The sequence below is a fragment of the Streptomyces sp. NPDC058335 genome (assembly GCF_042723915.1).
Classification (GTDB): Bacteria; Actinomycetota; Actinomycetes; order Streptomycetales; family Streptomycetaceae; genus Streptomyces.
This window is the reverse complement of sequence record NZ_JBHXHX010000030.1, coordinates 1-93061: the sequence shown is the minus strand read 5'-3', so window position 1 is coordinate 93061 and position 93061 is coordinate 1. Positions and strand designations below refer to the sequence as shown.

The window sequence follows — 93061 nt, the reverse complement described above, 5'->3', positions numbered from 1 at the left end:
TCACGATCATTGCCCTGGTCGTCATTGCCAGTTTCTCCGGCCCTGGCTGGACTTGATCGTCACGGGGTGCTTCACCACCTGATTCATCCTCGCCCCGACCGTCATCCGTATCAGGGGCGGACGAGGCGGAGAAGCCGTTCGACGGGCTTACGTCGCCACGTTCGGCTGGGGCGACTACGTCACTCCTTGATGGGGTTAAACAACAAGCTCAACTTGAGTTTTAACCTGGCCGGATGTCGAGCGTCGTGTGGATGCCCGTCTTGCGGGAGCAGCTCGGTGACGGGTGGGAGCGTCAGCTGCCGCCCCCGCCACCGCCGAGCAACTTGCCGACAGGAAGGCCGCCGAGCAGGCCAGTAAGGGCGTCGAGTTCTGCGCCGCCGCAGTGTGGTAGCTGTCGTCCCGGGAAGCTGGGCGAGGTTGCCGCCGGCGGTGCTGGCGCTGCCGGTCACTGCTGCGCTGGCGGCGGCTTGGGAGGTGTTGTGGCAGAGGTTGCCGAAGGCGGGGCTAACGATGGGCAGGATGCCTCCGGCTGACGCGGACTGGGCGCTGACGAGTGCGCCCAGAACGACAGTGCAGCCGATACCGACACTTTTGGCGAAGATCAGTGTGTGCATGCCGCGTTCAACGTGTCTCTGACTAGGCAGGTTACGGACATCCTGGCCCAGTGGTCCGGGACGCATCTCCCATGGGCCCTCCTGGCTCAGGCGCCCGCCAGGAGGTTCTGGAACACCGGTGGGACGAGCCTTCGGCGCGGTGGTGTTCCAGAACCTCAGCTGAACGCGCCGCGAGGAGAGCAAACCTCCACTCTGGTCTGCGAACACAGAGGAAGAAGACAAAGGCCGAGGTTAAAACTCAAGCTGGTTCGTTGTTCGTCTGCGCCGGATGGGGCAGAGGTCTGATCTTCACGGCCCTGTCTGTGTGCCAGATCGTGGGCGGTCTACATGATCGGAAGGGACCGTGAGACTGCCCCCTGCCAGGCTCAAACCGCTGATACACGGGGAAGGGTATCGATGGAGAGTCCCTACGACTGCTACCTGAAGCTCCCTGACCTTCTGGCCCTGCAGTGCCCGCGCACCGCGGAGGAGAGTTCCGCTCAATGGGCCGATGAGCACTTCTTCATCGCCGTGCACCAATCAGCGGAGGTTTTGGCGGGTCAGGCCTTGGTGGACTTGCGGACCCTGCAGCAGGCACCACCGGTGGATCACCACTGTGTCCTTGCGTGTCTGCGCCGCGTGAGCGCGGTCGTCGGACTGCTCGAGCAGCACCTGGCGCTCCTGGAGCATCTGCCCCGCGACAGCTTCGCCGCGTTCCGGCCTCTCCTGGACGATGCCAGCGGTGCGCAGTCCAGCCAGTTCGCGGAGCTGTTCTGCATGATCGACCGGTGCGCCCAGGACGCGGAGCGGGCGGGTGGCGAGACAGCGGATGCAGGTGCGGAGGCCTCGGGCGCTCAGGGCGCTCTCGACGGTGGTGAGGCGGCACAGGCGTGGTGGCGTTTGCGTTCTGCGGTCTCGCTGTGGCGTACCCGGCATCTGATGCTGGTGGAGTGGCTGATCGGTGACCGGCCCGGTACCGGCGGAACGTCCGGACTGGCGTACCTGCGCTCACGTATCGATCTCCCGCCCCGCGGCCCCGTGGAAGGCCCCGACCATGGCGGGCGTCGGCACTGAGCGCAGCGTGCCCCTCTGGCCGCACCGAGAGAGGGAGGGCGCGCGAAAGCTTCGCTGATCCATGAGATCGGATTCGCGGTGAGGAGGGGCTTCCGGAGATCTCTGTCTGCCACCCCCTCGGGATGTGCTGCTGGTCAGTAGGCCGGGACGAGGTCTGCGGTGACCGGCACATTGGGAGTGCGGGAGTTGGTGACGACTTCCAGGCGTGGGCCGTGGGGTTGGGGGTGCCACTGGCCCCCGGCCAGGGGGATCAGGGCGATGTTCGGGGTGGGGCCGGCACTCCAGTCCAGGGTTCCGACGATGGTGTTGATGCGGCTCTTGCCGAGGGTGTTGGCGATAGCGGGCCGGTCGGTGGGGTCCGGTGCGGTGGCAAGGGCATGGTGGGCGACTTCGACCAGGGCGTGGGCCAAGCCGAGCGGTTGGAGCCAGGGTTTGCCGGTGACCTGCTCGTAAGCCTGGGCGAGCTGGGTGCAGCTGCTGCCGTCCAGGCTGGAGCGGTAGGGGTGGTGGGGTGTCCAGTACACGAGCGTGCCCACCCGGCTGCCGGCCAGTTCGTCGTGGACCTGCTGTGACTGTGCGACTTCCGTGTGGGGGTAGGTCAGCCACCGTGAGCAGGTGACCAGGCGCGGGCGGATGCCGGCCTCGCGGGCCTGGAGGTGGAAGAGCGCCAGGTCGGTCGCGGTGGCGGCGCTCGTGACGACGTCCGCCCTGTCCTGGCGCATGCGGTTCAGGTGGGCGGTGAAGTCCGATGCCGGCTCGGGGTAGGCGCCTGGGTCGATGACCTGGTGACCGCGCCGGGCCGCCGCCGGTGCGAAGCCGATGCGCTCATCGCGCAGCAGCCGCCCTTGCAGGCCGTCGTTCCACAGACACCCCACCGTGGGCTGCCCGGGGAGCTGCTCCCACAGGTCGGCGAAGACGTGGGCGATGTCGTCCAGGCCCCAGGCGAAGTGGTAGGTGAAGTCGAAGGACGCTTCGGCATCCCCGCTGCGCGCGACGCCGTAGGCCTGCCAGGGGAACGTCGTCGACACGCACGGCACGCCCGCCTGTTCGCAGGCGTCGGTGACGGCGGGCAGGACCTCGGTGCCCGCCATGGTCAGCACGATGGCCGCCCGCTCGTCCCGCGCCAGTTCCTCCACAGCCTGCCGGGCCGCCCGGGCCTCGGAGCGGCTGTCGCGGACGGCGACCCGCACCCGGAAGGTGCGGCCGGCGTTGCGGATCTCCTTCAGATGCGGCGCCAGATGCCGCAGCACGAAGGACAGCGGCTCACCCAAGGGCGCCAGCCGCCCCGTCAGCGGTGCCACCACGCCGATGCATACCGTTGCCCTGTCGCCCATACCCGCGCGCCTCGCTTCGTCGTACCGGGCCGGCCGTACCGGCGTGGTCTCCCGTCTCAGGCTCTTCACCTCGTGCCACGGCCAACCGCGGCAAGCCGACCTGCCTGCCCTGCCGTGCCGTGGATCGCGGGACGCGGCGGCCGCTGCCTCACGCCGTGCTTCCCCGGTGCCCGGGATCCCTGTGTCCTGGTTCGAAGCCCATGAACAACAAGATCACCCGTACTCGACGGATGTCGCACCCCGGCCGTGCTGCAGATGGCCCAGCCGGCCGCTCACGGCGGTGGCCCAGGCAGAGCACCTCCCGTACGGCCGGACGTGACGGTGTCTCGGAGGCCCTCCACCAGGGCGGATCCGTTTTCCCTTCACGCAGCAGAACGCTAAGAACCTTATGGTGTGTTCTGTCATTGATTGGGCGGTCTGGTTAGGGGAGAGCAGTGGAGAGCGAGCTGGTGGACATCGAGCCGTGCAGCGACAACTGCGCCCGTATCCTGGAGGCGGGCGAGCACCTGGTCCTGATGGTCAGCCCCGGCAATCCCTACTTCTCCGTCTCCCGCCTGACGGTCCTGTTCCAGTGGGCCGCCAGGGAGATCAGACACGTCGACGTCGTGGTGTCCGACTTGGAGATGACCGAGGCCACCTACCTCGCCCGCGGGCTCGCGGCCAACGAGGCCCGTAAGAAAGCCCGGGCGGACGTGCGACAGATGGCCTCGCGTATCCGGCGGGCCCGTCAGGCGGCAGGCGCCCCCGATCTGCGGGTGAGCGAGTTCGAGGACTGGACCGGCCACCTGGAGTACCGCCGGGCGCGCGACTACGTCCAACAGGCGATGCAGGATCCCGCCTACCGCGCGCTGTGCCGGGAAGGCACCCGGGCTGCCGCCCAGGCCAGAATGCCCGCCGGTCGGGAGCCCACGGATGAGCAGATCACTGCAGGGTTGATCCACAGCGAGAAGGCGCTGCCGTTCGCCGTCAACGCCGTAGGCATCCTCGGCGCCTCGCGGGCGGTCACCGCCTACAGTCGGCCCGCACCCCACTTCACCTACTTCTTCACCACCGGCTCCGCGTTCCGGGCCTTCCCCGGCCAGGGCTACATCGGCCTGCGCGCCCGCGAGGAAGAAGCGGGAAGCTCTTCCGGAGCACAGCAGCACTAGGCAAGGCACGCCCGACGCCCGTCTCCGACACGCTGCATACGACGGCTGCCGCCGATTCGCGACCACGTCCGGGCCGGGATGAGCTGAGGAAGAACACTCCGAGGGCCGGGAACCGCCGCGAGAATAGCCGCAGGGTCACGGTGTTGCGCGGGCTGGAAAGCTGTCGGGAAAGATGATCATGGCCGCTGTGAACGAGAGCCAGGTATATGTGCGCCCTGTGGGTGAGCAGAACCTGGCGGCCGTGGCTGCCATCCACCGCCACCACGTGGAGAACACCCTTGTCTGTGTGCCGGATACGGAGCGCACGGCGGCGTAGTGGCCGGGGTTCGCCGAGGACCTGCGCATGCGCCGCTGGCCGTTCCTGGTGGTGGAGGGCGAGGTGGTGGGTTATGGGTGCGCCCCTGGAAGGCGGGGCCGTCGTTCCGGTACGTGGGTGAGGTCTCGGCCTACCTCAAGCCCGGTCACACCGGCCACCGGCTGGGTGATGCGGTGATGCGGCCGCTGATCGCGGTCGGCCGAGAATCGGGATCCGCCAGCTGGTAGGGGCCGTGGCACAGCCTCCTGCGGCGCCGCGGACCGATGCCTCCAGCCTCAGGTACGGGTTCGATGAATGCGGACTGCTGCGCAAAGTGGCCCGGAAGGACGACCAGTGGCTGGACCTGCGCCTCTACCAGTGGCAAGTCGACAACCCGGCACCCGAACAGACCGGGCCAGGCCACGGACACGCCTGAATGGGCGGCCGCCCGAGTCCAGGGCCCGGCCGCCGGCGCTCGATGCGCCAAACCGCCAGGACCGGCGCGGTCAACTCCGGGACAGATCACTCGGACACGGTCCACTGCTGACATCGCGCTGCCCCACCACATGCATACGCGAACCGGGGACTTCAGCGGTTTGCGCCACCAGACCCGGCGCGTGCAGCACCGCCTGCACTGCCGTACGCAACGCCTCCCCCGCCCGGCCGGGCCTGGTCTTTTGCCAGGATGCGTGGGGACCACCAGTTGGCCCGTCCGGCAAGACGCATCACGGCCGGTACCAGCAGGCCGCGCACCACCGTCGCGTCCAGGAGCACGGCCAGCGCCGCGCCGGTACTGACGACTTTCACGGTCGCGAGTTCGGCGGTGGCCGTGGTGGCGAGGACGGCCGCAAAGGTGAGTGCGGCCCAGGTGAACAGGTGGGCGGAGGCGTCCAGGCCCCGTGCAACTGCGACGGTCGTGCTCCCGGTGTTTTGGTGTTCTTCAAGGATCCGCGACAGCAGCAGAAGCTCGTAGTCCATAGACAGCCCGAATGTGATGCAAAAAAGCGAGACGGGCACGGTGACATCGGTCGTCCCGGTCACGGTGAATGGCCCCAACAGCTGGGCTCCATGGCCTTCCTGAAAGACGAAGACCAGCGCACCGAAGGTGGCGCTGAGGCTCAGCACGTTCATCAGGAGCGCTTTGAGGGCCAGAACGGGGCGGCGGGTCAAGAGAAGCACGATGAGCAGGCCGGCCGTCATGACGATTCCCAGCACCCAGGGGAGGCGGTCGAACAGCGGCTGCTGGACGTCGGCGAGGCGGGCCCCCGGCCCACCGACCAGGGCAGGAGACCGTGCGGGGGCGGGTACCGCGCGCAGCCGTTGGGCTAGCCCCGCCTGTTCGTGGCCACGCGGCTCACCGTGCGGGGTGACAACCAGCCACGCGGCATGCGACGCCCTGGTGTGTCTGGCCTCCGAGATGTGGACGCTGGTTTTCTCCCCGTCCGCGTACTGGCCCGTCGTCGCCTGCACGGTACGCACCCCGGGCACGCGGGACAGGCGGCGCGCGTAGCCGTCGAGTTCGCTCTCGCGGCTGTGCGTCGCGAACCGCGGCAGCACCAGCGTCGTAGCCATTGACGAGGCGCCGCTGCCGAACTCGTCTTCCAGCAGATGCTGCGCCCGTGCTACCGGGGAGGAAGGCGCAAGCGCCCGCGCGTCCTGGACGTCAAAACGGACCTGCGTGAAGGGCACCGCCAGCAGCACCAGCCCAGCGGTGACAGCCAGGGCGACGGGCACTGGCCGATGTGCGACGCGCAGGGCGAGCCTGCCCCAACCGCCCATGCCGGACAGCGGGCGCCCGGATCCGCTGTGCAGCCGGGAGTCACGACGGCGGGTGCGCCGACAGGGCGCGAAAATGTTCCCGTACTCCAGCTGTCGCTCCAGTGCGCACAGCAGGGCGGGCAGCACGGTCAGGGCCGCCGCCGCAGCCAGGACCACGACCGTAGCCCCGCCCCAGGCGATGGACTGCAGCACCCTGTGGGGGAACGCGAGGAGGGCGCACAGCGACAGGGCGACGATGGCGGCAGAGAACGCGACTACTCTTCCGGCCGTCGCCCACGTGGTCTGCAGCGCGTCGTCCCGGTTCGCTCCCTTGGCCCGTTCCTCGCGGTAACGGCTCACCATGAACAGGCTGTAGTCCACCGCCAGGGCGAAGCCGAGCCCGGTGTTCATGGTGACCGCGTACACGGACACCTCGGTGAACGCGGCCAGCACCCGCATGGCCGCCAGGGTGCCCAGCACCGCCACGGCTCCCACCACGACGGGAAGCAGGGCAGCGATGACCGAACGGAACACGAACAGCAACATCACAGTGACGACCGGGAAGGCCAGCAGTTCGCCGCGGGTGCGATCCCGCTCGACCTGCCGGGCCATTTCGACCCGGGCGGCGGCCTCTCCTGCGGCGGACACCTCCAAGCCACTGTGCCGGCCCACTTCACGACCCATCAGCCGCTCAGCCGCTCGCGGTTTCTCCTCAGGGCCGCCTCGCAGCCGCACGAGCAGGAGAGCGGTACGCCCGTCTGGGGACCGCAGCTCCGGCGCCCCGGATCCACGCTCCGACCAGTACGAGCGCACGCGGACGACGGCGGGATCCACCGCGACTCTCCGCGTCAGTTCCCGCCCCTCGGCGGCCGGTCCTGTCGAGTCCACCGACTGGCGTGCGCGGGCGAGCAGCACGAGGTCTGGTGTACCGAGGCGGAAGTGCGCCTCCATCGCCTGGTCCGCCCGCACGGATTCCGCAGTGGGGGGCAGGAGCCCCGCGGTCGACAGGTGATCGTCGACTGAGCAGACCAGGGACGCCGCGGCTGTGACAAACCCGGCGGCACACCACAGGACCGCACGCCATCGCCGCAACAGAACCCGTCGCCAGCGGCCATGCCCTCCCGGTCGTCCGCCCCGTTTGGGCCACTTACCCGACGTGTCGGCAGACCCCGGGTTCTTCGGCGCCGGGCGCGGGCTAACGGCAGCGCGTGTGCGTTGCACCGCCGCGTACCCGCTCGCACCGTCGCCTGCTTCGGGGGAGGCGGGTTGGGTCCGCTCCTTCAACCGGAGACTGCGAACCCTGCCCCCCTCCGGTGGCTGGCCGTCACCGGAGGGGGCTTTCGCCAATGCCAGGTTCAAGATCAGCAGCAAGGGGCGCATGGATTTCATGGTCTTCACCGAGACCTTCGGCGCCGAAATGAGGTGCCGCTTCCTTGACCGGCTCGTAGCCCGCTTCGGTCGCACGGTGCACCTCGTCGCGGACCGCGCTTCCGCCCACCGCCCCCGCAGGGCCCGAAAGGCTGTCCTGCCCCCTCACGACAGACGTACCGAGCCCAAACTCTTTTCCCCCTACTTGCCCCGAAGGGCCCGACGGGCCCCGCCTCACATGGCAGTGTGCCCGTGCGTAGGCACGCCTGCGAAGCGATCACAACAGCCGCCGGTTCTTCCCTAGCAACGCCAACCTCACACGCTTCATCTCCATGGTCTGCGACCTCATCTGCTGCAGGAGCGTGGACAAGGGACTCGCAGATAATCTTGCTACTTGCTCTCAACGCTGCTTCGGAATGTCGGACGCTTTCAGGTCCCGAGGCCGGCTGCAGCGGGTCACCAGGTAGTGAGCGGCCGAAGGACTGGCCGCCGCCAGCAAATCGAGCAGCCGGTAATAACGTGGCACGCAAACATGAAGCCTGGGCCGGTCAAGCAACCGTGTCACCGCCCGCGCCACGCGTTCGGGCGGAATCAGAAATCGCTCGTTGCGGGCGCGCAGGGCGTCAAGCGAGGGATGATCGAAGAAGGGCGTGTTGATCATCCCTGGGTACACGATGCTGAACCGCACGCCGCTATCGCCGTACTCGGCAGCAAGAGCCTCGGTCAGCGCGGTAAGGGCAGCTTTCGCCGCCGCATAGCCGCTGTGCCCCCATGGCCCCACCTTGACGGACATCGAACCGATGTTGATGACACTGCCATCGCCCCGCTCGAGCATCGAGGGAAGCAGGGCTCGGATCGCAGCGGCTGCCGCGAAGTAATGAACACCCATCAGGCGGTGCTGGTCCTCCGGGATGCACTCCAGGAACGGCTTGTACTGGCCATGGCCGGCGCAGTTGACCAGGACATCGACAGGCCCCAGCCCACGAAGCGCCTCCGGCAGTTCTTCGTACACCGCCCGGCTACAGGAAAGATCCAGACTGATGGGAATGCTCGGCGCCCAACGACTCAGATCACAAGCCACTTCGTGAAGACGCTCTTCCCGCCGGGCGATAAGCGCCGTGCGGTAGCCGGCACGGGCCAGGGCTACCGCGATCTCGCGGCCAATGCCGCTGGACCCGCCGGAAATCACCGCCAACTTGCCATGAGGCCCCGACGAACTCGCTCCCGACAATGCCGTGTGTCGTCCCGGCGTAAGGGTCATACCCGACCTAACGACACCAGGTCACAGCGGTGACGCCGCCCGCAGCGCCGACACCAAAGCCCCGGTACACCGGCCGCGCACCAGATCCGGGGAGGCGCCGGTGGACGGGCCAGGGGCCAGGGGCCAGCCTCGATGCTGGCCGCGAAGGAGGTCCCGGCGGCGGCACAGCGGTGCACCTAGGACCTGTTCGAATGTGCTGGCCACAGCCACTCGGTGATGGCCGCGACGAGGACCGTGGCCTCGTCGCGGACGGCAAGCTTGTCGTATCGCGTGGCCACGGCGCGGTGCCTCTTGAGGCGATTGATGCCGCATTCGGCGGCGTGGCGCTCGCGGTAGTCGGTCTTGTCGAACTTCGGCGGTCGGCCACCACGGGAGCCGAGCTTGCGGCGGTTGGCCAGCTGATCCGCCTTGTTCGGGGTGGTGCAGCGGATCCCACGTCTGCGCAGGTAGGCGCGGTCTTCCGGGACGAGTACGCCTTGTCCGCGCGGACCCGCCGGGGCCGGGTGCGCGGCCGGTCCGACCTCGGGCGGGGCACCCGGATGCGGTCGACCACGGCCTCGAACTCGAACTGCGGGGAGTCGCCCTCCCTGCCCGGCGGTGATCACGATGGCCATGGGCCTCACGGGATGCCGGTTCGGACTCGGAACCGTATGCCGTCGATCAGCTGCCGCCGACTCCAGGTCGGAGGCCGTCCCGGCTACTTGGCCCTGCTCGACGGCCAGGTGCAGTTCGGTGGTCAGTCCGCTGCGGGATCGGCCGAGGCCCTGGTCGGCCGGCTCGATGTGGACGCCGCCGGGCGGCTCCTTTTGCAGCTCCCCCTTTTCCTGGCCCCGGAGGCACTCTGGCGGGCCCGGCAGACGGTGGAGTCGACGTTTGATGTCCCAGGTGATCAGGTCCTTCGCGTCTGACGGGCCTGCAGCGTGGTGAAGATCCGCTGCCAGGGGCCGTACGTGATGGGTATGTCCCGCCACGGGATGCCGGTTCGGACTCGGAACCGTATGCCGTCGATCAGCTGCCGCCGACTCCAGGTCGGAGGCCGTCCCGGCTACTTCCCCCCTCGGCAACAGCGGTTCCGGTACCGCCCACTGTTGGTCCGTCAGATTTCCGCGCGACACGAAGCACGATCATCGCACTTCCAAGATCTACTTCCGACGTGCGCACTGACCTTGTCGTTTGACCCCTGGCGTCGTCACCTACGCGTGTAACAGTCCCCAGCCTCGACACATCCCAGTGAACTCACATAGCACACCTGAGTCCTTCGTCGATGCGGGTGCGCAGGGAGCGCAGCGCCTGCCTGAGCTCTGCCGGTTCGATGTCTGTGACGTCAGCGTCGAAAGTCAGGAGCAGTCCTGCCAGCCCTGCCCATGACCACGCACCGAGCGTGAGTCGGCAGCTGGAGTCGGTGTCGTACTCGACCGTAGACCCGCCGGGGGCGAACCGGGCGACAATGGGCGCGGGTAGCGCGACGAGCGCCGACCCGCAGCATGGCCATTCCGCCAGGCTGTCGCCGCGGTCGTGCGTGCTCATGACGAATGCGACCGGATCGCCGTGCGGGACGTCGCGGCGGTCGAAGGTTCTCCCCGTGGGCATGCGTGGTTCGAGGCGGTCGACGCGCATCGCGCGCCATCGGTCCGCGTCCGGTTCGAACGCGACGAGGTACCACCGTGCCGCCCACACGACGAGGTCGTGCGGTTCCAGCGTGAGCGTCGCGGGTTCGTCCTCGCCGGGGTAGTCCACGCAAACGACGTGCTGTCGGTTGATCGCGCCGCCGATGACGCGGATGATCTCGGCATCGATGGGTGCTGCGGGGAATTCCCAGTAGTTGCGCGCTGCGGAGACGCTGAACGACTCGGTGCGGATGCGGCTGCGGGCGGGCATCGCTTGCTGCAACGTGGCGAGGGCGCGTGCCGAGTTCTCGCGGATGCCGGAGAGGATCGTGGGGACGGTCTGGAGCGCGACGGCCGCGGCGACTGCTTGGTCCTCGTCGAAGACGACCGGCGGCAAGCGGGTGGCGCGGCCGAGCCGGTAGCCCCCGCCCACCCCGCGCACGGCCTCGATCTCGTAGCCAAGCTCTCTGAGCGTGTCGATGTCGCGTCGCACGGTCCGAAGGGAGACTCCGAGCCTTTCGGTGAGCTCCTCGGCGGTCAGGGTGGCGCCGATACCGAGGATCGACAGCAGCCTGAGCGTCCGCGCGGAGGTCACAGCCATGATTCCGTCTCCCGGGAAAGCGGTCATTCGATGGCAACTATAACTGTGACCCTGGCCGGCATGACCGCTCCACAGGCATCCCGAGAGGGCACACGCGCCCCCGACGCTCCCCCAGCACCTATCTCCGGCGCAGGCGCTAACGTAGCGCTCCTAGTCGTGCTGTTCAGCTCCTTCATGGACCTCGTCGACGCGACGATCGTCACCGTCGCGGCCCCGGCGATTGCCCGTGACATGGGAGCCGGCGACGCTCAGATCCAATGGACGATCGCTGCCTACACCCTCGCCCTGGGCGCGGGACTGATCACTGGCGGACGGCTCGGTGACCAGATCGGCCGCAAGCGCCTGTTCATGATCGGGCTGGCCGGGTTCATGGTCACCTCCGCGCTCTGCGCGCTCGCCGTCACTCCGGGAATGCTCATCGGCATGCGCGCCGCGCAAGGACTGACCGCGGGGATCATGGTCCCGCAGGTGTTCGGCGTAATCCGAGCATCGTTCGCCCCGGCAGAGCGCGCCAAGGCATTCGGCGCCTACGGGGCCGTCCAGGGGCTCGCCTCGGTCGCAGGCCCACTGCTGGGCGGACTCCTCGTCGAGGCCGACCTGTTTGATCTGGGGTGGCGTACCATTTTCTGGATCAACGTCCCCATCTCGATCCTTTCCCTCGTCGTCGGGGCGAGGGTCTTGCCGGAGTCCCGTTCCGCCTCTACCACGCGACTGGACCTCGTGGGTGCCCTACTGGCGGCCTCGGGCATCCTGCTCCTCCTGCTGCCGATCATCCAGACCGAGACATGGGGATGGAGCGCGGCCAGCTACGCCCTCCTGGCGGCCGGAATCATCCTGCTTACGATCTTCCTCGCATACGAGCGCAGCCTCGCCAGCCGTGGGGGCGAACCCGTCTTCGACCCGGCCCTGCTCAGAAATCGCGCTTTCGCCATCGGCCTGAGCGCATCCGTGCTCTTCTTTGGCGGTATCGGACCGTTCTTCCTCACCCTGTCGGTCTACGTTCAGCTCGGCACCGGCCGGACCGCGTGGGAGACCGGCTTGGTGATCCTGCCCTATGCCCTCGGCTCGATCATCACCTCAGGAGTCGGCGTCGCTCTCGCCGCCAAGGCGGGCAGAGCCCTGCTGATCACCGGTTCGCTCACCATCGCGGCATCTCAGGTCGTGCTCTTGGCCGTCATCAGGGACGGCAGCGACCCTGAATTCTGGCTCCTCGCGCTCGGTCTGTTCATCGGCGGCCTCGGACTCGGCCTAGCCGCACCCATTCTTGTCAACGTCGTGCTCGCCGGTATCCCCGGACGCAATGCGGGCGCGGCGGGCGGCGTCCTCTCCACCGTCAACCAGATCGGCGGATCCATCGGCATCGCCGTTCTCGGAACGATCTTCTTCGCCGCCGTCACCGGATCGACGACTGATGCACCAGGACTGGCCGACTACGGTCGCGCGCTCAGCATCGTCCTCGTCGTCACCGCGGTGCTCTACCTCGTGGCGGGACTCGTGATGCTCGCGCTCCCGAAGGCCGCGGCCGAGCACGTCGACCAGTGAACCCATGCGGGAGGAAAGCACACCGCGTGTCCCGTGAGCTCGGCCTGGAAACCGGTCAACTCCAGCTCGTGGGCCGACCTGTCCCACAGTCAGCACCACGCTGACGCAACAGCGAGACCAACCGATCGGCGCGCATACGAGAACCTCATCTCATACATGACCAAGGGTGTCGTGATTTGTTGGAAGGCTCGCGAGCATCGACGTCAACGATGGCGGCTACCGCGCTCATGGCCGTACGTACTCCCAATATTCGAATGGAGCTGAAGTGGCAGCGAAACGAACGGCAGTCAACCCGGTGACGTGGTCGGTGGAGATGGGATTCAACCAGGGGGAGAGCGTCTCCGGACACACCCGGACCCTGTACCGCTCCGGGCAGACCGCGATGAGCGGCGAAGGGAAGCCGCAGCATGACGGTGACATGGCCGCACAGTTGGCGCTGAGCCTCGACAATCTGGAGGCCGTGCTCGGCGAGGCCGGCATGTCCCTCGCGAACCTCGTCCGGCTCAACGTCTGCACCACCGACGTCGATCTGCTCTTCCCGCACTACGGCGTGTTGGCGTCCCGGTTGGGCACCGCCGGGGTGGCACTGGCCACCACGATGCTCGGGGTTACACGGCTGGCGATCCCCGGCCAGATGGTCGAGCTCCAGGGGACCGCCGTCGCGTGATGCGACCTCGCCGTCTCTGCTGCTCGTGCCGGTCGAGCCGGCACGAGCAGCAGGCAGGTGGGTGATGCCGTGAGCTGCTGGGGCAGTCACCCGCGGGGTGCAGGTGGACATCCCGAGCGGTCACCGCCGGAATGCGGAGCTCAGGCGACCGATGATCTTCGACGGCACCGGCCGCGTCCTCACGGCTTGCGACGAGCAGCCCGTGAAAGTGGTGGGCAGTCGTGTGGTTCTTTGACGCCCTCGCCTCCGGCTTCCAGCAGCCGACCGACCCCGGACGCCTCCAGTGGTTCCGGATCATCTTCGGCACTGTGCTCACCGTGCGGTTCGCCCTCGCCTTCGGCCAGGGCGGCTGGGACCACCTCGCCCCCGGCCCGCTCAGCGCCCACCTCGCCGAACAGCGACTCGGCCCCGCCCGCGCCCGCCTCCTGATCACCGTTTACCGGCCCGCGCTGGTCGTCCGTACGTGTGCCGCCCTCGCCCTGGCGCTCGGCCTGGCCCCCCGGCTCGCGCTGCCGTGGTCCTGGCCGGCGCCGCGATGGAGCTGCTGTACCTCAAGAGCCCCAACGCCGTGCGCTACACCCTGCTGACCGGCACCTGCCTCCTGCTCGCCGGAGACCTCGGCCACGGCCTCGTCGTCGAGCACGGCCTGAACACGGCGAACACCTGGGCGCAATGCCTCCTCGTGCTGATCACCACGGACATCGACTGGAACAGCGCCCGGCAGAAACTCCGCTCGCCTCAGTTCCGCAGCGGGCTCTACCTCGCGCAGTGGGTGCACACCTACAGCCAGGTCAGGAACCGGCTGCCCTACTCGCGCCAGTTCGCCGTGCCCGGCTTCGTCCACCGCCACGCGGACAACCTCGCCGCCCCGGACGTCTGCCTCTGGCGCCTCGTCACGGGCACCGTCATCGCGGCCGAGATCGCGCTGCCGCCCGCGCTGCTCATCCTCAAACCCCACCAGCTCATCACCTTCTCCGGCCTCGCCCTCGGCACCTACATCGCCTTCGCCGGCGCCTGACCTTCCCCGGCCCCGGCCCGACCGCGCGCAACGCGGCACCGGGCCGGGGCGTACGGTGAAAGCATGGCCGGGCTCCTTGAAATAGTCGCGGAACGCCTCGGGCGTGGGGAAGAGGTCGATCCGGACCGTCCGGCGCTCGGCGCGCACGTCCGTGACCCGGTCGCCGAGGAGGCCGCGCACATGATCCTCGTCCCCCCACAGCGGGGGCGGCTGCGCACCCGGCGGGGGCGGCGGCGCGTAGGGCTTCATCGCGGCGAACATCCGGCCGATGAATCCCTGGGGCGTCCAGCTCAGCAGGCCGATGGTGCCGCCGGGGCGGCAGACCCGTACCATTTCGCCGGCGGCCTGCCGGTGGTGGGGGGCGAACATCACGCCGACGCAGGACAGCACGGTGTCGAACTCCGCGTCGCCGAACGGCAGGGCCTCGGCGTCGGCCTCCTGCCAGGTGAGCTGCGCGCCCTGCTCGGCGGCCACGAGACGGCCGGCCTCGAACAGTTCGGGGGTCAGGTCGGAGGCGACGACGTCCGCGCCGGCGAGGGCCGCCGGGATCGCGGCGTTGCCGGAGCCGGCCCCGACGTCCAGGACCCGCTGGCCGGGGCGCACGTCACACGCCTCGACCAGGACCGCCCCCAGTTCGGGGATGACCTCGGAGGCCACGGACGGGTAGTCCCCCTGGGCCCACATCGCGCGGTGCTTGGCCTTCAGCGCACGGTCGGCGTCGGCCGTGCTGTTCTGCGTCGTCATGGCTGCGCTCCTCACCCAGTGATCGTCAAGCTGGGCGTGTGGGTCTCCAACACCAAGTCGAGGCGGGACAAGCTAACCCAGGACCAGCTCGACGCGCTGCGGAAGCTGGGCATGGAGCGGGCGTAACGGTGCCGACGGTGGAGGCAGGGCCGGAGGTGGGCGTGCTGTTGGCCCGGGAAGCTTGAGCAATGCGGTTTGCCGTGGTGTGCCGGATCCGTTCCGCCGGCAACTTCTGACGGGGATACGCCGTATACCCGGCTGGTTACCGTTTGGCTTGCAGCCCCGGGAACAGGGTGCGAGTGCGGTGGGGGTCGGGAGCAATGAAGATCCCGTCGGCCGTGACGAGGTTCGCGTCAGGGTCTGTCTGGGTGGTGATCGACCCGCTCACGAAGATCTTGCTGTCGTCCGTGCCGGTGACGCGGGCGAGGATCCGCAGAGGTGTTTCCAATGGGACCGGGCGGTGGTAGCGCATCTGAAGGGAGACGGTCAGGCCGGGCGTTCCCGCTGCTGCGCAGGCGCGGCCCATGAGTTCGTCCAGGAGCATGGCGCTCATGCCGCCGTGGCCGTAGCCGGGCGGCCCTTCGTGGGCGATGCCGAGCGTGCAGTGACCCACCAGGCCGTCGGCGGTGGGCGTCACCTGTACGGGCGGGGCCAGCGGGCTTCCGGCCCCGGTCACAGGGCTGTAGATACGTGTCCCTGTGGGGAAATCGTCCACCTCGGGGATCTCCGCCCGCGACCGCTGTCGGCCCGTCAGCTGGCTGGTGATGGCGCGGACGCCGTCCGCCACACGGTGGAGGGTGTCCGGGGAGGCGGCGGTGCGGACGGTGGCTTCCACCAGGGCGCGCAGTTCGTGGCCGAGGTGGGTGATGGCCTCCTTCTGGTCTTCCAGTTCCTCTTCCTCGGCTGTCGCTTGCGTGGGGTCGGTGGCAGTGCCGGTGGGCGGTGGGTCGGTGAGGGAAGTGTGCATCGGGTTTCTCGGTGGGGTGGGCTGGTGGGGTGCGGGCCGGGTGCGGTCAGTCATCGGCCCGGACGAAGACCGGCTTCAGGTGCTTCTCCGGCAGCGCGGTCGGCAGGTCCTCCCAGTCGATGACGCGGGAGACGACTTTCTCGGGGGCGACCTTGCCGGAGGCGGCGAGTGCGAGGGCGTCGGGGATGTGGGCACGGACGTTGTCGCGGGCGATGCGCAGGGTGACGCCGTTGAGGTACATGTCGAGCAGTGGCAGTTCACCGGGACGGAAATGGTTGCCCGCCGACTCACACATCCCTTCCGGAGCCAGGGATTTGACGGCCAGGGCGAGCTGGTCGACGCGTCCGGTGGCCTCGACGGCGATGTCGTAGCCCTGGGGGATCGGGTCCAGGGTCTCGGCGGTGGCGGCCCCGTATGCGCGGGCCAGGGTGCGGTGTTCGGGGTCGGGGTCGACGTAGAGCACTTCGGATGCGCCGAGGGCGCGGGCGATGTCGCACACGTACAGGCCGATGCTGCCGCGGGCGACGACCAGGACGCGTGCTCCGGGGCGGGCCTTGAGGTGGGGGGCGATCAGGCGCCAGGCCAGGGACCAGTTGTCGCTGGCCGAGGCCATGGCGACCGGGTCGAGGCCGGCCGGCAGCGGGACGAGCATGGCGTCGGCGTAGGGCACGCGGATCAGGTCGGAGAAGAGCCCGCCCCAAGTGCCGCCGATCGGTGCGCCGTACATTGCCATGTAGGGGACGGCGGTGCAGTGCGCGGTCAGCCCGGCCCGGCATCGCTCGCAGGTGCCGCAGTTGATGGACCAGGGGACGACGACGAGGTCGCCGGGGGCGACGGTGGTCACGGCGTCGCCGGTCTCGACGACCCGGGCGACGCATTCGTGGCCGAGGGCGAAGGGCGGGTCGATGAAGCCGTGGCCGGCCAGGATGGAGGAGTCGACGTCGCAGGAGGTGGCGGCCACCGGGGCGACGATCGCCTGCCCGTCGGACTGGAGCTTCGGGTCGGGCGTCTCGCGCCACTCGACGGTGCGCCTGGCGACGTAGGTCAGTTCACGCATCGGTGCGCTGGCCCTTCGCCAGTGCCACCAGGTCGGCGTATCGGATGACGGAGCCGCCCGCACCCCAGGTGCCGTCGGGCTGCTCGTGCACGAGCACCCACACCCGCGGGGCGTCGTTCCGGCCGAGGCCGGCCGCGGCCAGGACGGCCTTCGTCGCTTCCTCGATCAGGCCCGCCTTGCGGCGCTCGGACAGGGCTCCCTGTGGGACGGTGACCTCGACCAGGAAGCGCGGCGCGTCGTCCTCGGCGGTGGTCTGGGCGCCTTCCGGCAGTTCGGTGAGGTAGCTCCACGCCTGGGCGCGGAAGAACGCCGTGTCGGGTGCGCCCTCCCAGCGCAGCAGCACCGCCGCGAGGTCTCGCTGGATGCTCTGGCGGCCTTGGGCGGTCAGGGCGGCGGCCGGGGCGGTGAGCCGGATCATCGGCATGGCATACCTCGCGTTGTTTCGTTCGTCTTCTTGTCGTTCGACACAGGTCTATGACGGTCGTTATAAGTGCCGGTCACGCTAGACTATGACGGCTGTTATATCCAGTGGGGTCAGAAGGGATCATGTACGTGACCAAGCCCAGCCCGGCGGCGCGCGAGCGGATCGTGGCCGGCGCGGCCGACATGATCAGCCGGCGCGGTCTAAACGCGACGAGCATCCGCGAGATGGCCAAGCACGCCAGGGCACCGCTCGGCTCGACGTACCACTACTTCCCCGAAGGCAAACAGCAGTTGGCCACCGAGGCCGTCCGCTACACGGGCGAGTGGGTCGCGCGCCGTCTGCGCAAGGAGCTGGAGGCGGGGCCGGTCGCCGGGCTGCAGGCGTTCCTCGGCCTGTGGCGCAAGATCGTCGTCGACAGTGACTTCCGGGCGGGCTGCCCGGTGCTCGCCGTCTCCATCGAGGAGCCGCCCACGGACGAGACGCCGGCCGCCCTGGTAGCCGCAGCTGACGTCTTCGACGCCTGGGAAAGCCTGCTGGCCGACTCGCTGCGCGAGCACGGCGCCGAGCCTGAGCAGGCAGCCCAGCTCGCCACCCTCGTCGTCGCTGCCGTCGAGGGGACCGTGGCCATGTGCCGCGCCAAGCGCAGCACTCAGCCCCTGGACCGCACCGCGGAGCAGTTGCAGGCCCTCGTCCTCGCCGCGATCAAGGGCTGACCGGGCAGGGGCAGGGCTCCGTGCATGCCTGGAACCGTCGTTGTCGACTTCAGGCGCCCAGCGCGGCACGGACGGCCTTGGCCCTCTCCTCCGTGAACACACCGCTCTCAAGGAGGGGAAGGACGGACAGCACGCCCCCGGACGAGCCCCAGCTGCCCTCGTCGATCACGCGGAAGTTGACCCACCACGCCGGTGACGGCTTCTCCAGTCCGCAGGACTGCGCCAGCGCGGCCAGGACGCGCTCGATGACCTGGCCTCGTACGTCCGGCTGCCAGGCGGCGTCCATGACCGCGATGTCGATCACCATCACGTCGGGTTCCTGGCCGGCGTCCGAAAGCAGCCGTCCGCCGATGGCCATCATGTCCAGCTCGCGCTCGACGAAGTGCACCTGGAACCCGACGCGGGCGGCCGGGACGGGCTGCCCCACCTCGGGCACCAGCACCGCGTCCGTCAGCATCTCGGCCAGCTCACGGCGCTGCTCAAGGCCGAGGCGTCCCTTGGGGGCGTTCACGGTAATGATCGTCACGGCATCCTCCTATGACAGGCGTTATAGACCCTGAGGCTACACCCGTCTATAACGACTGTCATACTCGGAGTGTGGACACTCAGTCCGAGATCACGGCGGCGCGGTTGATCCACTCTCCGCCGTGTGCTGCCTGGTGCATGAAGGCGGCGACGTCCGCGCGGCTGATCGTCGGGTTGCCCTTCATCGGCAGCCGGTCGTCCGCCCTGTAGGCGCCCAGGGCGGGGCCGTGAGTCAGCCTGGTCGGATAGACCACGGTCCAGTCCAGCCCGCTGGAGCGGATGCTCTCGTCCGCGATCTCCTTGTCGGCGTAGATCGACCGCAGCAGCGTGCTGTAGATCAGCTTCTGTGTGGTGCTCGACCAGTGGAAGGTGTCGCCGACACCGAACGACGACAGCCACACCAGACGGGAGACACCCGCTTCCCCGGCTGCGCCGATCACGGCCGCCGAGGCGCGCGTGAAGAGGCCGTCGGCGCGCACCGAATTTCCCCTGCCGAGCGCGGAGACGATCGCGTCGTGTCCGGCCGCGGCGGCCGCGAGGTCGCTCTGTGAGGTGGCGTCGCCGGTGACCGGCGTGACCCGCTCGGCCAGGTCACCCAGGGCCGCCGGGTTGCGGACGAAGGCCGTGACCGAGTCACCGGATCGCACCGCCAGGTCGATGACATGACGACCGGTGGGACCGGTCCCGCCGAGGATCAGCAGCTTCATGGCAGGGGCTTCTTTCGTGTGCGATGTCAGGACAGGTCGGCGAGGTCTTCGTCGGTGAGGGTGATCGCGGCGGCGGCCATGTTGTCCTCCAGGTGCGGGAGGGATCCCGTGCCCGGGATGGCCAGGGCCACCGGGGAGGAAGCCAGCAGCCGGGCGAGGCCGATCTGGGGGACGGTGGCGCGGTGCCGGGCCGCCACCTTCGCGAGACGCTCGTCGTCGAGTTCCCGACCGCCGCCCACAGGGAAGAAGGGCACGAAAGCGATGCCGGACTCCTGGCAGGCGGCCAGGAAGTCCGCGTCGTCACGCTGGGCGGCGTGGTTCTGTACGGCGGCGACAGGTGCGATGGAGCGAGCCTCCGCGAGATGGCCGGTGTCGACGTTGCTGAGGCCGAGGTGCCGGATCAGGCCCTCCTCGCGCAGCGCGGCGAGCGCCTCGAAGCGTTCGGCGAGCGACTCGCCGTGCGGGGGTGTCATCGCCCCGATGCGCAGGTAGACGAGATCGAGCCGGTTCACGCCGAGGCCGGTGAGGTTGACTTCGACAAGGCCGCGCATGTCGGCCGGGGTGCCCTGGTGGAGGCCGTCGGGACGGATGATCGGGCCCACCTTGGTCGCGATGACCAGGTTGGGCGGGTAGGGGTACAGCGCCTCGCGAATCAGGCTGTTCGCACGCACCGCACCGTCGTGGCTGACGTAGAAGTCGGCGGTGTCGATGTGGTCGACCCCGAGTTCGACAGCTCGGCGCAGTACGGCACGGCCGGCCTCCGGATCGCGGGCGGGGCCGCCCATACCGTCCTTGGAAGGCAGACGCATGGCGCCGAAACCGAGCCTGTTGACGTCCAGGTCACCGCCGAGGCGGAATCTGTTGCTCATGGGCTTGAGCCTGTACGGCCCGGCACCAGCCGACGAGAGCGTGGCATGTTGCTGCCACCCGCACAATGAACGCATGCCACAGGTCATGATGCTTCGCGGTGATGTTGAGCTCTGGACGCGGCTCAAGCCCTTGACGGAGTCCGACGACATGGAATGGGTCAACGTCGCCCACGACCTCGACACCTGGCCCGGCGCGCGCGAGGCCGCCCGCCTGACGATGCGCCGCAACGGGGCAGTTCCGGCCCGCAAGCTGTACAGCCCCGCCGTACTCGCCGACGAGCGTGACCGGGAAGCCCTGCGCGAGATGGCAGCACACGGCATGCAGATCCGGATCACTGCCGTCCCCTTGTCCCGGGGAACTTTCTTCATCGACCGGCGAACCATGATCCTCACCAGCCCCATCACGCCCGCACCGGCCGCCCACGGACACCGCACCTACACCATGAGCGCCACACCGGCCCTGGTCGACGGGGCCTACGCGCTATTCGAAGCCGCTTGGGAGAGCGCCACCGACCTCGCGGCCTCCCTCAACACGGAACGGCCCCGGATCGACGCCCAAGCCGCAAGGGTTCTGCGCGCCCTGACCTCCGGCGCCACCGACGAGACAGCCGCACGGGAACTCGGCATGTCGCTGCGCACCTACCGCCGCCGGGTCGCCGAACTGCTCGTCACCCTCAACGCGGGCTCCCGTTTCCAGGCCGGAGTACGCGCGGGCGAGTTGGGCCTGATCCGCGGGTGATCGCCGCCATCAACCGACACACTCAGCCACAGCCGTGGGCAGCCGTGCACTGACGGCTTGCCCTGCGCGGCCTCAACCGCGCGCTGACGCCGCATACGGCCGGCGTCCCTGCGCTGCTCACGCAGGCGGGTGTCGGGCACGCAGGCGTAGACGAGTCGGTCGATCATGTCCTCAGGGATGAGCTTGCTGCCGTTGAGGTACTCACCGCACAGCGTCTTACCGATGTGCAGGAGCTGCGCAAGGTCACGCTGGCTTACCCCCTGGGTCAGGACCCGCAGCCACTGGGCCAGCTCATCGGCCTGCGGTGTCTCGCCCTTCAACTCACCTTGGGGCCGCCCCACCTGCGTCATGCGCTCCCCCTGCTTGTCCGCGAACAACGCCTGCCTGCCCGCACTTCACCTGCGCGTACACGCCTGTGACCAGACGGCCAATCACATCACCGCCCACGGTGATGCCTCCAGCGGATCCCCGAACTTCCCGGAGGCCCGTCATGAACACACCCACCCGCCGTTCCTGGCCCACCGACTCACTTCTGCGCAGGGACAGATGCAAGGCGTTGAGGCCGCCATCCCCGCCCCGCCCGATGCCGGGCCGCTGGGCAGCCGCCTGGCCGGGCCGGCAGAGGCGCGAGGTGGTCCAGGATTCTGTCGGCCGCGGACTCCGACAGCCGGCGGCCACCCAAACGACGATCCCGCGGCCGGCGCCGTTTCGCCGCGTAGGCGACCGCCCTCCACGACCACACCCTTCGTCGCAGCCTGTGCCATGTGGCACGACAGGGCGTGTTCCACCCGGGCTCTCGCCCGGCGGTGGAGAGCGTTCTCCGCTTCCTGCTGGCGCCCGCGCACTGTACGACCAGGGGGCGCACGCACGGCTCCTGGCCGCCCTGCCCGGCCTCATCGCCGACGCGCGCTTCGGCGTTTCCGGAGGTCGTGGCCGGGGCCGTGCAGCTGCCGGACGCGACCGCGCTGGACGGCGTTATGTGACCTGCGGTGTTGTCTCAGCTGTCCGACGTCTCATCCAGGTCGCGTGCCGGTGCGGAAACTGCCGACCACGCAAGTCGCCGAGCGCCCCAGCATCAATTCGAGATCGTCAGGGCTCATGAGGTTGATTTGGACCCGCCCAGCCACCGCCCTACGACCAGGCCGAGCCAGACGCGGTCGTACTATCGGTCAGCTCCGCCAGGCGGGCACGGACGGCAGCGGGCCGGGCGGATCGACCGTCAGCACGGTCCCGTCCGCGCGGCCGGTCAGCCAGCCCAAGAGTTCTGCCGCCGGCCCCGAGACCTGCGGCCCGCTTCCGCCACCAACCTGGCGCAGCACCTGGCCTCCGTCGGCGAGCAGCACCATGGCAGGGGCATCGGTACGCTCACGGAGCGCCTCCGCCGTCGTGGCAAGTTCCTGCTCCACGAAGCGCGGAGGCCAGTCCGTCGGCCTATGACCCGTGGCCAGGTCAGTGTGGTGCACCTCCACCTCGCGCAGCATGCTGCTGACGGTGCCGCGCACTGGGCGCAGGCCTGCGCCGAGCCAGCGCACCGGTACATCCCAGGTGTCCTCCGGGTGACCATCGGCGCCCATCAGGAATCGGTGCAGCGCAGTCTCCAGGTCTTCGGCCAGCACGGCGGCCAGGCGCCCGGCACCTTCCTCGATCTCACGCTCCCGCTGAGCCTCGTCGCTGTATTGCGGAAGGTCCATGCTGGTGCGAGCCGCAGTGAGCAGTCGTGTGCGCGAGTCAGCGCTGCGTGCGATATGAGTGAGTACGTGCGCGCGGCTCCAGCCGGGTAGCCGTGACGGGGCCCGCACGTCGTCATCCGTCAGGGCGGCCGCGGAGGCGAGCAACCGCTTGACGGACGTACGCAGCACAGGCAGCAGATCTGTGGGGGACCGCGGCTCGTCGTGCGACATGCTGTGCCTCCTCATCGTGTCCGCGCGTCACCTGACCGGCCACCCGGTGGCGTGGCTGGCATCTGCCCGAATTCGGTTGGCAACGTCTACCCCTCACCGGCTGCTCCAACCGTCGTCCCTCGGTGACTGTGCGGATCATCGGCGAGCGGGGAGTCGAGGCCGTCTGCTTCGCCGACACCCGCGGCTCACAGGTAGAAATCGTCCAGAACATCGGCCGCGCGCTCCGGCTCAACAAAGACGGCTCCACCAAGGTCGCGCGCATCATCGTGCCGGTCTTCCTGGAGCCGGACGAGGACCCGACGGACATGGTCGCCAGCGCCAGCTTCCGCCCCTTCTAGCGGTCTTCCAAGGACTCCGCAGTCATGATGAACCACTCGTCGAGCAGTTCGCCGCCCGCGCGCTCACCAGCGGCAAGTGCAAGGTCCACATCAGGCGGGACGCCGACGGTCAGATCGTCGGGGCCGGCGGCGAGGGTGAGGGCGAGGACCAGGAGGAGGATGACACGCAGTCCGCTGCCGAGGCGGCCCTGCTGCACTTCTCCAGTCCGTGCGACGCGGCGACCATCGCGGCGTTCCTTCGCACCGGGTCTACCTGCCCGAGTCGCTGGTGTGGCTGGAGGGCTACCAGGCTCTGCTGCGGTGGCAGGCCAGGAACCAGATCACCGGCCTCTACGCCGTTCCCTACGACGTAGAGGCCGAAGTAGAGGTCAGGAAGTATTTCTCGCTTGGGCCGCTGGGTCCACCAGCACAGGAAGGCGCTGCGAGCGGGTGAGCTGGAGGAACGGCACAAGACTCTGCTGGACACCCCGGACGCTGGGATGGTCTGGGAGCCGGGCGAGGAAGCCTGGGCGACCAAGCCCGCCGCGCTCAGTAGCTGTTGTCGTTCCGATCTTGAGGGTTGTGCGTCGAACGAGAGTCTCGATCGGGTGATCGCAGCTGGCCGACGCTGACCTGCCGTGGTCGGGATCAGTCGCACCACCATGGTCTGGGCTGTTCGATGCATGGTGAGATCGCGGTCGACGGCGAGCCGGAGCCGGTGGTCATCGAGCTGGGCGTACGGACATCGCCGTCGGGCCGCGAGTTCCGTGACTCCAGCAGGCCACCGGAGCAGACCTGTTCGCCGGGCATACTTCATCTGATCTTCTTCCACAGACGCACAAACGACTGCGGTGGCCTGCTGTCACGACCCATCCCCCTGAACCCGGAGATCACTGCCACGACGGGATGGGACACACCCGGCTGGAAAACCCTCCGCGCATAGCCGCCCGGTGTGCTTTCCGCTGTGCCCCAGCCGTGGTGTCCGGCGCTGCTCGCGCTTCAGCCTTTCCTCGACCGGAACTGGCGGCATGCCCAGCCGGCACTTCGTCAGCTGGGTGGTGGCGTGGTCTCACGCCTCAACGACAAGAACACACACGCCACGCTCAACGCAGCGTTTGCAGCACCATCCGCCGATGACCCCAGAGCCCCGCCACTGGCTACGCTCTGGGTGTGTCCAAGAGTGCCCAGCAACTTCCGGTGCGGAACGCCTCGTAATTCCTCAGCCCTACGGTCACGGAATCGGCCATGGGGACGACGGAGCTGCGCCCTCGTACCCGCCGCGCCAGGTCCTCGGGCCGCCCGATAACCCGCCGGTCGTTCGAGCTGGTCAGAGCCCGCTACAACCAGATCGTCGAGCGGCTGCGGGCCCACGAGGGCGCCATCGGTGACCTCGGTTTCGTCGGCCTGGACGACGATCCGGACGACCCGGTGGTCATCACCGGCTACCAGGCCGCCCGCGCCAAGCCCCTCACGTCGGCGAAGGAACAGGTCAACAAGCTGATCGCGTCCGTCCGCGCGGTCTGCGAACATGCCGGGGCGTGTCTTCACCAGGTGCCGGTTCATCCTTCCATCTCTGTTCGTCTCGACTCCGCGTTGGACTTTGTGGCCGCGGTGACGGCGCGACGCGGCCGCGCTTTTGAGCTCTACTCGCTGCGAGCGGCCGTTCCCAGGACCACCGGGTGGCTCACTTCGCCGGTGCGTCTTGTTCACTCAGGGGGACATGCTGGACGGGGGCAGGGATGCGGGGGACGGAGCCGTAGCGGCGGGTGCGGCGGGCGTACTGTTCGATCGCGTGCCACAGGTCGCGGCGGTCCACCTCGGGCCAGGGGGTGCCGAGGAACAGCAGCTCGGCGTAGGTGGCTTGCCAGGGAAGGAAGTTGGAGGTGCGCTGGTCGCCGCCGGTGCGCAGCAGCAGGTCGACGTCGGGTAGTTCGGGGACGTGCAGGTGGCGGGCGAAGGCGTGCTCGGAAACCGAGCCGGGGTCGATCCGTCCGGCTACCGCCTCCTGTGCGAGTTTCGTCGCGGCTGCCGTGATCTCGGCGCGGCCCCCGTAGTTGACGCACATGGTCAGGGTCAGTCCGGTGCGGTCGCGGGTGGACCGCTCGGCCTCGACGAGGGTCTCGATGACGTCGGCCGGCAGGCGGGAGCGTGCTCCGGCCCAACGCACGCGGACGTCCAGTGTCTCGGCGCCGTCCGTCAGCCGACGCAGGAACTGCGGGATCTCATACATCAGCGCCTGCAGTTCGTCGGCGGGGCGTTTCCAGTTTTCGGTGGAGAACGCGTACACCGTCAGGTGATTCAGGCCGATCTCCAGGGCGCCGTGGACGACGTCGATCAGTGTCTCGGCGCCCGCCCGGTGACCATCGGTGCGGGGCAGGCCGCGGGCGGTGGCCCAGCGGCCGTTGCCGTCCATCACGATCGCGACGTGGCGCGGCACGGCCCCGGCGGGCAGTTGGGGCGGACGTGCCCCGGACGGGTGAGGTGTCGGAGGGACGATCGGACGCCGCTGCCTGGCGAGCGAACGCACCTCCTCGGCCCAACCGAGCCCTTCGGATGTGTCGGCCGGAGCGGATTGTGGCAGCGGGCAGGGTTGAACAGGGAAGGGGAACAGGCCCCAGGCCAGCGCGGCCTTCGCCCGGGCCGGCAGCAGCAGGCGCAGCCGGGCGCCGCGCGGGAGTGCCGGGCGGTGGTGCAGCAGCGCGGCGGGGCCGTCGGCTGCGGCCTTCAGGCGCAGCCGGTAGAGACCGAGGTAGGCGCCCAGTGCGATGCCGACCGCCGGGTGCAGCACTGGTGGCAGCGGAATGCGGTCCAGCCATGTACGGGCCCGGTCGGCCAGGCAGCGCACGAGTTCCTCGAATGCCGGGGTGCTGCGCCGGGCCAGCAGGTCCGCACGGAGCACCCCGGCCTCGTCCAGGGCTTCCTGTGGCAGCGGAACATGGCCGCGGCCGAGGTCGTCGGAGAGGTCGACGAGGGCGTCAGTGAGGTAGATGGCGTCGACCGCGGTCTGCCACGCCAGCGCCGCGTCCGGGACGCCCGCGGCGATCGTCTCCGGCTCGGCGGACAGGCCCGCGGCCCGCAGCAGCAGTGAGCCCGCTCGCAGCACGAGCGGGGTGTTGATCAGGCTGTTATAGCGTCGCCACTCCTGCCAGGTGGCGAACTGCCGTCCGTGGACGTCCTGGCGCAGCTCCTCGAACAGTGTGTGCAGGAATCCTGGCGGCAGGTTCCAGGTCAGTATGGTGTGGATCAGGGCATGCCGTACTGGGTCGGTGCTGCGGCCGTCTCGCAAGTCGGCGTCGAACGCCGAGATCCACGCCTCCAGCCGCTCGGACCGCTCCGCCTTCGTCCCGGCGCAGGACTCGGCCGCGTCGGCCAGATCGTCCACGGCCCGTACGGCGCCGTACAGCGCCCAGGTGGCGATCCGCAGCGGTGGCGGCAGCAGCAGCGAGACGGCGTACTCGATCTCGCCCGTGGCCTGGGTGGCGCGGCGGCATGCCTCGTAACCGCGGCGCAGCACCGGGTCATGGAAGCCGCTGCGCCGGTATGCCCAGGCGGGGGGCGCGGCGGGAGAACTCACGTCACGCGTCCTCTCGGGTGGAAGGCGCCTGCTGCGGCACCCAGGCCAGGGCCAGGGCACTGCCGACGGCAGCGAGGAGGAAGCCGAGAAGAAGGCCGCCGAGATTGGCGGCGACCAGACTGACCAGGGACATGACGGCGGCCAGAATGCCGGAGAAGTGGCGCAGCGCCGGGTTGCGCCACGTCGTCACACCGGCGACGACGAACAGGGCCCCCAGAGCCCACGAGGCGGCCCCCGCGGTGCCGGTGAACCGCAGGAACCCAAGCCCCACCCAGGAGACGCAGATCAACTCCAGCCCCCCGAGCCCCAACAGCAGCCCCGCCGCGAACGGCCGACCCCGGCGCCACCCCCGCCATCGGGACCACCGGCCGGACGACATCGCCGTACTCATCGGGCCGCCTTCCGCTCGCAGCCGCCCGCACCCTGGCGCAGATCGATGGTGACGCCCTGGGCCGTGATCGTCCCCGCGGTGAAGGCATGCGGCTGTGTGGTCACCGTGCTGCCGCTGACCTTCTGCGCGCCGACGGTGAACAGGCCCGTGGGCCGGTCCAGGGACACCCGCGGGGTGCTGAACTTCGCGCCGGAGAGCTTCATCGACCGAGCCTTGGACTTGCCCGCCTCCACCGTCAGGCCGGACCCGGAGGCCCGCTCGATACGCACAACGGCCGTCATCGCGCCGACGACCGGTAGGTGGGCGGTGGAGGTCACGCAGGCGTCCTCCACGGTGGCCTGCTCCATCCGCGTCACCAGCACCGGCAGCAGCCCGGAAGCGCCCGGGGAGGCCGACACATCCGTCCCGGACACCCGCGCGGCATGGACCGTGACCGGCACCTCTCCCGCGAATGCCACAGAGACGACCCCAGCGGCGCTCCCGGCCAGCAGGGCCGATGCACCCACGAGCAGGGGAGCCAGCGCCAGGGCGAATCGCAGGCGGCTCGTCCGCCCGATTCCTGTCATTACGGGGACGTTGTTTTCGATCACGCCCGGCCCAACGATCATCCGGCGCCGAAGTACCGCTGAACTCCCCATCGGCTGATACGACACCGCAGCCGACGGCCGTGCCAGGCACGCCGACCCGGGTGACGTCGAACCACCGGCTTCGTCGGAGGCGATTGCGCGCAGGCAAGCATGGTGCAGTCCAGGGCAGTTCTCCCCATCGGCTGCCGAGGCCACGGCACGAGCAGGCGCCACAGCTGCCGGTCCCCGCCGCCGTCGTCACGGAGCCGGCCGCGGCGTGGGACGGGCCGTCGCCGACCGTCTCGCCAGGACGGCTACCGGCTGGTGCCCGACCGCCATCGGCATACAGCAGTTGCGCCGTACCGCTTCCAAATGTGGGCGGGAGTACGTGGTGTTGGGCGCCGATGTCGCCCGCGCGGACGCGGTGCAGGAGCTGGCCCCGATAGGCCGGGAACGCTTCATCGTGCCTGTCCTTCCGAGCCGCGCGTGCCTGCCCGTGGCACGGGGCGAGCGAGGGCGAGGCTCTCGTCCGATCGGCAGTCGCGGGGATGGCAGGTCATGGAAAGCGGGCCGGGGGAGATGACGATGCGGGCGCGCGGCCGGTAGCGGTGTCCCGGTACGGTGCGCAGCTGCCAGCGGGCAGAGATGGTGGCCACGGCGGTGAGGATCTGGTTCATCGTCAGGGCGTCGCCGATGCACTTGCGCACCCCCGCGCCGAAGGCGATGTCGGAGCAGCGTGCCAGGCTCTTCGCTCGGTCGGGCAGCCAGCGGTCGGGGTCGAAACGCAGCGGGTCCGGGTGGACGGCGGGATTGCGGTGCACCGCGTAGGTGCAGTAGGCCAGATCCGTGCCGGCCGGGAGCTCGGCAGTGCCGAGGCGTACGGGGACGAGGGTGCGCCGGCCCAGCATCCAGGGGGCGGGATGCAGGCGCAGCGTCTCCTTGACGACCCGCCGGGTGTAGTCGAGCGCGGGCAGGTCCTCGGCTCGCACAGGCCGCCCCTGGAGGACGGAGCTGATCTCCTCGTGCACCCGCTGTTCGGCGTCGGGATGTAGCGCCAACTCGTGGAAAACGTGCGGCAGTACGTCTTTCAGGCCGTGGGTCGCGGCCCAGAGCAGGAACAGCGTGTCGGCAATGATCTGCTGGTCGTCGATTGGCTCGTTCGTGTCGGGGTAGCGGGCCCGCAGGAGCTGGGACAGGACATCGTCGCCGGCCGTAGCCTGGCTGCGGTGGTGGGCAAGGGAGGCCGCGACGGCGGTGCGCAGGCCGGACAGTGCCCGCAGGAACCTGCCGGTGCCCGGCACGTGCCTGACGTGGGCGAGTCCTGGGAGGGCGAGGCGCCAGTACATGCCAGGGGTTGTCTGGGAGCTCAGAGCCGCGAGTTGGGCCGCCACCTGGTCGAGGGCCGGTGTGTCGCCGCACACGGCGCGGGCGTTGATGCTGTAGGCGAGGCGGGCCATCTCCTTGTCCACGCGGATGGTTGTGCCGGGGGCCCACCCTACGGTGGCCGCTTGCGCGGCCTGCCGGATCGCCGGCGTCCGGGCGGCGATCCGGCCGGGGTGGAAAGCCGGTTGCACAGCACGCCGGTGCCGCAGGTGTGATGCGAAGAGTGTCAACCCGTCGAAGCTCATGTCCATCACCAGGCTGATGCCGAACTGAGAGCCGATGCCGGCGGTGATCCGTGCCTGGGAATAGCTGCGGGCGTCGGTCACCAGGACCTGGTGAAGGAGTTCTGGCGAGTTGACCAGATAGACGTCGGGTGTGAAGGCAGGGCCCCGCATCCGCACCAAGGGGCCCAGTTCGTTGAGTGACGTCATGAAGCCGAGCGGGTCACACAGGAGCTTCAGACCGTGCCCGAGCAGGGGCAGTGCTCCAGGAGCGGTCGGGACGGCGGTGGGAGGCACGGGAACAGCCACGAGCCCTCTCTGAATTCGGATGATGCACACATGCTGTGACCGTTAACATACCGATCGTAACGGGAGGGGTGGTGGGGGTGGGTTCGCACGACGTGCTCGTCGTGGGCTCCGGGTTCGGCGGAAGCGTCGCGGCGCTGCGGCTGGCGGAGAAGGGCTACCGCGTCACGGTCGTCGAGGCCGGGCGGCGATGGCGGCCCAAGGACTTCGCCGCCTCCCCGTGGCAGGCGCACCGCCTGCTGTGGGCGCCCTGGCTCGGCTGGCGCGGCATCGCTCACCTGCGGGTACGGCGTCGGCTGACCGTGCTGTCGGGTATCGGAGTCGGCGGCGGGTCCCTTGTGTACGCGGGGGTGCACTACCGGCCCGACGCGACCGTATTCCGTGCCGCCTGCTGGGATCCGGCCCTGGACTGGGAAGGCGAACTCGCCCCCCACTACGCGTTGGCGGAACGGATACTGGGCACCACAGCCGTCCCCCGGCAGACGGCAGGGGATGACGCCCTGCGTCAGGCGGCGGACGCTCTCGGGGTGCCCGGCGGCGTCCATGCCACCCGGGTCGGCATCCACTTCGGCCCACCCGGCCGAGCAGTGCCGGACCCCTTCTTCGACGGCCGGGGCCCGGCCCGCGCCGGCTGCTCGGAGTGCGGCCGGTGCACCCTCGGGTGCCGCGTCGGCGCGAAGAACTCCCTGGACCACAACTACCTGCACCTCGCCGAACAGGCCGGTGCCGACATCCGGCCCCTGACCGAGGTCCGGACACTGGTACCGCAACCGGACGGCACCTGGCGTGTGCACACGCGCCACGGCACCGGTATCGCGCGGCGCCGCGCAGTACTGGCGGCGCATCAGGTCGTTCTCGCGGCCGGGGCCTGGGGCACCGCGGAACTCCTGCACCGCTCCCGGCCCTACTTGCCAAAGCTGTCACCCGCACTGGGCACACGCACACGCACCAACCGCGAAGTGTTCGCCGCCGTGTCCGCGGAAGGCTTCGACGTCGGGCCCGGCGTCGCGATCAGCTCCGCGCTGCGACCAATCCCTGACCTCCTGGTCCAGCTGTGCCGACTCGGGCCGGGCTCCCATCCGGCCGCACTGCTCGCGCGACCGGCCGGCCTCCCCTGGCGGGACTTCGGCCGCCGTACCGCCATACTCTTCGCCATGGAGCAGGGCGACTCCCACCTGACCAGCCGCTACCGACGCGGAAGGCTGACCCTCCACCCGGGAAGCCCACAGCCCGAACCCGTACGACTGGCCACCGCCGAGACGGTGGCACGCCACTACGCCCAGCACATCGGCGGCCGGGCCGCGCTGCTGTGGAGCACCGCCCTGGGCCTGCCGGTCACCGCCCATCTGCTGGGCGGCTGCCCGATCGGCAGTGACCCCGCCAACAGCGTCGCCGACCTCTATCACCGCATCCATGACTACCCGACCCTGCACATCACCGACGCCTCCGCCGTACCTGGCAACCTCGGCGTCAATCCCGCGCTCACCGTGACCGCGATGGCCGAACGAGCCTGCGCCGCCTGGCCCGCCGCCGGCCATCCCGACCAACGCCCCGCCCAGAGCGAGCCGTACCAGCGCCTACCGCTGGCGAAGACGGAGGACGCCCCGTGACCCACCCCCTCTTCGTCCGCCTCGCCACCAGCCGCGTCGTTCTCCGTATCGCCCCACACATGCTGCCGCGCTGCGACCTGTTCATTCACCGCCTGACCCGGGGCCGGCTGCTGCCGAGCAGACTCGTCCTGGACACGATCGTGCTGGGCACCACCGGTCACCGCAGCGGAACCCCACGCGCCACCCCCCTGGCCACGCATCGGGCGGCGGACGGAACCTGGCTGGTGGTCGGCAGCAACTTCGGCCGATCCCACCACCCGGCCTGGAGCACCAACCTCCTGCACCGCCCCCACGCCACGGTCACCACACGAGGACGTTCCTGGCAGGTCACAGCACGCCAACTCACCGTCCACGAAAGGGAACAGCAGCGCAACCGCATCCTGCTGGCCATCCCCTTCTACGACACCTACGCCGCCCGCGCCGGCCGGGATATCCGCGTCTTCTGCCTCACCCCGATCACCGCCCGTCCTGGGCGGCGCGCAGCGACGTGCCCGCAGGACGGTGACCGTCGCTGACCATCACGCCGCGGAAGAGATAGCGCCCGTCTTCCGGACGGATCTTCGTTTGGCTGATCACCGGCCTAGGGAACTCCGGTATTGACGTGCGAAGAAGCCCATCCGGGGTCCTTCCCGCCAGGCGGGAGGCCATCACCAAGTCTTTACCGGAGCGCCCGCCAGGCGGGCGCTCCGGTCAGCGCGAGACAGTAATCCGCCGGTGTGTGCACTCTCCCGCGCTGGGAGATCACACGAGATGGAATTGCCTGCGCTCTTTGCTGCACGCCCACCACGGAGTTGGTGTACCTGGTCCTCAGCGCCCAGTCGTCCTTTCCTCAGCAAGAGCTGATCAACGACCGCTGGTGCCCCGCCGGCTGCCACCTGACCCGCCCCGAGCAGTGGAGGGAGGCGATGCCACTGCCGCCCGGAAGCGACGCCTAACGACGCCGTGCGATTACTGCGCTGCGGCATACGAGGCGGGGCCGGTCTCCCGAAGTTGGGAAACCGGCCCCGCCTGTCACCCTCGGAGGTGCCGAGTCACTCACTCGCCTTGGGCAGCCGGATCGCCGCTGCCCTGTCGATCTGCTGGAGCAGCGACCCGATCTGCGGCCGCGCGGGCGGCGGGATCCGCGTAGTGCCCGCGGTGCCCGGCCAGGGCGTGGGCGAGCCAGGCGTCGACGTCCTTCTGTACGTACGAGCCGGCCCGCCGGGTGAGTTCGTCCCGGGCGGCTTCGTCGCCCTCGCGGGGCTCGGTCTGCTCCAGCGTGCCGAGCTCGCACAGCGCCTGGAGCTCATCGGCGTGGGCCGCGACCCGGGCGGCTTCGCGCAGCTCGGCTTCCCGGGCGGCGGCGGCCGCGGCTTCGGCTGCGAGTTCCGCCTGGACGTCGTCGCCGGTGTCCGGGTCGTAGACGGCGTTCGGGGCCGCGGCGGCGAGCAGCTGGTCGATGCGCTCCCACTCTGCGAGCTCCGCCCGGCCGCGTTCGTCGTCGGCGAGGTGCTCGTGGCGGGAGTCCTGGCGTGCGTCGAACCGGACCTCCTCGAGGGCCTGCGCGACGGCGCCCGCGTCCATACCCTTCGCGCGGCGGCGCACCACACGCCGTCCGATGCGGGCGGGGTCGACCGGCTCCCGGGGCGCGGCCGCGCGAGGAACGGGACGGCGGGCAGTGTGCCGGGGCGGCCAGAGGCTGCTCATCAGGGCCTCGCATTCGGGGGCGCGGAGTAAAGTGCGGGCCGCCGCCAGAGCGCTGTCGGACGGCCGCATATATGTGCCGAGGCGAGATAGGTGTCACCGCTGGGTGGATCCGACATGCGGTTTTACCCGAGGCACCGACGAAGCAACCTACATGTCACCGGCGGCGCGCGGTGGGGTGCCGACGCGTGCCAGGACATGGAGTGGACCCGAGCCGGCCCGCTCCGGCCTCCCGCCTCACATCGCGCAGGTCATCGCCGGCCACGCCAACATCAACACCACGATGGGCTACAACGCGATCTACCCAGAAGAGACCATCGAAGCCCATCGAGCCTTCATCACCCGCCGCCGCGCCCTGCGGCCGGCAGAGGAATATCGCACCCCACCGACGCCGAGTGGGAGGACTTCCTCGGCCACTTGGAACGCCGCAAGCTCTCCGTCGGCACCTGCGCCCGTGCCTACGGCACCGCCTGCATCCACGAACACGCCTGCGTCCGCTGTTCCCTTCTTCGCCCTGATCCCGCCCAGCGCGGCCGTCTGGTCGAGATCCGCGACAACCTCGTCGACCGCATTGCTGAGGCGGAACAGGAAGGCTGGCTGGGTGAGATCGAAGGACTCCGCATCAGCCTGACCGCGAGCCGCCGACAGGGATCAGGCCGTCGAGGACGTCGACGACGAACTGGGACGCGGGGCATGGCTGGCTGGGCCCGCCGGTCAGTCGATGCCTTCGATGATGCGGAAGTCGCGCTCGACGCTGTCGGGGAGGGCCACCAGCGCCTTCTGGTATGCCTCGCTCTCGTATGCAGCGACGGCCTGTTCGAAGCTGTCGAACTCGATCAGAACGACGCGTTGCGTGATTCCGGCCTCGTGGGCGACGACTCGACCGCCATGGGACGGGATCCGGGACAGGACGCGCCCGCCCCCAGCCTGGACAGCCGGACCGGCCAGCTTGTCGTAGGCAGTCAGCCTCTCAGGGTCGGAAATGGCGGGGTAGACACTGACCCAGTAGCCCTTGGCCATGGAAACCTCCTGTGTGGGGCCGGACACGTCCGACTTCGAATTGACACTCAGATCGATCGATCCCGGTGACGGGTACTGCGGTCAGTGGAATCGTCATACGCGCAGGTTAGGGCTTGATATGCGGTCGAGGGAAAGACCGGTACGGGATAGGCTCAGAACGGATCGTTATCAATCGGCAGGGAGGGCACGTGGCGCCGGATACGGTGAGCCTGCGGTACTTCCTGGTGCTGGCCCAGGAGTTGAACTTCACCCGCGCGGCCGCCCGGATCGGTATCGCACAGCCCGCACTCAGCGCCCGGATGCGCCGATTGGAGGCGGAACTCGGCACGGCCCTGCTGGTCCGCAACACGCGTAGCGTCGTATTGACCACGGCCGGCGCGGCTTTGGCGGAGTCCGCGCCGCCCGCGCTGGCGGCGCTGGACCGAGCATGGGACACCGCCCGTAGCGCGGCGGCCGGTGAACTGGGCACGCTGCGCATCGGATACAGCCTCAGCGCCGGGGCCGAGACGGCACCGGCCCTGGTAGAGAGGCTGATTCGCGGCAACAGCGGACTCGAGGTCGGCGCGGTCCCGATGGCGACACCGGAGATCTCCCCCGCGGTCGCCGACGGCCGCATCGATGCCGGGATCACCCGCGGTGAACAGCCGGGCCGTGGCGTGCGCCGGTTCCTGCTGCGGCGTGCGCGCATCGGGGTCCAGCTGGCGCAGCACCATCCGCTGGCCGAACACCCGGAGATCGAGATCGCCGACGCGGCCGCGTATCCGCTGCGACTCCCGGACCGTGCGGCCAACCCCGTGATCCACGATCAGCTGTCCGCACTGTTCCGAGACACCCGACCACACCCCCGATTCCACACGCCCGCAGTCTCTTTCGACATGTCCCAGCGCGACCTGCGCGACGGGGTCACCCTCGCCCCTGCCGGAGAAGCCGCGGCCACGGTACAACCGGCCGGTCTCACCTGGCGACCACTGCGAGGCGCGCCCAGCCTGACGATCCACCTGGTCCTGCCACGCGAGCAGTCACCACTGCACCGCCGCATCCGTGCCGTCGCCAAAACCCTGGCGCACGAGCTGCACTGGCTGCCGGACTGACGCCCAAGCAGTCAAGCGAGACGGGCGCCTGCGGTGGCGAGGCCGAAGACCCTGCGCCCGGCGGACTTCGCGGTGATGACGACGAAGGCGGTCTTGCTGAATGTCCGACACGAACTCGCTACGCCGAAGGCTGAGATCCGCTTCCTATGACCGTCCTCACGCCTCACGCACACACAGGTGACTGCTGGTTGGGCGTGGCGTCGTCCTGGTCGGCGACGGAGACCAGGGCCACGATCCGCTCGGTGCTCGTTACTGTCAGCCGCGAGAAGATCCTCGCGTTAATTCAGAGAAGTCACCAGACCAAAACTGATGGCTCCGGACCAGATCGTTCGGGGCATGGCAAACCTCCGCAGTAGCCCCAGCACCACCAGTTGTAGGGTCGCAGATTTCGTGGCCAAATCTCACGGTCGATGGCCAAGCGATGGCAGATCTGACACGAGTTTGAGATTGGCAGGCCAGGCCCTTCACTCATATGAGTGAGCGGGGTCTGATGCCGCCCCGCTACGGAATCTGCGCCGACGACTGGCCGGAACCCGGGGAGGCGTTCAAGGCTCACCGGCGGCTCCGCGCGGTCAACGGCTGCAGCGACGACGAACAGGAGGCGTGATGCAGAGCAGTGCGGAGAACATCGATGTTGTGCTCAGGATCGTGGACACCATGGTCGCCTACCGGAAAGCGCACGGCGGCCTACCTGCCGACACGGACGGCCTTGAGGACATGGCCGTGGCGATCGTCGAGGCCCTGGAGCGCGACGACTTCCGCATCGTGGACGTCTTGAGCGGCAGCCGGACCGAGACGCCCACACCCGAACCGGCCTGACGGCAGGGCAGCGGGGCGCCAGCCACTCCGGACGGCGCCCCGCTTGCGTCTGCACTCCGTCAGCTGGTGGTTAGCCAGCGAGCTGACGAGCCAGCAAGCCAGCCGCCCCGAAGATTCGGACACGATCGTGAGACTGGACGGCTGGCCAAGCTGTGAGACACGACGACAACTACCAGGTCACGGCACCGCCGCTGGCCATGGGCGGCGAGACCCTACAACCAGACTATGAGCGCCGCCCCCGCCCCGCACCCCGCGGAGAATGCCCGTGGTACCGCCTCACCCAAAGGGCCATCGCGGGACCTCAGGCTGGGGGGCGACGGCACGTCCGCGGTGGAAGGCATGGCACGTGAAATGGACCCGCCTCAGCCGACGCCACCCCGACGCCCAGCCCCGACCTCCCGCCCGGTTGGGTCGCGGAGCCGAAATTATGGCGGGGGTTGGCAGTTGTCCGTTTGTCCGCAGTGCCGCGAGCTGGAGTGCAACGTCACCCCAGCGGTCTCGGGCCGCAGAGCGACTCGCGTGGCTCGTCGGTCAGTCGGGTGTCTCGCCCTAGTCGGCGGGCTGAGAGTCGTTGGCCGGCGCGGACCGCTCGATGTCGTCGTTGGTCGCGGCCCAGCTGGCCAGCAGGTTCAGGGCGTCCTGCGAGGGTGAGTGGGGCTCAGCGGTGTAGGTGAGGAGGAACTGGCTGGGGCCGTCGGGGAGCGGGAAGGTTTCGAAGGGCAGGTCGAGGTCGCCGACGACCGGGTGGTGGAGGAGTTTCACGCCGGTGGTGTGCATGCGGACGTTGTGGGCAGCCCAGCGGTGGCGGAATTCCTCGCTGCGGGTGGACAGCTCCCCGATCAGGTCCGTCAGCGACCGTGTCGTTGGCGACTTCCTCCCAGTGGCGGAAGAACTCGGTCGCGTACGGGCTGAGAAAGACGAACCGGGCGTTGTTCGGCGGCCGTACCGGGTCGGCGTAGACGGGGGAGAACAGGGCGCGCCCGAGGTGGTTGGCGGCCAGGATGTCGCCGCGGCCGCTGAGGATGAACGCGGGTGTGCCGGCCATCGAGTCGAGGACACGCTGCACCGCGGGCCGTACGCGCTGCTGGGCCGGGCGGCGGCGCGGCGGGCGGGTCGTGCCGGCGCCGCGCAGGAGGTCGAGAGGTGGACGCGTTCGGCCTCGTCGAGCTGAAGTGCTTGCGCGATGCCTTCGATGACGCTCTCGGAGACGCCGGTGGCGTTGCCGCGCTCCAGCCGGGTGTAGTACTCGCTGGAGATGCCCGCGAGGAGGGCGACCTCCTCGCGGCGCAGCCCGGTGACCCGTCGGCTCTCCGCCGTACAGGGGCAGGCCGGCCTGCTCGGGGGTGACCTTGGCGCGTCGCGTGCCGAGGAATTCCCGGATCTCCGCGCGGAAATCATCGCGGATATTGCGGTTTGTGCCGTTGGGGTCGTTTCTTCCTGCCATGCGCTTCACTCTACGAGCGCATCCGCCGGGTTGGGGGTCCCTGTCAGTGACCCCCTCATCAGGGACTCCCGCCCCCGCGTGACAGCCGGTTTTGTTGGTGGTGCACCGCCCACGGCGGTGTGAACCGTTCAGACAGACGGCGCTCGTGCCGCCGGTCCCAGCCTTCTCTGCGGCGCTCTCCGTGCTGCACGGATCACCCCCCGCAGACAGCGGGTGCCGGATCTCGGCGCCGGAAAGGCCCCCCATGAGCAAGGTCATTCTCGTCACCGGTGCCGGACGCGGTCTGGGCACGGACATCGCCCGCGAGGCCCTCACCGCCGGCCACCAGGTCGTCGCCACCGGCCGCCGCCCCGAAGAGGTCGAGAAAAGCCTCGGCGGGCCGCAGGACAATCTGCTGGTCACCAGGCTCGACGTCACCAGCCTGGAGGAGGCCGAGGCCGCCGCGCAGGCAGCCGTCGACCGGTTCGGCCGCATCGACGTCCTGATCAACAACGCCGGGAAGCTCTTCACCGGCTAGTTCGAGGAGATCTCGCCCGCGCAGATGCGCCGGCAGTTCGAGACCAACCTCTTCGGCCCGATGAACGTCACCCGCGCTGTCCTGCCCATCCTGCGCAAGCAGCGTGCAGGCCACATCATCACCATTACCTCCACCGCCGGGCTGGTCGGCATGGAGTTCACCTCCGCCTACGCGGCCTCCAAGTTCGCGGAAGAGGGCTGGATGGAGTCCCTGCGTCACGACGTCGAGCCGTACAACATCAACACCACGATCGTGGAGCCCGGCTACTTCCGCACCGAACTCCTCGTGGAGGGCTCCACCATCTGGCCCGAGCTGTCCATCGACGACTACGCCCCGCGCACCGCCCCGCGGATCGAGGGCATGAAGAGCATGAACGGCCAGCAGCCCGGCGACCCGGCCAAGCCCGCCCGCGCCCTGCTGACCATCGTCGGCCAGGACAAGCCGCTGCTGCGGTTCGTCGCCGGTGCGGACGCCATCGAGGCTGCCGAGGCCAAGGCGAAGGAGCTCCTTGCCCAGGCCGAGGCATCCCGCGAGCTGGGCGGCCGCCTGGCCTACGACGACGCTCACACCTGAGCACCACGCCCCGCACCCCTGTCGGGACAGGGGACGCGGCTGCCGGTTGCCTTTTCGACAGCACGGAGAGAGTCAACACGCCCCTCAAAGGCGAGTACGAGCCGAGCAAGGCGCAGTTTGTGCGTGACCAGGTGGAGCTGTACGAAAGCTCCGGCGGTACGCAGGGAACGACGCTGAGTGTCCTGGTCGCACGTGAGGAAGACGAGAGGCTCCCGGACCTGCCCGTCGTCATCCTGACCACCCTGGGCGCTAAGGCAGCCCTCGTAGCCGAGGGCCTTGATCTCTTCGAAGAGGTGCTGGACGGGGACGGCGGGGTCCTCGGCTCGGCGTTTGCGCAGGTGCTCGCGGTAGGGGTTGACGAGGCTGGCGCGGTATTTGGGGACGCGGAGCATCCGCTCGGGCCGGTCGGCTCGTGCGTAGCGTTTGACGGTGTTCAGGGCCAGTTGCAGACGGCGGGCGCATTCGAGCAGGCCCACGCCCTGATTGAGCAGGTCATGGACTTGGTGCCAGCGTTCCAGGGTGGTTCGGGCGCGGGGTCGATCCGTTCGGACGGCTGCTCTGGGCCTCGCCAGCGCTGCCCGGCTCGACTCACGACCTGACTGCCGCGCGACAGCACGGGATCATCGAAGCCCTCACCGAAGCAGGACTCAGATGCTGGGCGGACAAGGCGTATCAAGGCGCCGGCGGCCCCGTCCGCGTACCGTTTCGGGGCCGACGCCTCAAGCGGTGGAAGCGCCGCCACAACACCACCCACGCCAAGATCCGCTGCCTCGGCGAGCAGGCCATGGCCACCCTCAAGGGCTGGCGCCTCCTGCGGAAGCTCCGCTGCAGCACCAACCGCATCACAGCGATCGTCCAGGCCGTCCTCGTCCTTCACCACGCGTCAGCGTGAGGTTGGAAAGGGCTCAGTGCCTCGGCGTAGGCGGTCAGGCGTTCGATGGAGCGGGGGAAACGGCCAACGGTCAGGAACCGGAAGGCGGCGAGCAGAACCGTGTCGTGCATCGGACTGGCGTGGTCCAGGAGTTCGGTGACTCAGGCCCGCACAAGGGAGAGGTCGTCACGGAAGTTGATGACGGCGGCGTCCGTGAGATCTCCCTGCCCCGGACGTGGATGGTGCCCCGGGTCAGGCGGCGACGCTGCCATTCGGCGGCACCAAGAACCTGCCGCCCGGGCAGTTGGTCCAGGGCGGCGGCGTCCAGGGTGCAGGTCATTGGGGTGGGGTCGAGGGCGCGGGCGGGTGCGGTGAAGGTGGCTCGGGTGCGCAGGTGCTGCCACAGCCGGGCGTGCAGGCGGGCGTCGTCGCGCGGGTCGAAGCCGCGGCGGCCCAAGGGCGGGTCGTCGGCCGGTCGCGGCGCAGCTGAGCGAAAGTCGAAAAGGCCCGCAGGAGTGGAGCCGGCGAGAGCAGCCGCCGGATGAGCCTTCGAACGGACCACTCCCCCGCCGCCGGTGCGGTGATGCGGCCGACTGCGCTTCCGCAAAAGCGCGGCGCGCCCGAGCTCGAGTTTGCAGCCCGCCCGAAGCCGGCCGTTCACATGCCGATGCTGTACACCTTGCGGATCGTCTCCTTGACGTCCCAGCGGCCGGACCAACCCTTGGGCTGGACGATGACGTCTCCGGCGGAGATCTCGAAGCTCTCGCCCGTGGCGGCGTCTGTGATGATCGCGCGGCCGCTCATGATGTAGCAGGTCTCGGTGTCCTCGCGCTTCTCGACCGGCCACCCGCCGGGCCGGCACTCCCAGACACCCGCCCGTACCGTCTCATCGGTGTCGAATCGGAGAAGACCCAGTTGTGGGTCACCGGAGTCCGCGCCCGGGCGCCGGCCGATCGCCTCAAGACCTCCGGTGATCCTGGATGCGGGGATGTGGACGAACCTGGCCATGAGTGAACTCCTGGATCCATTCGGCTTTGCGGGTGTCGACGCGTCATCCTGTACGCACCACCGCTGGTCTTCAACGGACGAGTTGTCAGGAACTGCGCCGCATTTCTGACAAGTGCGAGGGAGTTCGCAGCAACCGAAGGACCGGACATGCGCAGCCGGTTCAGGGCCGGCCGGCAGCGATCGTCACGTACCGCGAGCCGCTTCTTCCCGCGAGTCCAGGACGAGTACCGCGACGTGCAGGGACGTGAGTTGCAGGCCCGATTCGAAGTCGCACCCCAGGAGTCGCTCGATGGTGTGGAGGCGCTGGTAGAACGCCTGGCGGGACATCCCGGCCCGCTTCGCCGCGACCGACTTGTTTCCGGCTGACGCCAGATAGACACGCAGTGCGGGCAGCAGGTCGCCGCCGTTGCGGTCGTCGTGCTCGATGAGGCGGGTCAGTTGCCGTTCCGCGTACCGCTGGAGGCGAGTGTCGTCCCGCAGCACGCTCAGTAGTTCCGGCAGCCCGATGTCGGACGGGACGTGGAACCACCGGTCCGGGGATGCCGACGTGATGGCCTGAGCCGTCTGCTCGGCCTCCTGCCACGACCGGGCGATCCCGGAGAGGTCGGTCACCCCGGGGCCGACCGCGACGATGGCGTCCGGGCCGAGCTCCTCGCGTGCGAGCCGGCCGATCCGCTCGGCGACCGGTTGCCAGGCGCTGGCCTGCGCCAGCGCGAGGAGTACACCGATCCGGCCCGGGGCCGTCTCGCCGACCAGCGCGCGTACGCCGGTCCGCTCCAGTTCCTTCGCGATCCGCTCGTCGAGATGCTCGCCCTCGCCCTCGGGTCTGGTGTGGCGGATCAGCACGGGGAAGAGCCGGTGTCCGAAGGCCGGCAGGCCCAGTGCCTCGGCGCGGGCGCGGGCGTCCGCGGGAGAGCGGAAGCGCCGCTCGCACAGGTCCCGCAGTACGGAGCGGTGTGCCCGGCGCTCCCACCAGGCCGGTCCGGCCAGGCGTGCCATGGTCAGGGCGACCGCCGCGTGTTCCAGCACCAGGACGTGTTCCGGGTCGGGCTCCGGGCTGAGCCGGCTGTCCAGCAGGATCAGCCGCCCCCACGGTCCGTGGTGATCCTGCACCGGGGCTATGAGCCAGCCCTCCGGGCCGCTCGGCGCGATCTTCTCGAGGGTGGGCGCGGCCCGGGAGCGCCGGGACCAGGCCGACACCACCGGCTCGTACGGCCGACCGAGCAGCTCACACATCAGGACCCGGTGGTTGAGGTCCTCGAGCACCACAGGAGTTCCGGTGAGCTCCGCGGTGGTGTGCACCACTTCCTCGGGAGCCGCGCCACGCAGGGTCAGGGCGGTGAAGGTGTCCTGGATGTCCCTGCCGCGGCGCAACAGCGCCCCCTGGGCGTCGAGGATGAGGGTTTGCACCGTCTGGGTGACGTCGATGAACCGGACGCCGCGGGCGAGCTCGACCAGCGGCACCTCACGTGCGCGGCAGGCCGCGACCAGTTCGTCGGGCACCTTGCGGTAGCGGTAGCCGAGCTCCACGATCAGGCCGGCCGCGCCGACGTCGGCGAGCTGGTCGACGTAGTCACGCAGCTTCGAGGCGTCCTCGGGATACGGCATGCCGGTCGTCAGCACCAGTTCGCCGCCTTCGAGGAAGTCGGCGGGATTGAGCAGTTCGGTGACATGCACCCAGCGCACCGCGCGGTCCAGCCGTGACTCTCCGGCAAGGACGCGAGGCAGCCCTTCGACGAGGACGGGGAGCTCCAGGACTTCCCGAATAGTCAGGAATCGCCCAGTTGTGGGACGTTTCATCAGCATCAGTGACGCTTTCATGCAAGGGGTGAGGCACACCCTTGCACCTGGCCGTCACCCTGACAAGAGGTGCCCTGCTCACCCCCGGAGCCGGCTGCTCCGCTGTGACAGACCGTCTCGAAGAGACGTCATCGTGGAACAGAGTGTGGATTGACCTGCGATGTCAGCCGCGGCCAGAGTGAACGCCATCCCACCAGCAACCAAAATCGGCTCGGCCGACGGTGCTCGTTCACACGACCGTCGTCCGGCATTCCTCGGCGAAAGGAGCGCCCCATGAGTACCCGGAAGCGGGTCGCCGTGATCGGCGTCGGAAGCATGGGAAGTCAGGCGATGTGGCGCCTGGCCGCCCGCGGCGCCGAGGTCATCGGTTACGACCAGTACGCTCCAGGGCACGACCGCGGCGCCGCCGGCGGGGAGTCCCGCATCTTCCGCGCGGCCCACCTCGGTGAGCCCGGGTACATCCCGCTGCTGGCGCTCGCTGACCGGCTGTGGGAGCGGCTGCAGCGGGAGACGGGCTGTTCACTGCGGCGCCGCAGCGGGTGCCTCGTGATGGGAGAAACCACGTCACCGTCCATGCGCCTCCTGCTCTCCACCAGCGCCACCCACCGGCTGGATCACGAGGTGCTGGACCGCGAGCAACTCGCCCGGCGCTATCCGCAGCACCGTCTCCCGGAGGGACACACCGCCGTCCTCGACCGGATGGGAAGCATCATCCGGCCCGAGGCATCCGTCCAGGCCGCCGCCGGGCGCGCCGAACAACTGGGCGCCCGTCTGCACCGCTACACCACGGTCCGCGGCATCACACCCGCCGTGAGCGGCGGCGTGGACATCGTCACCGACCACGGCACCGACCATGTGGACACGGCTGTGGTGACCGTGGGCCCCTGGATCAACACCCTCCTCCCGGGCCTTCCGCGGCCGGTCGACATCCGACGACTGATCAGCTCCTGGCACCTCCCCACCCGCCACGACTGGTTCGCGGGCGGTGCCCCCGCCTTCGTACGCAGCACACCCCACGACTGCTACGGACTTCCGTCGCCTGACGGCATCTCCGTCAAGCTCGGCCTCTCCTTCGCACGCTATCTGCCGGTTCCCGACCCCGACCGGCTCGACCGTACGGTCCGCCCGGCGGAACTCGACACCTTCCGCCGGCTCATCAGTGAACTGATGCCCGATCTGAACCCCGACCCCATCAGGCTGTCGGTCTACATGGAGGGCTACACCGACTCCGGCAACCCGGTGGTCGGTCATCTCCCCGGAGAGGACGACATCGTCGTCCTGGCCGGATTCTCCGGCAGTGGCTTCAAACTCTCGCCCGCCATGGGAGAGATCGCCGCCGATTTGGCGCTCGACGGCACCACGGATCATCCCGTCGACTTCCTCGCACCGGCCGGAGCCGGCGCCGCCTGATCCCCGGCGACTCGACTGGATCAATATCAAGCGCGCTTTGGCCGTGACCCTGGACGGCGTCATCGCGCAACTCCGGGCCGTCTTTCGTAGGCATGCCCCAAAGATCCCGAACTGGAATATCCGGTTTCCCGAAGCAGAAAATTGGAGCACCTTCATGAGCGACCCCTCGTTCCGGCCGAAGTACGTCTCGTTCGACTGCTACGGCACATTGATCGAATACCCGATCACCCCCATCACGCGTGAGCTCGTCGGCGACCAGATCCCCGCTGAGCAGTGGGACAAGTTCGTACGGGAGTTCCGCGGTTACCGCTACGACCAGGTCCGCGGCGCGTACTACTCCTACGAGCAGGTGCTGCAGGATTCCTTCGAGCGGGTCTGTAACCGGTGGGGCGTGAAGGCGGCCCCGGACGCGGGAAAGCGGTTCGCCGAGGGCGTCCGCAGCTGGGGCCCTCACGCCGACGTGCCGGAGCCGCTGAAGAAGATGGGCGAGCACTACAAGCTGGTGATCCTCTCCAACGCCGACGACTCCTTCCTCGAGGAGAGCGTGCCCCGGCTCGGCGCGGACTTCCACGCGGTCCACACCGCGGAACAGGCCGGCTACTACAAGCCGCGGTACGCCGCGTTCGAGTACATGCTCGACCAGCTCGGCGCGTCCCCCGAGGACTTCGTGCACGTCTCCTCGCACACCCGCTACGACCTGATGCCGATGCACGACATGGGCTTCCGCAACCTGGTCCTCCTGGACCGTGGCTACGACCCGGTGACCCCCGGCTACGACTACGTGACGGTGAAGTCCCTGGACGAGCTCAACCGCATGCTCGGCATCTGACTCGGAACTCACTCAGTTTTCTTCTCTGTCTCCCCCGGCCTCGCGCGGCACCCATCACAACCCCCGCGTGTTTCCGTCCGTGGACTTACGGCGTCCAAAGTCCCTCTCCCCGGGACCCGTACGTCCCTGCAACAGATTCCCCGTATCCACACCGATCACAGGAGGCACGCCATGGAAGGCAACCGGATAGGACGCAGAACCGTACTCCGCACTGCAGGCGCACTGGCCGCTGCCGCGGCAGTGACCGGCTGCGGCACGCTCACGGGTACCGGCGGGAGCCGCAGCTCGTCGGGGGGCGGCGGCAAGAAGAAACTCGTCGTCAGCAACAGCGGTGGCACCTACAACGACGCTCTGACCAAAGCGATCTACGAGCCGTTCGCCAAGGAGACCGGCATCACGGTCACCACGGTCAACTACCAGTCGGCGCAGATCATCGCCCAGGTCAAGCAGGGCCGACCGCAGGTCGACCTGATGGACAACACGCTGCTGATCTTCCAGAAGATGGCGGGCCTGGACTGTCTGGAGGCCGTGGACTACGACCGGCTGAAGCAGGCGAAGGGGGCCGGGATTCCGGAGCATCAACTGCCGGAGCACGCGGTCGGCAAGAACGTGTGGGCGAGCGTGATGGCCTACCGCACGGACAGGCTGAAGCGTGTCCCGAAGAACTGGGCCGACTTCTGGAACACGCACTCCTTCAGCGGCCCGCGCTCCCTGCAGAGCCCGGACGCCGACATCCCGGAGCTGGAGTTCGCGCTGCTCGCCGACGGTGTGCCGCTGGACAAGCTGTACCCACTCGATCTGGACCGGGCGTTCGCCTCGCTGTCGCGGATCCGCCCAGACGTGAAGAAGTTCTGGAACACCGGCGCCCTTCCGGCGGTCCTGCTCGGCCGCGAGGAGGTCGTCATGACCAGCCTGTGGGGCGGCCGTGCCGACCAGCTGATCAAGCAGGGCATGCCGGTCGCCTACCAGTGGAACGGGGCCCGTCGGCTCACCAACGGCTGGGGCATCCCGAAGGGCGCGGACAACACGGACGCCGCCTACCAGTTGATCGACTTCTCGCTGCGCCCCGAGGTCCAGGCGGCGTTCGCCAAGCTCTTCCCGCACGGCCCGGTCGTGCCCGCGGCCACCAAGCTGCTCTCGGACGACGTCCTGGCCACGCTGCCGACCTCGCCCAAGAACCTGAAGACCGGGTTCGACACCGATGTCGCCTGGTGGGACAAGAACCGCGACGTCGTCACCAAGCGCTGGCAGGAGTGGGCCAATGCCTGAGCGGACCAAAGGTCTCACCGCGGGGAGACTGTCGGCCGACGATCTCGCCGCGGCCATCGCTCCTCGCTCCTCCTCGCTGACCGGCAAGTCCCTGTCGGTGACCGGACTTCGGAAGTCCTACAGCGGGACGACGGTGGTCGACGGTGTGGACATGGAGATCGCGGCGGGTGAGTTCGTCACCTTCCTGGGCTCGTCGGGATCGGGCAAGACGACCACGCTGATGATGCTGGCCGGGTTCACCGAGCCGGACTCCGGCACGGTCGGTGTGGACGGACGTGACGTCACCCGGCTCAGCCCCGGCAAACGCGACTTCGGATTCGTCTTCCAGCAGTACCTGCTCTTTCCGCACATGACCGTCGCCGAGAACGTCGCCTTCCCGCTGCAGTTGCGGGGGGTGGCCAAGGCCGAGATACGGCGCCGGGTCGGTGAGACGCTGGAGGCGGCAGGTCTGGCCAAGTTCGCCGGCCGCCGCCCGCGTGAGCTGTCCGGCGGGCAGCAGCAGCGTGTCGCCCTGTGCCGCGTCCTCGTCTACCGGCCACCGATCGTGCTGATGGACGAGCCGCTCGGTGCGCTGGACAAGAAGCTGCGCGACCAGATGCAGACCGAGATCAAGTCCATCCAGCGCGAACTCGGCCTGACTGTCGTCTACGTGACGCACGATCAGGAGGAAGCCCTGGTCCTGTCCGACCGTATCGCGATCATGAAGGACGGCCGTATCGAGCAGTTCGACACCCCCCGCGGCCTGTTCGAACGCCCCCGCACACCCTTCGTCGCCGACTTCCTGGGTGCCGCCAACTTCCTCACAGGGAAGGTGGAGGAGCCCGCCGAGGACGGTTCCACCCGGGTACGGCTTGACACCGGCGGCGTACTGACGGCCCGTGCCCATGCGGGCGCGCCGGGGCAGAAGGTGCGCGCGGCGGTCCGGCCGGGCAAGCTGCGGCTGGTCGGTGCCGAGGAGAGCTGCTGTACCGGCACGGTCGAAACGGCCGTCTACGTGGGGTCGCTGACCCGGATCACCGTCCGCCCGGACGGAGCCGCCCCCGGCACGCCACCGCTGCGTATCGAGACGGCCGCCACCCCGCCACACCCCGGCGAGCGGGTCTGCGTCACCGCTGAGCGCAACGACGTCAGCCTCTTCGACGACGTGGACGGGGGGTGACCATGGCCGGCACCACTCTCGCACCCGTCAGAGTGCGAGCGAAGTCCTCCGCGATGCGCGGGCACCGCGCGCGTATCGCGCTGGTCAACGCCGTCCCGGTGACGGTGTTCCTCCTGGTCCTGTTCGTCTACCCGATCATCGGGGTGCTCTCCCTCAGCCTGAAGGGCGCCAGTGGTGGGTTCACACTGCACTGGTACACGGACGCGCTGAGCGGGGCGAACCTCTCGGTCCTGGTCTCCACCGTGCGGATCTCCGCGGAGACGGCCGTGCTCAGCCTCCTGGTGGGCTTCGTCCTGGCGCACGCCATCGCCCGCATGCGACCGGTCTTCGCCGCGCTCGCCATGCTGATCGTGGTGGTGCCGCACTTCATCAGTGCCCTGGTGCGCACCTACGGGTGGATCATCATGCTCGGTGAGCACGGCTTCATCAACACACTGCTGACGTCCCTGCACGTGCCCGGCGCACCGTTCTCGCTGCTCTACAACGAGACCGGTGTGGTCATCGGCACGACCTCGGTGATGCTCCCCTACACCGTGCTCGTACTGCAGGGTGTGATGCGCGGTGTCGACGGCCGCCTGCTGGCCGCGGCGGCAGGCTTCGGCGCGTCACGCCTGACCATCTTCCGCAGGGTGTACCTGCCCCTTGTCGCGCCGGGTGTGGGCACGGCCGGCCTGCTCAGTTTCATCCTGTGCCTGGGCTACTACATCACCCCGGCCCTGATGGGCGGCGACCAGCAGACCGTGGTCGCGGCCATCATCGACCAGCAGGTGATGAAGCAGGACCAGTGGAACTCCGCCGCCGCCTTCGGCGTCATCCTGCTCCTGCTCACCTTCGCCGGCCTGGGCGTGCTCGGGCTGGCCAGGCTCCGCCGCAAGAAGACGGCCGCACGAAGGAGCAGCGCATGATGGAACTGCCTCCCACCCGGGCCGGACACGTCGGCCGCGCGCTCAGCGCGAGTGCGATCCTGCTCTTCCTGGCCATGCCGATCGTCATCATCCTGGTGACCTCTTTCGGCGCCGACGGCATCGGCGAGTTCCCGCCCAAGCAGTACAGCACCCACTGGTACGAGCAGATGGCCGCGCCCGGCGGGAACTGGGCCACCTCGATCGCGCTGTCCAGCCTGGTCGCCACGCTGACCACGGTGTTCTCCCTCGTCCTGGGAGTCACCGCCGCCACCGCACTGGCTCGCGGCCGGCTGCCCCTGCACGCGGCCGTCTACGGTCTGGTGCTCGCTCCGATGCTCATCCCGCAGGTGGTCATCGCGCTCGGTCTGTTCCTGTTCTTCGAACCCGTCGGCATGCTCGGCAGCCCCTTGGCCATCGCCCTCGGCCACACCGTGCTCGCCGCGCCCATCGCCGTCCTCATCATGATCTCCACCCTGCGCGCCATCGACGAACGGCTCGAAGACGCGGCAGCCAGCATGGGCGCCGGCCGGCTGACCATCGCCCGCCGCATCACCTTCCCCCTGGCCACACCCGGCCTGATCGCCGCAGCCGTGTTCTCGTTCATCACCAGCTTCGACGAGTTCTTCATCGCCCAGTTCATGTCGACACCCGACACCCGGACGCTGCCGGTCCTCGTCTTCAACGCCCTGCAGTTCGACGTCGACCCGACCGTCACCGCGGTCAGCGCGGTCCTCATCGCACTCGCCGTCCTCGCCCTCGCCCTGGTCGCCGCCGTCCGCAAACTCGGCGGCAACCGCAACGGGCAAGGCGTCCTGCCCGTCGAACCCCTCGCCTGATCCCACGGCCCCTTCCTGGCCCGCCCCGCCGGCCGGGCGCCCCCGCGGGTGCCCGGCCGGGGACCCCCTACATCCCTCCCCGCAGGAGACCGAAATGAAGACGATCCCGTACTGGGTGGAGACCGCTGGGTCGTTCCCCGACCGATCCGGCAAGCCGCTCCCCGAAGACGCCGACGTGGTGGTCGTCGGCGGCGGTCTGACCGGCCTGTCCACCGCCCTGCACACCGCCCGCAAGGGCGCCCGCGTCACCCTCGTCGAAAAGGGCCAGATCGGCTCCGGCGCCTCCGCGCGCAACGGCGGCATGGCCAACCTGGGCTTCACCATCGGCGTACGCCAGGCCATCCGCCGGTACGGACTCGAACGGGCCCGCGAGATCTACAACTCCTACGGCGAGGCCGTGGACACTGTCGAGCGGCTCGTGAAAGAGGAGTCCATCGACTGCCAGTTCCGCCGCGTCGGACGCCTGGGCGTCGCGTCCCGCCCCGCGCACTTCGAGAGCAAGAAGGCCCAACAGCGCGACTTGGCCCACTACTTCGGCCACGAGACCACACTGATCAGCAAGTCCGAGCTGCGTTCCGAGATCGGCTCCGACGCCTACCACGGCGGCCTGCTCGACCCGCTCAGCGCCGCACTGCACGTCGGCCGCTTCGTGCGCGGCATGGCCGAGGCGTGCGAGCGCACCGGTGTCGAGATCCACGAGCGCAACGCGGCCATCGGCGTACGGCGTACCGCCGCCGGCCGTTTCGAGGTCAGCACCGAGCGCGGTGTGATCCGCGCCGGGCAGGTCATGATGGCCACCGACGCCTACACCGACAAGAACTTCCCGTGGCTGCGCCGCCAGCAGGTCTGCCTGGGCAGCTTCATCATCGTCACCGAGCCGCTCGGCGAGGACCTCGCCCGGGACATCATCCCGAAGGCCCGCCTCATCGTCGACTCCAACAACCTCTGTCACTACTTCCGGCTCACCCCGGACAACCGGCTGCTGTTCGGCGGCCGCGCCCGCTTCGCGCCGTCCGACCCCACCTCGGACAAGAAGAGCGGAGCCGTCCTGTTCCGTGAGATGTGCGAGATCTTCCCCCAACTCGCCCGGACCAAGGTCGAGTACGTGTGGGGCGGCTCCGTCGGTTTCGCCATGGACCGCATCGTGCACGCCGGGCAGGCCGAGGACGGCGTGTACTACTCCATGGGATACGCGGGCCACGGCGTGCAGATGGCCACGCACATGGGGCAGGTCATGGCCGAGGTGATGGACGGCCACCCCGAGGTCAGCCCGGTGCGCGACCTGGCCCCGCCCCGCATCCCCCTCTACAACGGCACCGCCTGGTTCCTGCCCTTCGCCGGTGCCTACTACCAGACGCTGGACCGCATCCGCTGACCCGGAGGCGCACCTCATGCCGGGCGTTGCGCACCGCGCCGTTCATCGTGGCGCGCAGGACCGGCGGCCCAGGCCCAGCCGTCGGCATCGACGGGCCACGCCCCCCGACCGGCGGGATGTGTCCATCACGGCCGGGCGGCAACAGCTGGAGGCCACGCAGGGCCCGGGCGGCTGCGGTCACCCGCACAGCACCGCCATCACGCATTTTTCGATTGCAAGGAGCATCACCATGACCACCACCGTCATCAGCGACGTGCCCAAGCAGCTCTTCATCGCCGGCAGTTGGCAGGACGCGGAATCCGGCCGCACCCTGTCCGTCGACAACCCGGCCACCGGTCAGGAGCTGTGCCAGGTCGCCGACGCGTCTCCCGCCGACGGCCGACGAGCCGCCGAGGCCGCGGTCGCCGCACAGCCGAGCTGGGCCGCCACCCCACCCCGCGTCCGCAGCGAGATCCTGCGCCGCGCCTACGACATCATCGTCTCCCGCACCGAAGAACTCGCGCTGCTCATGACTTTGGAAATGGGCAAGCCCCTGGCCGAGGCGCGTGGCGAAGTCGCTTACGCCGCCGAGTTCTTCCGCTGGTTCTCCGAGGAAGCCGTACGCATCGACGGCGGGATGATGACCGCCCCGGACGGCAAGAACCGCATCGTGGTGACCCGCCAGCCCGTCGGCCCCTGCCTGCTGATCACGCCCTGGAACTTCCCTCTCGCCATGGGCACCCGCAAGATCGGCCCGGCCATCGCGGCCGGCTGCACCATAGTCCTCAAGCCCGCCCCGCAGACCCCGCTGTCCACCCTCGCCCTCGCCGCCATCCTCAAGGAGGCCGGCCTCCCCGACGGCGTCCTCAACGTCGTCGTCACTTCCGACGCGGCCGGCGTCGTCGAGCCGCTGCTGCGCGGCGGACAGATCCGCAAACTCTCCTTCACCGGCTCCACCCGGGTCGGCCGGATCCTCCTCGCCCAGAGCGCCGGCACTGTCGTCCGCACTTCCCTCGAACTCGGCGGCAACGCCCCCGTCATCGTCTTCGACGACGCCGACCTCGACACGGCGGTGGAAGGCACCCTGCTCGCGAAAATGCGCAACATGGGCGAGTCCTGCTGCGCCGCCAACCGCATCTTCGTCCACACCTCGATCGCCGCGGAGTTCGCCTCCCGCCTCACCGCCCGCATGGCCGCCCTCACCGTCGGCCCCGGCACCGAACCCGGCGTCGACGTCGGCCCGCTCATCGACGACGCGGGCCGGGCCAAGGTCGACGATCTGGTGCGCGACGCAGTCAAGCACGGTGCGAAGATCCGCACCGGCGGCGAACTGCCCGACGGACCCGGCTACTTCTACCCGCCCACCGTGCTCACCGACGTCTCCACCGAATCCGCCATCATGGACACGGAGATCTTCGGCCCGGTCGCCGCCATCCTCACCTTCGACGACGAGGACGAAGCCGTCGCCGCCGCCAACGACACCGAGTTCGGCCTGGCCGGCTACCTGTTCACCCAGAACCTCGACCGCGCCCTGCGCGTCAGCGAGCGCATGGAGAGCGGCATGATCGGCCTCAACACCGGCCTCGTCTCCAACCCCGCCGCGCCCTTCGGCGGCGTCAAGCAGTCCGGCCTCGGCCGTGAGGGCGGCCGCGTCGGCATCGACGGATTCCTCGAGTACAAGTACCTCGCCATCCCGACCGGAGCCTGACATGCCCGACCGACTCGTCATCCTGCACCGCGGCAGCCTGCCTCCCGCCACAGGACTCATCGAGCAGCTCGCCGACACGGTGTACGCGACCGAGGAGGAGCTGCCCCTGCTCCTCCCCGGCGCGGACGCCCTCCTGGCCTGGGTCAGCATCACCCCGGCCATTCGCGAGTCCTGGCCCGACAACCCGGACAAGGCGCCCCGCTGGGTGCACGCGTCCTCCGCGGGCGTGGACTCCTTCCTCTTCCCCGCCCTGGTCGACGACCCCGGCGTCACTCTCACCAACGCGCGCGGCGTGTACGACCAGCCGACCGCCGAGTACGTACTCGGTCTGATCCTCGCCCTCGCCAAGGACTTCCCCGGCACCTGGGAACACCAGCAGCGCCGCGAATGGCGTCCGCGTCCCAGCGACACCATCACCGGACGCACCGCCCTGGTCTGGGGCACGGGCCCCATCGGCCGCGCCATCGCCCGGCTGCTGCGCGGCGCCGGCATGCGGGTGCGGGGCGCCGGGCGATCGAGCCGAACCGACCACCCCGACTTCGGCACGGTGCACGGCCCCGCCACTCTGCGTTCCGCGCTGGCCGAGGCGGACTACGTCGTCCTCGCCGCCCCCCTCACCAAGGACACACGAGGCATGGTCGACGCCTCCGTGCTGACGGCGGTAAAACCGGGCGCACGGCTGATCAACGTAGGCCGAGGTGCCCTGGTCGACGAGAAGGCGCTCATCGACCACCTCACCGACGGCCGACTCGCCGGGGCGGCCCTGGACGTCTTCAACCAGGAGCCGCTGCCCGCCGATTCACCCCTGTGGGACATGCCCGGTGTGATCATCTCTCCGCACACGGCGGGCGAGACCACCGGGGAGAGGGAGGCGCTCATCGAGGTGTTCCTCGACAACCTCACCCGCCACATCGAGGGCCGCCCGCTGTGCAACGTCGTGGACAAGCGGCGAGGGTACGTGGTGGATGAGCCGCACCCCGGCTGACGGGTGGAATCACGCCGTGGCGAACAGGACCACGGCCAAGCCCCAGCCCGGTTACGTCGACCAGCGCGGTCAACGGCAGGACACCTCCGCGTCGCCTACGCTGCGGGCCGTCGCCCTCAACGCCTGCCCCTACCCAGACCCAACCCGAAGAAGCGCCTGTTGATGCAACTCCTGGTCCTGTGCCCCCTGATCCAGGAGTCGACCCAAGGGGTTACAGGGCAATCAGACCGGCTGTCGTCTCCTTGAAGCCGCAGGCTTGGAAATAGAACGACCGCAGGTACTCCTCGAAGTCGACGTGGAGCCATTCGCACTTCGCGGTACGGGCTTCGTGGGCCGCGGTTGCGACCAGCGCGGCGCCGACACCTCTCGCCCGGCGATGCTGTGCGACCACCGTGTCCAGGATGAAGGCATGGACTCCACCATCCCAGACGACGTTGACGGAGCCGATCAGAGAGCCGTCTTCCCACGCGCAGACCCAGCCAAGACTGTGGCGCTCAAGTCGTTCTCGCCAGTCAGTCTGAGCGACCGGGTGGCCGAAGCCGTCAGCGTGCAGCGCGTTGAGGGCGGCATTGTCGAAGTCGCCACGCCACTCGTACGTGATCGTCACTCCTCAATCGTAATATCCGCGAAGCGGCCCTCCAGGGCGTTGGGGCCGGCCAGGACCAAGACCGCCAGCGCCATGACAACCGCCGCCGATCACCTGCCCGCAAACGGCTGGGCTTTCGACGTCCGCGCGGCGCGGCCGAGGTCCTGTCAGGCGCGTCCCACCTCCCGGCCGCCCACGAGGTCGGAGGCCAGGAGCTGCTGACCTCGACGGATCGGCGGCTGACAGCTGTGCAGCCACCGACCTCCCGCCGACCGCGACCCGCGAGGTTCACCGCGTGGGTGGGTGTCTCTCACCTGCGAAGAACGGCTGCGATGACCTTCGACGGTCCCGCGATGGTGAATGGCGAAAAGCAGCAGGAGCGCACGTGTTGCTGCTGTGCGCCGGTGCCGCCCCTTGGGCTGGACCTTCTGAAGTGCGCCGTTGCGCGCGAACAGCGCCCAGCCGAATCCCGGACGTAGGGCCCGGGGCTACCGGGGTGACAGGGGCGGCGCGGTCAGCCACCTCTTCACCTCGGTGGCCGGCGGAAGGACTGGCCCGTACGGCGCGAGGGCCTCGGCGATAGCTTCGGCGAGCTCGTCGACGCTCGTTGCCGTGTGCCGGGGCGGGGTGATCCAGATCCGCGTCTGCGCATCGGCGCCGTCCTGGTTGAGGATGGGCTGTGCGTACAGGTGTTGGTGTCCGCCGGGGCCCTGCTCGTAGCCCAGGTGCTGTACTTCTCCCAGCCCGGCAGCCAGAACGGGTGCGGTCTGCCTCGTGTCAGGTCCGGCGTTGCCGGTCGCGGCTTCGGGGCCTTGGTGTAAGAGGGTCCGTAGACGATCTCCCAGAGCCCGTCGGGGTGCTCGATGACGTCCATCTTCACGTGGCTTTTGAGCTCGCGAAGCTGCTGGCGGAACGCATCGGGATCGACCTCGGCCTGGGCTGCGAGGGCGGAAGCGCCTTCACGAGTCCGGCGTCCGGGACGTGGCGCAGCAGCAGTTCACTCGAGGTGAGCGACCCACTGTCGAGCTCGGGGACGCGCCCGTCACGCTCGGGGCCGTAGTTGCACGTGTCGATGACCGTCTTTCCCACCAGTGGTGCGGCGGGAAGGTCAGGGAAGGCCGTGACCGGCACCGTGACCACGACGATGTCACCGGCCGCCGCGGCTTCCTCGCTCGTAGCCGCGGAGGCCCCCGGACCCAGTCTCGCGACCGTGTCCGCGAGCGTCCCGGGACCGCGCGAGTTGCTGAGCACGACCTGATGTCCGGCCTGGACGGCGAGCCGCGCGATGGTGCTGCCGATGGATCCGCGTCCGATGAATCCCACAGTCGTCATGTTCTCGGCGTCTTTCCAGAAGAGCCTTGTCCTTGTACGAGCCTCGTCGTAAGAGCCTCGTTCTTGCCATGCGCCGGACTCGTCGCGACCCGGGCCCCTGCTGTCAGCCGGCGGGGAAGTAGTGGCCGTTGTCCAGATCGGCGAGGAGGCGGGGCTGAGCCGGCTCCCAGCCGAGGGTCCGGCGGGTGAGGAGGTTGGACGTCGGGTAGCTCTGCGTGACGACGTTCGTAAGGAACCCGAAATGTGCCGGCAGGATCAGCTCGTCCAGGGGAACGCTCACGGCGGGCAGGCCCAGGCGGCTGCCGATGGCCTCGGCGATCTCGCGGAACGGGATGCCCCCGTCCTCGACTGCGTGCCAGTAGCTGCCGGCCGGGCCCTTCTCCAGCGCCAGACGGAACAGGGAGGCGACATCGCGGGCGTGCAGGGCGTTCCACCGGTTCGCGCCGTCTCCGGGATAGCCGGCGAAGCCCTTCTCCTTCGCGAGCGCGATCAGCATGGGGAGAAAGCCACGATCGGTCGTACTGTGCATGATGTTGGCGATCCGCACGACCGAGGACCGTACCTTCTGCTCGGCGAGTCCGATGACGGCGGACTCCACGACATTACGGGCCCGCAGGGTGCCCTTGTGCTCGTCGCCGACGGGCAGGGCCGGGTCTTCCTCGGTACCCGGCCGGCCCAGGTACGTCCCGGTCCCGGGCGAGCCGATGCTCCCCGCCGCGACCAGCGGCTTACCGGTCCCCGCGAGGGCCTCGCCATACGCGAGCATGACCGGGAGCTCCGCGGCGGCCACGGCGGCCATCCCGCCGGACGGAAGCAGGTCCTGCCGGTGCGCGACGTGGATGACGCCGTCGGAGTCCGCGGCCGCCTCCTTGAGCCCGTCGAGGTCCTGGAGGTCGCCGCGGCGTATCTTCGCGCCGAGCGCGGACAGTGCCGCGGCGGCCGTGTCCGACCGGACGAGGCCGGTGACCTCGTGTCCCGCGGCGATGAGTTCAGGGATGATGTACGAACCGGAATGGCCGGTCCCGCCAGTGACGAAGACACGCAAGGTACTGCTCCTTGTCAGTGATGTGGTGCGCGAAGTGGTGGTGCGGGTGTGCTCAGCCGCGGAGGTCGACGCCGAGGGCGACGTCGAAGGTCCCCGCGCCGTTCCGGGCCAGGCCCATCAGCAGCGGCCCGATCCCTTCCAGCCAGCGGGCCATCTCCAGGCCGCCGACGTCGAGGGGACGCAGTCCGAGGCTCGCGATGAACGCCGACACGTCGGCCTTGGCCCGTGCGTCATCTCCGGCGAAGAGCACGTCCAACGGACGCTCCTGGACCAGGACATGGCCGAACACTGTGTTGAACGCCTTCAGGACGTGCGCGCTCGCCGGGGCCGCCTTGGCGATCTCCTGCGCACCGGACGTGCCCTCGGGAGTGACGACTGCGGTGGCGTCGGCGTCGAACGTGTTGGAGATGTCGATGATGACCTTGCCGGCCAAGGCATCCCCGTACTGGGCGACGACCGGCACGGCGCTGGTGTAGGGCACGGCGAGGACAACGATGTCGCCCACAGGGACGGCGCCGAAGGTCCCCACCGTGGCCCCGGCGCCGAGCTCGGCGGCCAGGCCCTTGGCCTTGGCGGCGTCGCGGCCGATCAGTTCGACGGAGTTACCGCCCGCTACCGCACGTGAGGCGATGGCGTGGGTCATGCCCCCCAGACCGATGAAACTGATGCTGCTCATGGTGAGACTCTCTTCCTCTGGTCCGAATCGAACGGCTTGCCCGCCCGTCGCTTCTTCGCCCGTCGTTGCTTCGGTGGTCGTTGCTTCGGTGGTCGTTGCTTCGGTGGTCACAGCCGGCCGGTACGCTCGATCACCTGGCCGGCGAAGTCGAGCAGCTGGTCAAGGCCGGCGAACATCGTGAAGGCATCGAAGTACGCCTCACCGACACCGGATTCGGCGTACCGCTTCAGTTGGTCCGCGACCGAGTCGACGGACGTGCCCGGCTCGAGGTTGATCCGCATGGCCGTCTTGAGTGCGTCGGGATCACGGCCGGCCTCCTCCGCCGCTCGACGCGCGATCGACCACAGGCGGCCTGCGCCCTCGTCCTGACTACTGACCGACGCGGCGGGCGCCGGCCCTTCGACCCCGAGCCAGCCGACCCCGCTGCGGCCGACCCGGCGCATCGCGGCCTCACCGGCACCACCGATCCAGATGGGCGGCCCGCCCGCCTGGACCGGACGGAGGTCGGCGTGGACCGGTGGCATGGTGAAGAACTCGCTGTCCCAGGACACGGGACTGGTAGTCCACCACGCCCGCAGGAACGCCAGCATGTCATCGAGCATCTTGCCGCGCCGGCTCCAGTCCGCGCTGCGGGCGACGTCGTACTCCTGCTTCATCCACCCCACCCCCACACCAACGCCGAGGCGGCCGCCGCTGAGCACGTCGAGCGTGGTCAACTGCCGGGCCAGGTGCGGCGGCTCGTAGTAGAACGTGCTGAGCGTGCTGGTGTTCAGGCGTACCCGGTCGGTCGCCGCCGCAGCGACGGTCAACAGCAGCATCGGATCGAAGGAGCGGGCCATCTGTGGCCCCCGGTCCAGAAGCCGTTGCCCAGATCAACCGGCGTGACCAGGCGATCGCCGACCCACAGGGTGTCGTAGCCGAGGTCCTCGAGTCCGCGGACGAAAGCGCTCAGGGCGGGGGTGTCGCTGACCGCGGGCCCGACAAGGGGAATCACGAAACCGAGCTGCATTGCGTTGCGCCTCCTCGCGCGAACTCTTTCGCCACTATTGACATCTGGCATCTGGCATCGACGAGTCGGTGGTTCCGTCAATTAGCCAGAGCGCACGGCGCCCTATTTGCCGACTGCTTGGTCAGCCCCGGAGGGTCAGCCCGTAAACTCGCTGACGCCCAGGGCGAAGTTCCCGTGGCCGATTCCGTTGCCGGCGAGGCCTACCGTGAGCACGCCCGCTCCTTCGAGCCAGTGCGCCATCTTCAGGCCGCCGACGTCCAGCGGGCGCAGTCCGAGGCTCTCGATGAATGCCGCGACGTCCGCCTTGGCCTGCGGGTCGTCACCGGCGAAGAAGACGTCGGGCCGGCCGTTCTCCAGAACGCCACGGAAGATGGTGTTGAAGGCCTTGAACACGTTGGCGTCGGCCGGGGCCAGCTTGGCGACTTCCTGTGCGATCGAGGTCTCCTCGCTGTGGGCCAGGCCATCGCCCGTGGTGTTGAAGGGGTTGCTGATATCGACGATGGTCTTGCCCGCGAGGGCGTCCCCGTACTGGGCGACGGCCGGAACGACCCCGTCGTACAACATGGCCGTGATGACGATGTCCCCGGCCGGGACGGCGCCCCACTCACCCGTCGTGGTGCCGCCGCCCAGAGTCTTGGCCAGGCCCTCGGCCTTGGACTGATCGCGTGCCATGACCTCGACGGTGTTGCCGCCCGCTACCGCGAGCGCGCCGATCGTGCGGGCCATGTTCCCCGCACCGATGAAGGTGATGCTGCTCATGATCTGTGCTCTCTTCCTGTTCTCGGGGGCGCCTGTTCTCGAGGCGCCGCTCTTGCCGCGTTCGTGCGTGGTCCGGTCTCGTTCGTGCGTGGTTCAGATAGCGGTGGTGCCGCCGTCGGCGACCAGCTCCAGACCATTGACGTAGCTGGAGTCGTCGGAGGCCAGGAACAGGGCGATCGTGGCGATCTCCTCGGGGCGGCCCATCTTTCCGCGGGGGATCAGGGACTCGAAGGCAGTCCTGGTCGCCTCGTCGAACAGCTCTTCCTGCTTGGCCGTGCCGACCTGGCCGGGGGTCAGGACGTTCACCCGGATCTTGCGGTCGCGCAGCTCGTTGAGCCAGACACGGGCAAACGCCTGCTGGACCGCCTTGCTTCCCGCGTAGAGGCTCCAGCCGGGGAAGGCGCCGAGGGAGGCGTTGGATCCGGTCATCAAGATCGAGCCGTGGTCGTTGAGCAGTGGTAGTGCCTTCTGCACTGTGAACAGGGTGCCGCGGGCGTTGAGGGAGAAGGAGCGGTGGAACTGTTCCTCGGTGATCTCGCCGAGCATGGCGGGCTCGCCCATCCCGGCACTGGCCCACAGCACGTCGATCGAGCCCTTCTCCCGCTTGACGGTGTCGTACAAGCGGTCCAGGTCGTCCAGGTCGGACGCGTCACCCTGGACGGCGGTGACGTTGCGGCCGATCAGTTCGACGGCCTCGTCCAGTGCTTCCTGCCGCCGGGCCTGGATGAAGACATGCGCTCCTTCCTCGACGAAAAGCTTGGCCCCGGCCAGTGCCAATCCGGTGGATCCACCGGTAATTACCGCTACCTTGCCATCGAGCTTTCCCACGATCACTCCATTGAATTGATGAGTAGCAATTACCGATCCCGAATTCTTGTAGCGAATTCCCTCGGCCCCATGAACAATGCCATCGGCCTGAGCGGGTGTCCAAGACCCGTTTCAACCGTGGTGATAACCTCAAGGCATTGCCGGACCGGGAGGGGCCCCATGGATCTGGATCTCCGCAAGTTGCGCTACTTCGTCGCCGTCGCCGACAGACTGCACTTCGGCCGCGCCGCCGAGGACCTGCACATCGCACAGCCGGCGCTCAGCCGGCAGATCCGCGCGCTGGAACAGGACCTCGGCGCCCCCCTGTTCACCAGGGACAGCCACGGCGTCACGCTGACGGACGCGGGCCGACAACTCCTGGACGACGCCGGTCCGTTGCTCGCCTCCGCGCAAGCGGTCAGGCGCCGGGTGACCGCGGCTGCCCGTGGCGGCCAGCGGCTGGTGGTCGGTTTTCGGGCTGGGATCCCGGTCATCCCCGCGGCGCGAGAGTTCGGTGGCCGCCATCCGGACGTGGTCGTGGACGTGCAGCGCATGGAATGGGACGACCAGGTCCCTATGCTTCTTGACGGCCGCGTCGACGTCGGCTATGTGCGGCTGCCCATCGACGAGACCGGCCTGCGCCTGATGCCGCTCTACACCGAGCCGCTCATGGTGGCGCTGCCCGCGGGCCACCGGCTGGCCGGCAAGGAGGAGGTCACCGAGGCGGACCTGGCCGGTGAGCCGCTGATCTGGCATGCCGACCCGAGCACGCAGCCCACCAGGCGTCCGCACCCCGACTCCGGGCTCCGGGTGCGCGGGGTGGAGGAGAAGCTCGAGCACGTCGCGGCCGGCCTTGGCATCTCGTTCGTGGGGCGCTCGGAGACCGTGTTCTACTCACGGCCGGACATCAGGTACGTGCCCGTCCTGGACCTGGCGCCCGACCAGGTATTCGTCGCGATGGCAGCGTCGCGCACCTCGCCGCTGGCCGACGACTTCTTCGCCGCGGCTCAGGCGACGGCTGAGATCACGGCAGAATGCGGGAACTATGAGATGTGGCAGCTGGTGACCGACGCCGCTGCACAGCGCGGTTGAGCAGTTCGGCTGACAACAGCAGAACCCGGCCTCCAGTACGCGTATGCCCTGTGGCGCGCTGATCGACGGAGTGGTTCGTTCACGATCATGGCGGTGTTCACCGCCGCCGACCATCCGCCGCAGGCCCTGTCAGGAGGCCTCGCTCAGGGCGAGTCCGACCAGAGGTACGCCAAGTACCTCGCTGAGCCGGACGACGGTGCCGACGGGTGCCGCCGGTTGACGGCCGGACGTTGGGCGCCGTGCCCGGGGCGGGGTCTACGCGAGTGCGGCGCGGCCGGCCTCCGTGACCACCACGAGGTCGCCCCGTTCGCCGTTGGCCGGGTGCACGACCTTCACCAGGCCCAGCTCATGCAGCCGGATGTAGGCCCGATAGAGCTTCATCTGCAGCTCCACCCACGCCTCGCGACGGGGTCGTCCTCGGCCGCGGACGCGGGGAAGTTCGGCGGGTGGATGCTGTGGAAGTACTCGGGCGGATTGGCAGGGCTGCCTCTCTCGGAGACGCGGCGCAGCAGTCCGCGCTCGTCAGCGTTGAGGGTCATGCAGCGACACTAGCCCGGTCGGCACAGCGCGAAGGTCCTGTCCGGCACCCGGAGGTGGTGTCGTCGTTGCTGGGGAAGGATCCCCTCTCGATCGGAAAGCGTCATGCCGTCCGGTACCGCCGCCGCGCCGCCCGCAGGGGAGTATCTGTCCCTGCACAACGACTGGTTCCCGAGCCTGTGGACGCATGTTCTGCCGCGGCATCAGCCCATGATGATCGCCATGCTGTTCGGCACGGCCACGGTCCAGCGTCTAGAAGGGGATCTGGACGACGTCGTCTCGCAGGTCTTCGGCGAGGGCGCCGTCCACGCGCTCCAACTCGGCGACGAGGGCCTGGACTCGCCGGTGCTGTGGGTCGACGACGAGGATCTCACCGACACCACCCCCGAGGAGGCCGAAGAGATCCGTGCCGCCGCTGCCGCCCACCAGGAGTGGCTCGCGGCCGCGCTGCGTGAGCGTTCCCTTCCAGCGCCGACCACGGTGCGGGAGCTCGCGGCCACGATGCAAGCCCTCGGGCTCGTCCGGCGGATGGGCCGGCGCTGGGACACGCCCCACCGGCTCCCCCTTCCCGAGGACGTGCTCCCCCTCCCGGAGGAGCTTCTCCAGCGGCTGCGGATCCGTGCGATCCGCACCCTCCAGCCGGCCGAACAGGCCCTCCTCACCTACTTCACCGCCACCCAGAGCCGCACCTCGTCTGCTGCGGCGCGGTGAGACAACCTGCTAGCCGTCCAGCCGCTGTGTGCCGACCAAACCATGCGAATGCTGCGCTGCATCTGGCCGAACACGGCCAACCCGCACCTGCTGATCACTCAGAAGACCGCCGTCGAACTCGGCCCGACCGGCAAGCTCTGGACCACCCGGGCCACCCGCAACCTCACCGCTACCCTCGAACGGCTCCGCGTCGACCGCCAGCTCGGAGAGGCCCTCACCCACGGCGCCGACCCGTTCCACCTCACCCTCGTCTTCGGCATCGACGAGAAGACCGCCATCCGCTACGCGGACTCAGCACGCGCGCTTCTGGGAGAAACTGCCGAGCAGGCATCGCAGTGAAACCCACTCAACCTGCTCAACCCACAGGCGAGATCATGGGCAGATGTCGTCGAGTGAACCAGCAGCCCGCCAGCTTCAGGATCGTGCCGTTCTCTGGAGCATGGGCGAGATCCGCGCAACCGACGTCGTCACTGCTGCCTGTGATGCACTCGTTGCTGGCGTCGACAGTTCTGCCCTGCGGATCTTGGCCGCGTGCACACGTTCGGAGGCGGACTACGACGTCCCCGACCTGCTTCCCCCGGCACTCGACGAACTGGGCCTCACCTTCCACCCAGCGGGCAGCGTTGCCGGACAGGAAGCCGCCGCGCGAGCACTTGCCGCCCGGATGCTGGCCGGCGAACTGACACCACGCGAGCTGGCCTTCCGGATCCACCAACGCTTCGGGCACGAGCTGCCTCTGGTCGAACGACTCGCCAACCTGGACGACGACTACGACGTCCTCGAATACGGCGACAGAACACAGGCGCAGGTCGACGCCGATGTCACGTCCGAAGCTCTTCGACTTGCACAGCATCCTCGTGTTCCAACCGAACCCACGGGTCCACCGACCTGAGGCAGACCGGTGGACCCGTGAGTTCAAGCTGAAGGACCTTCGGTTTCCTTGCTCATCGCCGCCCGCAGCGAGCGCGTGCGAGAGGGGCTGGCGGAAGCCGCTGTCTGGAGCGCGTACGCGGCGGAGCTTCGCGAGGTGCTCGGAGCCGCGATTGAGAAGAGTGGCGCAGACCTTCTGGAGGTGAGCGGGCTGTTGGTGAGCGAGCCCCTTCCCTAAGAGCACCGCGGCCTGCGCAGTTGCCGATGTGTTCGGGTCGTTGCCGCGGCGGGACCAGCGGCGGTCCAAGGTGGTTGATGCAGCGCAGGAAGTCGGCGGACTCGAGGTCCTCAAGGGCATCGACCTCGCCATGGAGCGCGGCAAGGCGTCCTCGACCGGCTCGGCACCGTCACCGCCTGCCGGCCCCGGCACCGGCGCCGCCCTCAAGCTCGTCCTCATCAACGCCGTCATCGGAGGCGTCGCCCTGATCGGCGAGGCGCTCACCCTCGCGGACTCCCTCGGCCTGCCCCGCGACCTGGCCCTGCGCACCCTCGGCGCGGGCCCCCTCGCAGGCGCCGTCGGCCGCGCACCGCGACCGGCGCCCACTTCCCCGTCGCCCTGGCCGCGAAGGACGTGGCCCCGGCGACCGGCGCCTCCACGGCGGAACTCCCCGTCCTGGAAGCCGTCCACGCGGCCCTGACCGCCGACTCGGACCTGCGAGGACCTGGCGGCCGTGGCGCGCTGAGCGGCAGCGGGCGGCGGCGCGGAACCGGCTCGGGAGTGGGGCGCCGAACGAGTGGACTCGCCGGGGCCCGGCCGGGCGGTCTGCCGTTCGCGCCGTAGCTGGTGCTGATCTGTCGCCGTCCGCGTCCATGACCTGGAAGAGGCGCCCCCACCATGAGACGAACCTCCCCCCGCCGACTGCTCGCCGCGACGCTGCTCGCGGCGTCCGTGCTGGCCCCGCTGGCCACCGTTCCCGCCACGGCCGTCCCGGCCCCACACGCTCCCGCCACGGCCGCCGGTCCGCACGGCGGCGACGACTGCCCCGCCGACGGCTTCGGCCCCGAGCTGACCGCCCGGCTGGACAAGACCGTCGAGGACGTCCGCAAGCAGGCCCGTGTCCCCGGACTCGTCGTCGGCCTGTGGATGCCGGGCAAGGGCTGCTACGTCCGCGCGACCGGCGTCGCAGAGAAGACCACCGGCCGGCCGATGTTCGCCGACACCTACGTCCGCATCGGCAGCGAGACCAAGACCTTCACCGTCACCGCGCTCCTCCAGCTCGTCGACGAGGGCAAGGTCAGGCTCGACGACCCGATCGACGACTACATCCGAGGGGTCCCGAACGGCGAGAAGATCACGCTGCGCCACCTCGCCGAGATGCGCAGCGGCCTGTTCCCGTACACCGCCGATCCCGACTTCGTCCACGACCTGCTGAGCGCTCCGAAGCGCCCGTTCACCCCGTGGGAGGTCCTCTCCTACGGCTACCGGCACCCGAACACCTTCGCGCCAGGCACGACGTTCCAGTACTCCAACTCCAACCTCGTGCTGCTCGGCCTGGTCGTCGAGAAGGTGACCGGAAAGCGGCTCGCCGACGTCATCCACGAGAGGGTGGTCCGCCCGGCCGGTCTGCGCCACACTTTCCTCCCCAAGGGCGCCGAGTTCCCCGAGCCCCACGCGCACGGATACACCGACCAGACGCTGACCGGCGCCGTCGCGGACGCCACCGACTGGAACCCCAGCTGGGCCTGGGCGGCCGGCGGCATGATCTCCAACCTCCAGGACCTGCGCCGCTGGGCCCCCGTCCTCGCCACCGGAAAGCTGCTCAGCGCCGAGACCCAGGCGCAGCGTCTCAGGGTGCTGCCGACCGGCTTCCCCGGCACCGACTACGGCCTCGGCATCCTGCGGACCAACGGCTGGATCGGGCACAACGGCTCCCTGCCCGGGTACGAGACCGTGACCGTCTACCTGCCCTCGCAGAAGGCCACCCTGGTCCTCATCCTGAACACCGACTCCCTCGTCGACGGCCAGGAGCCGTCGACCCTCGTCGCCCGCGCCGTCACGTCCGTCGTCACACCCGACAACGTGTACGCCGGAGGGATCACCCCGCGCGACGAGTCCTAGTAGGGCTTGGTCAGGTTCGTATGTGTGTGGGTATGTCGCGGTGGCAGGTGGGGCAGGCGCCGGTCCAGGTGGCGAGGAGTGTCTGCAGGTCGCGGACGACCTGGTAGAGGCTCAGACCAGCGCTGTGTCTTTTGGGTCTCGCGTCAGTCGTTGCAGGGTGCAGAAGGCGTGGGCGGCGGAGACGAGGGTGACGTGGTGGTGCCAGCCGCCCCAGGTGCGACCCTCGAAGTGGGCCAGTCCCAGGGCCTGTTTCATCTCTCGGTAGTCGTGTTCGATGCGCCAGCGGAGTTTGGCCAGCCGCACCAAAGTCGCCAGGGGCATCCCGGAGGGCAGGTTCGACAGCCAGAACTGCACCGGCTCGCTCTCGCCGGCCGGCCACTCGGCCAACAGCCACCGCTCGGGCAGCTCCGGATCATCGGCAACCTTGCGGATGCCGCGTCCGGCAGGACGGCCCCTGAGGGCGACGAAGCGCGAGTACATGCGCTTGACGCCACTGCGGCCCTTGCCTGGGCGGGGCCCCCCGCCAGGACACCGGCCGTGCGGCCGCCTTCCCCGCCGCGACGACCAGATCCTTCATCGTCTGCGCAGGCTCGGGATACTGCACTTTCGGTGGTCGTCCGGTGCCCGCATGAACCGGCTGGACGGGCCGGGCGTCGGCGGGGTGCGCGGTGTGCCGGCCGGAGACACCGACCGCATACGGCAGATCTCGTTCCTCCAGGCCGAGGCGGAAGGCGGCGGCATCGCCGTATCCGGCGTCCGCGACCACCAGGGGGACATCGATGCCCCACGACCGTGTCTCGTCGATCATGTCCAGGGCCAACTGCCACTTCTCCACATGCCCCACCTGCAGGAATCGAGCAGCGGGTGCGGCGGGCGACCTTGTCCGCATCCGCGTCCGCGGAGGCGGGATCCCACGAAGCCGGGCAGGAACAGCCGCCAGTTCACCGCGGCCGAGGCATGATCGCGGGCCAGGTGCAGCGAGACGCCCACCTGGCAGTTGGTCACCTTGCCCGCGGTCCCGGTGTACTGCCGCGACACACACGCCGAGGCGTCCCCATCCTTGAGGAAACCGGTGTCGTCGATGATCAGCGCTTCCGGACCGATCGCCTCGTGCATCCGCCAGGCCAGCCGGGCCCGGACATGCGCCGGATCCCACGGGTTGGAAGTGATGAAGTGTGCCAGCGCCTGCCGGTTGCCGTCCTCGCCCAGGCGAGCTGTTATCGGCTCCACCGACTTACGTCTGCCGTCCAGCAGCAGCCCGCGCACATACGCCAGCCCCCAGCGCCGCTGATCCGCACGGAAGAACCCGTCGAACAACCCCGCCGCGAACGCCTCCAAGTCCTCCCGGACTTCGGCCATCTCCTCAGGTGTCACACCAGCCCAATGACACCCACGAGCAAGCAGACACGCCACTCACGAGTGAAGATGACCAAGCCCTACTAGGGCGGTGACCAGGGGCGCCAGCCCGGATTGTGTGGAGTCTGGGCTCTGCGGTGGAGGGGTCGGTCTCCCGGAGCGAACTGTCCGGGAGACCGACGGGTGAAGGGTTGCTGGGTGGCCTCAGCCGATGGCGATACGGGTCTGCCAGTACGTCTTCGGCGTGATGATTTCTGTGCCGCTGCCCGACAGGGCGGTCTTGCTGCCGGGGTAGAACCTCACTTGTCCGGTGGAGATGACCGCCCAGATGTCCGGGATCCCGTCGTTGTTCACGTCGGGTGTGCCCATCAACAGCGGGATGGCGGTGCTGGACCAGCCGGAGGCGCCGTACTCGGTGTCCGCTCCGCCTGCGGAGTCGGCGGCGGCGGCCAGGGAGGTGAGGTTGACGCCGCCGGTGGCTGCGGCGATGCCCTTGCGGAACAGCAGGCGTCCGGTCGGGTCGTGGCGGTAGACGATGTCGGCGATGCTGTCGCCGCTGACGTCCATGACGGTCACCAGGTCGCGGTCGAGCCAGGGGGAGGAGGACAGTTGGGTGGCCTGGTCGATGGTGGCGCCGTGGTAGCCGGTGAAGGCCCACAGTGCGTTGCCGATGGTGGCGAGGAAGTCGGTGCGTCCGTCGCCGGTGATGTCGCCGGCGGCGACGATCTGGGTGAGGGTGGATGGGCTCGGGGCGCCGGGCGGCAGCAGGATCTCGCGGCGTTTGTCGGTGTTGACGGCGCCGTAGCCGTGACCCGTGACGCAGTCGCCGCTGCCCTCCGTCCCTGCAGAACCGGCACCGTCGCAGAGCGGCTCCTCGAGCTGGCGCACGTGCGGGTCTGCAGCCGCCTGACGGTTCTTCACCACGACGACCTGGCCGAACCCTTCGTCATCGGCCGTCAGGACCAGGTCACCGCCGGGGAAGATCTCCGGGTAGAGGATCCGGTTGCCGTCAACAATCGGCGTGGGAACGGGGCCGGGCCAGGTCAGCTGGATGGAGTGGGCGCCGCCGTCGACGAACAGCGTGACCAGCGGTGTTCCCGTGTCCGCGGTGGCAGTCTGCGGCCGATCGCATCCTCGATCACTTCGCACCGCTGCTGGCCATCTCGCCTGCGCGCCGGCCGCGCAAGGACACCGTCTACATCGTCGACGGCACCCTGGTACCCACCCGTGACCGCAGCATCGCGGCCTCGAGCAAGAACTACCGCTACTCGACCAACCTGCAGGTTTCATCGACGCCAACAGCCACCTGGTTGCGGCGATCGGCGTGCCGCTGCCCGGCAGCCGCAACGACTGCCGCGCGTTCACGGAGTCCGGCGTCGACCGGGCCTGCCGCGGCGCACCGACCATCGCCGACGGCGGCTACCAGGGCACGGGCCTGCTCATCCCGCACCGCAAACGACGAGGCCAGACGCATCTCAGCCCACAACAGGAAGCAGACAACGCCGTCCACCGCCGAGCGCGAGCAAGAGTCGAACACGCCCTGCCCACACGGCACCCGCGGCAGACCGCCGACACAGCACCGCCCGACCGGCACCCGGCGGCGAGGCAGCGCCCAGGCGACATCACAGTGGCCGCGGTCATGCAGCTCATCCTCGATCGATATCAGTACGAAGAATGTGCGGGAAATGTACGCCGACGTGTTCGTTTCAAGAAGCAGATGGGGCACACGGCCGTAGAGGGTGCAGCGCACCGACGTGTGCTGCCCGGACCGGCGGCAGGGCTGGGAGGTGCAGCGCGAGCGCCGTGCGGGTGCCGCGGCGTTCTCGGCGGGGTCACCGACGACGAGGCCGAGCTGCTGACGTGCTACGACTTCCCCGCCGAGCACTGGATCCATCTGCGGACGAGTCCCCCTTCGCCACCGTCCGCCTGCGCACCAATAGCGGGGCCAGCTCCCGCACCGCCGCCCTGGCCATGGTCTTCACGCTCGTCGAGTCCGCTCAGCAGTGGCGGCGGGCCGTGAGCGCACACAGACGCGGACAACTGGTCGAGCGCCCCGCCATCGTCACGGCATAGGGTCTGGTGCACCATGACCGACCACCACACCTACGGCACCAGCACCCACACTGCCGACGAGCTGGCCCGGCTCGTCAGCGACCGCCTCGGGCTGGTCTTCACCGAGCGCGACAGCGACTACCGGGGCATCTACCATCTCGCCAGCAGCCCCAACGGACGGATAGAGATCCAGCCCAACCCCGTCCCCGGCGACGGCGAAGATGACCTCTACGCTCCGGAACACTCCTCGGCACAGGTGCTGTTGCTCACCACCACCCCGACCCCGGATCCCGCCCTGCACGCCCGCCTGGGCTCCCTCGAAGGGCTCATCCACCTGAACCACGAGACTGTGTGAACAGCTACTGATCCACATCGTGGACCTGCAGGCCAGACAACGCAGCCTCCCCGGCCACCGACACCTGCGGGCTGTGCCGCAGACCGAGCGTAGGTTCAGCCCGCCTTACTGATCGTTTCAGAATGAGTTCAGCCGCGGGTCTTGTGCTCGACGATCTTGGTCGGCAGGGTGTCCGGAGTGCGTGCTGATTCTGTTTCTGACGATCTGTGGGCGCGGGTGGCCCCGCTGCTGCCGCCCACTCCCGAGCGGCGCCGTCGCCACCCCGGGCGGCTGCGTGTTCCCGACCGAGTGGCGCTCGCGGGCGTCATGTACGTGCTGCGAACCGGTGTCGCGTTGGGCGATGTCCCTGCGGAGATGGCGGGCTGCTCCGGGGTGACGGCCTGGCGTCGGCTGCGGGACTGGACCGAGGCCGGCGTCTGGCCCCGCCTGCATGCTGCCCTGTTGACCGACTTCGCCGCGCCGGCCTGCTGGACCTGGACGACTGTTCCGTGGACGGATCGCACGTCCGGGCCCTCAAAGACATCTCAGGGGGATAAGAAGTCAAGAGGGATCGCGAGTCTTGATCACCACTGAGGCCGCTGATTGGCTGGCCAACATGAATGATCTCGGACCCGTTGCGTGGCCGCCTGCACCGATCAAGACCGAGAGGCTCGTGCTGCGTGAGCCCGAGGCCTGGGACCGTGCGGCGTTCATCGAGCTGCACGCCTCGTCGGAGGTGCACACCTACCTCGGCGGCCCCCGCCCGCGTGACGAGCTTGAGCGCGAGATGCCCGAGGTGCCCGGGCGGCGGCCCGGGATTTTCGTCGTCGATCTCGAAGGGGCGATGATCGGCCAGATCCTGCTCAGGAGAGCAACGGAGCACCTTTGCCCCACTGCCGTGGGGAAGGTCGATCTCGGCTACCTGTTCCTGCCGCGGGCGTGGGGATTCGGGTATGCCGCCGAGGCGTGCGCGGCGGCACTGGACTGGCTCGAAGACGTCCTTCCGGGTGAGCCGGTGGTGCTCGCCACCCAGACCGCCAACGTCCGTTCGATGCGCCTCGCGGCAAAGCTGGGGTTCACCGAAGCGGAGCGGTTCCGGGCCTGGGACGCCGATCAGTGGCTCGGCCTGCGGGCCCCGGTCACGCCCTCTGATTGAGTTCGCGCTCGACAGCGTGGCTCTGTCGAAGTGCCGTTGTTCTCGTCGACGAAGTCGGTCGGGTTGGCGGGGCATGCAGGCGCTGGAAGGAGTGGTGCAAAGGCGTGCTGTTCGTCAAACTGCTGTCGGGTCTTGAGACAGTGGTGGAGCTGCCCGAGGAAGCGGTTCAGCAAGTGCCGTTGTGCGGCGGCATGCCAGTCTCCGTGCTCGCGTCGGCGTCGGTAGTGCGCGTTCGCTCCCGGTGAGGTGGTGAGGGCAGCGAAGGCCCAGAGGAAACCGGCGTTGATGAGGCGGTTGTTCTTGACGAACCGGCGGCCCCAACGCTTCTTGCCAGAGGCCCGGGTGATGGGGGCGGATCCGGCGTACGACTTCAGCGCCCGGGCGTCGGCGAACCGTGCCCGGTCGTCGCCCAGCTCTGCGAGCACGCGGGCGCCGAGCATGGGCCCCAGACCTGGGAAGCTGAGCAGGATCTCGCTGTCGGCGTGCTGGTGAAAGTCCGCAGGACGGCATTCTGAGACGATCAGTTAGACCATCCTGCGCCCAGTACCCGGTACCGTTCCGGCCGTGCTCGGCGCGCGCCGTCTCCAGCAGACGGCGCCAGGAGGCCACCGTAGGCCGGCGCTTGAGCAGGGCACGGCGTTCCCGTTCAGTCATGCCGCCCCAGACACCGTGCTCGATGCGGTGATCGAGAGCGTGGGCGAGACACTCGGTACGCACCGGGCAACCCGTACACAGGGCCTTGGCCCGGTTCTGGGCCGCACCCTCGGCGAACAGCTCCTCCGGATCAGCACTGCGGCACACCGCCCGCGCACTCCGGTCCTCCTGAGCATCCCCGACCACCACGACCCCCGTCCTCCGCCCGCTGCGACCCACCGACCTCCCCCGGGCAGGCGCAGTGCGCACACGCTACGGCACACGCACGGGGCACCGGATACCCGTCATCCCACGGGCAACCCCAACAAATGAAAGGGACTTGACGCGCACCCTGCACGTCCCGGCATCGACTCGCAGCCGAGCAGGGGGCGGACGGCCGGGAGTTGGAGATCGCGACCAGGGGGGGCAGGATTTCGGCACCGTCTGCCGCCCGGTCGGCAGGGAGGAAAATGGGGCCAGGGCAGGGCGCCCCGCACGCCGTTGCCCTGTCGACTGGCTGGGCAACTCCCCCTGGGCGCCCGGTTCCTGGGCGTCGAGGAGGCGGGTGGCGTACTGCACGGGCAGGGCGACTGCCAGGTGCCGAACGCGGTCGCCGAGATCGCCTACGAGCGAGACCGCTGGACGCGTAGAGCGGGTACGACCGGTACCGGTGGTGGTCATCCACTGTCGGGTACCGAGTAATGAGTACGGCCTGCACCGATTGGCACAGGCCGTGACGCTCGGGCCCCCGCGCGGACGGCGCGCGACGCCGCCCCCGCCGACGAGCCGAGGGGGTACCCGGAGGTCGCCGCTCACCTGGGCATCAGTGTCCGAGCAGCCCGCAGCTGCAAGAGTCGGGGCAGCCTGCCCGAGCCCGACGACACCGGTATGCCGGACCGGCCGCGATGGAGGCAGGCCACCTTCCAGGCCTGGCAGCACATTGGCCGGGAGTTCCGTAGCAACCTGCACGGCTCCGCTCAGCACGACAGCACCGAATCCGGCTGACCGGCGCTCGGGGCCGCCCATAGGCTGCGGCTATGACGACCGAAAACCTCGCCCATGACAACGACGCTGACGCTCCAGCCTGAATCACCGTTCACGGCCTTCCGCGACCCGATTCAGAGGACTCGGAGAGAACATGCCTGGACGACCGTAGGGGTCGCCGTCGAGGGTGTCGGGGTCGACGGACAGGTCCGGGGAGGCCTTGGCCTGGGCGAGGAGGGCCTTCATGCCGGTGGTCGAGAGGGTGCGCTTCTTGTGGTGGTGGAGCTCGCGGTCGCTGAAGAGTCCGCGGGGGTCGGTGTCGGGCATGTCCTCGGCCATTTCGCCGGCAGCCCACAGGGCGGCTTTCTCGCCGCCGGTGCGCTTCCAGCGGTAGCCGTCCCAGGAGAACCAGCCCAGGCCTTCGACATGGCGGAACTGGTCGCGGTAGAGCTTGACGAACAGCTTGGCGTTGCCGCGGTCGGTGAGCGTTCCGGGCAGCGGGGCCGGCAGCGCCCAGGTCGGCGTGGCGAGGGGGGAGGTGTGGGCCTGGGCGGGCAGGGTGGCCGACTGATGATCTGTCTGTTCGAGGTCCAGCATCTGCTGGGCAGCGGCGGTGGCGTCGAAGCGTGGCGTCTCGGCGCTGCTCATGAACGTCCTTCGAGGTGGAGCGGGCGGGCGGACCCGGCGGCGAGGGCGTCGTCGATGATGCGTTCGTTGCGGGCACTCTGCCAGGGGCGCGCGGTCTCGGCGGCCTCGCGCAACACGGCGCGCGCGGCGGGTTCGTCAAGGTGCCCGGCGGCCGCCAGTCCTCCGGCTGTGTAGGCGGCCTTGTTGAGCTTCTCGGTGAAGGCGGCGCCCTCTGGCGTGGCCGCGCACTCGGCGACCTCAAGCAGCAGCGGGTCTAGTACGCGGTGGGCGCGCACTGGAGTGCGGGGACGGCGGCTGCGGGGAATCGCGGGCCGTGAGGAGGCTGGCGGCTTCTGGATCGTGTGTCCCGTCCGCACAAGTTCTTCGCCTAGCCATTCGGGCAGCGGTGCAGGCAGGTGCGATGGCCCTTCGCGCAGGTAAGTGTGACGATCGTGCCGGACGGCACGGCCAGCAGCGCCCCGACGACCTGCCCGTCACGGTTCTGGGCGACCAGCGGCAGGGACATCGACGCCGCTGCCGGCCGCAGCCTGTCGGCCGTCGCCGCCCGCACGAGGGGGCCGGTCAGGTGGGCACCCGCGAGAGCATACGGGTCAGAGGCCTGCGCAAATCTTCCGTGACTTGGCGATGTCCTTCTTGACCTGATCGTCGAACTCGAAGACCTGCTGGTGGCGGTAGGCAGCGCGGCGCAGCGCGTCCGCGAGGGGCTTGTACGCCGGGTCGGCCGCGGCCGCTGCCTCGGACAGAACCACGGCTCCGTTCCACCGGTAGCGCGCCACCTCGCCGTCGTCGCCCTTAACCGCGTACTTGGAGACGTCGAAGCCGGCGAGGGCGTTGCACGCGCCCCGTGCGTCGGCCGCCGGACCCGAGCTGATGCTTAGGTCCTCGCCCGAGCCGGTCAGCGCCCAGGCCGTGCCCGCGCCTGCGCCGCCCACCAGCAGACCGACCAGCAGAGCGGCCACCAGTGGCCCCCTGCTGCTGGCGGGCGGGGTGATCGGCGAGGGCGAGGCTGGTGGAACGGGGGCTTGAGACGGCTGCTGAGGTTGCATGTGCACGACCATAGCGTGCCGTGTGGATGCTTCCACCGGCGAATGTTGACGGGGAGTTGGGATCAGCTCCGGCAAGCCGAACAGGCCACGCTCAGCGAGCCCCTCGACGGCTGCCCAGCTGTCGGGTTCGCCGATGCAGAGTACAACTTGGGGAGTCCCGAGTACCTCCCAGGTGTCCAAGCGGCAGTCGTCGACGGAGACAACCACCTCCTGGATCCACGGTCTTGCACCCGGGTCCCGGTGCATTCGTGCATCACGGTTTCGAAGGAGTCGTCGAGCTCGAACGTCTTGACGCGGGTTGCTGTGGCCTTGCCGTCCGGCATGAGGGTGAGCGTGCCGCCCTTTCCGTCGGACCATCTCCCAGCGGCCCCTTCAGCGCCCAGCAGTGGAGGTTCGTATCCGATGTCGGCGTACAGGCTGATCACGGCGAACGAGCCGGCTGCGGCGACAGCGACTGTTCCGTACGTCGCCACCCGTCCGAACATTGCGCCACCGGACACATACGGGCGGTCTGGGAGCAGCAGTCAGCGGGCGACCAGCGCGCCGTGGCGGCGAGCGCGGCCGTCACAGCGAGCCATCCTCCCAGGCCCGCCAGGGGCTTGGCCTCACATGCGTGGGGATGGTCCCGCGAGCGGCACGCTGTCGACGTCCTTCAGGTGCTGCTTGGGAAGATTCCGGCGCCACCGGCTGCGATGGCGGCCAGGTGCTGCTGTTCCCTGTTGCCCACGTCATCCCCACTTGCGCCGGTTAGTTGGGACGTTTTTTGAGTGGCATACCGGAGTCGGTGAAAGTGCTGAGAAACGGGCCTTGCATGGGAGAAACTCGCAGGTGATCGACTCTGCTCCCCGCGCCCGCCGATGGTCCCTCAACCTGCGGATACTGTCCGCAGAGTGCCGGCTGCTCCCCGCACGTGCGGGGGTAGCTCCGCTTGTCATTTATGGTCCGGCGTCGAACGCGGCTCGAACTTGGTCGGCGTTTTCGCAGTTCAGCGGACGAGAAGGCAGCCCCCGTCTGATCCTGTGCTCCGTCACAGAGTGGATCAGCACGAAGGCCGTGTCCGTGAGTTTGGTGCACCAGAGCGTCCTGCGGGATGCGTTCGCGGAAGTGTCACACTTCCGATCGGAGCTGTATGCGTGTCTGACCGCAAGGGGCGACGCGTTGTTCGAGTCGTGTGACGCGTTGCTGTGCACGGACGGGCCCGTGCGAACGCTGGTCGATCTCGCGCTCGCACCCGAACACCGCCGTGGGCACGGGGCTCTGTACGGCGGACTCAACAAGGGCCGGATCGATGTCGCCCGGCTGCGTCGGGCCTTGGTCAAGGTGCCGTTGCCGCGGGCGGCGGACGGCCGGCTCGTGCTGGCGGTGGATGTCTCGCCGTGGCTGCGGCCGGACGCCAACACGTGTGCTGACCGGGCCTTTTGCCGCACGTTCGGCCGGGGTGAGGGCAAGCATCAGATGGTGCCCGGCTGGCCGTACTCGGTGGTGGCCGCGCTGGAGAGTGGCCGCACGTCCTGGACGGCGGTGCTGGACGCGGTCCGCCTGGAGCCCGGCGCCGACGTCACCCTCACCGAGGCCGATCTCGCCGCGATCCACGAGATCCTCCCGACCGGCGGATTCGGCGCCCGCTACGCCGAAGAGCACATCCCCAACTGGGTCTGACCCCAGCCTGATCGGCACACCTACCCACGCGTTGCCTACCAGGCCGCGTAGGCGGCAGGGGTGAGGCCGGTGCGGTCGCGGAAGAAGCGGCCGAAGTTCGCGGGGTCGGTGAAGCCGAGGTGGACGGCCACCGTCCGGGCATCCCACCGGGCGCCTCCCAGCAGGCGCCGGGCTTCGAGGAGGCGGCGTTCGTCGATAAGTTCACGTACGCCCTTGCCGGTGGCGTCCCGGGCGGCGCGGCTGAGGGTGCGGACCGAACAGCCGAGCAGTTCGGCGTAGTCGGCGGCTTGGTGCAGCTCCCGGAAGTGCAGCTCCAGGGCGTCTTGGAAGCGTCCGTACCTGTCGGTGCGGCCGGTGCCGGCGGTGGCCGCACCGGTGGGGGTGATGCCCGGGACATTGGTCAGGCGCAGCAGCAGCGCTTCGAGCAGGCTACGGCGCAGGGCGTGGTGGATGTCGAGGGGGCGGCGCCCGAGTGCGCGGTGTTCGTCCAGGAGCTGGAGTGCTGTCTGCTGGAGCCAGGCGGCGTCGTCAGGTTGCGGGCTGAGCACGGCCGGGGCGTCGTGCGCGGTGAGCGGGGCCAGCAGACGGGCGATGTCGGGCCGCAGCACATCCGGTTCGAACAGGACGAACGGGCCGCGGGCGGAGCCGGGCGGATGCCAGCACAGCGTGTGTCCGGGACGAACCCAGAGCCACTGGCCGGGGGCGACGGTCCGCGTGACGTGGTCGACGTCGTGCCGCAGCTCGCCCTCGGTGACCGCGATGAGGTAGTGGAAGGTGGCGCGGACCGGACGGGGCGGGTTCCACGGCCAGTCGTCGTGCTGGGCGAAGAAGTCCTCGATGGTGTTCACCTCAAGGCCGTACGGAGTACCGACCGGGGGCTGGAAACCGTACAGCGGAACCGCGGCCGGCCCGGCCTGCCCGCTCGAGCTGGGGTGTCGCTTGTCGACCATCACGTGTCCGCAGTCTACCGCCCTCCTTGTCGGGTTCGAGGGAAGGATGGGACGCGCCGCCGCGACCACCTCTTGAGGAAGGCACCACCCCATGAACGGAACGGACCTGCACAAGACTGCCGCCGACTGCGCGGAGGAACTCCCCGGAGCCCAGCTGGAGCACCCCTTCGGCCCCGACTGGGAGGTCTACAAGGTGCGCGGCAAGGTGTTCATGCTGATGACCGACGTCCCGGGGCGTCCCGTCGTGATCCTCAAGGCGGACCCCGGCGAGGCCGACGCGCTGCGGGAGCAGTACAGCCACATCACCCCCGGCTACCACATGAACAAGAAGCACTGGATCACCCTAGAGAGCGGAGAAGGCGTCGGAAAGGAGCTCGTCGGGGAGCTCGTCACCGACTCCTACCGGCTCGTCGTCGCCCATCTGCCCAGGGCCGAGCGGCCCGTCGACCCCCGCACCTACGGCACCGGCACACGGGCGGCCCGGTGAGCGCGGCCGGCGACCGCCTCCAGGACACCGCCCGCCAGGCGGCCCTGGCCCTCCCCGACGTCAGCCACGCTACCCCTTCACCCCCGGACTCGACGTGTACAAGGTCGCGGGCAAGGTGTTCCTGATCGTCACCGACGGCCCGGACGATCAGATCATCACGGTCAAGTGCGAGCCCGAACACGCCCGCGCTCACGTACGCGGCTACGCCTCGATCACACCGGACCGCTATCTCGACAAACGCCACTGGATCTCGCTCGGGCCAGGCCCCGGCATCACCGAGCGGCTGGTCACCGACGCGGTCGAGAACTCCTACGACCTGGTCGCCGAGCGGCTGCCGCGACGCGACCGGCCCCGGTGCCCGATGAGCGCCGCGAACTTCCCCGCGAGCGGCTGATCCGACGTCTGTCAGTGTCCCGTGCAAGGCTCGCCACGTCCGCACACGCCCGCCTCCCACCACCCGAGAGACCGATGGAACCGACAGCGACCCTGCCGCTCTTCGGCGAGGAGCCCGACCGGCCCCTCGCCGACCGCCTGCGCCCCACCCGGCTGGAAGATGTCGTCGGGCAGGACCACCTCCTTGCCCCGGACGCCCCGCTGGGCCGCATGGTCGCCCAGCAGCGCCTCAGCTCCGCCATCCTGTGGGGCCCGCCCGGCGTCGGGAAAACGACCATCGCCCGGCTCCTCGCGGACGCCGGCAACCTGGCCTTCGAACCGGTGTCGGCCACCTTCTCCGGCGTCGCCGATCTGCGCAAGGTCTTCGCCGCCGCACGAAGCCGACGCGGCATCGGCCAGGGCACCCTGCTGTTTGTCGACGAGATCCACCGCTTCAACCGTGCCCAGCAGGACAGCTTCCTGCCCTACGTCGAGGACGGCACCGTCACCCTGATCGGCGCCACCACAGAGAACCCGAGCTTCGAACTCAACGGCGCCCTCCTCTCCCGCACCCAGGTCCTCGTCCTCAAACGCCTCGACGAAGCCGCACTGTCCACACTCCTCGACCGCGCCGAACAACTCACCGGCCACCATCTGCCCCTGGACGACGACGCCCGCCGCGCCCTGATCGCCATGGCGGACGGCGACGGCCGCTACCTCCTCAACATGGCCGAACAGCTCCAAGCCCTCCCGGACACCGAAACCACGCTGGACACCGCCGGGCTCGCCCACCACATCCAGCAGCGGGCCCCGCTGTACGACAAGGCGCAGGAGGGCCACTACAACCTGATCTCCGCGCTGCACAAGTCGATGCGCGGCTCCGACCCGGACGCGGCCCTGTACTGGCTCGCCCGCATGCTCGACGGCGGCGAGGACCCGCTGTTCGTCGCCCGCCGCCTGGCCCGCTTCGCGAACGAGGACATCGGCATGGCCGACCCCCACGCCATCCAGCAGGCCCTCGCCGCCTGGGACGTGTACGAGCGACTCGGCTCCCCCGAGGGCGAGTTGGCGATCGCCCAGGCCGTCGTCTACCTCGCCACCGCACCCAAGTCCATCGCCGTCTACCGCGGCTTCAACGCCGCACACCGATCAGCCCGGCACACCGGCTCACTCATGCCACCCGCCCACATCCTCAACGCCCCGACCCGGCTGATGAAAGACCTCGGCTACGGCAAGGACTACCAGTACGACCCGGACACAGCCGACAGCTTCTCCGGTGACGACTACTTCCCCGATGACATGGGCCGCGAGACGTACTACCAGCCCACCCGCAACGGCTACGAAGCCCAGATCACCGAGCGCCTGCGCCACTGGGCCGCTCTGCGCGCCCGCCGGCAACGCGGCTGACCGGCCGACGCGTCGATGGTAAGTGGATCGACTTGCCTCATGGGTGGCTCAGGGGCTACCTTCAGATGGTGAGTCCATCGACTTACCTAACGCCTCGGCAAGGAACAATCAACATGAATCGTCTTGCGGGCAAGCGCGCCCTCATCACCGGCGGCACGAGTGGGATCGGTCTGGAGACCGCGCAGCGTTTTGTCGCGGAGGGGGCCGACGTGCTGGTCACGGGCGTAACCCCGGCCAGCATCGACAGGGCGCGGCAGGTCCTCGGGGACAAGGTGCCGGTGGTACAGGCCGATGCACGCGATCTCGATGCGCAGCGCGGCCTGGCGGAGCGGGTGCGTGAGCACTTCGGGGAGCTGGACGTGGCGTTCCTGAACGCCGGCGTATCGGACTGGCGGCCGTTCGAGGACCACACGGAGGACAGCTTCGACCGGCTCTTCGACATCAACGTCAAGAGCGTCTTCTTCCTCACGCAGGCCCTGGTGCCCGTGCTGGCCAACCCGTCCTCGGTAGTCCTCAACGCCTCCAACAGCGCGCACGGCGGCTACGGGCAGTCGAACGCCTACGCCGCGACGAAGGCGGCTGTCGGCTCCCTGATGCGGTCGTGGAACGCGGACCTGCTCAAATCGCACGGCATCCGGTTCAACGCGGTCAGCCCCGGCCCGGTGAACACCCCGCTCTACTCCAAGCTCGGGATCGAGGACCCCGCGGTGCAGGCGGCGGTCCTGGAAGGGATCAGCGCCGGCATCCCGCTGGGTCGCATGGGCATGCCCGAGGAGGTCGCGGAAGCCGTCGTCTACCTGGCCTCCGACGCCTCCGCCTTCGCCGTGGGCCAGGACCTTATCCTGGACGGTGGCCAGACCGTTCTCTGACAGCGAGGACGCGGCCGCGAGACGGGCGAGGAGCGTGGGCATGTCGGTGGCGGACCGTGACCGAACGGAAACCGGTGGCGACACGTGCCAGGCCGGGTATCACGCGCAGATCAAAGCGGAGAACCGCGCGCGCATCATCCGCGCCGCCCGCGACCTCTTCCTCGCCCGGGGATACGACAAGACCTCCCTGGCCCAGATCGCCCGAGAGGCCCGCGTCTCCACCGGCACCCTCTTCAAGCGGTACCCCTCCAAGGCCGCGCTGTTCGCCGCCGTCACCTCCGAACAGTGGCAGCTCGACGTGCAGTACGCCGCACCACCCCCGCCCGGTGATCCCCGGTACGGTCTGGACCACATCGGCCGCGACTACGCCTGCCTGATCGGGCGGCCCGGCACGGCGGCACTGTGCCGCCTCATCATCACCGAACTTCCCCAGATGCCGGAACTCGCCGACATCGTCGGCACCGGCTTCGCCATCGACCGCGGACCCTTCTTCGACCGGCTCCGCGACTACCTGGACACCGAAGCAGAGGCCGGCACACTCGACTTCCGTTCGGCCGACGGACAGACACAGCAGACCTCCGCAGTGGCCGAACAGTTCCTCGGCATGATCTGCGGCCAACTCCTGTGGCCCCAACTCGTACGCACCGACTACGTCCCGCCCGACCCCACCGACACCACGATCGTGGACGAAGCCGTCGCCCTCATGCTCACCCGCTACCGCACCGGATCCTGAACCCAGGACGCGGCGGCAACTGCCGGCCGACCGCAGAAGCGTCTGACGCAGAGTGGTGGCCCCCACGTGAGTCGGCCGGTCTGGCGGAGCGCTCGGATCCAACAGGCGAGTCCGCCCCCGTACGAAACCACCGACCAGGCCCCGTTAGGAGGATTCGGGCACGGCCGTGAGACTACGCCTCTGGCCACGCCGCGAGACGGCCCGACAACCACCAGGTCGCAGCATCGCAGTTTGCCGGGGGCAGCGAGTCCCTACAACCAGGCTAAAAGCGGCCCAAGCACCCCGCACCCATGCAGCACACCCACGCGCAATCGCCCCAGCAAGTCATCGCGGGACTCGACTGGGGCGACGGCATCTCCGCAGTGGAAGGCATGGCGGTGACCTGGGCCCTGCCTCAGCCGATGATCGCCACCCCGACGCCCAGCCCCGACCTGCCGCCCGGTAGCGATGTGCTCGACGAGGTCACCGAACGCAGGCTGCTGACCAGGAACCTGCGGACCGCCAACGCCCTGACGGACCCGACGGTCCTCGAGCCGGTGATCGCCGGTGTGACCGCGGGCTCAAAGGGGCGGGCACAGTGTCGCGGGTCGGGAGCTGTCCATGGGTGAGTGGGGCTGCCGCACACAGGCGTGACCGTGGGCCTCAAGCCGCTTCGAGGAAGGGGTAGTCGGTGTAGCCCTCGGCGGCCGGCCCGTAGAACAGTTCCGGCCGCGGCTCGTTCTCCGGGTGGCCACCCTGCCAGCGCTCGACCAGGTCGGGGTTGGCGATGAGGGCCCTGCCCACGACCACGGCGTCGGCGTGGCCGGCCTCGATCTGCTGGAGCGCCTGCTCGCGGGTGGTCTGCCCCCCGAAGGGGCCGTTGTTGACGATCAGCTTGCCGTCGAAGCACCGCCGCAGCTCCTGTACAAGGTCGCCGCCCGGCTCGGTATGCAGTACGGAGAGGTAGGCCAGGCCCAGCGGGCGCAGTTGGTCGAGCAGAGTGCCGTAGGTGGCCAGGACGTCGTCCCGGTCGGTCTCGAAGACGTCGCCGAGGTCGACCTCCGGCGAGATCCGCAGCCCGACCCGCTCGGCACCGACGGCCTGGGCGACCGCCGTGACGACCTCGATGACGAAGCGGGCGCGGTTCTGCGGCGAGCCGCCGTATCCGTCGGTGCGCTGGTTGGCCGCCGGGGAGAGGAACTCCTGGAGGAGGTAGCCGTTGGCGCCGTGGATTTCCACGCCGTCCGCTCCCGCCTCGATGGCCCGGCGGGCCGCAGTGACGATGTCCTCCAGGGCTGCCCGGATCTCTGCGGTGGTCATCACTTCTGGTACGGGGTAGGGCTGCTCGCCCTTCTCGGTGAACGTCTTGCCGTCGATGGCGATCGCGCTGGGGGCGAGGATGCGGCGGCCACCGTTGATGTCGGGGTGGGTGCCGCGGCCGGCGTGCATGATCTGCAGGACGATGCGGCCGCCCTCGGCGTGCACCGCCTCGAACACCCGCTGCCAGCCGGCCGCCTGCTCGTCGGTGGCGATGCCCGGCTCACCGACATACCCCTGCGACGCGTAGTCGGGGTAGGTGCCCTCGGTGATGATCATTCCGACGCTCGCCCGCTGCCGGTAGTACTCGACCATGAGGTCCCCGGGGATCCCGGAGGAACCGGCCCGGACCCGGGTCAGCGGTGCCATGACAATGCGGTTGGCGAGCTCCATCTTCCCGAGAGAGACAGGGGAGAAAAGCGACGGCGTGGGCGAAAGTTCTGAAGTGCTGACAGACACGGGCGTCCTCTTGCGATGCGATGGGGAACGGAATGAAGGCCATCCCGTTCCTCCACCGTAACTCATGTACGCGTCGACGCGTACATGTAGCTCTGCGCGTTATCCTTCCCTCATGGCCAGCCGCACTTCGTCCCCGCTCGTCCACCCCGACGTAGAAGACTTCGACCTCTTCAAGATCATGAACGCGCTGACCGACGAGCTCCGACTCACCATCGTCGTCACTCTCGCCGCCTCACCCGGTCTGGCCTGCAGCGGCTTCAACAGGGACGTCACCGCGTCCGTGCTCACCCGTCACTTCCGCGTCCTGCGCGAGGCCGGTCTCATCCGGCAGCACGACGTCGGCACCCGCCGCATCAACACCCTGCGCAAGGAAGAACTGGACCAGCGGTTCCCCGGACTGGTCGACCTCGTTCTGAAGGAGAGCGTCGGCCGCGTGGAGCCCTACACGAACTGCGACAGCGCGTGACGCTTCGCAGTGAGCCGCTGTGGACGCGACGAACCGGTTCCGCCGCAGCGGCTTGACGCATACGGCCTGGTCGGCCCTGAACCGGGTGACGAACGCGACCGCCTCACACCACGGCGTCGGACACGTGAACCGGCGCACCACCGCCTCGATCGCCCCGATGCCGGGCGCGCCGCCACGTGAATCGGTGGACGGTGGTACCGGCCGCGTATCCGGTGACCAACTCACCGCCCGTCTCCGCGGCCGGGCTCGGCGCGATCGCCGATCTGGGCTTCGTCGGCCTCGACGACAGCGGCCCGGTTGCCGACGGCCGACCCGGCGGTAATCCGCTACAAGGCTGCCCGGAACCGGCCCCTGACCCACGGGCAGAAACTGTCCCAACACGGCGCTCGCCGCAGTCCGGGCGCCGGTCGAGCACGGCTTCGCGCACCTGAAGAACTGGCGCGTGCTCGGCATCCTGGACGGCACCGGCCCGGCTGGGATCGAGACCCGCATCAGGGCCCTGCACGCGGCCGCCCGTGATCTGGCGCCGTCCGGCTTCCGGCGCGACGTCATCGTCCTCGCCGCACCGCTGGTCGACCTGCTCCACGACCCGGACCGGAGAGTCAGCTGGAGCGGCCCGCAGCATCTGTACGCCTCACCCCGGCCTGCGCAGAGGACATTGCGCAGACACCACGGCCGCCAAGACCCCGGAGCAACGCCGGCCGGCGGGGTCGCTGCCCGGGCAGGGGGTGTGGTGGGTACGCAGCGCGCACCGGCCCGTCTGGCTGAGCCCGGGCCTGCGACTGCTGGCACCCGCCTATGAAACGGACGCGGGTTCGGGCCGGGCGGCAGTACCGGCCGCGGGGCGGAGCCGGGAGGGTGGCGAGCGGAGCCGGCCGTGCCACGGCGCACCGGGCACGGCCAAGGCCTTCCGCGGCGGCGCGAGGAACTGTTCGCGAAGGCTCAAACACGCGCAGGCCCACGCGGCGCGGTTGGGACACCTGGCACTCCCCCACACCGGCGGCCGCACCGGTGCGGGGTTCGATCTGGGCCGGTGGCTGGCCAACCGGCGTGCCGACGCAGGATCGCTGCCGCTGGCAGGCGGCGCAGCTCGACGCACTGGACACCTGGTGGAATCCGCCCTGGCCAGTCGACTGGCAGCGTGCCTGGTCCGCGCCCGCGCCCACGTGAGGGAGCGCTGGCTGGCCGGTGCACGGCGGGGACAACCTGCAGGGGCTGCCGCGCTGGCTCGAGCGGTGGCTGCGTCACCAGATCGCCCACTACCCGCAGCTGCACGACGGCCAGCAGCAGCTGCTCACCGACCTCGGGCTGACTGTGGCCGAAGCCGAGCGGTTCGACGCCTGGCCAGGCCGGCGGCGCCCGGCCGCCGACGGCCTGGCCCTTGTCCTGGCCTACGCGTATGCGGTCCGCCATGGCCACGGCGACGACCACGCCTACCTCATCCCAATGGCGAAGAGCTGCTCGATTCGCTCCGGCGTCAGCGTCGCGGCCCGGGTCCGTTGCTTGCCGACCCACGCACCCAGCGGATCAAACACGGTGCGGCCCGTTTTCTGCACGCAGAGAACAGTACGACTTCACTGTGAGACAAGCGTTGTTCATGCGGACCTGTAACTTCTTCGGCCAAGGGGCTCATCTGTGACTGGCGCCCCCGCACACTACTTCAAGGGAGTGAGTCGTGAGTTCTCAGGTGAAGGAATTTGGTTTTGGTATGCCGTGGGAGTCGTTGTACGGGTACAGCCAGGCCATCCAGGTCGGTGACACGGTTTACGTGTCCGGGCAGCTGTCCCACGACCATCACGGCGACTTCGTGGGTGCAGACGACTTCGAACTGCAGGTCCGCACCACGCTGGGAAACCTGGACCGGGTGCTGAAGCAGTTCGGAGCCGAGCGTAGCCAGATAGTGGAGACCACGGTGCTGGTGAGGAATTTGCGGGAGAACTTCCATACGACCGCACGCCTGCACGCCGAGTACTTCGGAGAACACCGGCCCACCAGCACGGTCATGGGTATTTCCGATCTGGCGCTGCCGGACCAGCTCGTGGAGATTGGCGCACTTGTGCGTCTCGACATGAAGTCGTAGGCAGGAGGCCGATCGAGCACGTCATCTTCTTCGGCGCCACGGGCTGAGCAGCCTGGCAGTTGTCACTTGTCGCAGTGCTCGGCCGGCTCCTGCCTGGCTGGCACGACGCCGAGTTCCTCGCCGTTATTGTCCTCTCTTTCATACTCGGGGGCACGGAGCCCTTCCGGGTCGCGTAGCCATTGCCGTCCATTGCTGTCGAAGAACTGGACCCCTCGGAGAGGCGCACCGGCGGGCGAGATCCCGAACTTCAGCAAGTAGCCATCGATGGAGCGAGAAGAGAAGATCAGCGGAGTACATGACGGGATGGCATAAATGCCCATATAAATCCACTCATACTTGGATGGATCAATACCGGCGTCTGGCGCATAGAACCATAAGTCGAGCCGGGTTACCGGATCCAGCGAGCGGTTTACCAAGACCACCGGATCACTGACCGTTGGGTCACTGGCCGTCGCCGCTTCCGGCTGATCCCAGTAGCCCACCCGTGCGGCCTGTCGCCTTGACCGGTCCTGCTCCAGCTGCCGTCGTGTGGCGTCCACACTCGAGGACGCGACCGTGGCGCTGAAGAAGAGGCCGACCGCCGCCGCGGCAGCGGACAGCGCCGTTGCCCAGGGCGCCACGGCATGGCCAGAACCACGCGCCCCCTGCTCCGGAGGTGCACCGTCACCTGGTGGATGCCGGTGGGCAGACCTTCGAAGCGCCGTTACGGTGGTGAGGTTGCTCGATGCACAACCTCAGCATGGGCCCCAGACTGCGGCCCCTCTGTTGGAGGCGCCGGAAGGCCGGGATGGTCTGGCGAGGAGGCGTGGGAGGCCAAGTCCGCCGCGGGATCTCGGGATGCATCAGCCGAGGCGGAACGGGGCAGGCCGTCATAGGCGGAGAGCCGGTACGCGACGGTGCGACGGGCCTCCTGCTCCTCATCGCTCACCCCATCAGAGGTCAGCGGCAAGACCGCAGCCTCGTACACCGCGATGCTCAACAGGACCACGTCGGCGATCCCTTCCACATAGCCGTCGCTCCCGGCCGCGCAGATGGAAGCCACTGCGGGCCGAGGGCGAACGAGCGTTCCGAATCCTGCGCCCAGGCCCGCAGTGCCCGCGCCCACCACGTCACCCGCCCAGCCGACCACGACAGAGCCGAGACAGGCTCCGTTCCCCATCAGGAATCGGTGCAGCGCAGTCTCCAGGTCTTCGGCCAGCACGGCGGCCGGGCGCCCGGCACTTTCCTCGATCTCACGCTCCCGCTGAGCCTCGTCGCTGTATTGCGGAAGGTCACCGCCGGCTCGCGCACGCTCGGCTTCTGCTTCCACACGCGCACGCGGACATGGAGAGGCCGACAGAGCGCCTCTCTCCTCGCGGATCAGGAGTCGGCACGGCCGGATTCGGGAGAAGACGTTCGTTCGAGCGCGATCGGTGCAGACGATGAGCTGATACAGCCTTTACATGACGAAGCGGAGAGGCACCTGGGCATCATCGCGTAAATCATCAGCGGCCACTGCTCGGCGGCTGGCTCGGCAAGGTCATCTTCGGCGTCGACTCCATCGACGGGTTCTTCGACCTCTCCACCTGGATCGCCGCGATCGCCGGCTCCGTCATCCTGCTCGCCCTCTACCGCCTCGTCACCGGCAACCGGCACTCGCACCGCCACGCGACCCGCTAAAGGCATACCACCCCCGGACACACCTGGACGGCTCCCTTCCCTGTTCACAGGAAGGGAGCCGTCAGCGTGTAACGGCCGGGCCACCCGGCGGCCCGCCCATCGGTTGCCGACGTCCGGGTCCACCGCGTCCTGCCGCCGTCCCAACAGGTACCTGCGCAGACCGGTGGCATGACCAAGGTCCCGAGACAGCACAGCTAGAGATCGGCCGAGCCCGACGCGCTGGGGCGCCGACGGTGTGCACCGTCCTGGCGGCGTCGCTGGTCGACCTGCTCCATAACGGGCCTGCATAGCATCTGCAGGCTTTTCCGCCAGTGCCTCGTTCGTGAACCGGAGCGTGCTCACGAACCGCTCCGTCCTGCGCCGCATGACGCCACTCTTTGGAGTTCGGGCCTGAGCTCTCCTCGATCCGATCCCCCGCAGGCTGTCGATCTCCCCGCTCCCCTTGCTCGCCGCCGTTCTCGCAGAACTCTCATCCGGCCTCGGCGGCGCCGGTCCTCGGTCCTGCGCGAGGAGATGGCGGGCAGGGGACCGAACCTCAGGCTGCCACGGCCACCCCGATGCCGATGGCGATGAACAGCCAGCCCGTCGTCAGTTCCCAGCGGTGGCGGGCCTTGGGGCGGTCGAGGAACGCCCGTAGCCGCGCGGCGACGGCGACAAGGGCGAACCAGTAGGCGACGCCGATGATGATGTCCAGGGTGCCGAGGAAGAAGATCTGCCGCGATGTGGAGCCGCCACCGTGGACGAACTGCGGCAGGATGCTCAGGAAGAACAGCGCCGCCTTGGGGTTGAGCACATTGGTGAGGAAGCCCTGGGTGAAGCCGGCCCGCCACCGGCCGTAGGCCGGGCCGTCCTCCGCCGGGGTTCGCGGGTCAGCGCCGTCCTCCAGGCCGCTGGCCGCTTCTCGCCCGGCGGCCCGCTGACGGGCGGCTCGTCGCGCGGCCAGTACGGCCCTGACTCCCAGGTAGACGAGGTAGGCGGCGCCCAGCAGCTTGATGGCGTCGTAGACCGCCGGGGAGCGGGCGGCGATCAGCGACAGTCCTAAGGCGGCGGCGAGCATGTGCACGCACAGTCCGGTCTGGGCGCCCAACGCCGCGGCCCGGCCCTTGGCGGGATCCTCCGTGGCCGATCTCACCACCACGAGGAAGTCCGGGCCGGGGACCACATACGCCAGCAGTACTACGCCGAAGAAGCCGACGAGGTCGACAGACATCCGTTCTCCCTTTCGCCGACTCTGTGGCCGGTTCGCCGCACGAGGGTCTGCGACGTCCGTGGACGGCACAGAGTCCGAGAGGTTGTGTCCCCAACCCCTCTCCTGCCGAGTCGCCCTCCCGTCCTGGATCACACCCGCATTGCAGCGCCGAGGCCCGTGATGTGTCCGGGGTGGGGCAGCTCTCTCCGGCCGCGGTGACAGTGAGCCGGTCGGCGGCTTCGGCGTCGGTCATCAGCGGCATCTGAGGCAGATAGGCGTCGCTCGACAACTCCTGGGCCGGCCGCCACACCGTCGGCAGCCCTGGCGCGCCGGCGAGCGCTCCCTCTTCATCACTCGGTCGGATCCGGCTTGCATGCCTCGCACGGCACCGCCCAGCCCTCTCCCAGGACGGGCTGGACGGCCTCCCAGCACGCCCGTGTCCTGCCCGTCGACGAGGTACCCACCAGCACCACGAACCCGCTGCGGCCGGCCTTGGCGTCCCGCACCGCATCGGCCAGCACCCGGTCGTGTTCGCGGGTCACGTACCCGGGCAGCACCCGTGCTGCGGGAGTGTCGGAGGCCGCGGCGGTCTCGCCGGGCCCGGCGGGGTGGACCTCCAGGTCGTGCGGCTCCCACTCCCCGACCGGACGCCCCGGCCCGCCCGTGGGAATCGTGCCCGACTCCTCGGCCGCGGTCCGCTGCAGCATCAGTAGTTCCTGCACCGGCAGCCGCAGCGCGCCGGCCAGCGCCGCCACCGTCTTCGAAGAAGGTACGGGCTTCGTGGGCGAGAGCGCCTCCGACACGGTGGTGCGCGCCAGTCCCGCCCGGGCGGCGAGCTGCGTCTGGGTCAGCCGGGCCCGCGCCAGCCCGCCGGCCAGTCTCTCGCGCAGTTCGGTGAGCGCCCGATGGTGGCCGTTCTGCTCGTCGTGCACGTACTTTCCCCCTGACACCTGGTGTGTCCGCCGGTGTCCATCTTCGTTCCGGCGGACCACGGCGCACACCGTTTCCGCGACCTTCGGCCACGTCAACACCCATCATGTCCAGGGAGCTTGCCGCGACCCGTCGCTGTCGTCCTCCTGTCCATCGCCCTCGTGCTCGTCGTCGCGCTGCTGGTTGCGGCCTTCGCGGGCAAGCTCGCCCGCATGGACGGTGGCACCTACCCCGCCGCCCTCGCCCGCGCCGCCACCGCCTTCGCCGCGGTCATCGCCCTCGCCGCCGTCGTGACCGCAGCCCTCGCCGCCCTGTCCACCTGAACCAACCCACACACCGGTTTGCGGCCGGTGACACATTTCGCCCGGGCCCCCAACCTGCCGCTTCCGCCGCCGCATGGCATCCCGGAGCGTCCACCGGACCGCCGAACTGGTGTAAACCGACTGAGTGAGCAACCGGCGACAACTACAGTCCCCGCCCATGACACCTGCGTGGTGAACGACGCAACTGCTGACCGTGCTCGCTCGGTCGCAGACGACCTGGTCTCGGCAGGCGACACGCCAAGGGTCCGTGCTCAGAAGGCGGTTCGGGCCCTTGCTGCTGGGAGACCTACAGGTCGAACTCGAGGTGCTCGACGTCGGTGAAGCGGACCTCCTCCAGGCTTCCGGTGCGGCGGCCGCCGTCCTGGAAGTACACCTCCTTGAGCGCTTCGGCAGCGATCTCCCGGAGGTGTTGCTCGGTGGCGCCCGGTTCTGGGCGTCGAAGAGGCGGGCGGCGTGCTGCGGGGGCAGGGCGACGGTCAGGTGCCGGATGCGGTCCTGTCAAGGACGGGCAGGTCACGGACAAGGACAGCGGGGAATAGCAGGCGATGAGCATGTTCGCAGACGGCCTGGACCAGGCGGTGCAGAAGGCGTTCACCCGCCCGTCCCGAAGAAGCGCGGGCGCGCAGATGCGGTACCTGGTCAAGCAGTGCAAGGGCACCAGGGCCGTCGCCCAGATGCTGCGGATCTCTCAGCGCACCGTCGACCGGTACGTGAAGGACCAGATCAAGAAGCCGCGTCCGGACCTCGCCGCGCACCTGGAGCGCGAGGTGAAGAGGCGGTGGCAGCCGCAGATCCGCGCCAAGGCCAAGGAACGGGCGGCGACCACCGGCGGCATCGTCATCGACACCCGCGCCCGCCTCGGCTACACCGCGCCGATCGGATCGACCGACTAACGGGCGAGGTTGAGCTCCGGGGCGTTGAACCGCTCGCGGATCTCTTCACCCCACAGGACGGACTGGGTGCCCTCGTGCTTGACCAGGCCCGGGTTGATGCCGAGTTTGAAGCCGCCGGGCAGGGGCTTGCCGTCGCGGTAGGGCAGGAAGTCCAGCGGTGACGTTCCGTCGGCTGCGTAGACGACGCAGTCCGAGAGGACCGCGACCGGGTACTGGCCGGTGAACGCCGCGTGCTTGACGATCTTGCGGTGCAGGTTGATCCGGGTACGGGAGATGACCGCCGCGCGGATGTCCGGCCGCCACGTCGGCCGGGCAAGGGCCCGCCACGGCTGCCCGGGCTTCCACCCCTCACCACGCGGCCGCTCGCGCAGCTTGCCCAGACCGCCCTTGACCGTCGCCTCGACCGCCGAGACGACGATCGCCAGCTTCGGGCCACGCTCCTTGTAGCCGTCCATCGCCGCGAGGAAGTCGGCCGGCTCCATGTCCGCGTGCCCGCCGAGGTCGGCCATCGTGGCGAGGAAGGCGTCACGGAGCCGCTGGTACCAGCCGTCCAGGTAGCGGGCGTTGTCGTAGCGGACCCACGCCTCCAGCGGGCGCACCTCGTAGCCCAGCTCCACCGCATAGGCGACGGTGGGCGTCGCGTACCAGGCCGGACCCTCCGGTTGCTCGCCCGACGGCGTGAACCGCGAGGGCAGCAGACTGGCGTCCAGGTCCGCCCACTTGTCCTTGCCGACCCTCACCCGCGACAGGTCGACGTGGGACAGGTCCACCAGCCACGAGCCGGGCAGCTTCGCATCGAACACCGGCGCCGTCACATGCGTCGGCGCGCCGAGGCCGACGACCAGGCCGTTGGCGCCGGCGGCGAAGGCCATGTTCACGTCGATGCCGACCAGATGCCGCAGGGTGCACTCGGCATCCGTCATAGGCCGCGCCCAGTCGTACGCCTCCTCGAACAGCTTCTCCCCGGGGCCGCGCACGTGGAAGCGCGGCAGATCCGCCAGGAGCGGGTGCCCGTCGGGGGCCTCGCACGGCGCACAGTCCACCGGATCCTTGCCCAGGCTGCCGGGGTTGTGCTCGGAGTGCCGCCTGCCGTCGGCGTCCGGCTCGGAGGCGCGAGTCGGCGGGTGCAGGGCGGTCATGAGCTCCAGACCGGTCACCGCGGTCGAACCGCGCGGCGTCATCACCCGCGACGCGTACACACCCAGCACCCGGGCAAGGTCCGGAGGCGGGAACTGCCCGGCGTAACCCCAGCTGCGGGGATCGAGCGCGTTCCATGAGGGGATGCACAGCTGTACGCACTGGCGGTCCGCACCGGTGGCCGGAAGGTAGATCCGCGCCCACGGCCCCAAGCCGCGCTTGGTGAGCTTCCACTCCGCGCGCACCAGCTGCTTGATGACCTTGTGGTCCTCCGGGATCCGCCCGGCATGACGCTCCTCATCGGTGAGAGCGACGGGGAGACCGTGGCGCTCCAGCGCGGATGCGGTGAGTACGAGCAGAGGGTCGGCGTCCTTGCCCGGACCGGACAGCTTCGGCTGACCGAACCTGGCTTCCTTCAGCGTCTACTCCACCAGGGACGGCAGGCTCTTGGCGGGCACCTCAAGGACCAGGCCACCGACGCAGTACGCCACCACCTGGCCGTCGGCGTCGACATCGACGACCGCCAGCGGACCGTTCTCAAACCGCGGATCCGTGCCGCCCGCAGAAGTCGCGGCCGGGGCCGCCTTCCGTACGACCGGACGACGCGACACCATCGACGACGACGGCCTGGCGGTACGCGCCGGACGCGGCGCAGCCGGCCGGAGTTGGGGCAACGAAGCAGAGGCAGGGGTTGGGGTGTTCCCGGTCCGAAAATTCTCCGTTGCCGTCACGGCCGCAGCCTCGGAGACCCGCGCTGCGGCCGGAGTCCGGACTTTCGGAGCGGGGGCGGGCTCGCCGGTGGACCCCTCGGGCACCGCAGGGTCCTTCTCGGGGGCGGCGGGGGTGATAGGGGCGGGGTAGAGCTCCGCGAGCTGCTTGAGCATCCGCCCATACGCGTCACGCTCCGGCGGCCGGGGCTCGGTTTGAGAGTTCGGTCTGGCCCGCGTTCGCGACGGTGCCTGGATGACGAGTCCGGTGCCCAGATACCGGTCGCCTCGTCGAGCTGCTTCGTCCACCGGGTCCGCTCCGCACGGACGCGGGCACGCATCTGCTGCATCCATCCATCGGGCGGCCTGCTCCTGCACCGCCCGGAGCCGGGCCCCCGCCGAAACGATCCTGAGCATCGACGCCAGGAACTTGTCCCGGGCCTGGTGGAACTCCCGATCCTGCGCTTGGGGCCTCCAGCCGCGGCACCACGAGCCACCCGGTCCCCACCGTCGTGACCAGCGCGGTCACACCAGCGCGAACCCCTACTGTCTCCCACATCCCCGGCTCCAACGCCGTCCCCGGACGTGCCCCACGCGCCGGGGAGCCACGGCGCGTGGGGCACCGTCCCACGGCTCCGGCAATCCGCCACGAGGCGGGGCGCTGCGTGATCTACCGGATCGCGGTTGCCTGGGACCACACTGCTTGCCACTGGTCGCCGGCGTTCTCATAGGTGTCGGTGTGCCAATAGCTCGCGCGGGGGACTCGGTGGTGCCCGAAGATCACCTCCAGCGTGGCCTGGTAGCGGATGACGGCGGCGTCCCCGAGGACGCGGACGTCGATGGGGCCGGGTTCCCATTCCACGTAGTCGATGTCTCGGGTCGCGATCGCCCGGAGGTATGCGTCTTTGGACAGCACATGGCCGACGGGGGTGACGAGCTGGAAGTCCGGTGCGTGTAGTTCGGAAGCGGCACCGATGTCGCCCGCGACGAGCGCGCGGAGTCTCGCCCGCTCGACCTCGCGGATCTGCTCGGCGATCGCACCGCCGACCGGGACGGCTGCTGTCTGTTCCATGGTTGCACTCCTGACGGGTTGAGAGGCTGGGCACGGGGCGCGGAACACCCCCGATGGCCGGGTCGGCTCCGGGAGCACCTCTGCGGCTTACGGTTGGACGGACTGGCAACTTCCGTCCAATTGGACTTGTTGACGCTGAGAGTACATGGCGTCAGGATGTCGGCATGGCGGACGACCGAACAGAACACATCCTCGATGCCGCACTGACCGCTTTCTGTCAGTACGGCTACGGCAAGACCACCATGCAGGACATCGCCCGCGCCGCCGGGATGTCCCGGGCTGCTCTGTACCTGCATTTCCCCAGCAAGGAAGATCTCTTCCGGGCAGGGTCCCGCCGGGCGCACGCCCAGGCGCTCGTTGAGGTGGACACGGCTCTCGCCGAGCAGGGCGACGTGCTGTCCCGAGTCGATGCCGCGATGGCCGCCTACTTCGGAGGACTCCTGGCGCAGATCTCGTCGAGCGTGCACGGGGGGGAAGTCCTCGACGCGAGTCTCGATGTCGCCGGGGACGTCGTCAGGGAGGCCCATGCGGCCCTGGTCGCCCGGCTCGCCTCCGCGCTCGAGGCCGCCGCGGCAGCGGGCGAAGTGCAGTTCTCGACCTCCGACGCGACCGCCGAGGACATCGCGCTTCTCCTCCTCGCGGTCGCGGACGGGCTGAAGAAGACCACCACAGACCCGCGGTTGCGGCAGGAGCGGAAGGCGTTGTTCCTCCGACTGGTGCACGCGGGAATCGCACCCCCGCGCCACCCGCTCTCAGAAGACAACGCCCCGCGCTGACGTCACGCACTGCCCGCGCCCCTCCCCGACGCCCCAGGAGCTCACCACGGCGACCGAGTATGACTCAACCGTCTCCGCCGGGTGGTCGAGATGTCGTGAGGACGACGACGGGCCCAGGTCCGAGGGCTCGGCACGGGTGGCATCGCGGGGTTCAAGGGAGTGCTGTACGCGGCAGCCCCCAAGGGGGCGCTCCCCTTCGGTGCCCCGGCGCCGGCCGCTCCGTGGGACGGGGTCCGCGACTGCGTCGGATTCGGCGATGCCCGGCCGCAACTGGCACCGGCACCCACCGCGCCGTCGGCATGGCAGCCCGGTGCCGGGCTGGACTGGCTGACGCTGAACCTATGGAGCCCGGACGTCGGCACGGCGGGCCTGCCGGTCATGGTGTGGATCTACGGCGGCGTGTGGAAGCAGCGCTCGTCGAGCATGGATCGTGATCGTGACCTTCAGCTACCGCGTTGGTTTCGAAGGTTTCGGGCACCTGCCCGGGGCCACGGACAACCGCGGGCTGCGCGATAAGATCGCCGCCCTGGAATGGGTGCGGGACACCATCGCCGCGTTCGGCGGCGACCCCGCCAGCGTAACTTCGGCCAGTCCGCCGGTGCCGCCTCCACTGCCTGCTAACGTCCGCACCCGCCGACCGACGCGCCGCGACGACGAGGCGTCCGGGCTTCAGGGCGCGAGGGCGCAGCAGTTGAGACAGCGCGGTATGAGTCACCGAGGCAGTGTCTCGACACCCATGACAACACGGTACTCACTTACGATCGGCCACCCCGTGGCCCCTCCTGTATGGCACCAGCGCCCACACCGCCGGGGAGCTGGTCCGGCTCGTCGGTGACCGCCAGGTCCTCGGGCACGATAGAGAGCAGGAGGGTAGATCGGCGCTCGGCAGCGAGCCAGAGAACGAGATGGCGTCCGGCGGCGAGCGGGACGGCGTGACGAGGCGGCTCGGCGACGAGCCCGAGGAGGGGACACGATGACGGCACCCGACGCACCCGGTACGGCCGATGCCGAGCAGGTCAACTCCGCGATGTGGCACACCTACGGGGCCCACCACCTCGACCGGGCCACGCCCCTGCCCGAGGTGGACGAGATCGCCTGGGGCCCGGCGGGAACAGGGCCGGGGGACGCTGTCCTCGGCGACCTGACGGGCCTGCGCGTGCTCGACCTTGGCTGCGGCCCGGGCCGGCACGCCGCCCACCTCGCCCGCACCCATCACGCCGCCGTGGACGCCGTCGACCTCTCACCGACTCAGATCGACCGCGCACAGGCGCGCTACGGCGACCT

Annotated in this window: 80 protein-coding genes and 21 pseudogenes; 52 read left to right on the top strand and 49 right to left on the bottom strand. The window is 69.3% G+C overall.

Going from position 1 to position 93061, the window contains the following annotated elements:
• Positions 1-1010: 1010 nt before the first annotated feature.
• Positions 1011-1667, top strand: coding sequence for a tryptophan 2,3-dioxygenase family protein (locus ACFWJX_RS38075; protein WP_383251252.1), 657 nt, complete (start codon positions 1011-1013; stop codon positions 1665-1667).
• Positions 1668-1801: 134 nt separating this feature from the next.
• On the opposite strand, the gene ACFWJX_RS38070 is transcribed toward ACFWJX_RS38075, so the two are convergent.
• The gene (locus ACFWJX_RS38070) at positions 1802-3001 is read right to left on the bottom strand and encodes an ABC transporter substrate-binding protein (RefSeq protein WP_383251251.1); all 1200 of its coding nucleotides are present in this window, start codon (positions 2999-3001) and stop codon (positions 1802-1804) included.
• 434 nt (positions 3002-3435) lie between these two features.
• Between ACFWJX_RS38070 and ACFWJX_RS38065 the strand changes: the two genes are divergently transcribed.
• Positions 3436-4149: a tRNA-dependent cyclodipeptide synthase gene (locus ACFWJX_RS38065; protein WP_383251249.1), complete on the top strand. Its 714-nt coding sequence runs from the start codon at positions 3436-3438 to the stop codon at positions 4147-4149.
• An 883-nt stretch (positions 4150-5032) separates the two neighbouring features.
• Here ACFWJX_RS38065 and ACFWJX_RS38060 read toward each other — a convergent pair.
• The 4 genes and pseudogenes from ACFWJX_RS38060 to ACFWJX_RS38045 all read right to left on the bottom strand — a co-directional run bounded on the left by ACFWJX_RS38060 (position 5033) and on the right by ACFWJX_RS38045 (position 11039).
• Complete coding sequence (locus tag ACFWJX_RS38060; protein WP_383251262.1) at positions 5033-7582, bottom strand: MMPL family transporter; 2550 nt, start codon at positions 7580-7582, stop codon at positions 5033-5035.
• Positions 7583-7970: 388 nt separating this feature from the next.
• Positions 7971-8759 (bottom strand): SDR family NAD(P)-dependent oxidoreductase, encoded by a 789-nt coding sequence (locus ACFWJX_RS38055; protein ID WP_383251260.1) that lies wholly within the window; start codon positions 8757-8759, stop codon positions 7971-7973.
• A 248-nt stretch (positions 8760-9007) separates the two neighbouring features.
• A pseudogene (locus ACFWJX_RS38050) lies at positions 9008-9946 on the bottom strand (transposase).
• Between the two features lie 121 nt (positions 9947-10067).
• Positions 10068-11039 carry a helix-turn-helix transcriptional regulator gene (locus tag ACFWJX_RS38045; protein ID WP_383251247.1) on the bottom strand — a complete coding sequence of 324 codons (972 nt, stop codon included), beginning with the start codon at positions 11037-11039 and terminating at the stop codon, positions 10068-10070.
• 156 nt (positions 11040-11195) lie between these two features.
• On the opposite strand from ACFWJX_RS38045, the gene ACFWJX_RS38040 reads away from it, so the two are divergent.
• The 4 genes from ACFWJX_RS38040 (at position 11196) to ACFWJX_RS38025 (ending at position 14266) form a co-directional block, all read left to right on the top strand.
• The gene (locus ACFWJX_RS38040; protein ID WP_383251245.1) at positions 11196-12581 is read left to right on the top strand and encodes an MFS transporter; all 1386 of its coding nucleotides are present in this window, start codon (positions 11196-11198) and stop codon (positions 12579-12581) included.
• A 313-nt stretch (positions 12582-12894) separates the two neighbouring features.
• Positions 12895-13248 carry a RidA family protein gene (locus tag ACFWJX_RS38035; protein WP_383251258.1) on the top strand — a complete coding sequence of 118 codons (354 nt, stop codon included), beginning with the start codon at positions 12895-12897 and terminating at the stop codon, positions 13246-13248.
• A gap of 221 nt (positions 13249-13469) precedes the next feature.
• A complete protein-coding gene (locus ACFWJX_RS38030; protein ID WP_383251266.1) occupies positions 13470-13835 on the top strand; it encodes a hypothetical protein in 366 nt (121 codons plus the stop codon).
• Positions 13784-14266, top strand: a complete 483-nt coding sequence (locus ACFWJX_RS38025; RefSeq protein WP_383251264.1) for a hypothetical protein — start codon at positions 13784-13786, stop codon at positions 14264-14266. The genes ACFWJX_RS38030 and ACFWJX_RS38025 overlap by 52 nt, the downstream gene beginning before the upstream one ends.
• A 351-nt stretch (positions 14267-14617) precedes the next feature.
• On the opposite strand, the pseudogene ACFWJX_RS38020 reads toward ACFWJX_RS38025, so the two are convergent.
• Positions 14618-14950 (bottom strand): annotated as a pseudogene (locus tag ACFWJX_RS38020) (class I SAM-dependent methyltransferase); the annotation flags it as partial.
• Between the two features lie 78 nt (positions 14951-15028).
• Between ACFWJX_RS38020 and ACFWJX_RS38015 the strand changes: the two are divergent.
• Entirely contained in the window at positions 15029-15136 is a 108-nt protein-coding gene (locus ACFWJX_RS38015; protein WP_383251242.1) for a helicase associated domain-containing protein, read from the top strand.
• A gap of 136 nt (positions 15137-15272) precedes the next feature.
• On the opposite strand, the gene ACFWJX_RS38010 is transcribed toward ACFWJX_RS38015, so the two are convergent.
• Genes ACFWJX_RS38010 through ACFWJX_RS38000 form a run of 3 tightly spaced genes read right to left on the bottom strand, consistent with a single transcriptional unit; the run spans position 15273 to position 17458 of the window.
• Positions 15273-15977, bottom strand: coding sequence for a PaaI family thioesterase (locus ACFWJX_RS38010; protein ID WP_383251240.1), 705 nt, complete (start codon positions 15975-15977; stop codon positions 15273-15275).
• A 46-nt stretch (positions 15978-16023) separates the two neighbouring features.
• On the bottom strand, positions 16024-17034 hold the full coding sequence (locus ACFWJX_RS38005) for a zinc-binding dehydrogenase (protein WP_383251238.1): 1011 nt from the start codon (positions 17032-17034) through the stop codon (positions 16024-16026).
• Positions 17027-17458 (bottom strand): 4-oxalocrotonate tautomerase family protein, encoded by a 432-nt coding sequence (locus tag ACFWJX_RS38000; protein ID WP_383251236.1) that lies wholly within the window; start codon positions 17456-17458, stop codon positions 17027-17029. Before ACFWJX_RS38000 ends, ACFWJX_RS38005 begins: the two co-directional genes overlap by 8 nt.
• 122 nt (positions 17459-17580) lie before the next feature.
• Here ACFWJX_RS38000 and ACFWJX_RS37995 point away from each other — a divergent pair, with 122 nt between their 5' ends.
• Positions 17581-18171 carry a TetR/AcrR family transcriptional regulator gene (locus tag ACFWJX_RS37995; protein WP_383251234.1) on the top strand — a complete coding sequence of 197 codons (591 nt, stop codon included), beginning with the start codon at positions 17581-17583 and terminating at the stop codon, positions 18169-18171.
• 49 nt (positions 18172-18220) lie between these two features.
• Here ACFWJX_RS37995 and ACFWJX_RS37990 read toward each other — a convergent pair whose 3' ends face one another.
• The 3 genes from ACFWJX_RS37990 to ACFWJX_RS37980 form a co-directional block, all read right to left on the bottom strand.
• Complete coding sequence (locus ACFWJX_RS37990) at positions 18221-18697, bottom strand: tautomerase enzyme (RefSeq protein WP_383251232.1); 477 nt, start codon at positions 18695-18697, stop codon at positions 18221-18223.
• Between the two features lie 79 nt (positions 18698-18776).
• Entirely contained in the window at positions 18777-19403 is a 627-nt protein-coding gene (locus ACFWJX_RS37985) for an NAD(P)-dependent oxidoreductase (RefSeq protein WP_383251230.1), read from the bottom strand.
• 26 nt (positions 19404-19429) lie between these two features.
• On the bottom strand, positions 19430-20272 hold the full coding sequence (locus ACFWJX_RS37980) for an aldo/keto reductase (RefSeq protein ID WP_383251228.1): 843 nt from the start codon (positions 20270-20272) through the stop codon (positions 19430-19432).
• Positions 20273-20345: 73 nt separating this feature from the next.
• Here ACFWJX_RS37980 and ACFWJX_RS37975 point away from each other — a divergent pair, with 73 nt between their 5' ends.
• On the top strand, positions 20346-21011 hold the full coding sequence (locus tag ACFWJX_RS37975) for a DNA-binding response regulator (protein WP_383251226.1): 666 nt from the start codon (positions 20346-20348) through the stop codon (positions 21009-21011).
• Between the two features lie 770 nt (positions 21012-21781).
• On the opposite strand, the pseudogene ACFWJX_RS37970 reads toward ACFWJX_RS37975, so the two are convergent.
• Positions 21782-21868: pseudogene (locus ACFWJX_RS37970) on the bottom strand (IS5/IS1182 family transposase); the annotation flags it as partial.
• 312 nt (positions 21869-22180) lie between these two features.
• The gene (locus ACFWJX_RS37965) at positions 22181-22912 is read right to left on the bottom strand and encodes a maleylpyruvate isomerase family mycothiol-dependent enzyme (protein WP_383251224.1); all 732 of its coding nucleotides are present in this window, start codon (positions 22910-22912) and stop codon (positions 22181-22183) included.
• 128 nt (positions 22913-23040) lie between these two features.
• Between ACFWJX_RS37965 and ACFWJX_RS37960 the strand changes: the two are divergent.
• Positions 23041-23798, top strand: a pseudogene (locus ACFWJX_RS37960) (Helicase associated domain protein); the annotation flags it as partial.
• Between the two features lie 1115 nt (positions 23799-24913).
• On the opposite strand, the gene uppS reads toward ACFWJX_RS37960, so the two are convergent.
• The 4 genes from uppS to ACFWJX_RS37940 all read right to left on the bottom strand — a co-directional run bounded on the left by uppS (position 24914) and on the right by ACFWJX_RS37940 (position 29673).
• On the bottom strand, positions 24914-26803 hold the full coding sequence (gene uppS, locus ACFWJX_RS37955) for a polyprenyl diphosphate synthase (RefSeq protein ID WP_383251222.1): 1890 nt from the start codon (positions 26801-26803) through the stop codon (positions 24914-24916).
• 1 nt (position 26804) lies between these two features.
• Entirely contained in the window at positions 26805-27194 is a 390-nt protein-coding gene (locus ACFWJX_RS37950) for a DUF6114 domain-containing protein (RefSeq protein WP_383251220.1), read from the bottom strand.
• Positions 27191-27760: a DUF6230 family protein gene (locus tag ACFWJX_RS37945; protein ID WP_383251218.1), complete on the bottom strand. Its 570-nt coding sequence runs from the start codon at positions 27758-27760 to the stop codon at positions 27191-27193. The genes ACFWJX_RS37950 and ACFWJX_RS37945 overlap by 4 nt, the downstream gene beginning before the upstream one ends.
• Positions 27761-28218: 458 nt before the next feature.
• The gene (locus ACFWJX_RS37940; protein WP_383251216.1) at positions 28219-29673 is read right to left on the bottom strand and encodes a cytochrome P450; all 1455 of its coding nucleotides are present in this window, start codon (positions 29671-29673) and stop codon (positions 28219-28221) included.
• Between the two features lie 77 nt (positions 29674-29750).
• Between ACFWJX_RS37940 and ACFWJX_RS37935 the strand changes: the two genes are divergently transcribed.
• Both ACFWJX_RS37935 and ACFWJX_RS37930 read left to right on the top strand, forming a co-directional pair.
• Entirely contained in the window at positions 29751-31280 is a 1530-nt protein-coding gene (locus ACFWJX_RS37935) for an FAD-dependent oxidoreductase (RefSeq protein ID WP_383251214.1), read from the top strand.
• Positions 31277-31795: a nitroreductase/quinone reductase family protein gene (locus ACFWJX_RS37930; protein ID WP_383251212.1), complete on the top strand. Its 519-nt coding sequence runs from the start codon at positions 31277-31279 to the stop codon at positions 31793-31795. The genes ACFWJX_RS37935 and ACFWJX_RS37930 overlap by 4 nt, the downstream gene beginning before the upstream one ends.
• Before the next feature lie 520 nt (positions 31796-32315).
• Here ACFWJX_RS37930 and ACFWJX_RS37925 read toward each other — a convergent pair.
• Positions 32316-32966, bottom strand: a complete 651-nt coding sequence (locus ACFWJX_RS37925) for a hypothetical protein (RefSeq protein WP_383251210.1) — start codon at positions 32964-32966, stop codon at positions 32316-32318.
• A 711-nt stretch (positions 32967-33677) separates the two neighbouring features.
• Positions 33678-33983, bottom strand: coding sequence for a DUF1330 domain-containing protein (locus tag ACFWJX_RS37920; protein WP_383251208.1), 306 nt, complete (start codon positions 33981-33983; stop codon positions 33678-33680).
• A 188-nt stretch (positions 33984-34171) separates the two neighbouring features.
• On the opposite strand from ACFWJX_RS37920, the gene ACFWJX_RS37915 reads away from it, so the two are divergent.
• From ACFWJX_RS37915 to ACFWJX_RS37905, 3 genes are all read left to right on the top strand, one after another.
• Complete coding sequence (locus ACFWJX_RS37915; RefSeq protein ID WP_383251206.1) at positions 34172-35074, top strand: LysR substrate-binding domain-containing protein; 903 nt, start codon at positions 34172-34174, stop codon at positions 35072-35074.
• Positions 35075-35546: 472 nt separating this feature from the next.
• On the top strand, positions 35547-35681 hold the full coding sequence (locus ACFWJX_RS37910) for a hypothetical protein (protein ID WP_383251204.1): 135 nt from the start codon (positions 35547-35549) through the stop codon (positions 35679-35681).
• On the top strand, positions 35681-35893 hold the full coding sequence (locus ACFWJX_RS37905; protein WP_277312411.1) for a hypothetical protein: 213 nt from the start codon (positions 35681-35683) through the stop codon (positions 35891-35893). Before ACFWJX_RS37910 ends, ACFWJX_RS37905 begins: the two co-directional genes overlap by 1 nt.
• A 549-nt stretch (positions 35894-36442) precedes the next feature.
• Here the strand turns inward: ACFWJX_RS37905 and ACFWJX_RS37900 are convergent.
• Positions 36443-37337: pseudogene (locus ACFWJX_RS37900) on the bottom strand (helix-turn-helix domain-containing protein).
• A gap of 244 nt (positions 37338-37581) precedes the next feature.
• On the opposite strand from ACFWJX_RS37900, the pseudogene ACFWJX_RS37895 reads away from it, so the two are divergent.
• The 3 genes and pseudogenes from ACFWJX_RS37895 to ACFWJX_RS37885 form a co-directional block, all read left to right on the top strand.
• Positions 37582-38427, top strand: a pseudogene (locus ACFWJX_RS37895) (SDR family oxidoreductase).
• A gap of 119 nt (positions 38428-38546) precedes the next feature.
• Entirely contained in the window at positions 38547-39026 is a 480-nt protein-coding gene (locus ACFWJX_RS37890) for a hypothetical protein (RefSeq protein WP_383251202.1), read from the top strand.
• Positions 38966-39319 (top strand): annotated as a pseudogene (locus tag ACFWJX_RS37885) (transposase family protein); the annotation flags it as partial. The gene ACFWJX_RS37890 and the pseudogene ACFWJX_RS37885, both read left to right, overlap by 61 nt.
• A gap of 636 nt (positions 39320-39955) precedes the next feature.
• Here the strand turns inward: ACFWJX_RS37885 and ACFWJX_RS37880 are convergent.
• Both ACFWJX_RS37880 and ACFWJX_RS37875 read right to left on the bottom strand, forming a co-directional pair.
• Entirely contained in the window at positions 39956-40306 is a 351-nt protein-coding gene (locus ACFWJX_RS37880) for a cupin domain-containing protein (protein ID WP_383251200.1), read from the bottom strand.
• A gap of 183 nt (positions 40307-40489) precedes the next feature.
• Entirely contained in the window at positions 40490-42106 is a 1617-nt protein-coding gene (locus ACFWJX_RS37875; protein WP_383251198.1) for a PucR family transcriptional regulator, read from the bottom strand.
• Between the two features lie 273 nt (positions 42107-42379).
• On the opposite strand from ACFWJX_RS37875, the gene solA reads away from it, so the two are divergent.
• From solA to ACFWJX_RS37830, 9 genes are all read left to right on the top strand, one after another.
• Positions 42380-43516, top strand: coding sequence for an N-methyl-L-tryptophan oxidase (gene solA, locus ACFWJX_RS37870; RefSeq protein ID WP_383251196.1), 1137 nt, complete (start codon positions 42380-42382; stop codon positions 43514-43516).
• A 154-nt stretch (positions 43517-43670) separates the two neighbouring features.
• The gene (locus ACFWJX_RS37865) at positions 43671-44345 is read left to right on the top strand and encodes a haloacid dehalogenase type II (RefSeq protein WP_383251194.1); all 675 of its coding nucleotides are present in this window, start codon (positions 43671-43673) and stop codon (positions 44343-44345) included.
• A gap of 171 nt (positions 44346-44516) precedes the next feature.
• Positions 44517-45614, top strand: a complete 1098-nt coding sequence (locus ACFWJX_RS37860; RefSeq protein WP_383251192.1) for an extracellular solute-binding protein — start codon at positions 44517-44519, stop codon at positions 45612-45614.
• Entirely contained in the window at positions 45607-46773 is a 1167-nt protein-coding gene (locus ACFWJX_RS37855) for an ABC transporter ATP-binding protein (protein WP_383251190.1), read from the top strand. Before ACFWJX_RS37860 ends, ACFWJX_RS37855 begins: the two co-directional genes overlap by 8 nt.
• A 2-nt stretch (positions 46774-46775) precedes the next feature.
• Complete coding sequence (locus tag ACFWJX_RS37850; RefSeq protein ID WP_383251188.1) at positions 46776-47678, top strand: ABC transporter permease; 903 nt, start codon at positions 46776-46778, stop codon at positions 47676-47678.
• Complete coding sequence (locus ACFWJX_RS37845; protein ID WP_383251186.1) at positions 47675-48514, top strand: ABC transporter permease; 840 nt, start codon at positions 47675-47677, stop codon at positions 48512-48514. Before ACFWJX_RS37850 ends, ACFWJX_RS37845 begins: the two co-directional genes overlap by 4 nt.
• A 94-nt stretch (positions 48515-48608) precedes the next feature.
• Positions 48609-49889 carry an NAD(P)/FAD-dependent oxidoreductase gene (locus ACFWJX_RS37840; protein WP_383251184.1) on the top strand — a complete coding sequence of 427 codons (1281 nt, stop codon included), beginning with the start codon at positions 48609-48611 and terminating at the stop codon, positions 49887-49889.
• Positions 49890-50118: 229 nt separating this feature from the next.
• Positions 50119-51576: an NAD-dependent succinate-semialdehyde dehydrogenase gene (locus tag ACFWJX_RS37835; RefSeq protein ID WP_383251182.1), complete on the top strand. Its 1458-nt coding sequence runs from the start codon at positions 50119-50121 to the stop codon at positions 51574-51576.
• A gap of 1 nt (position 51577) precedes the next feature.
• Positions 51578-52561 (top strand): D-2-hydroxyacid dehydrogenase, encoded by a 984-nt coding sequence (locus ACFWJX_RS37830; RefSeq protein ID WP_383251180.1) that lies wholly within the window; start codon positions 51578-51580, stop codon positions 52559-52561.
• 211 nt (positions 52562-52772) lie between these two features.
• Here ACFWJX_RS37830 and ACFWJX_RS37825 read toward each other — a convergent pair whose 3' ends face one another.
• The 7 genes and pseudogenes from ACFWJX_RS37825 to ACFWJX_RS37795 all read right to left on the bottom strand — a co-directional run bounded on the left by ACFWJX_RS37825 (position 52773) and on the right by ACFWJX_RS37795 (position 58796).
• On the bottom strand, positions 52773-53168 hold the full coding sequence (locus ACFWJX_RS37825; RefSeq protein ID WP_383251178.1) for a GNAT family N-acetyltransferase: 396 nt from the start codon (positions 53166-53168) through the stop codon (positions 52773-52775).
• A 936-nt stretch (positions 53169-54104) separates the two neighbouring features.
• A pseudogene (locus ACFWJX_RS37820) lies at positions 54105-54617 on the bottom strand (NADPH-dependent F420 reductase); the annotation flags it as partial.
• Positions 54583-55524, bottom strand: a complete 942-nt coding sequence (locus tag ACFWJX_RS37815) for an SDR family oxidoreductase (protein WP_383251175.1) — start codon at positions 55522-55524, stop codon at positions 54583-54585. The pseudogene ACFWJX_RS37820 and the gene ACFWJX_RS37815, both read right to left, overlap by 35 nt.
• A gap of 52 nt (positions 55525-55576) precedes the next feature.
• Positions 55577-56200, bottom strand: coding sequence for an NADPH-dependent F420 reductase (locus ACFWJX_RS37810; RefSeq protein ID WP_383251173.1), 624 nt, complete (start codon positions 56198-56200; stop codon positions 55577-55579).
• A 107-nt stretch (positions 56201-56307) separates the two neighbouring features.
• Entirely contained in the window at positions 56308-57039 is a 732-nt protein-coding gene (locus ACFWJX_RS37805; protein WP_383251171.1) for a TIGR03619 family F420-dependent LLM class oxidoreductase, read from the bottom strand.
• 305 nt (positions 57040-57344) lie between these two features.
• Positions 57345-57968 (bottom strand): NADPH-dependent F420 reductase, encoded by a 624-nt coding sequence (locus ACFWJX_RS37800; RefSeq protein ID WP_383251169.1) that lies wholly within the window; start codon positions 57966-57968, stop codon positions 57345-57347.
• Between the two features lie 93 nt (positions 57969-58061).
• Positions 58062-58796 carry an SDR family oxidoreductase gene (locus ACFWJX_RS37795; protein WP_359133221.1) on the bottom strand — a complete coding sequence of 245 codons (735 nt, stop codon included), beginning with the start codon at positions 58794-58796 and terminating at the stop codon, positions 58062-58064.
• Between the two features lie 159 nt (positions 58797-58955).
• On the opposite strand from ACFWJX_RS37795, the gene ACFWJX_RS37790 reads away from it, so the two are divergent.
• On the top strand, positions 58956-59867 hold the full coding sequence (locus tag ACFWJX_RS37790; protein WP_383251167.1) for a LysR substrate-binding domain-containing protein: 912 nt from the start codon (positions 58956-58958) through the stop codon (positions 59865-59867).
• A gap of 255 nt (positions 59868-60122) precedes the next feature.
• Here ACFWJX_RS37790 and ACFWJX_RS37785 read toward each other — a convergent pair whose 3' ends face one another.
• Together ACFWJX_RS37785 and ACFWJX_RS37780 are read right to left on the bottom strand one after the other, a co-directional pair.
• Positions 60123-60248: a hypothetical protein gene (locus ACFWJX_RS37785; RefSeq protein ID WP_383251166.1), complete on the bottom strand. Its 126-nt coding sequence runs from the start codon at positions 60246-60248 to the stop codon at positions 60123-60125.
• A complete protein-coding gene (locus tag ACFWJX_RS37780; RefSeq protein ID WP_383251164.1) occupies positions 60245-60406 on the bottom strand; it encodes a hypothetical protein in 162 nt (53 codons plus the stop codon). The genes ACFWJX_RS37785 and ACFWJX_RS37780 overlap by 4 nt, the downstream gene beginning before the upstream one ends.
• A 103-nt stretch (positions 60407-60509) precedes the next feature.
• On the opposite strand from ACFWJX_RS37780, the gene ACFWJX_RS37775 reads away from it, so the two are divergent.
• The 5 genes from ACFWJX_RS37775 (at position 60510) to ACFWJX_RS37755 (ending at position 64104) form a co-directional block, all read left to right on the top strand.
• A complete protein-coding gene (locus ACFWJX_RS37775; protein WP_383251162.1) occupies positions 60510-61115 on the top strand; it encodes a DUF6042 family protein in 606 nt (201 codons plus the stop codon).
• A gap of 48 nt (positions 61116-61163) precedes the next feature.
• Positions 61164-61454 (top strand): hypothetical protein, encoded by a 291-nt coding sequence (locus ACFWJX_RS37770; RefSeq protein WP_383251160.1) that lies wholly within the window; start codon positions 61164-61166, stop codon positions 61452-61454.
• 43 nt (positions 61455-61497) lie between these two features.
• Positions 61498-62007: a hypothetical protein gene (locus ACFWJX_RS37765; protein ID WP_383251158.1), complete on the top strand. Its 510-nt coding sequence runs from the start codon at positions 61498-61500 to the stop codon at positions 62005-62007.
• A 286-nt stretch (positions 62008-62293) separates the two neighbouring features.
• Positions 62294-62683 (top strand): hypothetical protein, encoded by a 390-nt coding sequence (locus tag ACFWJX_RS37760; protein ID WP_383251156.1) that lies wholly within the window; start codon positions 62294-62296, stop codon positions 62681-62683.
• Positions 62684-62880: 197 nt separating this feature from the next.
• A complete protein-coding gene (locus ACFWJX_RS37755) occupies positions 62881-64104 on the top strand; it encodes a serine hydrolase domain-containing protein (protein ID WP_383251154.1) in 1224 nt (407 codons plus the stop codon).
• A gap of 111 nt (positions 64105-64215) precedes the next feature.
• Here ACFWJX_RS37755 and ACFWJX_RS37750 read toward each other — a convergent pair.
• Positions 64216-65463, bottom strand: a pseudogene (locus ACFWJX_RS37750) (IS701 family transposase).
• Positions 65464-65664: 201 nt separating this feature from the next.
• Positions 65665-66273, bottom strand: a pseudogene (locus tag ACFWJX_RS37745) (hypothetical protein); the annotation flags it as partial.
• Between the two features lie 299 nt (positions 66274-66572).
• Here ACFWJX_RS37745 and ACFWJX_RS37740 point away from each other — a divergent pair.
• From ACFWJX_RS37740 to ACFWJX_RS37725, 4 genes and pseudogenes are all read left to right on the top strand, one after another.
• Positions 66573-66997: pseudogene (locus tag ACFWJX_RS37740) on the top strand (transposase); the annotation flags it as partial.
• Positions 66998-67546: 549 nt separating this feature from the next.
• Positions 67547-67867 (top strand): hypothetical protein, encoded by a 321-nt coding sequence (locus ACFWJX_RS37735; protein WP_383251152.1) that lies wholly within the window; start codon positions 67547-67549, stop codon positions 67865-67867.
• A 177-nt stretch (positions 67868-68044) separates the two neighbouring features.
• Positions 68045-68385 (top strand): annotated as a pseudogene (locus tag ACFWJX_RS37730) (transposase); the annotation flags it as partial.
• Between the two features lie 77 nt (positions 68386-68462).
• Positions 68463-69002, top strand: a complete 540-nt coding sequence (locus ACFWJX_RS37725; protein ID WP_383251256.1) for a GNAT family N-acetyltransferase — start codon at positions 68463-68465, stop codon at positions 69000-69002.
• On the opposite strand, the pseudogene ACFWJX_RS37720 reads toward ACFWJX_RS37725, so the two are convergent.
• The 5 genes and pseudogenes from ACFWJX_RS37720 to ACFWJX_RS37700 all read right to left on the bottom strand — a co-directional run.
• Positions 68960-69496: pseudogene (locus tag ACFWJX_RS37720) on the bottom strand (transposase); the annotation flags it as partial. The gene ACFWJX_RS37725 and the pseudogene ACFWJX_RS37720 sit on opposite strands and share 43 nt — an antisense overlap.
• A 52-nt stretch (positions 69497-69548) precedes the next feature.
• A pseudogene (locus ACFWJX_RS37715) lies at positions 69549-69842 on the bottom strand (WhiB family transcriptional regulator); the annotation flags it as partial.
• Positions 69843-70787: 945 nt separating this feature from the next.
• Positions 70788-71267, bottom strand: a pseudogene (locus ACFWJX_RS37710) (DNA primase); the annotation flags it as partial.
• Positions 71264-71542 carry a hypothetical protein gene (locus ACFWJX_RS37705; RefSeq protein ID WP_383251150.1) on the bottom strand — a complete coding sequence of 93 codons (279 nt, stop codon included), beginning with the start codon at positions 71540-71542 and terminating at the stop codon, positions 71264-71266. The gene ACFWJX_RS37705 and the pseudogene ACFWJX_RS37710, both read right to left, overlap by 4 nt.
• Positions 71543-71857: 315 nt before the next feature.
• Positions 71858-72226 carry a hypothetical protein gene (locus tag ACFWJX_RS37700; RefSeq protein ID WP_383251148.1) on the bottom strand — a complete coding sequence of 123 codons (369 nt, stop codon included), beginning with the start codon at positions 72224-72226 and terminating at the stop codon, positions 71858-71860.
• Between the two features lie 1146 nt (positions 72227-73372).
• On the opposite strand from ACFWJX_RS37700, the pseudogene ACFWJX_RS37695 reads away from it, so the two are divergent.
• A pseudogene (locus ACFWJX_RS37695) lies at positions 73373-73927 on the top strand (transposase); the annotation flags it as partial.
• Between the two features lie 80 nt (positions 73928-74007).
• On the opposite strand, the gene ACFWJX_RS37690 reads toward ACFWJX_RS37695, so the two are convergent.
• Entirely contained in the window at positions 74008-74820 is an 813-nt protein-coding gene (locus ACFWJX_RS37690; RefSeq protein ID WP_383251146.1) for a helix-turn-helix domain-containing protein, read from the bottom strand.
• Between the two features lie 193 nt (positions 74821-75013).
• Between ACFWJX_RS37690 and ACFWJX_RS37685 the strand changes: the two genes are divergently transcribed.
• The 6 genes from ACFWJX_RS37685 (at position 75014) to ACFWJX_RS37660 (ending at position 79398) form a co-directional block, all read left to right on the top strand.
• Positions 75014-75409, top strand: coding sequence for an MmcQ/YjbR family DNA-binding protein (locus ACFWJX_RS37685; RefSeq protein ID WP_383251144.1), 396 nt, complete (start codon positions 75014-75016; stop codon positions 75407-75409).
• 94 nt (positions 75410-75503) lie between these two features.
• On the top strand, positions 75504-75803 hold the full coding sequence (locus ACFWJX_RS37680) for an MmcQ/YjbR family DNA-binding protein (protein WP_383251143.1): 300 nt from the start codon (positions 75504-75506) through the stop codon (positions 75801-75803).
• A 74-nt stretch (positions 75804-75877) separates the two neighbouring features.
• Positions 75878-77188, top strand: a complete 1311-nt coding sequence (locus ACFWJX_RS37675) for a replication-associated recombination protein A (RefSeq protein ID WP_383251142.1) — start codon at positions 75878-75880, stop codon at positions 77186-77188.
• A 113-nt stretch (positions 77189-77301) separates the two neighbouring features.
• Entirely contained in the window at positions 77302-78057 is a 756-nt protein-coding gene (locus ACFWJX_RS37670; RefSeq protein WP_383251140.1) for an SDR family oxidoreductase, read from the top strand.
• Positions 78058-78097: 40 nt separating this feature from the next.
• On the top strand, positions 78098-78790 hold the full coding sequence (locus ACFWJX_RS37665) for a TetR/AcrR family transcriptional regulator (RefSeq protein ID WP_383251138.1): 693 nt from the start codon (positions 78098-78100) through the stop codon (positions 78788-78790).
• A 290-nt stretch (positions 78791-79080) separates the two neighbouring features.
• Complete coding sequence (locus ACFWJX_RS37660) at positions 79081-79398, top strand: hypothetical protein (protein WP_383251136.1); 318 nt, start codon at positions 79081-79083, stop codon at positions 79396-79398.
• Positions 79399-79432: 34 nt separating this feature from the next.
• Here the strand turns inward: ACFWJX_RS37660 and ACFWJX_RS37655 are convergent, their stop codons facing one another.
• Positions 79433-80545 carry an alkene reductase gene (locus ACFWJX_RS37655; protein WP_383251134.1) on the bottom strand — a complete coding sequence of 371 codons (1113 nt, stop codon included), beginning with the start codon at positions 80543-80545 and terminating at the stop codon, positions 79433-79435.
• A gap of 112 nt (positions 80546-80657) precedes the next feature.
• On the opposite strand from ACFWJX_RS37655, the gene ACFWJX_RS37650 reads away from it, so the two are divergent.
• Positions 80658-81011 (top strand): ArsR/SmtB family transcription factor, encoded by a 354-nt coding sequence (locus tag ACFWJX_RS37650; RefSeq protein ID WP_383251132.1) that lies wholly within the window; start codon positions 80658-80660, stop codon positions 81009-81011.
• A 1433-nt stretch (positions 81012-82444) separates the two neighbouring features.
• Here the strand turns inward: ACFWJX_RS37650 and ACFWJX_RS37645 are convergent.
• Positions 82445-82546, bottom strand: a complete 102-nt coding sequence (locus tag ACFWJX_RS37645) for a helicase associated domain-containing protein (RefSeq protein WP_383251254.1) — start codon at positions 82544-82546, stop codon at positions 82445-82447.
• Positions 82547-82686: 140 nt separating this feature from the next.
• Between ACFWJX_RS37645 and ACFWJX_RS37640 the strand changes: the two genes are divergently transcribed.
• The gene (locus tag ACFWJX_RS37640) at positions 82687-83091 is read left to right on the top strand and encodes a RidA family protein (protein ID WP_383251130.1); all 405 of its coding nucleotides are present in this window, start codon (positions 82687-82689) and stop codon (positions 83089-83091) included.
• Positions 83092-83153: 62 nt separating this feature from the next.
• Here ACFWJX_RS37640 and ACFWJX_RS37635 read toward each other — a convergent pair whose 3' ends face one another.
• Both ACFWJX_RS37635 and ACFWJX_RS37630 read right to left on the bottom strand, forming a co-directional pair.
• Complete coding sequence (locus ACFWJX_RS37635) at positions 83154-83711, bottom strand: hypothetical protein (RefSeq protein ID WP_383251128.1); 558 nt, start codon at positions 83709-83711, stop codon at positions 83154-83156.
• Between the two features lie 83 nt (positions 83712-83794).
• A complete protein-coding gene (locus ACFWJX_RS37630; protein ID WP_383251127.1) occupies positions 83795-84400 on the bottom strand; it encodes a hypothetical protein in 606 nt (201 codons plus the stop codon).
• Positions 84401-84585: 185 nt separating this feature from the next.
• On the opposite strand from ACFWJX_RS37630, the pseudogene ACFWJX_RS37625 reads away from it, so the two are divergent.
• A pseudogene (locus tag ACFWJX_RS37625) lies at positions 84586-84750 on the top strand (GlsB/YeaQ/YmgE family stress response membrane protein); the annotation flags it as partial.
• A 535-nt stretch (positions 84751-85285) separates the two neighbouring features.
• Here the strand turns inward: ACFWJX_RS37625 and ACFWJX_RS37620 are convergent.
• Together ACFWJX_RS37620 and ACFWJX_RS37615 are read right to left on the bottom strand one after the other, a co-directional pair.
• Positions 85286-85960, bottom strand: coding sequence for a LysE family translocator (locus ACFWJX_RS37620; protein ID WP_383251125.1), 675 nt, complete (start codon positions 85958-85960; stop codon positions 85286-85288).
• A 329-nt stretch (positions 85961-86289) separates the two neighbouring features.
• A complete protein-coding gene (locus ACFWJX_RS37615) occupies positions 86290-86871 on the bottom strand; it encodes a helix-turn-helix domain-containing protein (RefSeq protein ID WP_383251123.1) in 582 nt (193 codons plus the stop codon).
• 117 nt (positions 86872-86988) lie between these two features.
• On the opposite strand from ACFWJX_RS37615, the gene ACFWJX_RS37610 reads away from it, so the two are divergent.
• Positions 86989-87192 carry a hypothetical protein gene (locus tag ACFWJX_RS37610; protein WP_383251121.1) on the top strand — a complete coding sequence of 68 codons (204 nt, stop codon included), beginning with the start codon at positions 86989-86991 and terminating at the stop codon, positions 87190-87192.
• A gap of 286 nt (positions 87193-87478) precedes the next feature.
• On the opposite strand, the pseudogene tpg (ACFWJX_RS37605) reads toward ACFWJX_RS37610, so the two are convergent.
• A pseudogene (gene tpg / locus ACFWJX_RS37605) lies at positions 87479-87690 on the bottom strand (telomere-protecting terminal protein Tpg); the annotation flags it as partial.
• A 47-nt stretch (positions 87691-87737) separates the two neighbouring features.
• On the opposite strand from tpg (ACFWJX_RS37605), the pseudogene tpg (ACFWJX_RS37600) reads away from it, so the two are divergent.
• Positions 87738-88082: pseudogene (gene tpg / locus ACFWJX_RS37600) on the top strand (telomere-protecting terminal protein Tpg); the annotation flags it as partial.
• Here tpg (ACFWJX_RS37600) and tap read toward each other — a convergent pair.
• A pseudogene (gene tap, locus ACFWJX_RS37595) lies at positions 88082-90283 on the bottom strand (telomere-associated protein Tap). The pseudogenes tpg (ACFWJX_RS37600) and tap sit on opposite strands and share 1 nt — an antisense overlap.
• Before the next feature lie 316 nt (positions 90284-90599).
• The gene (locus ACFWJX_RS37590; RefSeq protein WP_383251120.1) at positions 90600-91001 is read right to left on the bottom strand and encodes a nuclear transport factor 2 family protein; all 402 of its coding nucleotides are present in this window, start codon (positions 90999-91001) and stop codon (positions 90600-90602) included.
• Positions 91002-91165: 164 nt separating this feature from the next.
• Here ACFWJX_RS37590 and ACFWJX_RS37585 point away from each other — a divergent pair, with 164 nt between their 5' ends.
• The 3 genes and pseudogenes from ACFWJX_RS37585 to ACFWJX_RS37575 form a co-directional block, all read left to right on the top strand.
• Positions 91166-91777, top strand: coding sequence for a TetR/AcrR family transcriptional regulator (locus tag ACFWJX_RS37585; RefSeq protein ID WP_383251118.1), 612 nt, complete (start codon positions 91166-91168; stop codon positions 91775-91777).
• Positions 91778-91936: 159 nt separating this feature from the next.
• Positions 91937-92612: pseudogene (locus tag ACFWJX_RS37580) on the top strand (carboxylesterase family protein).
• A 138-nt stretch (positions 92613-92750) separates the two neighbouring features.
• On the top strand, positions 92751-93061 hold a 311-nt coding region (locus ACFWJX_RS37575; RefSeq protein ID WP_383251116.1), incomplete at its 3' end, for an SAM-dependent methyltransferase.

What these genes read in the sequence shown, in the direction of transcription:
- ACFWJX_RS38035 (WP_383251258.1), top strand. Translation starts at nt 12,895, where the DNA reads ATGGGATTCAACCAGGGGGAGAGCGTCTCCGGACACACCCGGACCCTG.
- ACFWJX_RS37995 (WP_383251234.1), top strand. Translation starts at nt 17,581, where the DNA reads ATGTACGTGACCAAGCCCAGCCCGGCGGCGCGCGAGCGGATCGTGGCC.
- ACFWJX_RS37850 (WP_383251188.1), top strand. Translation starts at nt 46,776, where the DNA reads ATGGCCGGCACCACTCTCGCACCCGTCAGAGTGCGAGCGAAGTCCTCC.
- ACFWJX_RS38075 (WP_383251252.1), top strand. Translation starts at nt 1,011, where the DNA reads ATGGAGAGTCCCTACGACTGCTACCTGAAGCTCCCTGACCTTCTGGCC.
- ACFWJX_RS37735 (WP_383251152.1), top strand. Translation starts at nt 67,547, where the DNA reads ATGACCGACCACCACACCTACGGCACCAGCACCCACACTGCCGACGAG.
- ACFWJX_RS37800 (WP_383251169.1), bottom strand. Translation starts at nt 57,968, where the DNA reads ATGAGCAGCATCACCTTCATCGGTGCGGGGAACATGGCCCGCACGATC.
- ACFWJX_RS37685 (WP_383251144.1), top strand. Translation starts at nt 75,014, where the DNA reads ATGAACGGAACGGACCTGCACAAGACTGCCGCCGACTGCGCGGAGGAA.
- ACFWJX_RS37925 (WP_383251210.1), bottom strand. Translation starts at nt 32,966, where the DNA reads ATGAGCAGCCTCTGGCCGCCCCGGCACACTGCCCGCCGTCCCGTTCCT.
- ACFWJX_RS38070 (WP_383251251.1), bottom strand. Translation starts at nt 3,001, where the DNA reads ATGGGCGACAGGGCAACGGTATGCATCGGCGTGGTGGCACCGCTGACG.
- ACFWJX_RS37810 (WP_383251173.1), bottom strand. Translation starts at nt 56,200, where the DNA reads ATGAGCAGCATCAGTTTCATCGGTCTGGGGGGCATGACCCACGCCATC.
- ACFWJX_RS37920 (WP_383251208.1), bottom strand. Translation starts at nt 33,983, where the DNA reads ATGGCCAAGGGCTACTGGGTCAGTGTCTACCCCGCCATTTCCGACCCT.
- ACFWJX_RS37670 (WP_383251140.1), top strand. Translation starts at nt 77,302, where the DNA reads ATGAATCGTCTTGCGGGCAAGCGCGCCCTCATCACCGGCGGCACGAGT.
- ACFWJX_RS37790 (WP_383251167.1), top strand. Translation starts at nt 58,956, where the DNA reads ATGGATCTGGATCTCCGCAAGTTGCGCTACTTCGTCGCCGTCGCCGAC.
- ACFWJX_RS37590 (WP_383251120.1), bottom strand. Translation starts at nt 91,001, where the DNA reads ATGGAACAGACAGCAGCCGTCCCGGTCGGCGGTGCGATCGCCGAGCAG.
- ACFWJX_RS37805 (WP_383251171.1), bottom strand. Translation starts at nt 57,039, where the DNA reads ATGGCCCGCTCCTTCGATCCGATGCTGCTGTTGACCGTCGCTGCGGCG.
- ACFWJX_RS38045 (WP_383251247.1), bottom strand. Translation starts at nt 11,039, where the DNA reads ATGGCTGTGACCTCCGCGCGGACGCTCAGGCTGCTGTCGATCCTCGGT.
- ACFWJX_RS37830 (WP_383251180.1), top strand. Translation starts at nt 51,578, where the DNA reads ATGCCCGACCGACTCGTCATCCTGCACCGCGGCAGCCTGCCTCCCGCC.
- ACFWJX_RS37910 (WP_383251204.1), top strand. Translation starts at nt 35,547, where the DNA reads ATGAGTGAGCGGGGTCTGATGCCGCCCCGCTACGGAATCTGCGCCGAC.
- ACFWJX_RS37780 (WP_383251164.1), bottom strand. Translation starts at nt 60,406, where the DNA reads ATGACCCTCAACGCTGACGAGCGCGGACTGCTGCGCCGCGTCTCCGAG.
- ACFWJX_RS37875 (WP_383251198.1), bottom strand. Translation starts at nt 42,106, where the DNA reads ATGAAACGTCCCACAACTGGGCGATTCCTGACTATTCGGGAAGTCCTG.
- ACFWJX_RS37980 (WP_383251228.1), bottom strand. Translation starts at nt 20,272, where the DNA reads ATGAGCAACAGATTCCGCCTCGGCGGTGACCTGGACGTCAACAGGCTC.
- ACFWJX_RS37665 (WP_383251138.1), top strand. Translation starts at nt 78,098, where the DNA reads ATGTCGGTGGCGGACCGTGACCGAACGGAAACCGGTGGCGACACGTGC.
- ACFWJX_RS37620 (WP_383251125.1), bottom strand. Translation starts at nt 85,960, where the DNA reads ATGTCTGTCGACCTCGTCGGCTTCTTCGGCGTAGTACTGCTGGCGTAT.
- ACFWJX_RS38000 (WP_383251236.1), bottom strand. Translation starts at nt 17,458, where the DNA reads ATGCCGATGATCCGGCTCACCGCCCCGGCCGCCGCCCTGACCGCCCAA.
- ACFWJX_RS37950 (WP_383251220.1), bottom strand. Translation starts at nt 27,194, where the DNA reads ATGAGTACGGCGATGTCGTCCGGCCGGTGGTCCCGATGGCGGGGGTGG.
- ACFWJX_RS37765 (WP_383251158.1), top strand. Translation starts at nt 61,498, where the DNA reads ATGTCGTCGAGTGAACCAGCAGCCCGCCAGCTTCAGGATCGTGCCGTT.
- ACFWJX_RS37835 (WP_383251182.1), top strand. Translation starts at nt 50,119, where the DNA reads ATGACCACCACCGTCATCAGCGACGTGCCCAAGCAGCTCTTCATCGCC.
- ACFWJX_RS37725 (WP_383251256.1), top strand. Translation starts at nt 68,463, where the DNA reads ATGAATGATCTCGGACCCGTTGCGTGGCCGCCTGCACCGATCAAGACC.
- ACFWJX_RS37650 (WP_383251132.1), top strand. Translation starts at nt 80,658, where the DNA reads ATGGCCAGCCGCACTTCGTCCCCGCTCGTCCACCCCGACGTAGAAGAC.
- ACFWJX_RS37880 (WP_383251200.1), bottom strand. Translation starts at nt 40,306, where the DNA reads ATGGCCAGGTTCGTCCACATCCCCGCATCCAGGATCACCGGAGGTCTT.
- ACFWJX_RS37755 (WP_383251154.1), top strand. Translation starts at nt 62,881, where the DNA reads ATGAGACGAACCTCCCCCCGCCGACTGCTCGCCGCGACGCTGCTCGCG.
- ACFWJX_RS37965 (WP_383251224.1), bottom strand. Translation starts at nt 22,912, where the DNA reads ATGTCGCACGACGAGCCGCGGTCCCCCACAGATCTGCTGCCTGTGCTG.
- ACFWJX_RS37975 (WP_383251226.1), top strand. Translation starts at nt 20,346, where the DNA reads ATGCCACAGGTCATGATGCTTCGCGGTGATGTTGAGCTCTGGACGCGG.
- ACFWJX_RS37660 (WP_383251136.1), top strand. Translation starts at nt 79,081, where the DNA reads ATGCAGCACACCCACGCGCAATCGCCCCAGCAAGTCATCGCGGGACTC.
- ACFWJX_RS38060 (WP_383251262.1), bottom strand. Translation starts at nt 7,582, where the DNA reads ATGCGCCCCTTGCTGCTGATCTTGAACCTGGCATTGGCGAAAGCCCCC.
- solA (WP_383251196.1), top strand. Translation starts at nt 42,380, where the DNA reads ATGAGTACCCGGAAGCGGGTCGCCGTGATCGGCGTCGGAAGCATGGGA.
- ACFWJX_RS37675 (WP_383251142.1), top strand. Translation starts at nt 75,878, where the DNA reads ATGGAACCGACAGCGACCCTGCCGCTCTTCGGCGAGGAGCCCGACCGG.
- ACFWJX_RS38005 (WP_383251238.1), bottom strand. Translation starts at nt 17,034, where the DNA reads ATGCGTGAACTGACCTACGTCGCCAGGCGCACCGTCGAGTGGCGCGAG.
- ACFWJX_RS37865 (WP_383251194.1), top strand. Translation starts at nt 43,671, where the DNA reads ATGAGCGACCCCTCGTTCCGGCCGAAGTACGTCTCGTTCGACTGCTAC.
- ACFWJX_RS38025 (WP_383251264.1), top strand. Translation starts at nt 13,784, where the DNA reads ATGGAGCTGCTGTACCTCAAGAGCCCCAACGCCGTGCGCTACACCCTG.
- ACFWJX_RS37585 (WP_383251118.1), top strand. Translation starts at nt 91,166, where the DNA reads ATGGCGGACGACCGAACAGAACACATCCTCGATGCCGCACTGACCGCT.
- ACFWJX_RS37860 (WP_383251192.1), top strand. Translation starts at nt 44,517, where the DNA reads ATGGAAGGCAACCGGATAGGACGCAGAACCGTACTCCGCACTGCAGGC.
- ACFWJX_RS37855 (WP_383251190.1), top strand. Translation starts at nt 45,607, where the DNA reads ATGCCTGAGCGGACCAAAGGTCTCACCGCGGGGAGACTGTCGGCCGAC.
- ACFWJX_RS37770 (WP_383251160.1), top strand. Translation starts at nt 61,164, where the DNA reads ATGCTGCGCTGCATCTGGCCGAACACGGCCAACCCGCACCTGCTGATC.
- ACFWJX_RS37905 (WP_277312411.1), top strand. Translation starts at nt 35,681, where the DNA reads ATGCAGAGCAGTGCGGAGAACATCGATGTTGTGCTCAGGATCGTGGAC.
- ACFWJX_RS37840 (WP_383251184.1), top strand. Translation starts at nt 48,609, where the DNA reads ATGAAGACGATCCCGTACTGGGTGGAGACCGCTGGGTCGTTCCCCGAC.
- ACFWJX_RS38010 (WP_383251240.1), bottom strand. Translation starts at nt 15,977, where the DNA reads ATGCACACTTCCCTCACCGACCCACCGCCCACCGGCACTGCCACCGAC.
- ACFWJX_RS37845 (WP_383251186.1), top strand. Translation starts at nt 47,675, where the DNA reads ATGATGGAACTGCCTCCCACCCGGGCCGGACACGTCGGCCGCGCGCTC.
- ACFWJX_RS37985 (WP_383251230.1), bottom strand. Translation starts at nt 19,403, where the DNA reads ATGAAGCTGCTGATCCTCGGCGGGACCGGTCCCACCGGTCGTCATGTC.
- ACFWJX_RS37785 (WP_383251166.1), bottom strand. Translation starts at nt 60,248, where the DNA reads ATGAAGCTCTATCGGGCCTACATCCGGCTGCATGAGCTGGGCCTGGTG.
- ACFWJX_RS37945 (WP_383251218.1), bottom strand. Translation starts at nt 27,760, where the DNA reads ATGACAGGAATCGGGCGGACGAGCCGCCTGCGATTCGCCCTGGCGCTG.
- ACFWJX_RS37775 (WP_383251162.1), top strand. Translation starts at nt 60,510, where the DNA reads ATGCCGTCCGGTACCGCCGCCGCGCCGCCCGCAGGGGAGTATCTGTCC.